Below are 115,343 nucleotides of genomic sequence, written 5' to 3'. Positions count from 1 at the left end.
AGTCACCTTTATCTAAGTATTTAGAAACTAATGCTGGTGGAGCAACAGCTCGCTCCACCAATACCGATTTCTCGGAGATCATCCAAAGTAGAATATCAGTGTCGTCTCGGCCTTCTCGCATGAGACTAAGATTGTTTCTGAGGTTATCTATAAGATTAAAATGCTCATCGAACTGAAAGGACGGGTAGTACCTCCAGCCGTTCACATTGATACAAAGAGCGTTGTGCTGCTCTTCGGGTAACTCCTCATGAGAAATGAGTTCTAGGCCGTTGAGAAGCGAGACAATAGCTTTTAATCGCTTAGTTTCGAGCTTATTCATCAGATCTCCTCACAGCGATCATTGCGTTGGTCATCATACGGTTAATTTTCGTCGGTTGAGTCTTGGTCATCTTCCAATTTGTTACATTCAGCGATAACTTCTCGGTGACGTCTTTGTTTTTCTTTGTTTTCTTCTTTTTGTGCTTCAATACGCCTCATGTCTGAATACCACACAAGCCATTCATTCAATGTTATAGATTTGCTCTCAACAGCGATTTGATTAAATGTGAGCATGTAATCACAGAACATGTTGAACACTTTCGCTTCATCGTCTCTTCTTAAGAGTGATGCAGGGCTAGCTGTGACATAGTTACGACTTTGCTCAAACAACTTTTCGGCTTTCATGTATTGCTTCATGCGTGCCTTGAGGAAAGCTGGGCGCCTAACAGGTACTTTGTAATCCCAAATTTGATAAGTTCTTTCAGTAAAGAACCACTTAACTGAGTTTTCTTGTTTGATGATCTTAATCAGGTCAAGACGTGGTGCTAGGTACGGATGAATGTCTCCATTTTCATCAAACTGCTCTCTCGGATAGAGCCTTGTATTATTAAGAGTCACAAACATCGCGATGTCACGTAAGCGAGGTTTGACTTCGTGTGCTTCGAAAATTTGTTTGAATGTACCGAGAAATTTCATAGTAATTGTTCCTAATTTTGGGATTTTGAGACGATTTTTTCCGCTTGCCTAACCGAAAGGGGTAGGCGTTTTCTGTTTTTGATTAATGAGTGTTGTGAGTCCACCTGCCTTTCGACGTGTGAAACTGAAGTAGCCTTCTTTACGTGTCGCTTAATTTGTTTAGCCAGCTTTTTATCTGCCAGATTCCAATCAATAGATTGATGGTACTTAGCAGGCTCTCGTTTTGGTAAGTGCTGGTTTAGCCAGTCCTTGTCATATCGAAATAGCCACATGTAGCAACTGCTCGAATTTTTAATCTCTGTCCGAGTTAATGTTGGATTCTGGGAAATGATCTTCTGGAGTGTTTGACGATATTGATGTCGTTTTTGGCAGAACCAGAGTCGTTTTCTCCATGCGGATAATCCTGACATCGCATTTATTTGCTGTTCTACAGTACCAACGCTAACACCGCATAATTTGGCGATATCTCGTCTATGAACCCCGCGAAAAGCGAGTCTCAATATTTGGTCGACTAATGCATCGTTGAGTCTTTTAAATCGATGCTTGATTGTGACCCCATTGCGTTGCGCCATGGCTGCTAGAAAGCCAACCGAACATCCTGTCGCCTTGGCGACAGAACGAAGCGAGTTTCCTGAGGCCAACTCGGATAGACAGACACGAGGCTTATGAGATTCCCGACTACAATAGTTCGAGACCTGAGAAGTTTGTCGAAAGTAACACTTGGCGTTCTTCGCAAAGAAAGCACCAACCAATGCATGCTGTATGTAATGGTTGTAGTGGTCGTTTAGGAGAAGGCACCTTAAGAAATTGAATTTATATAGCTTCGAAGGCAGTAGCTTTGCACCAGCAAATAGAGGAGCCCAAAAGTCTTGTAGACGATTGACGGCTTCTGATTGCCTGATCTGTCCTTTCGGAGTTAACAAATGGGTCTTAATCATCCAAGATGAGTGAGAGGGTGTAGCAATATGCTCGTATCGACGTTCGTATTCATAGCGATGCCAACTACTGATGAATTGCGATAACCTCAAAGCTCGTTCTAAACAAAGATCAGAACCATGGAAACATCTATCGTAAGGTGTTGGTGGTAGTTCGATGCGTTTGTTAAGGCCATCGGCATCTGTCGGTGCATATTGCAGCCAACAAGCATGCTTTGGACAAACGAACATACCGCAATACTGATGTACGGTACGCCAAATACCATGCCCCCATTTCAATGTGTCTTCCTCAAGGCATTGCGGACAGAACTTTAGTGCGCTGCTAAACCTTAACCGAGAAGAAGTAGTACGTGATAAGACCGCGATGTGACTGCCATCATTGCTCAACAGGTGCAATCTAAGTCTTGCTTTGCTTTTGTTATCTTGAAGGCAAGCGCCGACAACAGGGAAACAAGTACTGTTAAACAACAACCTTTCCGCATCTATTGAAGTCTGTTTGGCAACTTGTTCGAGCATGCAAGGAAGCTGGGGGTTAATGCGAACATCTGTGCGCCCTAGGAGAGCTCGGTTTTTTTCGCGTAGCGAGCGTCTTGGTGAGGCTGCGTGGTGTCGCGCAACAAGGCTATAAAAGGCTTCACCAGCTATTTCGTGCAGGTACATAGGTCTATAACTGTCCTGTAGCAACCAGCATGAGAATGTAGATCAGTGGTGGACTAAATCTGTTTGTTGAAGTCGATAAAAATAAGCGTGTTGTCCTCATCGTAGGAGAAATTATGTGATCATTTACTTTCCTCGTATTCGAGAAGTACTGCTCTAGAGCGCCTTTCCCTAGAGTCATGAAAATTTCTTTGTACCAATCGCCACAAGCTTTCTTAAAAGCCAACGTATCAGTTTGCTCAAGCGTAAACCCCATGCGTGCCAACGTATTTTGTTGCACGGATTCAAGGCATAGGGTGAGCGTTTGCTCATTTAACGCCAACATAAGCTGTTCAACTCTTAGCATTGTTTCATCATAATACGCTCCCTGACTTATCATGCTGGAACCACAGCTCGGACAGATTAATGTTGGGGTTTGCATTCGACTAAGATTTTTTACAGTGTAACTGCATGAAGAACAGCTATTAATGAGCCTCGTTCCGTGTTTGTAGCAGTGAAAAACCCCCTGTAGTTGGTGATGTTGGTGAAAATATGAAATACCAACAGTATCTAAGTCTTCAGCAATACAGTCTTTGCAGTAACGCCACAAACGATTATGTACCGTTTGGGATTGCGTAAAGTCGATGTCATATGGCTTTCCTTTCAAAAACAATGGTAGTTCGCGCTTCTCTCGCTCGTTGAGGAAAGACTCGATGACGTTACCGTGCATATGCATTTGCCAAATCGAACGATTGTCATCATTAAGAATATTCATCAGTATGGCGTCTAGGTCAGACATGACTGTAACTGGCGACGCACTGAAATTTGCCAGCCCTAGACGTTTTGCTGAAGTAGCAAAAGTGCCAAAAGGGGACATAGTATGAACTCGGCTAAGGAAGCTTCTTAGGTGTTCGTTCGGTAGTAGGTACAAGATGTTATTCATACTTTCTAGCCTGCGCTAGTAAGGCTTCAGGAGTTAAGCTCTCTAGCATTTCTTGGTCTTTCTCAGTAAGGTTTGCGGCAGAACGAGAGCTTCTTGGGGATTGCTTACAGACTTGGTTGCCGTCAATATTTGAGCCACTTTCTGAAAACAAATCCTGTTGAACCGAGTGCAATTGAGATAAAGGATTGCAATCCTCATATTTATAAAACTGACCTCGCTTTAGTGCAGTTAATGCGCCTGAGACCAAGAGAAATTGCTCTTTGAATACATGGTCTAGAGCAGCCATGCTTAGGTCTTGATTGTTTGGTGTTAGATAAGTCAGATAAGACAATGTGGCCTTTATTAGGCTGCTTGCGATAGCAGGGATCCCTGCTGATAAGTAGTGAACATGGCGCGTTAGAGTATCAATGTCAGTTGTCTGATTTTTAAGTAATTGTGTCGGGCACATTTGCTTAATGAAGCGTTTCCAAAACGAGCTTTCAACATCACATTGCTCTAAGATTAGCGACCCTGTCTTTCCAATTCGCCTAGCGGCAGTCATCTCTTTAGAAAACAGATTGAGTGTTGATAGTGTCCCGACGAGTAATAGTGGTACACCAACCTTGTTAAACAACTCTTCCACGAACTTTAGTGTGGCGTTCTCGTTGTTACCAACTTTCTCGTACTGTCGAGTTTCAGATAGGTTCTGAGCTTCATCTAGAACAATAATCCCAACACCATGGATGAGTAGCGCCTTACGAACCGCAATCATGAGCGCCGTAACTGAGCTTTTCTGATGTGACTCATAATAATTCTCACCAGTTACCGAATCGATGGACTCAAGAATCCTCCAGAGTAGTGCACGCTGCCCGCGAGCTGTTGGGATATCGATCTTAAGCCAGACAATCTGTTCGTAGATGAACTTTTGTCCTTGGTACTCTTGATGTGAAATGACTTGAGGAATGGCAGACAAGATGCTTTCTACCATCGCTGACTTTCCGCGACCTGATAGACCTGCTACCAAAAAACTCTGCTGATTTGCTGTTTGCTTTAGAGTGCGCTCTTGCCCTTCAGGTATTTCAATAGAGTCGGCAAATTGCAATTGTTTAATATCGCCATACACCAAAGGGTTGCGATAGATATAGCCTCGTTCAATCATGCGAAATACGGTGTCATAAAGGCGTGGGGCTTCATCCTGAACAACATAGCACTCAGATAGGTTATCAATGAATGTTCTGGTGTAGTAACCATGATGCTCAGTAGGGAGCGAACTGACATCAATCATCATGTCAGGAGATAGTGTTGTTGCCTGGATAAATTGTTTAGGTAGCAATGGCATTCCTAGCGCTTCAATCAGAGGATTTTGTGCCATCTGAGAGTTAGGGTGAGGTATATAATTAGCTATCATCTTGTTCATCATCAAAGTCAAAAAAATCAGGTGTTTCCAAGTGTTGGGTATTCTTTTTAGCAGTGGAGCTAGCGTTATCTTCGGAACTTAAGGTTGCTGCTATCTGCTCAGATTGTTTGCTGCGTTCAATAGAAGAGACGATACTCTTTCGTTCTTTGATACCTGTCTGGATAGACTTTGCTGACGATGTTTTTAAGTATCGAGCGTCAGCTTTTGCTTGTTTATCGATTTCATCCAGTTTGTTTAAGAACTCAATTTTGTTAGCGAATGAATGTTCTTCATGAAGGCTTTGTTTTTGTTTGGTTAATTCGATTTCATGAAGGGTCGATTGCCAAATTTGATTACGATACGCTTCAGAGCGATCAGTGAGTTCTAAAGTAATTAGTTCGTTAGATTCAGGGTCTTTACACCAAATAAAGTTCGTTGAATTTTGGTCGTATCGAACTTCCACTGTGTATCGACCAAAATTACGAGCTTTGTCTAACCATTGTTTATGAATGATTTTGTTAGCGCTGTAATACAGCCCCTTAAAGTAAACGCCCTCCATTCTCACAGTCGCCTTGTCAGCAGGTAGCAATGCGAAACGAAGTCGCTCTTCAGGAATCTGAGCTGGCGGTATCACCATTTCTTCTAGCCCGTAGAGATATAAGTCTCTAGGAGAGAAACCAACATCATCACGAGACATCTCGAAGTTATGGTTGTTCTTTCTAAGGCGGTTGTTATTGGTATAAATGATTGTCCTTATGAGCTTTTCCATGAATGCTTTGAAGGACATCGACGCTTTTCTAGAAGCGTGTTGCTCTTCCTTGCTGGGTACTTTCATGACTTGACCAGGCACAAATCGAACAGCATTTTGATGAAAAATATCAAATGCTTTCTCGACAGTTCCTTTACAATCCCCGCGATGATACGGAGCGAAACTGGCGATTGATAAGCCAATTTCACCCTTAAGCATGCTTTCAATGTTACGGTCTGTATACTCGGAACCTCGATCCATGACTAACTGTGAGCAGACATGGTGGCACGGCCATTCGTTTTCAGTAATTTCAACGCCATAGCGTTTAGCAAACTGGACTTTGTTGGTAAAAGCATTGAAAAGGGCTTGTGATGCTCCCGTCCAATCTGGGCCGTGAAAACAAGCATGAGTGCCAACAAACATGCCAGACCACGTATCTACAACTAGATAGATCACAGGGCGTCCCGTGGCTAACTGATTGGTTTTGTCGTAGGGGTAGCGTATGTATTGATCAACGACTGTGGCATCTATTTCATAGCGGCTGGTGGGGCCACGAACACCCTGTCGAGCGAGGCCCGCACGGCCTCGGAAGTCTTTTTGAAAATTGGTCGTGCCGACAGCCTTCCTTATCAATTCAAGTTGATCTACGTTTTGTTTAAAATGATATTTAAATGCATTTCGTGAAATGAGTTTGGCCCTTGGAACAGGTAAAGCTATCTCATGTGCTTCTTCAATCATTGGTTTAACACGTGCATACATGAACTTGCGTGTAAACTGATCGTAAAGGTCACTCAGCCTAGCTTTGCCACCGTTTGGAATGGTTTTAGCAAATCGTCGAATATGTTTAATGTCTTGCTGAGTGACTCCACGATAAGGACTTCCATATCTGGTTTTCGGGCCACTTTTGCCTAACTCAGGGTCTTGGTCAAATGACGGTGCTTCAGGTAAAGACTGATTCGTTCCGCAATTTCTCCACAGAGGGAGTAGAGCATTGACATGAGAACCGTAATACCAGTAACGATTTAAAATTTTTGCTACATAACTGCGGCTGCGACCTGATGTTTCTATCAATCGATGTAAGATTGAACAGCTATCGATAAAAAGATAGTTGTAACGTAGTTCGTCGTTATCGATTAACGGGGCTATAATGTTGAAGCTGCTATCTCTGCGTTGTAACCACTTTCTGCGCTTCTTATCCTTCAGTAACTCTTCGTCCGACATGTATAGGTAAGGGCTAAAGGAATGCTCTAGCACTTTCCATTTGCCCAGTTCTATTTGGCTCAACGTATCACTTAGCATAATCGTATGAGGCCTTTTAGGTCGTTCAACATTGAGCTGAGTGACAGCAATCAGGTCGAGGTCTTGGCAAATATCTACGATAAGATATTCAAGCCCTTTTTTGTCATCGACCAATTTTTGATTAATTCTCATCGTGTTGCGTAATCATCATTACAGGGCGAAAAACTTCTATGCGCTCATTCAGGTCAACGTCTAGTTGACCTGAATACGCAAGATGTTGAAAGATCTCCAATGCAGCAAGTTCGGTTACATCGTGTACTAATGATGCGTGATTCAAATGCTGCTTTAGAGTTTTCTCTGGGGTGTTTATAAGGCTTCTGGTTAGAGTGTTTAACATCCCTTCGCACAGTGGGCCTTCGATTTGACTCTCGCGTATATGATGGTAGGTCTCTCTAAGCCATTGAAGGTTGTATGTTTTGTTGGGGTTTAAGTCTTCATCTGTTATTTGCGTTAGATGATGGTTATAACGCCCCCAGTACATCTCTTCAATTTTGAACTTTTGTTGGGTTCGTGTGACTTTTTGGGGAGACTCAAATTCAGTACTTAGAGCTGAGCTCGGTTTATAGTTATACGGCTGAATGCCAAGCTGGTCTCTCGTCGCATCATACAAGGTGACAACGAAATCCGTGGTCATGGTTGCAGCAGGAATATCTTTACCATCCCTTTCTTTGTATTTAGCAGGGTGTCGATAATTCAGATATTTAGCCCACTTGAGAGTTTCATTTAACGGTAAGGGGTATTGCTCTTGTATATCCAAGACTTCAGGATCGTGCTCAAGATGAAGGAATAGAGCAAGCTCACCTAAGCTGAATAAGTGATGGCAGCGTTTCGTCTTGTGACTGAAAACAATATGAGATAGACCGACACTATTTGAACGTCGAACTGTAATATATGGCTCGTACTCACCATTCTTAATCTTCTTTAAGTGTTTTTCTAATTTTCTGAGCTCATAGTTTGTTATGTATGGTTGCTTAACTATTTTCATATGCCTAATCCTCACTTACTAATATATTGTTAGCAGCCTTTCTAGGGTTTGTCTAACTGGGTGCGCTTGTAAGCCTATGTAAATAAAGGATTTATTATAACTTATATAATTGACTTAGAGCTTAGGGAGCTGAATTAGAAAAGCTTGTAATTCAATGTGATATTTGAAGGGATACATGGAATTTGCAGTTTTTCATTAGGCTTAATTATTATTCCTTATATAAATCGATATAGAATCTAATGTCTTTATATTTCATTGCTTTAAGAAATAATTGTTCACGGATCGTACACTTGGATTCCTAACTCAAAAAAAACTTATAAAACATGCAAATTTATTGTTCTGGTTGCTTATTTTCGACAGAGTTAGATATCTTTTTTAAAGAGGCTAGTATTACAAACATGTGATGATTAGTTAGGCTTGGTTATGGTTAGCGCAGAAAGATTTATCAGTATGGCATGGGAACTAGAGCTCACCATCTGCTCATTGATAACTGACCAAACACCAGAGGGCTACTTGGATGTGTGTAGAGACCAAGCTAAGAGTAGAGGCATAGATGTCTTTAATCTGAACTTTAATGAGTATGAATCCCCCCTAGCTGCTTTCGCAGCAGAAGAGAACCGAGAATTGGTTGCTACTTTGGAAGGTTGTAGACGCAAGACACTTGTCATTTTTGAAGGAGCTGACGCGCTGGCACCTTTGGAGTGTAATGAGACGTTTTGGCTGAGGTCACTACTTGCAAATACAAATGAAAGCTCTTTTCTAGTGTGTGTTTTCGTTACCGAGGGAAGAGACTTGTATGAGCGAGTAGAATCAGCATTTTTTGAAAGTATGATAAGCATAACTTCATAACACAATAAATCAGATGTCCTTATAGAACAGATAGATACAATTTGATTATGCTCACTGTTTATCAGTAATTAAGTTCTTATAATCTTATGTTTTAGTTTATGTTAATTGTCACGCATTATTGAGCTGATTTTAATGGAATTGAGCAATGACAAAGTATGGTTTCCTGATGAGTGGGAGACCCATGCAAATGACCTTTTGAAAGAACGCTACTCGTCTGCGAACTATATCCCTATACCTGATCATGATAAGGGGGATGGCGGCATAGAGGGCTTCTCTCTAGATGGACACGCCTACCAGATGTATTGCCCTGAAGAAGTAGAAAATGTCTCTAAGCTTTACGAAAAGCAACGTAATAAGATGACTAGGGACATTGGGAAGTTTATTACTAATACAGATAAAATGAGTGGTTTTTTTGGGGATCTAAAAATCAAAAGATGGATTTTAGTTGTACCCTCCCACAAAACAAAAGACCTAGTGGCTCATGCGACCAAAAAGACCTTAGAAGTTAAGGCTGCAAACCTCGATTACGTTGACAACAACGATTTCAGAGTTTTGATCTGGGATCGTAGTGAGTTTAAAAAAGAAGAAACCATGCTTTTGCAGGCAGGGTACGCCACTTTAAAGTTGAACATATCGGACATAGAGGAACATCATGTAGCCTCTTTTATAGAAGATACTTCGACGGAGTTTATGTCAAACCTGACTACTAAACTCAGTAAACTCAACTCAAATCCAAGTGTTGTTGCCAATGGTAAAGGTCTCTTAACGCGTAAGGCGATAATGTCACAAAACATGCTAACTGAACTAAAGGAAGATTATCCTGAGTTCCACAAAGCTATAACCTCGACGAAGGACAAACGGGCTGAAGAAATTTTCATCGAAGCTTTAGATTCATCACCTGAATCCCAAAGCATTGCTTATCAGAAAAATGTGTTGCGAGAGAAGTTAGAAAACTCTGCAAAACTACATGAAGACAATCTCGACACCATTGCTCTCGGAACTGTTGCTGATTGGCTAATGAACTGTACATTGGACTTCCACTAATGGATTTATTTGACATTGAACCCCAACACGGAATTAAGTTTAACTATAGAGGCGCTTCTGTAGACGCTGAACTTAGACCCCTCTGGCGTATTTCGTTGTTAGTATTGATTCTGTATAAACTTTGTTCTGGTAACAAAGCCAACTTGAAAAAAATCCAAGTGCTTTATGCACTTGTTTCATCAGATAAAAAGCGTGTTGCATATCGGGGAGGTTTGCTTTCTCGTGAGAATAGTAATATCCGTTTTGACCCGCTTGTTGATCGAGCAATAGATATAGGTATAGGTGAAAAGCTATTCATAATTGATGATGCAAAGAGTATCAAACTTACCCCTAAAGGGGTGCAGTTTGCAAAAAAAATAGATGCAGATTCGAATCTGTTCATTCTCGAAAGTGATTTCATCAATGCTTACTCGAAATCCCATTTTAACGATCAAAGAATTAACAATATCATTCAGGGTAATATCATATGTTAAACCTTGTAATAGAGAATCTATCTATTCGCACTCAAACCAATGATGGCCTTTATGGTACTGACATTCCTTTCACGCAAGGCCTCAACATAATTCATGCTGAGAACACGCATGGTAAGTCAACATGTATACAGTCCATTGTATACGCACTTGGTTTGGAAGGTTGTTTAGGCCCATCGAGAAAAGTACCCTTAAAAACAGCATTAACCAGCCAGTTGAGGGTCGAGGGCGGAAGAAAAGTTAGTGTAATTGGATCGAAAATATATCTTCAAATTTCTAACTCGAATAAGCGTATGACGATTATGAGGAGTAGTAATGAAGATAGAAAAGATCTGATTTCCGTTTATTTTGACCTGTCGGTTGAAGAAGTCCTCGAAAGGAATGACATTGAAAGCTCAGATTACTACTTAAGGGTTGAAGGAGCTGCATCACGGGAGAGAGGCTTTCACTACCTGCTTGCTGACTTCCTTGAGATAGAGCTTCCTAGAGTTACGAAGTATAACGGTGGTGAATCTCCACTATACCTAGAAGCCATATTTGCAATGAACTATGTTGAGCAAACGCGTGGATGGGGCGGTATTCTCAACATATTGCCAACGTACTTGGGTATAAAAGAGCTATCTGAGCGAGTAATCGAGTTCACCCTAGACCTAGATGCTAGAGATGTTGCAAAAAGAAGACAAGAACATACCCAGAAGAAGAAAGACGCTGAGAGAGTTTGGGAATTAGCTCTTGATAACCTCATGAATGAAGCGAAGAGAACATATGGTTTCGTTTCGAATCAGTTAGACGAAAAAATTGGAAAGAAAACACAATTAGCCAATGGTTCGTACCTTTATTTCTACGATTCTGACAATGCGGTGAGCTATAAAGAGCGTATTGAGAATTTAAATACCGCTTTGATTAAGCTAAAGCAGGAGTTCACTAATAGTAAGCTTGATTCTCAGAAACTTAGCAGACTAGAGCGTGATTTAGAGCAACAACAAACTCTTCTAAGTAGCCAAGAAAAGAGCATCAGTATGTTACTTTCGGACTTGTCAGTATCTGATAAGTACTTTGTTTCAATTAAGGATAGGATCCATGACGTCCAAGATAGTTTACGAAAGTATAAAGATCTCCAACGTCTTGAGGAAATAGGATCACAAGAGAATTTTTCTATAGTACAAAAGCAATGCCCAACCTGCCAAAGAAAAATGCCTGAAACACTGTTAACGGAGTTAGGAGATAATGACTCAAAGGTCTTGGGTTTAGGCGACAATATAAAATATCTGGAGAAGCAATTAGATGCATATAATGCGTTAGCGAAAGGAGAGGAACTAAAACTTGATAAAAAAGAAAACTTGTTGAGAGAGTCTCGTTCTGAATTAACTAAAACTCGTGCGCTCATAAGAAGTATCAAAGATAGTTTGATTGACTCAACTTCTGTACCTTCAAGAAGTGATATCAAGAAAGAGCTTCTTCTGGAAGGAGAGATCAGTTCATTGGAAAAAGCTCTCCGAAGTGAAGAAGAAATCAAAGGAAATATGGAAGAAGCCTTGTTGTCGTGGGGTATAGCGGAGAAAGCTCTAAGTGCACTCCCATTTAATGGTTTAAGCGCTAATGATCGTAGAAAGTTAAGCTCTTTGAAAAATAGTTTTGTAAATAATCTAGAAGCGTTTGGTTACAGCAGTAGTGATCTAAAAGACTTCGAAATATCAGAACGAAGCTTCAAACCTGCACTTAATGAGGTGGATATCAATTCAGAGGCATCTGCCAGCGATAACATTCGTGTTATTTGGTCATATCTATATTCAATGTTAACTCTAGATAGTGCTTCTGGACAGGAAACGAATCATTTGGGGTTACTAATCCTCGATGAACCTCGCCAACAAGAGGCTAAGAATGAAAGCTTTCAAGAGTTCATCGTAAAATCATCTGAAGTAAAGAAAATAGGTAAGCAGATAATCATAGGAACTAGTGAAGATTACAACAATCTTCAATCAGCTATTTCTGGACTTGATGTTGAGTTAAAGCACTTTGATTCATATATTATTGGTAAGCTATAACGAATCCTTTTTGCTACGGGTATAAGGAGTGTCGTCGTAACGTTGAAGCTGTAGTGAAACTATTTGTTTTGCTGCTGCGTTAGCTGCTTTAGCGAAAAGAGCAGCTTCCTCTGGAGTGTAAGCTTTCCGAGTTTTCCTTGATTTAACGTTAGTCATTGCTGAGTTCCTAGCATCGAAAATATGACACCATGTTAGACTAAAAACTGTGCAAAGAGAAAAGGCGAACCAAATGGTTCGCCTTTTGTTTTCAAGTTAGTTTCCAACTTAGTTATCGATTTCCAACTCGGTTATCACAGTTTTCAACTTAGTTATCTGTGATCAACCACACCCTTAATCCAAATAACTCTCAACACTTGGACAAGAGCAAATCAAGTTACGGTCGCCGTAAACATTGTCGACACGATTGACGGTTGGCCAGTATTTTGACTGCTTGGTTTGTTGTGATGGGAAGCAGGCTAACTCGCGTGAGTACGGACGTTCCCACTCTGCGGCTGCAAGATCCACTTGAGTGTGTGGTGCGTTGACCAGTGGGTTGTTGTCTAGTGGCCAGTCGCCTTGCTGAACTTGATGGATCTCGTTGCGAATCGCGATCATTGCTTCGCAGAAACGGTCGAGTTCTTCAAGATCTTCCGATTCTGTTGGCTCAATCATTAACGTGCCTGCGACTGGGAACGACATGGTAGGAGCGTGGAAACCATAGTCCATAAGACGCTTTGCGATATCTTCTTCGCTGATACCAGAGGCTTCTTTAATTGGTCGAATATCAATGATGCATTCGTGTGCAACACGTCCATTGCTGCCACGGTAAAGAACAGGGTAATGGGGCAGTAGACGCTCCATGACATAGTTGGCATTTAAGATCGCAACTTCAGTGGCTTCGGTTAAGCCGGGTGCGCCCGCCATGGCAATATATGCCCATGAGATTGGCAAGATAGAAGCACTGCCAAGGTCAGCCGCGGCAACCGAATAATCTGTGCCTTGAACACCATTTTCGACATGCCCCGGCAAGAACGGAGCAAGGTGCGATTTAACGCCGATAGGACCCATACCGGGACCGCCACCGCCGTGTGGAATACAGAACGTTTTGTGTAGGTTGAGGTGGGAAACATCTGAGCCGATCAAGCCCGGATTTGTTAAGCCAACCTGTGCGTTCATGTTAGCGCCATCCAGATAAACCTGACCACCGGCTTCATGGACCATCTCGCACACTTGTTTCACTTGTTCTTCATAAACACCGTGCGTCGACGGGTAGGTAATCATAATGCTAGCGAGTTGGTCGTGGTGTTTCTCAATCTTCGCCGCTAAGTCTTCAAGATCGATATTACCGTTATCATCGCATTTCACTACGACCACTTTCATTGACAACATTGAGGCTGTTGCTGGGTTGGTGCCATGCGCTGAGCTTGGAATTAGGCAAACATTACGGTGACCTTCGCCACGGCTTTGGTGGTAGCGTTGAATGGCAATAAGACCAGCGTATTCGCCCGATGCACCTGAGTTTGGTTGCAGAGAAAACTCGTCATAACCGGTAATTTCACACAGCTTCTGTTTCAAGTCTTGTGCAAGGGCGCTGTAGCCCGCGGCTTGTTCTAATGGAGCAAACGGGTGTAAGTTACCAAATTCTGGCCATGTGACCGGAATCATTTCAGATACGGCGTTTAACTTCATGGTACAGCTACCCAGCGGGATCATACCGTGAGTCAACGAGAAGTCTTTGTTCTCTAGCTGTTTCAAATAACGCATCATCTGCGTTTCACTATGATGAGTGTTAAACACTGGGTGAGTTAAATAACGTGTCTGGCGACGACAATTTTCAGGGATGGCCGAAAATTCATTGTCAGCAATAGTTGCTGAAAGTGATTCAATTGACTCGGTGACAGAGAATACGGTAAAGAGAGACTCAATATCCGCTGTCGTGGTTGTTTCATCAAAACTGACACCCAACTGCCCATCGAGTTGACGCAAGTTGATGTTTGCCTGCTGTGCTTTCTGATACAGAGCGTCAGTATTGGCACCACTCTTGATGGTAATCGTATCGAAGAAGTGATGGTTGGCGAGTTCATAGCCCGCTTTCACTAAACCAGCGGCAAGGATCGCCGTCATATGGTGCGTGCGACGAGCAATGGTTTTTAGTCCTTGCTCACCATGATACACCGCATAGAACGAAGCCATGTTGGCGAGTAGTGCTTGAGCGGTACAGATGTTAGACGTCGCTTTTTCACGACGGATATGTTGTTCGCGAGTCTGCATCGCCATACGCAAGGCTTGATTGCCTTTAGTGTCGATAGAAACACCAATCACGCGACCCGGCATGGTGCGCTTGTGCTTGTCTTTAGTTGCCATAAACGCGGCGTGTGGACCACCGTAACCAATCGGGACACCGAAACGTTGAGCAGAGCCAATCACCACATCCGCGCCCATTTCGCCAGCCGGCTTAAGAATAGCAGAGGCTAGAAGATCAGTAGCGACCGTTACTAGGGTTTTGTTGGCTTGAGCCGTGGCGATGATATCGGTCAGATCGCGAACTTCGCCTGTGGTGTTCGGGTATTGCAGTAGGGCACCAAACACGTCCGATTGCGCTAACGTTTCGATTGGCGCCACGGTCACATCGAAACCAATAAACTCAGCACGGGTTTTCACTACCGCAATGGTCTGCGGGTGAACATCATCAGCGACAAAGAACGTGTTACTTTTGCTTTTTCCTGCGCGTTTGCACAGTGTCATTGCTTCGGCAGCGGCAGTCGCTTCATCGAGCAGTGACGCATTGGCAATTTCCATCCCAGTCAGGTCCATGACCATTTGCTGGAAGTTAAGCAGGGCTTCAAGGCGACCTTGAGAGATCTCAGGTTGGTATGGTGTATAGGCGGTGTACCAACCTGGGTTTTCCATCACATTGCGCAGGATGACATTCGGAGTGAAGGTGTTGTAATAACCCTGACCAATAAAAGTACGTTTAAGTTGGTTCATATCCGCGAACTTGCGCATTTCAACCAGCATGTCCGATTCACTCATTGCGTCGGCCAAGACCATTGGCGCTTCAAGACGGATTTGGCTTGGTACCGTCTCATCAATCAGTGCATCTAAAGAAGCAAGCTTCATTGCTTGCAGCATTTTTTGTTGGTCAGCCTTATTTGGGCCATTATGTCTCGCCACAAACTCATGTTGTGTGCTGAGGCTTTTTATTAATTCAGTCATGGTTCCTTCACTCTCTGGCGGTCTTCTACGAGACCTTTGAATCGATTGTGGTTATTGTCTATTTACGAGCAATAGACAAGTAATGAGCAACAGACCAGTTATGAGCAGTAGACAAGTTATGAGAATAGGTGAGGTTGGCGAGCAACCGTCACCTATATTAATGACTCATTGGTTTATTACTCATTTACTCATTGGTTTGTTGCGTATTGAAGTAACAATCAGTTCGTTGTGCGATTACTCGTCTTCAATCGACGCAAGATACTCTTCAGCGCCTTTTAGGTTGTTCAGTTCGTCAGCGTCAGACAGACGGACTTTAACGATCCAACCGCCTTCGTAGGATTCTTCGTTGATTAGCTCTGGGCTATCTTCGAGTTCTTCATTGATCTCGATGATTTCACCTGAAACTGGCGCATAGATATCAGAAGCCGCTTTGACGGATTCAACCAAAGAAAAGCTTTCACCCGCCTCAATTTCATCTTCAACGTCAGGTAAGTCAACAAAAACGACGTCGCCTAGCATTTCTTGAGCATGCTCTGAAATACCAATAGTCACCGTACCGTCACCGTTGTCACGTACCCATTCATGGCTATCAGAAAACTTCAAAGTGTTGTCCATTGCATTATCTCCAGTATCAACAATGTTTAATTAAAAATTTCGTTTGGTCAGAGCTCGACGTTTTGTCCAGTCCTTATGGCCCATAACTTATGTTCATAATAGGCACTGCCGCAAACATCTGCTTATTTAACGTTCATCGTCTTGGCTTGTATCGACGACAGGTCGCAGATTAAGGCAGGCAATGCCTTTGTGATATTCGTCTACAAGCGGATAACATACCTTTGCAGCAATCAACAATCAATCAATAATTTCCTATAGGAAACATTGTTTCATCTGTGAGATGCAGTCCACAGTTTTATCGCAACTTGGCTTTAATCCCATGCAAGCTTCATGTCACAATGCTGTCCATTGATAGATAAATAGAGTGTGAGATGGGCAATGCCTGAAGAAATCCATGATGAATATCCATCGATTGCCTTAGCGAAACAGGTGGAAGGCGATACGATTGAGCCGCTGAAGCTCGGAGCAAGAATCAAAGAGATCCGCGTTAAGCTAGGTTTAACGCTTGAAGAGGCGAGTCAGCGCACCGGACTTGCTCGTTCCACCTTGAGTAAAATCGAGAATGAGCAGATTTCTCCCACCTATCAAGCGATGCAGAAACTGGCTGCCGGACTGCATATCGATATGCCGCAACTATTTGAACCACCAAAGAAAAATCTGGCAACAGGGCGAAGAGATTTAACCCTCAAAGGGCAAGGTAAACCACACCCAACGCCAACCTATGAACATGAGTTGTTGGCGACTCAGATATCCCATAAAAAAATGATGCCGTTTAAGAGCACTATCCGCGCTCGTTCATTTGAGGAATACGGTGACTGGGTAAGGCATGACGGCGAAGAGTTTCTGCTGATTTTATCTGGTGAGGTGCTGTTCTTCTCTGAGTTTTATGAGCCATTAGCGATGAGTGAAGGAGACAGCATTTATTACGATGCCAATATGGGGCATATGTTGATATCGACCAGTGAACAGGATGCGCAAATTCTTTGGGTAACGGCCACTTAATTCAAATTGTTAGGTTTCCTATAGGAAAAGCAAACGTTTATCTGCTGAGTAAATCGCCGCTTAAACGGACTGTTTTGGTGCCTTTTATCGCTTTTAATGAGATTTTTGTGTTTCAAGCTTGTTAAATGATGCTGAGCTAGGCATGCTTGTTTATTATTGGAAACTAGAATTTAGGTGCTAGGTGCTAGGTGCTAGGTGCTAGGTGCTAGGTAATTAGGAAAATAGGGAATTAGGCGGGGCGTTGTGGGTCAGTGTATGGAACTGGTCGGGCGTTACTGTTTTGAATCGTCAAATTATGCCAATGGAGATCAATATGGCACACGAATCTGAAAATCAGACTTTATTACAGACTCCTCTGTATTCACTTCACATGGAAGCTGGCGCGAAAATGGTGCCGTTCGCAGGCTATGAAATGCCTGTGCAGTATTCTCTCGGTGTAAAAAAAGAGCATCTACATTGTCGCGCAGCTGCGGGACTATTTGACGTTTCGCATATGGGGCAGTTGCGCTTAAAAGGCGAAAATGCCGCTGCTATGCTTGAGACTCTGGTTCCGGTCGACATTATTGATTTGCCAGCGGGTAAACAGCGCTACGCGTTTTTTACCAATGAGCAAGGCGGAATATTGGATGACTTAATGGTGGCCAACATGGGCGATCATTTGTTTGTTGTGGTCAATGCGGCTTGTAAACAACAAGATATTGAGCATCTCAAACAGCACTTAGCAGAAGGTGTTGAGCTAGAGATTATAGAAGATAGAGCTTTGTTGGCACTGCAAGGTCCGCAAGCGGTGGATGTGCTGGCCGAGCTACAACCTCAAGTGAGCCAAATGCTGTTTATGGATGTGGCGCAACTTACCATTGACGGTGTTGAATGTATCGTCAGTCGTTCAGGTTATACCGGTGAAGATGGTTTTGAAATCTCTGTACCGTCTGAGCATGCGGCAGCGGTTGCACAAAAATTAATGACCAACGATGCGGTTGAATGGATTGGTCTTGGGGCGCGTGACTCGTTACGTTTAGAGTGTGGTTTGTGCCTTTACGGTCACGATTTGGACCCAACAACCACGCCCGTTGAAGCGAGTCTATTGTGGGGCATCCAAAAAGTGCGTCGTAATGAAGGCGCAAGAGCGGGTGGTTTTCCCGGTGCAGATGTGATCCTGTCACAAATTGAATCCAAGCAAGTCAATCGTAAGAGAGTCGGTTTGATTGGTCAAAGCAAAGCGCCGGTTCGTGAAGGGTGTAAGCTATTTGATTCACAAGGTAATGAGATTGGTATCGTGACCAGTGGTACATCAGGACCGACAGCAGGTAAACCGGTTTCAATGGGTTACGTTAGCACCGAGTTTGCAGCGATAGGCAGCGAGGTGATGGCGGAAGTTCGTGGCAAGTTGTTACCAATGACGGTTGAGAAAATGCCGTTTGTGCCACAACGATACTACCGTGGTTAAGTCGATTAAGAGTTATCGCAAGCCCTAGCAATGAGGCGAAAGCTGATTGGATAATTATTGAAGAGAGACCGAATGGTCTCTCTTTTTTTTGGCATCGGGGAACACAGCACCAAAGGCCGTGGTTTCTGTCCCTTTTTCAATTGCTACCGGATATAACATTTTTTACGCCTAAACAGTGAGTTTCAGAATCGAAGGGAGCTTTATAGCCCCGCCTGTTTCCTAATGGTTTGAACCCGTCCAACCCCTAATAACCCCAAAGGTTTATGAAGCTAATTTTACATTAATGAACTTATTCTATAGTGCCCACTTGCGCGATTTTTGTAATCATTGACAATTCAAGTCACCGAGCGCCGCGCAGCGCTGTTGTTGTATTTGTTCCTCGTGTTGTATTTTTTCAGACATGGCACGAGAGTCCATATCTGTGTCACTGCTCGCACAACCCCAAACTAGTACCGATAAACCGATGATTGCAATCACTCTCATGAATGACACTCCTTTGCATTATAAATATTCGCTTAACAATTAAGTATATGACGTAATGGTTAGCTGTGTAGCAAACGTGACCGGGATATTTTGATTTTTGGTATTGGAACGTACTTTTGGGTTTTGATCGAACAATGTGGGTGGTGTTGCCTTGCGCTTTGCATAGTCATTTATATCAGTTAACGACTTTTCCCTGTGCTTTGCCCTCCAAGCCTTGAAAACTCGGTGAAATACAGCTATTTATAATACTTAGACTCAAATTTTATTCGCTAGCTTCAAATTAGAATAACTAGGCTTTAGTATGCATCGTGCACCCAATGTTCCATGGTGGTGTCAGTTGAGTGGCAAGGCACAATCTATAGACGCTCGACATATTGGTCATCGAAGCATTTACCATTGAAATATTTACCATCGGAATATGGGTCTTGTAAATATAATAAGGTTTCATCATGAGCAATGGTATGCTGTGACATGCCCAGTTTTGAGTGACTCTGCGGCATGGTTAATACGCGTTTCACAACAAGCTCTCATGATAGAGATATGGAATAGAATAACTTTTGAAAGCAGCGTTTAAGCGAGCGCAATCGCAACCCGCTTGCTATCAGCGATTAAGGGAAAAGGATGACGTCGATTTCTAAACTTGGATGGTTAGCGCTACTCTCTGCTAACTGTTTTGCCGCCAATGTAATTGAAACCACCACCTTGGTGGGATTTGGGCAGGCAAAATACCCAGATAACTTCACCCACTTTGAATATGTCAATCCCAACGCCCCCAAGTATGGTCGAGTGACTTACGGTCGGATCGGCACCTACGATAATTTTAACCGTTTTGCCTCACGCGGTGTTGCCGCTGCGGCGTCCGGTAATCTCTACGATACCTTGATGTTCTCACCCAGTGATGAGATAGACAGCTATTATCCGTTGATCACCCAAAGCCTGCGCTATTCAGATGATTACATGTGGATGGAGCTGGAGTTGAATCCCAATGCGAAATTTAATGATGGTCATCCAATCACCGCCAGTGATGTGGCTTTCACCTTCAATAAGTTTATGACGGAAGGGGTTCCGCAATATCGAGCTTATTATAAAGACATCAAGTCGGTGACTGCGGTGTCAGAGCACAAAGTGCGTATCGAAATGTCGGCGGGCAATAAAGAAAAGCTGTTTAGTTTTGCTCAAGCAACGCGCGTTTTACCTGAGCACTTTTGGAAAGATAAGAACTTTTCAGAACCGCTAAATGAGCCACCAGTTGGTAGCGGTGCTTATAAAATCGTTGATTATAAGATTGGTCAGAGTGTGACTTATCAGTTGGATGATAACTACTGGGCTAAGTCATTGCCGGTCAATGTTGGTCGCCATAACTTCAACACTGTCCAATACGATTACTATCGTGATGATACGGTGATGCTTGAAGCGTTCAAAGCAGGAGAGTTCGATATTCGTGAGGAATCGAGCGCCAAGTTTTGGGCAAGTTCATACACTGGCGTGAATTTCGACAAGGGCTATATCATCAAACAAGAGATTGAACACCATAAGCCGATGGCGACTCAGGCGTTCGTGTTCAATACCCAACGTGAAGTGTTCAAAGATCCTAAGGTTCGTGAAGCATTAAATTACGCGATGGACTTTCAGTGGATGAACAAAAATATGTTCTACGACCAGTACACGCGTACTCGTAGCTACTTCCAAAATACCCCATATGAAGCGAAAGGATTGCCAAGCAAGGCGGAACTTGAGGTGCTGACACCGTTTAAAGCGTCGATTCCTGCGCGAGTATTTACTGAAGAATACAATCCACCCGTCACCGATGGTTCGGGTCGAATTCGTCCACAGATGCGCAAGGCGTTTGCACTGCTTAAAGAAGCAGGTTGGGAACTGAAAAACAAAGTGATGACCCATGTAGAAACGGGTGAGCGATTAAGCTTTGAATTGCTTATCTATAGCCCGACTACCGAGCGTTACGCCATTCCGATTCAAAAGAATATGCGCGCGATGGGGATAGACATGCGTATCCGTACCATCGACACCACTCAATACACCAAGCGTCTGCGAGACCGAGACTTTGATATGGTTTCTTCATCGTATTACGCCAATGCCTATCCTAATTCGGATCTGAAAATTGTTTGGAATTCTAACTTTATTGATTCGACCTACAACACCGCGGGTGTGATGGATCCAGTGATTGATTCGCTGACCGACCAGATCGCTGACAGTCAAGATAACCCAGATAAACTATTGGCGTTGGGTCGAGCGTTTGATCGTGTGCTGCAATGGAATTATTACATTATTCCTCAGTGGTATATCAAAAAATATCGAGTTGCGACCTGGGATAAATTCGAGCGTCCTGCTGTCTTACCTACCTATGATTTAGGTATCGACACTTGGTGGGTATCGAAACAGAAAGCTGAACAATTACCAGAAAAACGTCGTTAAGAGGGACTGATGGCAGCCTATATATTCAGGCGATTATTGTTGGTGATACCCACACTCTGGGCCATTATCACCATCAATTTCTTTATTATTCAGATCGCACCCGGTGGTCCGGTTGAACAAGCGATTGCGCAGATGCAGGGCTTGAATTCCGGTGTTATGGAGCGCTTTAGTGGCGGCGGCACGGAGGTCGAACTTGAATCGGGCTCCGGTGACGAAGCAACAGGGTACAAGGGCTCGCGCGGGTTAGACCCGGAAGTGGTAGAGGCTATCAAGCAGCAGTTTGGTTTTGATAAGCCGATTCACGTGCGTTATTTCGATATGCTGAAAAACTACGCCATGTTTAATTTTGGCGACAGTTTATTCCGAGGCGGTAACGTGATTGATCTGATTAAAGATCGATTGCCGGTCTCCATTTCCCTTGGGTTATGGAGCACGCTAATCATCTATTTGATTTCAATTCCTTTAGGCATACTGAAAGCGATTCACCACGGCTCCCGCTTTGATGTTTGGTCAAGCGCCATGATTATTGTCGGTTATGCCATACCGGGCTTCTTATTTGCCATTATTCTGATCATTTTGTTTGCCAGCGGTAACTATTTTAGTTGGTTCCCGCTGCGCGGCTTAGTGTCGAGTAACTTTGACCAACTCAATTGGTACCAACAGATCTTGGATTACTTTTGGCATTTGACCCTACCGATCCTCGCGATGGTGATTGGGGGCTTTGCTACCTTGAGTATGCTGACCAAGAACTCCTTTCTCGATGAGATAAACAAGCAATACGTGGTCACGGCTCGAGCCAAAGGGTTGGATGAGCGTAGCATTCTCTACAAGCACGTCTTTAGAAATGCGATGTTGATTATCATTGCTGGTTTCCCGAGTGCGTTTATCAGTATTTTCTTCACGGGTTCAATGTTGATCGAAGTGATGTTCTCGCTCGAAGGTATTGGTTTATTGGGCTTTGAATCAACCATTCAACGCGATTACCCAGTGGTATTTAGTTCACTGTATATCATGACGTTATTGGGTCTGATTTTGAGTATTATTTCTGACTTAACCTATACCTGGGTTGACCCACGTATTGACTTTGAGGCGCGATAAATGGCGATGAACCCACTCACCCAAGCGCGCTGGCAGAGATTTAAAAGCAATAAACGTGGCTACTGGTCGACTTGGCTGTTCTTTATTCTATTTTTCCTTAGCCTGTTCGCAGAGCTGATTGCTAACGATAAGCCGTTATTAGTCGAATACGATAATCAATGGTATTACCCCATCGCTTATCAATATGCCGAGACCGAATTTGGTGGCGAGTTTGAGACCGAAGCGGACTACACCGATCCTTACGTTATTGAGTTAATTCAAGAGCAGGGCTTTATTATCTGGCCACTGATTCGCTTTAGTTATGACACCATCAATTATGACATCGTTGCCTCGGTGCCTTCTGCGCCAGACAGCGTTAACTGGTTGGGCACCGATGATAAGGGTAGGGATGTACTGGCGCGTATTATTTACGGCTTTAGGATCTCGGTGCTGTTTGGTTTTATCCTTACCCTGGTGTCGAGCATTGTTGGTGTGGCAGTGGGCGCGACGCAAGGCTACTACGGAGGTTGGCTCGATCTGCTTGGGCAGCGATTTATTGAAGTCTGGTCAGGGATGCCAACGCTATTTTTGCTGATCATCTTATCGAGTTTTGTGGAACCCAATTTTTGGTGGCTGCTGGGCATTATGGTGCTGTTTAGCTGGATGAGTTTGGTCGGCGTGGTACGTGCTGAATTTTTACGATGCCGTAATTTCGATTATGTTAAAGCCGCTCATGCCATGGGGGTGGATGATAAACGGATTATGCTGCGTCATATGCTGCCGAATGCCATGGTGGCGTCGCTAACCATGATGCCGTTTATTCTTTCTGGCTCGGTCACCACACTGACATCGCTTGATTTTCTGGGCTTTGGTTTGCCGGCGGGTTCGCCTTCTTTAGGTGAGTTATTAGCGCAAGGTAAAGCCAATTTGCAAGCGCCGTGGTTGGGCTTATCCGCGTTTGCGGTTCTGTCTGTCATGTTGACCTTACTGGTTTTCGCTGGCGAGGCGGTGCGTGATGCCTTTGACCCTCACCAACATGGATAATAAAGAGAGTAATATGTCGGATATAAATCAAAGTGCCGCGGTACTGACTATTGAAAATCTCTCGGTGGGTTTTGGACGCGGTGACGATGTCAGAACCGTCACAGAGGGAGTATCACTGGCGATAAAAAAGGGTGAAACCTTAGCCTTAGTGGGCGAGAGTGGATCGGGAAAATCCGTGACAGCAAACTCAGTGATGAAACTGTTACCCAAGGGTTCGAGTCACTATTTACAGGGCAGTATCACCTTCGATGGTATTGATATGTTGAGCTGCTCTGAACGACAGTTGCGTGGTATTCGCGGCGGTCGTATTGGCATGATCTTTCAAGAGCCAATGGTGTCGTTAAATCCGCTGCATAAGATAGGCAAGCAATTGGTGGAAACCTTGGCAATCCACCGTGGCATGCGTACCCGAAAAGCGGAGCAGTTAGCGATAGAATGGCTAACAAAGGTCGGCATACGTGAGCCGCAGCAGAAGATCAATGCCTATCCTCATGAGTTATCCGGTGGTGAACGACAAAGGGTCATGATTGCGATGGCGCTCAGCAACGAGCCAGAACTGTTGATCGCTGATGAGCCGACCACGGCATTGGATGTCTCCGTGCAAGCGCAAATTTTAGATCTACTCAAAGAGCTACAACAAGAACTCGGTATGGCGATGCTGTTTATCACCCATGATCTGAGTATTGTGCGTCGAATTGCTGACCGTGTTGCCGTCATGCAGCAAGGGAATCTAGTCGAAGTAAATGAATGTAAAACCTTGTTCACTCAGCCGAGTCATCCTTATACCAAAAAGCTGATTGAATCCGACCCTCGCGGTCTGCCTGTTGAGGTGGACAGTGAAGCAAAAACCTTATTGTCGGTCGATAAACTGAAAGTATGGTTCCCTATTAAGGGCGGCTTGTTCCAGCGAGTGGTCGATCATGTCAAAGCAGTGACCGATATGAATTTCCAATTGCAGCGAGGCTACTCTATCGGTTTAGTCGGAGAAAGTGGCTCAGGTAAATCAACCACCGGCATGGCAATCCTTAAATTGGTCGCCAGTGAGGGAAGTATTGAATACGATGGTCAATCCATCGCTAACCTCGATCGCAAAGGGATGCTGCCGTTTCGCAGTCGAATGCAGGTGGTGTTTCAAGACCCATTTTCAGCATTGAACCCGCGAATGTCAGTGGCTCAAGTGATTGGTGAAGGGCTAAAGGTGCATTTTGATCATCACGAAGCGACACTCGATGACATGATATGCGATGTCATGCGTGAAGTAGACTTAGATCCTGAAACGCGTCATCGCTATCCAAATGAATTTTCTGGTGGGCAAAGACAGCGAATTGCCATTGCGCGTGCTTTGATTCTCAAACCGGAATTTATCTTGCTCGATGAACCAACGTCATCTCTAGACCGCACCGTGCAAGCTCAAGTATTGGATTTGTTGAAAACATTACAGATTAAGTATGGTCTGACCTATCTGTTTATCAGCCATGACCTAACAGTGGTTAAGTCCTTGTGCCACCATACTATTGTGATGCGTAACGGCGAGATCGTTGAGCATGGCAACACTCAACAAATGTTTGCACAACCCCAACATGAGTACACCCAGACCTTAGTCTCTCTATCCTCTGTTTAGCACTTTACGTACTAATCATAAAAAAGGCATGACACCTAATATAAGGATTAGGTGTCATGCAAATCACCTCTCGCAAACAATATTCAGACGAATTTAAAAGAAAAGCAGTTCAACAATCACTAAATTCCCCAGATACGGTAAAGTTAGTGGCAGAATCTTTAAATATTCACCCATCACTTTTAACCAAATAGAGACGTCAATTGACCTCAAAAAAGAACACTTCAAACCCCATTCCAAGCCGAGGGTCAGAAAATTCCGTTACTCAACTTGAGAAAGAAGTTCGAGAGTTGAAGAAGCGACTGGAGATGACAGAGATGGAGAATGAATTCTTAAAGAAAGAGAAAGCCTACTTCGGCAGCCTAAAAGAATAAGGTTCAATGGTCATTTTTCCACGGAATTGGACAGCTCCTTTTATCATGCATTCAGCTTTTTTCGAAATTAAATTGCAATATATTAGCATATCCATGCATTCTGTATGAACTAATACCATCAGCGTAACCACCATAAGGGTTAGCTATACCTACCCGGAATTACCGTTATCTTTAATTCCTTAGAGGGAGCTGGTTGGTATTCTTCACTTCTTTAATAGCAATACTAGACTGAATAGACCACACATAAGGTAGTCTTCTTAACTCCGATGCTCTTTCGTAGTACTGGTCAAGGTTGTTGGCAACGATTTGAACAATAAAATCAGCTTCCCCTGTAATACAGAAGCAGGTCATTACCCAGTTAAACTCCCGTATTGCAAGTTCAAATTTCTCTGTGTCTATCGGGTGATGGCTGTTTAATCTTATCTGACTAAAGCCAACAACTTGCAGACCCAGCTTTTTTCTATCCAACGTGGCGCTGTAACCGGTAATATACCCCTCTTCTTCCAGCTTCTTCCATCTTCGCCAACATGGGCTATCACTTAAATTAACCCTGTCTGCTAACTCACTAACGGTGACACGGCTGTCATTTTGTAGCTCCTCAAGTATATCTACATCGGAACGATGCATCCTTCCGGTAATATTTTTCACTTTAGCGCTCAATTTAGAAATAATTTACCCATATTGAAACTAATGAGGACAAAAATCAACAAAATTATTTCCGTCAGGTTTGGCAGGATAGTATCAATTAAATCATATGGATAAAAATATGAATGCAGCATCAGTTGAACTAGGCTTACCAACATTTAGTGACTCACTAATCTCATTTAACAGTGCCAATAATCTGTTTAGAAGCGCTTATGTAACCAGACTGAATCACTACGTATTAGGACCGAAAGGCAGCAATATATCTCAGGCAGCTAATGGTTGGTCGACAAAAAATGGCTTAACAGAAAAAGAAAACATTATTTTCTGTGAAACCCCGGAAGAGGCAGTTACCCGGTCAGAATCCGAGTACAAGCATGGAGAAGTGAATCTTGCATGGACATGCGCGGTTTATTTCCGGGAGCATGAGTTATTTTTTTCTAACCATGATCACTCGCTTTTTTTTGATCAGTACAAAATGAAGTTGGACAACATGCAACTAGCCTGCAAACCAGAGAAAAAAATATCACTGGAAGTAGCAACTGCAATAGCTTCTCACCCTTCCCCATCTGTTCTATTACGGAAGGCAGGGACGCATATCAGCATAATCGATGCGAGTAGTAATTCCGATGCAGCAAGGTTGTGTGCTGAGGGGAATGTCGACGCATGTATTACCACTGAATCAGCGAGAAAGATTCATGGACTTAAAACGGTTCATGAATTTGGCTCTCCAGAAATGCTCTTTTTTGCAAGCCTTCCACCTTCATCATCCGAATATTTAAGAGGTCTAAGTTATGAGTTTAGATGAGATGATATTAATACCTTGTGGCACTGCTTATGTGGGCTCTGATACAGCCTCTGAATCACCAAAGGTGTTAGTCGATATCCCTGCGTTTCGCATATCAAAGTATCAGGTAACCAACTCTCAGTTCCGAGCGTTTATAGAATCCGGAGGATATGAAAAAGCCGATTTCTGGTCTAAAGACGGCTTTGCATGGCTAAAAGAGAGTAAGCAGATGCAGCCAGCCTTTTGGGACGAAAGCCGATATACAGGAGATAACCAACCCGTAACGGGGATTAGCTTTTTCGAAGCTGAGGCTTATGCAAGATGGGCAAATGGTCGCCTGCCAACAGAAGTTGAGTGGGAAAAGGCCGCAAGAGGGTCTCAGGGCATTATATACCCTTGGGGACAGGATGAGCCGACACTTGCGATAGCCAACTTCTCACCTGACTATGTACCCATTGAAATAGCATCTGTTGATGTTGATAAATTTCCGACAAATGTCTCCCCGTTTGGCTGCTATCAAATGGCAGGAAACCTGTATGAATGGTGTTCAGATTATTTTCATACCGACACGCCCCAAAAACGGAACATGAGCTTCTACCGAGAAGAACGGGTATCCCGCCGCAGAGTTCTGAAAGGAGGCGCATGGACAACCGACGCCTCTCGCCTTCGGGCTGCAGCACGCTGGTCATATACGCCAGACTTACGGGACAACATTATCGGATTTCGTATCGCACAAGATGTAAGGAGTTAACTATGCGTATACCAACATTTTTCTGGGAATATGTCGGCAACAAAGAAAAAGTCATTGTAGAAGCAGACGATCATTACCTCGATATTACCGGAATGGTAGAGAGCGCGGTAAGTATTCCTTTAAATGAACTTCACAAACATATTCCCCAGGTCAGAGGTCGCAGACGATTTTACTGCGTCAACGGATGGAGCCTTGAGTGCGAGTGGGCAGGATTCAGGCTCTCTGACTTTCTTGCCCTTGCCAACCCACAAGGCAAGTTTGTGAAAGCAACCAGCCTTGGTGGCTATGTTGATACAACGTCTATAGAGACGCTGCTGCGCGGAGATAGCTGGTTAGTAACCCATATGGATGGAGAGCCTCTTTCATTTAAACGGGGGCAGCCAGTCAGACTAATGGTGTTCGACCTTTATCAGTTCAAGGGTGTAAAAGCACTAAAATCAATCGAAATAACGGATACCTACGAAAAGGGGACATGGTCATCTGTTGGATATACCGATGCAACCATTCAGCCATACCCGCATAAAGCGATAGACTTAAATGAAGAGCGACTACCCGAGCCCCACCTTCTAGATCTATTCGAAAAAAGCCAGATTGAAGGAGAGTCATTATGAGTAATGTGTTCGAAAACAAAATCGTTATTATCATTGATGATGATATGAACAAAGGGGTAACGGCTAACAGGGCTGCGGTTTTGATGTCAGGACTCGCTGCAAAACACCCAGCTATTGTCGGCAAAAGCCACATAACACGGGATAACATCAGTATCGAAGGCTTTACTCAGTTACCGATTATTATCCTTACGCGGCCTGAAGATAAAACATATAGCGACCTGATTAAATCGACCCGACAAGCGGGTTGTTATCACACTATGTTCCTGAGACGGGCGGAAGGCGTCCGGTCGTATGCAGACTATTCTGAGTCCATATCTGAAGACAACTTTGATGAACTGGATATTGATGGCGTGGTGATATACGGAAAAAGAAAAAAAGTGGATAAGTTGACCAAAAACTTGCCTTCTTTGAGGTAGCTATGAATCTTACGGAGCTATTTTCTTTGCTGACGATTACCACTATTACCATTATTACGCCCGGCCCCGATTTTCTGATTGTTTCTCGAAACTCTATAGTCGGCTCCCGACGAGCGGGGATAATTACGGCTTTTGGCGTGTCGACTGCCATTTGGGTTCATATCACCTACTCGATATGCATTATCCGTTTGGCTTCCGTACATTCCGATTTTATAATGGATATCATGAAGTATTGCGGCGCTAGTTATTTGTTTTACTTAGGTTATCTTTCTCTGAGGTCGAGCCAGCCTTCAGCGGGGCAGCTGAAAAACAAAAAGCGAGAGAACTACTGGATACAGGGTTTTCTCAATAATCTATTTAACCCAAAAGCCACCTTATTCTTTATTAGCGTATTCAGTCAGGTGATCTCTACGGATACCGTGTTGCTAGATCAAATTAAGTATGGACTTGTTATTACAGCAATCTGCTTAAGCTGGTTTACGATTGTGCCTTTCCTGTTAACGACAGAGCGAGTAGCGCCATCAATGAACAAAGTTCTGAAACCATTAGAAAAATTGGCCGGTATATTGTTTATCGCTTATTCCTTAAATACATTCCTGATATTGTAGATGCATAGACAATTGATAACATGAATAGTAAATAAATGGTTTATAGCCATTTCTACCATGCAGTTTTTTAAAAACGCACTCAAGCTGAATGTCTTCATGCTTTGATAATTATCATGACGTTATGTTGTTATAAAGCGTCATGATATTTATCTCTGCTGTCAGGTAAAATTAGAGATCAGAAAGTTTGAATATTACGGAATAGATATGTAAATGTGAGATTAAGCAGAAATCCTTGTTTAGCGATTACTTTTGGGAGTTTCGAAGCACCACTGGTTAGCTGTTTGAAATGAGAATATGGGTATTGCAAACTAAAGAGAATAGACCTTGATTGGGTTTTTCTACTAACACGCAACAGAGCAAAACCGATTTAGGGCAACCTGCCAGATCTAGTCACATCAAGGTAACGGAACTGACAGATTACATCTAGACTAATTCATATAATCCCATAAGAAGGCATGAGACCTCAGGTGGAGTCAGTCCCATGGATTTCGAACTAATGAATTAAAACCCCGTGTCTACTTTTGCGGGGGCATATCAGCCTAGCACCTTCTACTCACTCTACCAAAACGCATCAATAGCAAAGCAACAAGCAAACTCATCCACCACCAAGAGCTACTGCCACCTTCTCTATCAACCGTATCTGTGGATTCTTCACGCTCTTCAATGTCATAACTGGTCGCGTCTTGAATCGGCATCAATTTAACCGCGACCACGGTTTCTTCTTGATCGCCTTCGCCACAGGTTGCGAAGTGTTCAGTACTGTCATAGCCACCTTCACACTTAATCGCTGTCGCGGAAATCACACCCTGATCATTAATGTCCGAAGCGGTCACGATGCGATAGGCATTATTGTCGTCACTGTAGTCACCGCCATTGGTCAAGTCGTCTAACCACCATGCGGTTGATTCAAATCGTGTCATACGATCTTCGTCGGAGCCCTCGCCATCATAAGGCAAGATAAAACCACGGCGACGACGTTGGCTACTGTCAATCTCTGAGTGACTTTCGGCGTCGACCTCACCAACAATCTCGTTGAAGCTGTTTATCCCGTTGACTTCACCGCCGACGCTGGTAAAGAAGATGCTGTGTCCCAGATTGTTGAAATAGGTAGCACTAGGTGTGGCGTCATTGGCGTCGGCGACAAACATACGGTTGGCTGCGGTTCCACTCACAGGGACACTGCCTTTACGCTTGGCTTCACCAATAACGATTAGGTTGCTGTTGACGGCTTTAGCCAATGAATTGCTATAGATATAATCACCATCTTGCTCCAATTCTGTATTGGAGATAAAGGTACTTTCCCACGCATCCTCACCGACGGCAAAGCTTTCAGTATTGCTGGGTCTAAAGACGGCGGCTTGCATCATCATCGCGTCATCGTCACTTTCTAATTCCGTGTTAAAGCCCACCAACACGGGAAGTCCGTCATAGTCACTGTCTTCTCGATCAACAATCGTCGCGCTGCGCACACTGGCTTGAGCAGAGGCTTCATCATAGTTGGCATAATCACTGGTATCCCAATCGGCGACCGAAAATCGTGTCTCGCCGTCGTCTGACAGTGACCAAATGTAGGCTTTTGATGCAAAACGGAAGTTTTGGCAGCCGCTATCAAGAAGCGGTTGAGTGAGAGTGCCATCGGCACAGATATCAACGTCTGAATAATACTCTTTAGAGTCATCATCGTAGTCAAATGTTGCCACAGCAGCACTGCCTACCACATAAGTTTGGCTTTCTGTGCCATCTGAATATGTGAACGAGTCAAAAGCGATCGTCCCACCCATTTGGGAAATAATGGTCTGCTCGGATTCTTCATCGGCATAGGTGAGTTCGGTGTCGGCTTGCGGTTCTAGGCTGATGGTTTGGTCATCGGTAACAATTAAACCGCGAGAGCGATAAGGCAGCACATAATAGCCACTGTAGTTGAAGTATCCGCTGCTGGCATTGGCGATAATATTGCCCTGTGCATCTACCTTTCTTGCCTTGATTTCCATGGTGTCATCAACGCTGGTGACATCGTCACTATAATCATCGGGCACGACTTGTTGCTGGGTGACATCACTGTCGTTCTCGATAAAAGAGGCATATAACGGTGAATAGTCTGCATTGTAATAAGCTTGTCGCTCATTTTGTAACCCGCCAATCCCAGTATCCGAGCTGCCATACCAACGGTTTTCTGCCCACGCTTCGCAAGTTGCGTAGCCAAGTTGATCCTCACAATAGTCTTCTAAATCACTATAGGTCAGATAGTAAAAGTGGTTGTCGATATCAAACGGGACTTCTTCGTCGATAGGTAATCCTTCTAAACCATTCATACTGTAGCCAACAACTTGGTGGTCATCTTCGTCGCAACTGCTATCAAAGCAGGAAGTTTGGCTGGTTGAAGGTGCAATGGATGCTGAGTAGTACTCAGAAGCCGACTGAAATGCTGAGGTGTCGACCTCGACAACTCGATACAGTGCAGAAAAACCATGATTCGGCACAAGAGCTAAAACGAACAAGTAGGGAAAGTGTTTATAAGCAGACAAGAGTAAATCCCTTTATAACTATATGGGAAAGCACCGCCGTATTGCGCCCTTTTAGGGTGGGGGGAAGGACAAGCAAAACGGCAGTGCTTAATTTGACGGCTCACCGAAAACAGAGGCAAGCCGATGAATAGGGCGCATATTTTATTGGCGAGGTTCTGGAGGCTCTGGTAGTTCGTCCTCTGTTAATGTACCGCTGCCATCCACATCAAATTTATCAAAATCATCCAGAAGAGGACCACGCAATTCATCAGTGGTCAGCACACCGTCGCCATTTTGGTCCATTTCGTCAAAACTTGGTGGCTTACGGTGACCTTCGGCAGAAGCAAGGCTAGAGACAAGAAGCAAGCTGGTTAAAGTAAGTACATATTTTTTCATTTGAACCTCACAAGGTAATTAAACATTCCCTTTTTAATAAGGGACTGTGATACGAAAGTGCTTAGTGGATAGTTGTAAGTATTGGTAACAAAAGGCAGGGAAATATGAAAACAATATGGAGGAGTTGTGGAGAATACGATTTTGTTGGTTTGGAACCGATCAACGAGTGGTTATTCTTGGAATAGACGGAATAGACGGAATAGACGGAATAGAGTAGAGGGAACTGAAATTTTGAAATAGAAAAGGGAAGCCATTGGCTTCCCTTTTGACTAGCTTCGAAAAATTGTAGTTACAGTTTTTTCGAGAACAGCGCAGTCACAGCGATCATAACCAGACCAAGTACCATGATTTCGCCTTTACCCGCATCGAAACCACCTTTAACACCAGCGATTGCAACGATAGCGATAGCAAATGGAATCACGTATTTAACTAGGTTGTACCATAGGTTAAATAGTGGGAAAGAGACGTCACCATCGTTAGTGATTTCTTTCTTAAGGTCTTCACGGTTTAGTCTCCAACCCGCGAAGATACACACTAACATACCGCCAACCGCAAGGAAGATCTTATCAGTCAGTAGGTCGAAGATATCAAATGCGCCAACATCAAACAGAGTTGGACCCACGCCACCTAGTGATAGCGATGCGATGATACAAAGTAGTGCCATCACGACAGCAGATAGCAATACAGCCGTAGTACGCTTCATGCCTTTTTCGTCGATTAGGTATGAAACCACAACTTCAAGCAGAGAAACTGAAGACGTTAGCGCGGCAACACTTAGGCCAACGAAGAAGAGTAGCGCAAGCAGTAAACCAACCATTCCGCCCATTTCAGCAAACAGTTGTGGAACAACGCCAAATACTAGACCTGGACCAGCGGTTGGCTCCATACCGAAAGCAAACATAGCAGGGAACATTGCCACACCAGCAAGGATAGCAACGCTGGTATCCATCGCTGTTACCATAGCGGTGGTTTGAACTAGGTTCTCTTTCTTCTTCAGGTAGCTACCGTAAGTAATCATACAGCCCATACCAAGACTTAGAGAGAAGAACGCTTGACCAAGAGCCGCAAGAATAACGCTGCTGTCTACTTTGGAGAAATCTGGGTTAAACAGGAACTTAAGACCTTCGATTGAACCCGGTAGCATTAAACCACGAATAGAAACAATGATAAGGATGATAAATAGCAGAGGCATAAGAATCTTGCCTGCTTTTTCGATACCACCTGAAATACCCTTGATAACAATCACAATGTTCAGCACTAGGTATAGCGCCATCCAAAGTAGAGGTTGTACTGGATCCGAGATGAATGCACCGAAGCTGCCACCGATCGCTTCAGGCGTGTCTAACAGACCAGTTGCGATTTTTTGGATGTAAGCGAGAGACCAGCCACCAACAACAGGGTAGAAGCCCATGATCAATAGACCAGAGATGACGCCAATAACCCCAACGAATGTCCAACGACGGTCAGTAGACTTAAATGCACCAACTGCAGAAAGACCAGTTTTACGACCCACTGCAAACTCAGTCAGCATGACGCTGAAACCGATAAAGATAACGAATATAAGATAGATAGCAACAAATGCACCACCACCACTTTCACCCGCGGTGTATGGGAATTTCCAAATGTTACCAAGACCGACAGCAGAACCTGCTGCTGCCATAACGAAACCAAGTTTCGAGCCCCAAGTATCACGGGGCTTTGTGTTCGCGTTGCTTGTTGCCACGTTAACTCCAAAATAATTGTTGTGTTTTGCTCTTGGCGCTCAAAAGTTTGCTGTATACATTTTTGTACACTTTTTAAAATTTATCAAAGCGCGTAAATCGGTGACAAGTAAAACAGTTTATGGTTCAGGTTGGAAGTCCCAAAAGTGGAATTTTCTAGTTTTTGTGAAAAAATATGAATTAACTGCTGTTTTTTTCATCATTGAACTCACTATTGTGCGTTGCAAATGATGTGCTAGCAGTAGTGGACGCGTATTTCACTTCCTGAGATTTATAGAATGTCACCATTCAAGTGCTGATTGATGCACTAATTTGGTGCGGCTTGGCTTGGTTTACGCTGGACTTTTTGTATGAATTATTGGCGTAAATTTATTTTCACTGCCCGTTAAGGCGCGCTGTCAATGATTGTTCGCAGTGCCTTTGAAGGTTTAAAGTGTATGGAAAATTTGACACGCTTGTGCACAAGGGGGAGCGCTAGATAATAAAATCCCTAGTCCATCGCAAACGATGGCTAGGGATTTGTCGGTAGTATCCACTGCTAATGAATAAGGAGTGCGACGGCACCAGTGGGTTTGGTGCTACGCGAATTTATTTTTTTCTTGCAGGTATTTCGTCTTGAGTAAGATAGCCATCGCCATTTACGTCGAGCTTATCGAAGTGTTGGGCTAAAGGACCTTTTACTTCCTGCTGAGATAACTTGCCGTCGCCATTGCTATCAAGGTCGACAAATGGGTTACGTTTTCCTGAACGCTTATCGCTGCCACCGTTGCCACCCGGACCAGACATTTCATCTTCAACTTCACTGAGCGTGTAAACTTTAGTCGCCCTTTGCTGTACTGCTGGTTGCTGAACAAACTGTACATCGCCGCCAGTCACACACTTGGTGTAATTATCGAAGCGAATTGCATCGCCTTGTGGACCATGACCTTCGGGATAACTTTTACCATTGTCTACTTTAGGATCGCTGCGTTGAGCTCCCGCACCATGGACGTCACCCCAACTTCCACGGACATAGCCCATAGAGCGACCAAACGCGACATAAGAAGCATTGGCTGCATTGCGTAGGTTTTGGTGAGTCGAGCTACTCCAATAATTGGGATAATCGAGTTTACCGCCTTCATTGGTGATGGTTGAGATAGTAAATAGCGGATCGATTGCTGCGCTGTTTGAGGTGTCAGGCGAACGAGAATAATCGACGATAGACTGCAGCTCTTTTACGTTCGGTAAGCGCCAATCGCTACGTCCACCTAGTTCAAGGTTTTCACAGTAGCTAAGTGCTGATGGCCAATCCATGCCTTGGGTGCTGTCGGACTGTTGCCAGATCAGACCGGTTGCCGCATCTTTTATGGTTTGGTTGCCCTGATCATTGAATTGGTTGATACCATAATCGTTGTTGCCACGAACGGCCAAAACATAGAATGTTTTTTCGCCGCCTCTTGGACTGGACATACCATAGCCTTTGATTCGACCATCAATAAAGTTAACACCAAACACGGTATCGTCAGTGCGGTCACCCATTTGAGTTTTACTGACGTATTTATTACTGCTGACATACTGAGAATCAATTAAACGTTCGCCAGCATCCATATCACCAGATTGAAAATCGAGGTTTTGATGGTCGATAAAAGGACGAATGGAATATTCACCCGCACCATTAATGCCACTCGGATCTTCACCATCTAACAGAATAAGTGAAAATAGCTCTTTGATGCTCGGGATACGCCAATCTGAATGACCCGCGAGCGTTAGAGTTGCGGCATAGTTTAGCGCCTGTTGATAGGTCATTTTATCAGCCGCAGTGACTTTACCGTCACCATTGGTGTCGATAGACGCAGCCCAAATAAGACCGGTCACATTGTCAGTGACGGTGCCATCGCTGTTTTGGGTGTAGCTTGGGACATGACCGATATATTGCGCATCTTGTCCAAATCCAGCTTCCCCTGAAGTAGGGCAAGTCTCAAGTACTTGGCGGGTTCCGCTACATTGAGTTTGATTCGTGTCGACGATGGGGTATTGACCATTGGCATAAGCGAACGGGGTTGCCGATGCACAAGCGATAAACGTGGCTATCACCAACCCGAGTTTAGAGCGGCTAAATGTCGCTTGTTGAATATTTTTTCCCATTTTAGACTCCATTGATGTCAAAGTTGTGGGCTCGCCCAAGCTTCAAAGGATGCACAAAGCCGCTCACTCACTTAAATCATTTATAGCACTAATTGTCTTCCAGAAAAGAATAGGTCGTAAATGTGAAGTAACTATGGAGCTAGGGTAAAAGTGTGAAAGCTTAAACTTGTTCTAACTCAAAGCGATAGCCAACACCATACACCGACTTTATCCAGTCATATTCTGGATTGACCGCCAAGATTTTTTTACGCAAATTCTTGATATGACTATCGATGGTGCGATCGGTCACCACGCGACCATCGCTGTATATTCGGTCAATTAACTGATCGCGGTTAAACACCACATCAGGATGATGACTAAAATGCAGCAGCAACTTAAATTCTGCCGGAGTTAAGGTTATCGCTTGGTCATCAATCCGCACTCGCATTTGTTGCTCGTTGAGTGATAATTTCTCGATATGCGCGGGGCTAACAGGTTCAGTCTGATTTGAGGTTGCGTTGCCTTGTGTTCGTCTCAGCACATTTTTAACCCTTGCCACCACTTCTCTTGGACTATAAGGCTTACAAATATAGTCGTCCGCTCCCAGTTCCAGTCCGATTAAGCGATCGATTTCATCGACTTTGGCGGTGGCCATGACAACGGGCACCTGACTAAATGAACGCAGTTCACGGTAAATATCCAGACCGCTTTTGTTCGGTAGCATAAGATCAAGGATCACAAGATCCGGTTGCAGTTGTTTGATGCTATCAATGGCTAAAAGACCATCAGCAATCACTTCTGAATCAAGTCCGCTGTGTTGCAAATATTCTTGTAACAGTGATGCAAGGCTTGGCTCATCTTCAACGATCAATATCATTGCATTTCCTTCTAATTATTTTGGTAAGGTCACGGTAATTTTTACGCCGCCAATGTCAGAATGACTGGCGGAAATGTGCCCACCGTGAGCCAACACAATACTTTGGCAGATCGATAAACCTAGCCCTGAGCCACCATTTATCCGACTGCGTGATTTATCCACTCGATAGAGGCGGTCAAACAATCTCGGTAATGAATCCGATGGTACGCCGGGCGAACTGTCTTCCACCACCAATGAAACATGATTAGCAAGATTGTGAATGGACACTCTAACCAGTCCGCCACTATCGGTATAGCGGTAACTGTTTTCAAGTAAGTTGTTAAAGACTTGCTGGATTCGTTTGCTATCAAGCTGCAGTGTCACCTGCTGCAAATGCTCAAACTCGGTCAGCAGTCTGATTGACTTTTCCGCCAAGCGTAAGCGATAGCGATCGCAGCACGGCTCCAATAGTTCTGCGAGTGAAACGTTGTGACGCTCTCTAAATAACTCTACGTTGGCATCAGAGAGAGAAAGCGTATGCAGGTCGTTCACTAAACTGGTTAAGTTGCGTACTTGGCTGTGCAGTGAGTCAATGGCTTTTTGATTCATGGGGCGAATACCATCTTGCATCGCTTCGAGTTCTCCCTGTAACACCGCGATGGGAGTACGCAATTCATGAGAAATATCCGATAGCCACTGCTCTCGCATCTGTTTCTGCTGCTTAAGTGTCGCCGTTAGCTGGTTGAATGACGCAATAATTTCACCGATTTCGTCGTTACTGTTGCGTTTAACAACATAGTCGAGATCACCGTGTTCGACGGCTTCTGTTCCTTTGTGTAAAGCCTGTAAAGGCTGAAGTAAGTAGCGAACCAGTAAGAAAGCCGAGAGCAGACTCAGCAATAACGCCGCTATCGTGATGGTTAAGATATGTTGAGATTGCGAATAAAGAAAACTTCTTGCTAACTTTCCTGAGACTTGTGTCTGTTGCACCAAATGAAACCAACCGACGAGCTTACCGTCTTTATTGATCTCGATCTTACGGATTATTTGCTCTGGCTTTAGGTTCTGCTTCTGTTTAGCGTCACCCAGAATCAATCTGCCCTCGGTATCAACCAGTGATAAACGCATGCCCAGCGGCACGAAAAAACTGGGTTCTACCTTGGCAGTGGCTTCACGAGGTAACGGTGGTGGCGCCTCATCATCTAATGAACTTGGGTTTGTAGGCGGCGGTGGCTGATGTCGATTGGGTTGACGTTTTGGCAAACCAAATGGTCTTTGCTTTGGGGCAGGGATCTCTCCGACTTGCTGAATAAAACTCGACAAAAGATGCGGTGACTGTTGCAGTCGAGTCCACTGATAACTGTCGGAATAATAGGCGACGATTTTGTTGGCAATGATCGCCACTTTGGCAGCTTCATCATCGTTGATGTAGTTTTGTAGCCCTTCTTTGAAACTGGTGTTGATTAGCCAACCCATTCCGAGCAGTAGCAGTAAGCTCGACAGTAGCAAAGAGAGATAGATCTTGTGAAATATAGACAAACGCATCAAATCGCCTCAGTAAATCATTAAGCAGTCAAAGGTATCAGCCCAAACGGCAGCCCAGTATGCTAACTCCATATTGTGGAGACAATTTGAAGAGACTGCCAGCAGCGGCGGAACAACCAGTGAACCAGAACTGAATAATAAAAAAGCCAGTGGCTTATCGCAAACACTGGCTTTTGTTCTTGAAGGTCGACCGCTCAATAATAACGGCTTAGTAGTACATTATTGACAGTTCAGGGCTATTTGTAACTCAGAGCTATTTGTAACTCCCGGCTGTTTGTAACTCAGAGCGATTAACCACTCACAGTGACTTACAGCTTAAAACGATTCAATAGCGCTTCCTGTTGGTGGATATGCTCGACTTGTTCGTTGATAGCATTATTGGTGTTGCTCGACTCTGTGGAGACTTCTTCGCTTAACGCCTTTATTTTTAGGGTATTACGATTAATCTCCTCGGCAACCAAGCTCTGTTCTTCCGCAGCCGCTGCAATTTGAATGTTCATATCAGTGATCTCTGCAATCGCTTGTCTGATATGCAATAGCGTGTCGTTAGCACTTTTCGAGCGGTCAACGGCTTGCTTAGCTGATGTCTGACTGTTTGTCATCACATTTGACACTGCGTGTGCACCAGATTGCAGCTGATCAATCATCGTTTTAATTTCAGTGGTTGATTGTTGAGTTCGTTGTGCCAAGGTTCTTACTTCATCAGCGACAACTGCAAAACCACGTCCAGACTCACCAGCACGTGCTGCTTCAATCGCGGCATTGAGCGCAAGCAAATTGGTTTGGTCTGCGATGTCGTTGATCACTTTCAAGACTGTTTCAATGTTGTCGGTTGCGATTTCGAGCCCTTTGACTTCAGCCACCGCGTGTTCGATTTGCTCCGATAAATCAGAGATAGCGTCGGTTGTGTCTTTAACAACATTGGCACCTTCAAGACTGGCACGGTCGGCGTTTTGCGCTACACCGGAAGCACTTTGTGCATTGTTTGCCACTTCCGAAGAGGTACTGGCCATTTCGTTCATGGCCGTAGCCAGTTGTTCTAGCTCTTGGAGCTGTGTCACCATCGCCTTGTTAGAACGTTGTGCGCCTGCCGTTGTTTGTTGACTCCCCTCAAGAATCAGGCTCGATAGTTGCTTGGATTGCTGCATCTGACGCTGTAGGTTTTCCGTGAACAGGTTGAACCCTTTTGCCAGTTGCGAAAACTCTTCATCGGTATCTGTATCTAAACGACGAGTAAGATCACCGTTACCAATCGCAACATCTTGGATGGCGGAATTAAGAGCGACTAATGGACGCATCAAGAAACGCACGAGTAAGGTTAATACGACCACGCTCACAATCAGTCCCAACAACATAAACATCAAAGACTGGTTACGGATCTTATCAGCGGCAGAAAAGGCGATAGAGGTATCAACAACGGAACCGAGGTACCAGTTGTCGGAATCAATTTTCACCAAGTTGATTTGTAGCTCCTGTCCTTTGCTTTCTATCAGCTGTTTTCCTGCAACCAAATCCAAAGATGGATAAATCTCATGGATTTTACGACCATTATTTTGGCTTTCCGGATGGGCAATAATCATACCGTCGTTATTGAGTACGAACAGATAACCAGCATCAAATAGATTTGTTTGGTTAACGAGGTCGGCGAGCTTAGTCAGGGTGACATCGAATACGGTACTGCCAATAAACTGACCTTGCTCGGTAACTGGAGCCGCGAAGCTGATTACCACATCTTTACTGGAAGAATCAACGTATGGGGTGGTGACGATGGTGCTACGCTGCTGTTTCGCACTTTGATACCAAGGGCGCTGTCTAGCGTCGTAGCTCGAGTCAGGAGTCCAGTTGATGTTATTTAAAAACTGTCCATTGGTTTCATAACCTAATCCAACCGCTTGGAAGGTGGCCTTAAGCCTCGGTTGGTCAATGACACTCTGTACATAGGCAGAGTCGTTTGGATTAATAGCAAGAATACCACTAACAGTAGTGACAATGTCACGCTTTGCGTCTAGATCGTGGCTAATAGTGGTATTGACACTGTTTAGGAGCTCATTGATCGTTGCATCAATATTTTGTTGGAGTTCGGAGCGAACAGTAAAAATTTGGGTGGCACCGAGGGTAGCAATGGTAACCAAGAGTAGGACCGCGGAGGCGGAAACAATTTTATGACTGAACTTCATACAACATCCTTATGGCTAAATTATGCCTGCCATTTCGCTGCTAGTCGGGCAGCTAAGTAAACATCAAATACGTGAGCAACATCGCTTTCGTGTATTGATTATCGACTTGTAACATACTTTCTTTACGTTAAGTTGCATGAAATTTTTTTATGGTGATCATTTGCGTGTGTTGTAACTGACAATTTATAAGTGGTGTTGCATGCTCTATGGATTTGGATAATTAAATGATAGGCTGTCTCAGTTGTGCGACAAAAAACTAATCTATCTCGAGTTCTATAGCCTGTTTTGGGTTTGCACCTCAGTTTATAAAATGCGTATGATCACTATGTTGTCTTGTTGATGAATAAGGAAAAAAAATGAAAACAGTTGGCTTGCTCGGTGGTATGAGTTGGGAATCGACCGCAAATTACTATAAAGCGATCAATGAAGGAGTAAACAAGGCTATGGGCGGTTTGCACAGTGCGAAAATCGTGATGCACAGTGTCGATTTTGCAGAGATTGCAGAGTTGCAACATGAGGATAAGTGGCAGGAGACCGCAGATATTTTATCCCAAGCCGCGCAAGGATTAGAAAAAGCCGGTGCAGACAGTCTGCTTATATGTACCAACACCATGCATAAAGTTGCTGATGAGATTGCTGAGAAGGTATCAATTCCATTGCTACATATTGCTGACGCGACCGCTGAGGTACTGCAACAACAAGGCGTTACCAAGGTGGGTTTATTGGGCACTCGTTTTACCATGGAACATGATTTTTATAAGCAGCGATTAATCGATAAGTTTGGTATTGATGTTGTGGTGCCCAATGGGGTTCAACGTCAACTGGTACACGATATTATCTATAACGAACTGGTTAAAGGAAACGTGTTGCCGAGTTCACGCCAAGATTATCTTGAAGTGATTTGTGACCTGTGTGAAAACGGCGCACAAGCGGTGATTCTTGGTTGTACCGAGATAGCCATGTTGATTAACCAGCAACATACCGCTGTGCCACTGTATGACACAACGCAGATACACAGCGACGCAGCGGTTAAATTTGCTCTCTCGGATGTATGATTTGCGACAGCAATACAACTTGTCACTATTTCAAGAACTCTGAGCATGATGACGCGGTCAACTTGAGAAATGATCATCCAGTTCTTAGACTAATTAGTAGATGAGTTAATGTTGAGATCGCCTGTGAGTTATTTGCGTCCTTGCTCCGTTGCAAGCTTGTTTCTTAAAAGCTTGGTCTTTAAAAGCTTGGTTCTTAAAAGCTTAGTCTTTGAAAGCATAGCCTTTAAAAGCATAGCCTTTAAAAGCATAGCCTTTAAAAGCTTAGTCCTTAAAAACATAGCCGTTGCAAGCTTAGTCTTGGTTACGGCTTGTCAGCCTCAAACGAGTGTAGAGCCAAGACCGAGCTATTTTACCCCCGACAATATCATTCGTTTGGTTAACGACGATATTCTCAAGCCTGAGGGTTTGGACCCAACTGAGAAAGAGTACCAGTTCAAAGTCGGGGAAGCGGACTTGAATGGGGATGGTCATCAGGAGTTGATGATTGTGATGCAAGATCCCTACTTTTGTGGCAGTGGTGGTTGCAGTGCTTATCTTATCAACTACAAAGGGGAAGTGGTCACCAAGATGAGCGTGGTGCGCGAACCCATTCTACTGGCTAACCGCGAATCGCAAGGGTGGAAAGACTTTTATGTTTGGAGTGATGGCAGTTTACGCCAGATGAGTTTTGAGGACGGGACTTATCCAAGCAATCCATCCGTTGAACCCAAATACAATCGTGATAAAGAGCTAAACACCGCCACTAAGTTTATTGAAGTTCAAGAAGTCTATGTGCAAGACGGTTACGATTTGGTTCATATCCAAGATGTTCCGATTTTCTTCCCTGCACACACTTATCAATTCCGTTTTAGAGACTATGGTCAGCCCAATCAGTCACATATCGCGACCTTAGATATGGTCACAGGTGATCTTCAACTCGAAAGTCAGTCAGATGGTCAAGCAACCAACCTCGTTGACGAGTAACTCTATGGTTTAATATAAACGCCAATATTGATGAATGACGGCTAAAAATGAAAAACCTCCGCAGCGTTACACCACGGAGGTTTGATGTTTATGAGTTTAGATTACAGTTTTTGTGCGATCATCTGCTCTAGTTTGCCTTGGTCTACGGCAAAGTTTCGGATGCCTTCAGCCAGTTTTTCAACGGCCATCGCATCTTGGTTGTGCTCCCATAGGAACTCTGAGTGAGTCATCGCTGCGGGTTTCGCTTGCTGACCTGATGTTGCAACCAGTTTTTCAACCACTTCACCTTGAGCTTGTTCAAGCTCTTCAAGCAGTCCAGGGCTAATCGTGAGGCGATCACAGCCAGCGAGTTCAAGGATTTCTCCGGTGTTACGGAAACTTGCGCCCATAACAACGGTGCTGTAACCGTGTTGTTTGTAGTAGTTGTAAATCTTAGTCACTGAGTGAACACCTGGGTCTTCTGAAGCCTCAAAGTCGCGACCTTCTTTCGCTTTATACCAGTCCATAATACGACCAACAAACGGTGAGATTAGGAAGACACCAGCTTCGGCGCAAGCGCGTGCTTGTGCGAAAGAAAACAGCAGGGTCAGGTTACAGTTGATGCCTTCTTTCTCAAGCACCTCAGCAGCGCGGATCCCTTCCCACGTAGACGCCAATTTGATTAGGATTCGGTCATTAGTAATGCCGGCATCGTTATACATCTTAATGAGCTTACGAGCCTGTACAATACTCGCTTGCGTATCGTACGAAAGACGCGCATCAACCTCGGTCGAGATGCGACCTGGAATGATGTTTAGGATCTCTTTACCAATGTTGACAGCAAGCATATCGCAAGCGTCTTGCAGTTGCTGTGCTTTGTCTGCGCTCTGTGATTTTGCGTAGTCAACCGCTTGATCGATCAGTGGTGCATACTCTTCGATTTGCGCCGCTTTTAAGATCAGAGAAGGGTTGGTAGTTGCGTCTTCCGGTTGGTACTTGCTGATGGCTTGAATATCACCGGTATCAGCCACAACAGAAGTCATTTTACGAAGCTGTTCTAGTTTGTTGCTCATGGGTAAATTCCTGTTTCTTAGACCTAAGGTCGTCCTATAGAGGGTAAATCATGGATGATGGCCAATGTCATTCATTGTTATTAAAGATAGGCTATCCATGTCATTGTGCTACCTGCGCTGAGCGCATGTCACGCGAGTGAGTAAATGCTTGAATTTATATAAACGCCTCCGCTGTACATTGTCAATCCTTGTCGTGGATAAAATGGTTTTTACACCATAATTCATCCACTCACGTCGCTACTTGATGATTTTTCCACCAAGGATGTCGGATGTTTAACCAACAATACCTTCAACGTCGCGCTGAGCATTTGTAATGCAGGTGAGCAAATGATAAATCTTGATGTATACTGTCGGCGTTCAGTTAGATGAGACAAGATAATGACCACACAAGATACGCTTCCCAATGATCATGATTTATTGACAGAAATTGCCATTGCCTATTATCAAGATGGTGCCACCCAAGAGGAAATCTCTAAGAAATTTTCGGTCTCTCGAGCCAAGATAGGGCGCCTGCTTAAACAAGCACGAGACGAGGGAATCGTTGAAATCAGCGTGCGTTATCATCCGGTGTTTAGTGCAAAAATCGAGCAAAGATTGGTGGATACCTTTGGTATCAGTCGTGCATTGATAGCGTTAGATAGCGCAACCGAACTGCAACAACGAGAGCAAGTCGCGAGTTTAGTGTCGAATTATCTGAACCGCACGTTAAAGAATGGCATGGTGGTTACTGTTGGGCAGGGAAGAAACGTTTCTGCCGTTGCTCACCACAATGGGGTGATTAGCCAGCGGGACTGTAATTTTGTCTGTGGTATTGGCGGTATTCACCCAAAAGGGGGCAGGTATAACGCTGATCATATCTGTCGCCAATTCGCTAAGCAGTTTGGTGGCAGTTCAGAGACGCTTTATGCACCTGCGTATGCGGAGAACCGGGCGCAAAAATTGGCGTTTATGAATAACTCAACGATTCACCAAACCTTAGAGCGGGCGCGAAAAGCGGATATTGCGCTGGTGGGTATTGGTGATATGAGCGAGAACAGTTATATGGTCAACTTAGGCTGGTTCACTGCCGATGAAGTGGTGCAATCTCGACTTAACCAAGGAGTGGTGGGGGATTTTGCTGGCTATGACTTTTTTGATATTCAAGGTCGATTAGCCAATACCGTGATGAGTGACCGCGTGATTGGTCTCGGTTTGGAAGAGTTCAAGCGTATTTCGCAAGTGATTGCCATTGCGGCAGAAAATACCAAGCCAATGGCGTTACTTGGTGCCTTGAGAACCGGCGCTGTGGATGTGTTAGCCACCAGTGTGAGTAATGCTCTGACGGTTCTCAACCTGCACGAACAGATGCTACATAGCCAATCGATAAAACTGAACTCAAAGTAGGTGGGCGGGCTATTTGAATGTTTGGTTTCGTATTGTCTCGAGCAATAATTGATAGCGGGCGGGTAACGCACGGCGCTTGCGACGGATAAGGTACAAGGGATCACTAATCGCTTTACTGGTCTTCCACTGTTGTAGGCTTTGGTTCGCCGCGGCTTCTGTAATGGCAATTTTGGGAATAACCGTCATGCCGATGCCTTGCATCACTGGGTGTAAGATCTGACTAAACTGGTTGATGTAAGTGGCTTTGGGCAATTGCTCCCAATCAAACTCGGCCTGTATTGCCACATCACCCGCCTCGATGACTTTCTCAAAATAATGCCTAGCATCAGGGTGATCCACCACGCCCAAAATATTGAGATCATCAAGTAGCTTTCCTTGACTCTGATAGTGTTTAGGACCAACGAGCGCTAACTCCATAACGCCGATCGCTTCACAAGTTAAGTCACTGTTATGAGGCTGATAGGTAACAATACCGAGGTCAATGCTCCCCTCTAAAACGTCGGCAATGATTTTACGATTCGGTGCCGCTTCCATATGAGTGGATAACTTGGGGTGCAATTTTTGCAGCGTTAATAGCTCTGAATAGAGTGCGGTTGCAATCGCCCCCGGCGCTGACAGTCGCCATTCTCCTTGGTAAGGATCATCAAACTTAATCTTTTCCAATAGTTGCTGTTGTTGTTGATTCGCCTCTAGTGCGTACTGGTAAACCAACTGCCCCTGCTCAGTCAGTTCAAAAGATTTCCCCTCGCGAATGATTAACGCGCAATTAACGGCCGCTTCGAGTTTTTTGATCTGTTGACTGACGCCGGGCTGGGTCATAAAAAGTTTTTCAGCGGTGTGGGTAAAATGCCCCACCTCGACTAAGGTTTTAAAGGTGTTGAGCCATTGAGCGTTTAACATACTAAGGACTTTCCATAACAAAATATTATTACTTGTTAGATTAAAGGATAATTTTTTGTATTGGAACCTTACTGAGTCCAATCACGTATTAGCTACCTGTAGCAAAACGTTTTTTATTGAAATTGGTTTATGCCAAAACTCTAGGAGAAGCGCAATGGCACTAGTACCTCCCAATACAAATCATACTTATCCCCGTACGTTTTCACATCTTGGTATCTCGGTACCGGATTTAGAAGCCGCTGTGAAGTTCTACACTGAAGTTTTAGGTTGGTACTTAATCATGCCACCAACCGAGATTGTTGAAGATGACTCAGCCATTGGTGAGATGTGTACCGATGTCTTTGGTTCCGGCTGGGAAAGTTTCAAGATTGCTCATCTATCGACTGGCGATCGCATTGGCGTCGAGATTTTTCAGTTTAAAGACCAAGTGAATCCAGATGACAATTTTGAATATTGGAAAACGGGCATTTTCCATTTCTGTGTTCAGGATCCAGATGTTGAAGGATTAGCGGAAAAAGTGGTCGCTGCTGGCGGTAAAAAGCGCATGAAAGCCCCCCGTTACTACTATCCGGGAGAAAAACCTTATCGAATGATTTATATGGAAGACCCGTTTGGCAACATTTTGGAGATCTATTCCCACAGCTATGAGTTGACTTATTCCAGTGGTGCGTATAACGGTTAACTTATCGATGCGGTCAGCGTCTTGGATGACGCTGACTTCAACAAGTCAATGTTATCTTTCTATCGGTAGATCAGGGCGTTGTCCCCATTCACTCCATGAACCGTCATACACAGAGAGTTGACGATAGCCGCAAACAAAGGCGCCCAAAGCCAAAATACAAGCAGTGATGCCCGAACCACAGCTAAACACCATCAATGTGTCGCGATCTGTCGCGATGGATGCAAATAACGGTTGCAGTTGATCGACGGTTTTGAGCTTACCTTGATCCAAAAATTGAGCAAAAGGCAAACAGACTGAAGTTGGAATATGGCCACTTCTCATCCCCTCTCTTGGCTCTGGTGCAGTACCTTGAAAGCGGGCTAATGAACGAGCATCAACAATCTGACTCGCTGGGTTGTCGATATGATCGCATACCTGCTGAGCGCCAATAAAATAACTTGGCTCGAATTGAAACTCGGATTCGGTGGGAGCGGGTTGTCGGTAACGGTCTTGTAGCGCGAATCCGGCTTCACACCAAGCGGGTAAACCACCATCTAATATATAGACCTGATCAATCCCCATCGCTTTTAGCATCCACCAAGCACGCGGAGAGGCATAGGTGCCGGAGTTGTCATAGACCACAACCACGCTTTGGCGCTGGATACCGAACTGATTTAGCAGTTGGTGAAATCTTGTTTCACTGGGCATGGTATGCGGCAGGGAACTTTCAGGATCGCAAAATACCGTGTCGTAATCGAAACGCATTGCATCTGGAATGACACCGTGAGTGATTTTTTCAGGCTCCAAAGGGATTTGAAACTCGATGCTGGCGTCAAGCACGATGGGTTTTGATGAGGAACTGAGCTGTTGTTGTAGCCACTCAGCACTGACCAGCGGAGAATAAGACATAGAACCTCCTGTTCGTTTTACATTGTAAATCCCCTCAATTAGGCGGCTTAGAGGGGAATAGGCTTATGGATTATCAATTATCAATTATCAATGATGGTGTCCGCATACCGGACAGTCGTTGCGCTTCATGATACCCATCTCACGCCAAGATAACGTTAAAGCGTCAAAGATCAATAGTTTGCCTACCTTAGGCTGACCATAATCGGCAATCACTTTGATTGCTTCAAGGGCTTGAATCGCGCCAATAATGCCAACGACAGGAGACATAACCCCCGCTTCAACACAGGAAAGTACGGTATCACCAAACAAACTGCTTAGGCATTGATAGCAAGGCTCGTCGTGGGTTTGATAGCGAAATACGCTAATTTGTCCTTCCATGCGGATAGCGGCACCACAAACTAACGGCTTGCGGTGCTCAAAGCAGAGACGGTTGAGTTGATTTCGCGTCTCGACATTGTCGGTCGCGTCTAAAACCAAACTATGATTGGCGATTTGCACACTCAATTCTGAGTCGGATAAACGATGATTGATGGTCACGATGTCGGTATGTGGGTTGAGTTGCTGCAAAGCAATACGCGCGGAGTCTACCTTGTTAAGTCCAATACGATCATCGGTGTGCAACACCTGCCTCTGTAGATTAGACAGTTCTACCTTATCGTCGTCCACAAGGGTGATACGACCAATACCCGCCGCCACGAGATATTGACTGGCCGCGCAACCTAATCCGCCGGCACCGATCACCAGAATCGAGGCCTGCTTTAGCGCCTCTTGTCCATCAAAGTCGAACTGCTTCAATATGATTTGCCGGTTATATCTCAGCATTTCTTCATCAGAAAGAATATCCACAGCGACCTCTTAGTATAGGGTTGGGTTGAACAGTTGAATTTGAACCGTTTCGCCTGCTTCAACGTGTCCACGCTCACGCTCCAATACCACAAAACAGTTAGCAAGGCTCATGGAGCGAAATGCGCCAGAACTTTGATTGCCCGTGCTTTCAACGACAAATTGACCGTTTTCGATGCGGTAGATCCCGCGCTGATAATCGGTTCGGCCCGGCGACTTTTTAAAACGACTGTGGGTGATAGCCGGAATGGACTGAGGCGCTTGCCATTGAGTATGTCCAGCGAGTTTCGCGATCAACGGCTGTACCAATACATACATGGTGAGTACGGCAGACACCGGATTGCCAGGCAAACCACAAAACCAAGCGCTATTAAGCGACCCAAAAGCAAAAGGTTTCCCCGGTTTAATCGCCAGTTTCCAGAAACCGATTTGTCCCAACTGTTCTAGGATATCTTTGGTGTAGTCTGCTTCTCCGACACTGACGCCACCGGAGGTAATCACAAGATCCGCTTGCTGTGCGGCTTGTTCGAAGGTCGCTTTTAATGTTTCTGGGCAATCGGGAATAATGCCAAGGTCGATGGCTTCGCAGCCAAAATTATCAATCAGAGGCTTTATACCGTAACGATTGCTGTCGTATATTTGGCCGGCTTCAAGCTCGGTTCCCAGTGGTCGAAGTTCATCACCAGTGGAAAAAAACGCCACTTTTGGCTTACGGTAGACTTCGACTGTCGCGATACCGAGTGTTGCGATCATCGGAATATCACGAGCCGTTAACTTCGCACCTTGAGCCAGAACGGTATCACCTTGGCAAATGTCATCGCCGGTAGGACGAATGTTCATACCCGGCTTAAGGTTGGGTTGGTTAAAACGCACTTGGTCGCCTTCAACCGTGGCGTTTTCTTGCATAATCACCGCATCACAACCTTCTGGGATTTGCGCGCCGGTCATAATGCGCACTGTGCTATTCGCGGGCCAGTGTTGATCAAACGGTGCGCCTGCAAAGGATTTTCCGGCGATCACAAAGCGGTCGGTTTGGCTAAAATCCGCAACTCTGACCGCGTATCCATCCATCGCCGAGTTATCAAATGGTGGAACATGAATCGGAGAACGGAGATCTTGTGCCAACACATAACCAATCGCGTCTTGGATTGGCAGCGTTAACGTGTCAGTAATAGGGGAGATTGGCGAGAGCATTTTTGATAGTGCTTCTTCGATAGGCATTAAGCCCGGAGCGTCACAGCATCCCATAAGGTACCTTGTTTCATCGTTTTCTATTTATTACCGTCAAAATGTACCACACTTTTTATGTCAGTAAGGGCGGTAAATGAGCGAACAAAGGAAATTTGTTATGTCAGCTTAGAGTTAACATTATTCGGTACAGAATTTGTGGATGAAATTCCGAAAGATTGAGAGTATCCTTTAGCCCCCGCAGTTCATGTCGCGTGGGAAGAGAGTACAAGCAAGAGGTAATTGAATGTCAGGTTTAAGTGAATCAGCACAACGAGTAGTGGATGCGTTGTCTGAGCGTGGTTTAGAAACGCCCATGTTGCCAAACAGTGTCAGCGCAGCAGAAAAAAAACAGCGAATTGAACACCACATGCGTGAAATTTTAACATTGCTTGAGTTAGATCTCAGCGATGATAGCCTGATGGAAACCCCGCAACGCATTGCAAAGATGTATGTGGATGAGATTTTTTCCGGTCTTGATTACAACAACTTTCCTAAGATCACCGTTATCGAAAACAAGATGAAGGTGAGCGAGATGGTGAGAGTGAAAGATATCACAGTCACCAGCACTTGTGAGCATCACCTCGTGACCATCGACGGAAAAGCCGCTGTTGCCTATATTCCGCGTGGCAAAATTATCGGTCTGTCAAAGATCAACCGTATCGTTAGGTTCTTTGCCCAACGTCCTCAAGTGCAAGAGCGTATGACTCAGCAAATTTTGATTGCACTGCAAACGTTATTGGAAACCGATGATGTGGCGGTGACCATTGATGCGACTCACTACTGTGTTAAATCCCGTGGTGTGATGGACGCGACCAGCGAGACAACGACTACCGCACTTGGTGGTATCTTTAAATCTAATCCCGCGACCCGCCATGAATTTTTACATGGTTTGCGCTAAGTTATGACGGATTAGCCTATCAGTATGCGAAACTCAAGCCTCACTATCAGGAGGCTTGATTTTTTTCATCCTTACCACAATCGCCCACTGTATTGTCGATATCTTACTTTCCTTACGTTGACTCTCCCCAAAGTTTCCCGAGCATTATCATTGTGTTAATTTGTTTGTAAGGAAATTATTACAAGAAAAATCACTATGGAGTTATACCTCGAATCAGCCGTGGTACAAGCTGGGTCTCATGTTATCTGCGTGGCAGAGATGTGCGAGGCGTTTAAAAAGGGTCGTAAGCATAAATACGCAATGCTATTTACTTTCCAAGAGACAGTGAAAAGTGAAGGGGTTGCTAGAAGCATTTCAACCACCGCAGGCACTATGGGAGTTAAAATCGACGACCCTGTGGCGCGCTACTTTTTACGCCAACTCAAAGACCTTAACTTTCCGGTGCGACGCGCCAATTCCATTGGGGAAGAGGATCAGGTTGAAGTCATTAATCGTTTTGAAAATCGCAGTGGTGGCAAGCACTTATATATTGTTCGTGTCAATCATGATGACTATTTCGGTTTTGTTCAACTCGACCGGAATATGCCCACCGCAGATCGCCATGCCATTGTTAGCAACGTCAATGACACCAATGCGTTCAATTTGCCTTCTGAACTAGGTCAGTTGTTTTTAGTTGCTAACCACTGATGCCTCTCAATAGTTTGCTCGTTTGTTAACCACTAAAAAATTAAAAGTGTATAAGCGTTAAACTCCTGTTATTATGACGCCCAATTAGTCGGGGAGCATGACTCATAGAGGATATGCTGAGATCGAATTCGAGACCCGTTGAACCTGATTCAGTTAATACTGACGTAGGGAACTAGTCACATCTTGTCTTAGCTTCATTCTAAGGATCGCGTTCGACGCGGTTTTTTGTCTAGCGCCAGATGTCCGTCTATTACCCTAGGTTAAATAGGAGTAATAATGATGGCACACAATGGTAGTCAAACCTCTACACCGATTGTTTTAACGATCGCCGGCTCTGATAGCGGCGGCGGCGCAGGTATTCAAGCGGATATCAAAGCGATTAGCGCAACCGGCAGTTATGCATGCTCGGCGATTACCGCCATTACTTCCCAAAACACCTTAGGCGTGTCAGCCATTTTCCCGATCCCGCTTGACCATGTTGCCAGCCAAATCGACGCAATCTTCAGTGATCTCAATGTCGTCGCGGTTAAAATTGGTATGTTGGCGGATAGTGAGATCATTACTGTCGTTGCGGAGAAGCTAAAACAGTATCAACCCAAATTCATTGTATTAGATCCGGTGATGGTTGCCACCAGTGGCGATCTATTGCTTGAGCAATCGGCGATTGCCACCCTAAAAACAGAGTTGATCCCCCTTGCGGATATTATCACGCCCAATTTACCTGAAGCTGCGGCGTTAACCGCTTACTCAATAACCAACGGCTCAATCACCAACGGCTCAATAACCGACAGCCCAATAGCGGATAACCGAATACCGAAAACGCAAGCTGAAATGGGGCAGATGATTGAGCAACTGCGTCAGTTAGGCGCTAAAGCGGTGCTGCTAAAAGGTGGACATCTTGAACAAGATGAAAACAGCAATGACCTGCTGGTGCTGGAAAATGACACCCATTTATTGAGTGCTAAGCGTCATCCAACGCAAAACACTCATGGCACGGGGTGTACGCTTTCGGCCGCCATTGCGTCTTATTTAGCCCAAGGGCAAGCCTTGCCAGACGCGGTGCAATCAGCGAAGCAATATATTACCCAAGCGATTCAGCATGCTGACCAATTGACGATTGGTCAGGGTCATGGACCTGTGCATCATTTCTATGCCAAATAACCCACAATCCATGCCTGATACTAACAAGCAATCCATGCCAAACAATAAGCTGAATCACGCGATGGCAACCACGCTTCAATCATCGCCAATCCTGCCTACGACGCCGGTAGGGATAGAAGTGGTGGCTGGACAGTTGCGGTATCGGGATAGCGCAACTGCCACCTTGAATCGATTGAATCTCACTCTACCGGCAGGTCGTTGGAGCGTGCTACTTGGGCGAAGTGGTTGCGGAAAAACCACCGTGCTGCGTTATTTAGCTGGCTTATTAGACGAGCAAGTTTATTGGCAAGGTGAGCTTAAAACCAGTGACGGTAAGCCTTTGCTCAATCGCGTGGCTTATATGGCTCAGCAGGATCTGTTGCTGCCTTGGCTGAATGTGGTGGACAACGTCTGTTTAAGTGAACGATTTCTGCCAAAAGCGGCTAAGTCCGGCTACTTTCGAGCACAGGCGCTGGCGCTATTGTCGCAGGTAGGGCTTGCCGATTACGCGTTGGCCATGCCCGATCAATTGTCGGGCGGCATGCGCCAAAGGGTCGCATTGGCAAGAACGCTGATGCAGGATAAACCTGTGGTGTTAATGGATGAACCGTTTTCTGCTCTGGATGCGGTGACGCGCTATAAATTGCAACAATTGGCGGCGGAGTTATTGCAACATAAAACCGTTATTTTGATCACTCACGACCCACAAGAAGCCGTTCGTTTGGCGCATACGCTTTATGTGTTAAAAGGTTCTCCCTCTCATGCTTATGCACTTGAGGTTCCCAACAGTGCACCGCCGCGACAATTGGATGCAGAGTGTGCGCAGTTACAGCAACAAATCCTACACCAACTGGGGCTAGAGAATGAGTGATATGAGCCAATTACGCGCCCCAACTGAGCAAGTAGCAACAAAAGAGACCGTAAATCATCCCGCGGCTAGGGTTGCAGTGACGGTGGTGATTATATTTTCGGCGTGGCAGTTGATTGTGGTGTTGTTTGATATGCCAAGCTTTATTCTGCCTGCGCCAATGGATGTGCTGAATAAGTTGGTTGATCGCCATGAGGTGCTGCTTCGTCACACCTGGGTAACGGCTCAAGAAATTGTGCTCGGTTTGCTGCTGGGGTTGAGCATGGGGCTGATTTTTGCGCTACAGATGTTGCTGTTTGAACCTTTGAAACGCTGGTTGTTACCGATATTGATTGCAAGTCAAGCCGTGCCCGTGTTCGCGATTGCACCTGTGCTGATGTTGTGGCTCGGCTATGGTATGGCATCGAAAGTCGTGATGGCGGCCATTATTATCTTTTTCCCAGTGACAACCTGTTGCTATGACGGATTGCGTAACACGCCAAGTGGTTATTTAGATCTCGCCAAAACCATGAATGCTAATCGTTGGCAGTTGTTACGTTATATCCAATTACCCGCCGCTTTACCCACATTAGCGTCAGGTATTCGTGTTGCGGTGGTGATTGCCCCGATTGGTGCGGTTGTCGGTGAATGGGTGGGGTCGAGTGCTGGGCTTGGGTATTTAATGCTGCAAGCTAACGCTCGAATGATTATCGACGAGATGTTTGCTGCCTTGTTGATCTTAGCCTTGCTGTCGATTTCGCTCTATTTCGGCACAGACAAAATTCTAAAAAAAGCGATCCCTTGGGAAAATCGCTAGTCGTTTGGAAGTCAATATAAGTTAGAAGAAGATAAAAGTTAGAAGAAGATAAAAGTTGGAAGTAGATAAATAACTCAGTCTAACTATGACGACGTCACATAGTCGTACGTCATGGAACATGCATCATCGAATATGCATCACTAAAAAAAGGAATAACGGAATGAAAAAGTGGATTGCCGCGACTTTGGTCGGCTTGTTTTCTAGTGTGTCGGTAGCCAGTAGCGAAGCGAAAACTGAACTGACGTTAATGCTCGATTGGTTTGTCAACCCGAATCACGGACCTATCGTGATCGCAAAGCAACGAGGTTACTTTGCAGAACAGGGACTTAAGGTCGAAATTCAAGAACCTGCCGACCCAAGCACTCCGGCAAAAATGGTCGCGGCGGGGCGTGTTGACCTTGCGGTTTCGTATCAGCCCAGTTTGACCATGGATGTAGCCGCTGGTTTACCACTAGTGCGTGCCTCAACATTAATCGCAACACCACTGAATACATTGATGGTGCTGGATAACGGAAAGCACGATTCTTTAGCCGATTTAAAAGGCAAGAAGATCGGTATTGCGATTGCGGGCAACGAAGAAGCGACGATTGGCACCATGTTAAACCAAGAGAACGTTGCGTTTGGTGACGTAGACATTATTAACGTTGGTTGGGCGCTCTCTTCCTCTCTGGCTTCCGGCAAAGTGGACGCGATTTGGGGGGGATTAAGAAATTTCGAAACCAACCAACTGGCGCTTGAGGGCTTTAAAGCCAAAGCCTTTTTCCCAGAAGAGCACGGTGTCCCTACCTATGATGAATTGGTGTTTGTCGCCAATGCTAATCAACACGATAAAGCAGCGATTCGAGCGTTTAACCGCGCTTTAGAACAAGCAACTACCTATATCGTCAACCACCCTGATGAGTCTTGGAAGCAGTTTGTAAGCTACGCACCCGATACCCTAGATAATGAGCTAAACGCGCGCGCTTGGGCGGATACTTTAACTCGTTTTGCCTTGCGTCCTGCGGCGGTCGATCTGCAGCGTTACGACAACTACGCAGAATTTATGCATAAACAAGGCATTATCCAGTCGCTGCCCAAAGCACGCGACTATGTGCCGGACTTCAATTAAAGGAAAAGCCAATGAAGTATCAAGATCTGATTGCAGCCTGCCAACAGGATTGGCAACAGTACACAGAGCATGCATTTGTGCAGCAGTTGGCACGCGGAACACTGCCTCATGAGAGCTTTTTGCATTACTTAAAACAAGATTTTCTGTTTCTTAAGCAATACGCCAGAGCTTATGCGTTAGCCATCTACAAAGCGCGTTCGTTAGAGGATATGCGTCGTGCCCTGCCAAGTGTATACGCACTGCTTGATTCTGAGATTGCCCACCATGTGACCTATTGCAATCAATGGGGTTTGACGGAGCAGGACTTGGAGAATGAAGCCGAAGATTTTGGCACCGTTGCCTACACCCGTTATGTTCTCGATGCGGGCATGGCAGGGGATTTAGTCGATCTTTATGCCGCCTTGGCACCGTGCTCAATTGGCTATGCGGTGATCGGTAAAATGTTAGCGCAAGACCCAGACACAGTATTGGAAGGCAACCCTTATCGCAGCTGGATAGAACTGTATAGCGGTGACGAATTCCAAACGGGCGTCGCCGCTGGCGCGCAATACTTTAATCAACTGCTTGCGGGTATTGAGCTTGATAGCGAACGTGGTCAACATGTTTTGCATATTTTCAAAACCGCGACCCGAATGGAAGTGGCGTTTTGGCAGCAAGGTCTAAACACAAAATAGGAGTCGTATTGTGTTACAACAAACCATTATCACCGCGTTACAACAGGTACGAAAACATAAGCCGTTAGTGGTCAATATCACCAATTATGTCGTGATGAATAATACGGCTAATGCGTTGTTGGCCATCGGCGCATCACCGATCATGGCACATTCGAGTCAAGAGATGCCGGAGATGATGTCGTTTAGTGGCAGTCTCGTGATTAACATAGGCACGCTGGACAGTGTATGGATACCAAGAATGTTATTCGCGGTTGAACAAGCCAATCTTAATAATAAGGTCGTGGTACTCGATCCTGTGGGCGTCGGCGCAAGCCAATTGCGTACTGACACCGCCCGTGAAATCGCACAACTGGCTCAACGGTTGATAATTCGAGGCAATGCGTCTGAAATTATCGCTTTGGCAGGAGAACAAGCTCAAAGTAAAGGCGTCGATTCGCTCGACAGCAGTGACACCGCCTTAGGCGCTGCTCGCTACTTGCTGGAAACATATCAAGCGAATGTGGTGATCTCTGGCGCGACCGACTATGTAGTGACGAATGAGCACACAGTCGCATTGAAAAATGGTCATGAGATGATGCCTTTCGTTACTGGTATGGGTTGTACGCTGAGCGCACTTACCGGAGCGTTTGCTGCGGTGGGTGAAGAGACAGGTTTAGCGGCGGCAGCGGTTCTCGGCGTGGTGGGTGAGATAGCGGCAGAGCAGTCGACGGGACCTGGCAGTTTGCAGGTTAACTTGCTTGATCAACTGTATCAAATTGATCAAGAGAACTTGTTGCAGCGACTGAAACTGCAGCAGGTGTAACGGTTACGGTTTAAGGAAAGATAGGTCATGTTGAATCCGTATAAGCTTTACTTGGTCACCGATGATCAACAGGATGTCGATACGCTGGTCCATGTTGTTGAGCAGGCGGTGTTGGGTGGCGTGACTATGGTCCAAGTGCGCGAAAAGCATGGTGATGTGCAAGCGTTTATTCAGCGGGCACAAGCGGTCAAAGCAGCACTGACCGGAACCGGTGTTCCTTTGATCATTAATGACCGTGTGGATGTGGCACTCGCCGTTGATGCCGATGGAGTGCATCTTGGTCAATCTGATATGCCGGTTGAATATGCTCGACAACTGCTTGGCAAAGATAAGATTGTCGGTTTATCTATTGAGAGCGAGGCGCAATTGGCGCAAGTCGCCAATCTTTCAGTCGACTACATTGGTTTAAGTGCCATATTTCCAACGCCAACCAAAACAAACACCAAAACTCATTGGGGTGTGGAAGGGCTAAGGCATGCGCTAAGTTGTGTTGACGTTCCTATTGTGGCAATCGGTGGAATAAACCGCGACAACATTCCTCAATTGTGGGCAACAGGGGTTCATGGTTTGGCGTTGGTGTCGGCTATTTGTCATGCTAAAGATCCGCGCCATGCAACCCAAACGTTATTGAAACTGATGGTATAACGGCGCTTCAAAGCTACGTGATCGGTTTAGAAAGTAGTAAGTTACAAAGCAGCAAGTTAGAAAGCGGTATCTTAGAAAGCAGTATGTTAGAAAGCGGTATGCTAAAAAATAAGAAGCTTGAAAACAAATAAGCTAGAGAAAAATACGCTAAAAGACAACAATGGCGCGAGGGTTTCCCCATCGCGCCATTGTTTTATCTAGTATCGATTCAGTGATCGTTATTCTGTAATGATATACACAGTCCCATCTTGCTGGTAAGTGTGTTTTACCTCACCACCATCTCCTAATACGACAACGTTATTGCCCTTGTCGTCTTGAAGATCGCCTGTGGTAGCATCAATCAAGATAGCAAAGGCGATAGCTGATGCGATCGGGTGAGCCCAGTATGACAGTGAACCGCGATAAGGCTTACCGACATAAACGCGTTTAACTGGTGCTCGATATCTAGGTTTTGCACTATGCTGCTTTGACGTCGGTTTAATCACGACGTTGCGTTTTACTTTGTTCGGTGTCTTGGACTTGACTACGATGCTCTTCTGTTTTTGGTTCGGTGCGGCATCCGCCGTTGAAGCCGTAAACAAAGTCAGGCCAGAGGTCATCGCAAGGGTCGATAATGTGGCAAGAACTAATGATTTCATAATAAGTCACTCGTCGTTGTTGAAAACACGCCCAGATTACTTGATGGGGCAAGAAACGAAACCATCTATACTTGAATTTACAAAGCCTCTAGGCATTGATTGACGTTCTCCTGCTCTCTTTTTTATATAATATATTCAATAAAATCAGCTGATTAAATTAGAAATAATGCAAAATATCATTAAGATGCCGAAGTAACGGTATTAATCAGAATGTATATAAATCATGCAAATGTGAGCGAAATATGCAGGTTTTTTATAAATTGACATAATTACTATCAATAAACGACGGTAAAGTGTGAGTTGCTTCAAATAGGGGCGAGTTCGCCTAAAAAGGGAATCGAATGGGTGGGCTACTTTGGCTATAATCAGGACGTCGTCCTGTATAAATGTAAGGTCGCCTACAATGAAAAAGCCTTATCGTAAAGGTATTATTACCGCTCAAACAATCGCCCACCTGATGATGTTCGTGTATCTGATTTCTAATTCGGTCGATATCTTTACGACATTAAGCTGCTATAGCCTGTTTGCAGTAATACAATACCTGATTGTGTTTACCTATGGTTCGAGTGTCTTGATGTCATCGGTTTCAGACCTTGCGCTTAGCGTTTATAGCTTATTGATTCCCTATGCCGTGCGTGAAATGGTTGGGCATAGATTTGTGGTCGGTCAGAGTGAGTTTATCCCCAGTGCGGTTTCCGAGTTTCCTTTGGTTTCAGGGGATAATATCTGGATGTGGGGGCTCTGTTTTTACTTCTTAACTCGTTTCCTTGGCATCGGCTACGGGCTCTGTTTTGCTCGGATGTCGAGTCAAAACAAAGCTTATACCAAGTGCCTTACGAAATAAGCGCTAATTGATCAGTGGAACTTTGATTTCTGGCCAGTAGAGTTTAATAAAGCCTAAACTCACCCATGCCACTGCTAAGGTTGCAATCGTCAACTCAAAATAACCAAAGTTATGCAACCAGTGCCAATGTGGGTATGCGCTCTCGAAAAAACTGGTCAATCTATGCATCGCGATGGAACTGATCACAGATGGGAACGTAATCGCTGCAATTGAGGGCTGAAACTTGAGCCTTAGAAGGCGGAAATAACATAGATAAATCATCAAGGTCATAGTGATCGCAATACCTGCTAATGCACCAGTAAGAATAGGGTCTGGCTCGTTGAAATTGACTAAATAGGCAGACAGAGTCAAGTTAATTGGGGCGGCCATAATGGCGATGGTGGGTCTTGCGCGTTTACGCAACATACCTTCAAATACCAAACGATATAACACCAGCGGCAGCATAAAGAAATAGATAGTAATACAGATCGTGGCGATGGTTTCTGAATAGACGGTGTGACCAAACTGAGAACCGGCCAGAGAACTACTGATTAAACCAACCGGATATAAAAACCAACTCGGAACGATATTTTCTATTCTAAAAGCACGCAATTGATGGAAAAAGAATAGTATCGCCATTGAGATATGTAAGGTGACGGCACCAAACCAAAGTGGATAGGCAATTAACGGCAGCACATGAGCCAAGTAGTCACATAAAATCAGCAGCGCCATGCTCATAGGCGCCATCAAACTCCCGGTTAACGGGTTTTTAATATCGGCAGCAAAGATGTGACGATTTAAAGCATATTTGAGTAATACCGGAATCAGTAAGCAAGCACCAATCGAAGCCAGAATAGGGTGTAGCCATGCACCGACATCAGGAACATAAAGTCCCCATGCTTGACCTAGACCTATCATGCCAAGTGCCAGTGATGCTTGGGAGGTAGGAACATTGTGAAACTGAATCAAGCGTTTTAAATCGGCTAAGCGGATGGTCACTATTTACTCTTTATTTTTTAAGTTAGGTTGCTTTTTTATGTCACCTTGCCTTTATATCGCCTTTAAGCGGGATAATAAGCGAGTTTTTGGTGCGACAGGATAGCGATGAATACCGGAAAAGATTAGGGCGCACAGTATATATTTTTTATAGAAAAAAACCTTAAGTTTTGTATGTTTAGTTATGAATAATCATTTGCTAGACCAAAAATGACGCTTTGCTAATAACGGTTCATTTAAGTGGAGTAGCGATTAAGCAAGTAATACCAAGGTGTTAGCGATTTAATGGTGTTACGATAAAAATTCGTGCTGCAAATAAGTAATCTTTAATTGCACATATGGTAAATGATGAGTGGTTGGATGACGTTGCGGACATCGTTTAATCGAAAAGCCTAGGGCAAAACTTGCATTATTGAGATTATCAACCATAGTTAAATTGTGGGAAAAAGCTCAAACATGGAGGACAAGATTCCCGCCTACAATTTGGATGTTAAATTCAATATAATGTACATCCTCGTATGACCATCTCGCTCCTACATAAGAGCGCACAGATACGCAAACTCACGATTGAGTAACGAGGGATTAAGGCGCATGCAAAGTGCGCCTTTTGTCGTCTGGAACCGATGGATTTTCTTTACCCTCAAAAATCATCACTTACGTTTGTTGTGTATATTCCTCTTGTGTATATTCTTGTTGCGTAAACACCGCGGGCTGCCAAATCTGCATCAACATTTCTGGTTGTCTCAAAGCATGGGTCGTTGAATATGGACACCAAAAAAGCACCCGAAGGTGCTTGATATACGTCTGTTACCTAACAATAACAGAGACTGAGAACCGCAATTACTGCGCTAAGAACTCAGTGCCAACCTCACGTTTTAGTGATGTTCTAATGTTTTCTGGAATGATTGACCAATGGATGCCGTCAATCGCGCCCGCAATATGATACAGCAGGTTAACACCCGGGTTTTTATCTTGATTTAAGCAGATAGCACGGTAGGCGTTCACTGGACCTAACTCACGCAACTCTTCAATTGAGTTGATCCCCGCTTTACGCAGCATTCGCTCGGTTTTGTACTGCATATTGGGTAGATCTTTGATACGAGTTGGGGTGTCTTTTTCCAATTTAATCTTGTGGCTTGTGCTCCAAACCTCTTCTGCCAGTGTGGTAATTTGCTGCATAGAGTGACTAATGTCAGAAGGGACCGAATAGTAATTGGACAAACTAGGGTAGTTACGAGAATGGGAGCGCCAATTAAATTCGTAGGCAACACATCCTGACTGAATAAAGTCTGCCTTGAATGCTGCGTTTGATGCGCGAAGATAAAGCTGATCGTCTTTCACTAATGCGAACATAACGCCTTCAGAGAGAACTCCTTTCCCTCCAAACACCGAACGTACAGTGATATTTTTAAGCTGACTATGGGTATCAATTGACTCTAAAAAAGATTCCAACATATCTCACTCCTTGAATACTTAGTTGAACTTGATTTGAAACGAGTATCTTCCCTGACAATGCTGCATTTTTTGTTCCATGTTGAGCGATTGCTGTTTCATATTACGTTGTTTTTATGCAACATGATGCGAATTTTCCATGAAAATCACAGCAATTACGACAACTTACTTGTGATTTAAATCAAGAATAACGGCTGTAGATGACATTTTTATTTACAAATCGCTAATTAATAATGGGTGAAAAAGGTGAGCATGCACCGAAATGGGTCACAATAATTTTAGGTGAGACTTGTTAACGCAATGTATTAATGTTGTTTAACTGAAGCGGAATTTCTAACGCATTGTCCTAATTTGGTCACAGAATTGTATAAAATCATATAAGTTTGATATGCCCAGCCTTAGAAAGTGACTAAGATTTTCCAACCTCTTTTTACTGGGTTATACGTATTCATTGTTATGCGTAGTGGGATTTTATTTTTGCCAGTATAGAGTTTCGACATGATTAAGGAGAATGCTATGGTACAAAAAGTGACGATGGCGCCAAGTGGACCCGATATATCGCAATTGGTTCAAGGTTATTGGCGTTTAGCTGATTGGGATATGACCCCGCAGCAACGTTTAACTTTTTTAAAGCAACATATTGAGCTTGGGATTACTACGATCGACCACGCCGATATTTATGGAAACTATGAGTGTGAGCGCCTATTTGGGGAAGCGTTGGCACTAGAGCCGAGCATTAGAGAGCAGATTCAGATCATCTCTAAGTGCGACATTAAATTGTGCAGTGATCAGTTTCCACAGCGCAAAGTTAACCACTATGACACTAGTGCAAAGCATATCTACGAGTCCGTGGATAACTCACTACAAAGACTCGGTGTGAGCGAATTGGATGTGTTACTGATCCATCGTCCAGATGCGTTAATGAATGCCGACGAAGTTGCCAATGCCTTTACCGAACTGCAAAAAGTCGGCAAGGTAAAACACTTTGGTGTGTCTAATTTTTCACCTCGACAGTTTGATTTGCTTCAGTCGCGTTTGAGTAAACCGCTGGTGACCAATCAGGTTGAAATCAATCCGCTTAATTTTGATGTGGTTGATGACGGTACACTCGATCAGATGCAGCAACTCCGCACTTTGCCTATGGCTTGGTCAACGCTTGCCGGAGGTCAGCTTTTTAATGGTGATTCCGAGCAAGTCCAGCGAGTACGTGCAGAATTGTTTGCGATTGCTGATGAAATTGGTGCTGCGAGTATCGATCAAGTCGTCTATGCGTGGGTGCGTCGCTTACCGTCTAATCCGGTTGCGATCATCGGCTCGGGTAATATTGAACGGGTTAAAGTTGCCGTAGACTCGCTACAGTTGGAACTGACACGAGAGCAATGGTTCCGTATCTGGGTGGCGTCAAAAGGGCATGGCGTGCCGTAGCCACAAATGTGGTCTGTTTTATATCGCTGTTGATTTCAATGGCACTGCATTTGTACAGCAGTTAATTTGGATAGCAGCAAAGAGAAGGCGAGCTTCTAGCTCGCCTTGCTATTTTGAACTCTGAATTTATGAGCAAGCTTGCGTTCTGTGCAACACCGCCTTTCTCACAAAGCGATCAGAACGCCCAAGAAATATTTATTGCCCTAGAAGCATTGGTTACCCTAGAAGCATTGGTTACCTTAGAAACATTGGCTACCTTAGAAACACTGATAGCTCTGGTAACATTGAGCCGGGTTATTGCTGATTTTGCTCTCGGTTTTCATAGTACTCCCATACCGTGTATCTTTCGTCATCGGAGATAATACAGTAAGGAATTCGCTTGCCACCTTCGCTGAATCGTTCAAGCTTATGTCCCTGACTGACGCAGTATACATAGGCCGGTTCGCTGATCACATCAATCTCATCGACATTGTATTCGTCCGGCTCTTGCTTTTGAAAATGGCTACATCCGGCTAATAGGGCAACGGCCATACCAGCAGAAATCCATACGCTTTGTTTCATTGTCACTCCCGTATTTTCCTATTAATGGTTAATCATGGACTATTGAATCAATTTAGACTGTCTCTTGAGGTAAGTGTAGGAGAAGATAGGAAAAAGTGTGGCAAATTGAGTAAATATCTTACGCATACCCAAATTACCTCGCATCTTGAGGTAACTTGGGTATATGGTAAACTCTCGCCCCCAGATTGTTAGTAAGACTAAGATTGATGAGACACATTACCACAGCCATTCACCCTGACATTGACCACCTTGATAACAAAAGTATCGTAGCGCGTTTAGCCACTCGTGCAATTGTGCTTGATGGAGAAGACATTCTTTTACTCTACACCGAGCGTTATCATGATTACTCGCTGCCGGGTGGAGGTCTTGATCAAGGTGAAGATGTCATCGCAGGTCTGGTTCGAGAGCTGACGGAAGAGACCGGGGCACAAAACATTCACGGCATAAAGCCATTTGGTATTTATGAAGAGTTTCGTCCTTGGTACAAAGACGATGCGGATGTGATGCATATGACGTCTTACTGTTATAGTTGTAAAGTCGATCGTCAACTAGGCGCAACAAGCTACGAAGACTATGAAGTGAAAAACGGAATGAAGCCGGTTTGGATCAATATTCATCAGGCAATCGCGTTTAATGAGCAAACCATTGCAGAAAGCGATAAAAAGGGCATGAGTATAGAGCGCGAAACCTATTTACTGCGTTTAATTGCCAAAGAGATGTTGTGATTATAGGTGACAGTGTCACCATTCTCGACGCTGTCGTCGCTTTACCGTTCACACCAATTAGCCAATTAGCCAATTAGCCAATTCAGGCAGGCACGCCTTTCCGCGCAGATCTAACGTGTTGCAACGAGGTTCGCTTACTTGAGCCTCCTTTGCTTACCGTATCTCAGTCGCATTTTTTTCAGTAAAATGGATAGCTACAGTGTGCATCTCGAAGAACCAGAACGCATTTCTGCTTGACGCATAGGCATTTCATCAATTGTCGACTTAATCAGCGACCAATCAGTCTGCGTTCCCCAACGTAGTTTTTCAGTGCCGTCTTTACCGATGAGAATCGCAGTATGATCACCTTGGCTGAGGTCATGCATGTGTTTCAACATATTGTAGTCAAATACATCCTTAAGCCATTTAGGACTGACAAAGCCGTCTTCGGTAAAGACAATAATCACCACATCTCTTTCTTCAAGCGCGCATTGATGGGATAACGTTCCCAACAAAAAGTTATCGACGTGTTCATCTTTGCTCGGTGCAAAATAGAGTATCCGTCGATGCGGCGCGTAACCGTGGTAGTGTTGACCGACGGTTTGAAAACGGTAAGTAGGGCTAGAGGTGTGTGTATTCATGGCGTGTGCATTAAAAGCGATCAAGAGCCAACCTGTAAACACGATCAGTAATGTGGATTTAAGTATCAGCGTCATTGTTCCGCTCCTTCCGTCAACTAACGAATTAGTACGATCTCGCCGCTATCTTGGATTGATCTGATGAGGGAAAAACAGTCCGGGGCGGCAATGAGCAAGCGACAAGCAAATAAAAATCACTTTGCTTTCACTGTGAAGTATAGGAGAGCAAATGGAGTGGCTTAAGTTTTCTGCTACTATGTATCAAAATTTAGATTAGGAATCACCATGAAACCAAGGGTTGCACTATTTGTCGATGTACAGAACATTTACTACACCACCAAACATGGCTTTGGGCGAAATTTTGACTATAACGCGCTCTGGGCTCAAGTGTCTGACAAGTATCAAATTGATTCGGCAAGCGCCTACGCAATTGCGTCCACAGACCCAAAACAGCGCCAGTTCCACCATATACTGAGAGGGATAGGCTTTGAGGTAAAACTTAAACCTTATATTCAGCGTCGCGATGGCAGTGCGAAAGGAGACTGGGATGTGGGCATTGCATTAGATGTATTCGAACTTGCGCCTAACGTTGACCGAGTGGTGCTGTTATCTGGTGATGGTGATTTCGAGCTTTTGGTTGAGCGTATTAAAGCTAGGTTTAATACCTCTGTGACGCTGGTGAGTGTTGAACAACTCACTGCACAAGGTCTTATTGACTCAGCACAGGAGTATTGGCCCGTCAATGACACCTTACTGCTCGGATAATGAACGATGAATAATCCAAGTGCTTTGCTGAATGGCAAGTTGCTGATCGAGTTGAAAACCGTGACAGCAATGATGGAAATTTATTGTCGTGCTCATCATAAACATCAGCATAAGGATGGCTTGTGTGAACAGTGCCAGCAACTGCTTATGGTTGCTGAAACAAAATTGGATCGCTGTCCCTACGGTGAAGAGAAGCCAGCGTGCAATCGTTGTCCAATTCACTGTTATAAACCTGAACCAAAGCAGCAGATGAAAGCAGTGATGCGTTATTCCGGACCAAGAATGTTGCTGCCACATCCGATTCTTTCCATACGTCATTTACTCCATGAACGGAAAGCGGTCCCTGACAAACCAACAGCGGGCGCCTCAAATCGAGCAAAGCGTCTAGGCAAATAATAATTTTCCTAGGAAAAATAGTCGCCTTAAAAATAGTAGTGTTAAAAAGTCGTTACCTGAAAAACAGATACTCGAAAACAGTTGCTTGGTAAAACAAGAAGTTAAGTCTAATAAAATTAGCCAAGTCCAAAAATAAAACCGATGAGTTTTCGCAAGCGTTACAGCCGCCATCTACAATGAAACTAGGATAAAAATATTTAACTAACTGAATCATAGGGAGTGACAATGACTGATGTGGCGTTCTTTAGCACCAAATCTTACGAGCAACGGGCGTTTGAGCAAGCAAAGGGTAATAGGGAGTGGCAATTTCATTTCTATGACTTTTTGCTCAACAAAAAAACAGTCCCCATGGCGACGGGATGCGAAGTGGTTTGTGTATTCGTTAATGACGATTTGAGTGCCAAGGTATTAACCGCGCTGAGTGAGTTAGGGGTTAAATTGGTGGTGTTGCGTTGCGCTGGTTTTAATAATGTTGATCTCGATGCCGCCAAGTCGCTGGGTATACAGGTCGCTCGTGTACCGGCTTATTCTCCGGAAGCCATTGCTGAGCATGCTGTCGGACTGATGATGACGCTCAATCGTCAGTTTCATAAAGCCTATCAACGAACGCGAGATGCCAACTTTTCATTAGAAGGCTTGGTCGGCTTCAATTTTCACGGACGAACTGCGGGCATTATCGGCACCGGAAAAATTGGTCAGGCGACCATTCGTATCTTGGCGGGCTTAGGCATGAAGGTGCTCTGTTATGACCCGTATCCGAATGAAATTGTTACTGAACTGGGCGGTGAGTACTGTGATTTGGATACCTTGATTCGTCAGTCCGATGTTATCTCTTTGCACTGTCCAATGACCAAAGAAAACTATCATTTATTGAATGCTGACGCGTTCAGTAAAATGAAAGATGGTGTGATGGTTATTAATACGAGCCGTGGTGAGTTGGTCGACTCAAGCGCTGCTATTGAAGCCTTAAAACAGGCAAAGATCGGCTCACTCGGTTTGGATGTCTACGAGGGAGAGAAAGCGCTGTTCTTTCAAGACAAATCCAACGATGTGATAACCGATGACGTATTTCGACGCCTTTCTGCTTGCCACAATGTGATCTTTACCGGTCATCAAGCGTTTTTGACACGCGAAGCTTTGCACAATATTGCTGACACCACCTTAAGTAATGTGGATAGTTATCTCGCCCATCAGGTGAGTGCTAATTTTATCTGATTATGCCGTAACAAATAGCAGTCCATAACCAAAGTCATCCATAACAAAAAGCCCTCAATGTGACTCACATTGAGGGCTTTTATCGTTTGTAGTGTCAGATTAGTTTGCGTTGGATGTCGCTGGTTGTTCAGCTAAAGAATAGCGTTCGCTGTATGGAGTAAAGATAAAGGCCTTCATCATAAAGAAGCTTGCGGTAATCAACCAAAAGCCGATAGACAGCATGTTCAATGCTTGGCTGATAATGTTGCCCATGTCGCGACGATAAGAACGGTTAGAAAACAGGTTTTGCATATCGTTGATGGACAGCATTTGGCTTAAATCTTGGTAGGTACGAAAGCACTCATAGTAAAAATAGCAAATTGCAAAAACGGCAATCCCTTTAGCAAATAACTTTGGTGCGCCGATTCCGCATAGAAATGCGCCAAGCGCCATCATGACAATTGCCCAGACTGGAATGACGTCAATGCCGTAGACGATATTGTTCATACCAAAGAATTCGACTGAGGCGATAGGTAAGAAACTGGCGATAACAAATAGACCGTAAGCTAATACGCCAAACTTATTGCGCAGCGCGGCTTGAGTTTGAATAGATTGAGCAGAAGACATAACCCTTTTTCCTTAAATCACGATGTTTCAATATTAGAGTAAACATTCTAATATTGATCCTAACATGCCATGACCGAGCCTCTCAATAAAAAACTCCTTAATATCAGGCAATTAAAGTGAGGATCTATAGATGAGCGCTGAGTTTATAAATTGGCGCTCATTAAGTGAGCTGGCGGGTTATGTCTAATAAGTTAATGCTCGCTTTCTGACATATCTTGCTTGGCGTTAAAGCCACCAATAATATTCGCAAGAGTAATGATGGCAAATAACACCACCACCAGCGCCAAGTGCCAAGGCTGACTCAAGCCAAGTGCCACTAAGGTCATGCTGACTAACGAGGACGCGATCATTTGACCACCGCCTGAAAGTGCCGCCGCTGCTCCAGCTTGCTTCTTGTAAGGTAATAAAACGAGCGCTTGAGCACAGGGTAGTGCAATGCCGTTACCTAAAATCATAAGCAGTTGACCAAGCATTAGATAGATCGGTTCGAGTGGACAGACAAACAGCCAGATAGCACACATAACATGCAGTACAGGCGTACAAAGCAGCATTTTTTTGCTGCCAATGATAGGACGAACACGATTACAGATAGTCGTGCCTAAAATCATGCCTAATGCAGGGATCAGTGCCCAAAGCGCGTATTCGTCAGAGTCCATACCTATCTGTTTCTGCATGATAAAAGGCATGACCGAAACGGTTGTGATCATCAAACTGAAATTAAGCCAGCCAATACTCGCGAAGCTCATAAAATAGCGGCTGCTTAATAGCTTCCAATATTGACCAAGCATTTTTTTCGGCGTTGGAATCGCCGAGGTTTGAGTCACTGTTTCTCTAAAGAAAGTGGTAATAACCACCCATGCAAAGGCGACGTAACCCAGCAGAGAAATAAACACCATATTCCAACCAAAGTAGTGGTTAATAAAGCCCCCTAAAACAGGTGCTATAACCGGTGTAATAGACGCTGCCATAGCAATGTAAGACATTGCTAGAGGCAGATCTGGACCACTAAATTGGTCGCGTGTTGAAGCTCGGGCAAGCACGGCACAACATCCGGTTCCGATACCTTGCAATAGACGACCAATCACCAAACCAGTAAAGGAGTCTTGCAGTAAGATAATCGTCACCAAGCCGCTCATTGCGATGATCAGACCAACAAGCAGAACTTTTTTTCGCCCAATGGCGTCGGAGATGGGACCGTATAAAAACTGCGAAGGTCCAAAGCCAAGCAGATAAACACTCACTAAGAGTTGCGCTTGATCGAGGGAAATATTGAAATCGGTGGCAATCCAGGGCAGGGAAGGAAACACCAATCCCATACTTAACTGTCCAACACTGATAATTAAACAAGCGAGAAGAATAACTTTATAGCGAATGGTACTGTTCATTCGTGACCTTGTAACAACAAAAATAATGATAATCAACAATAGAAATAGCGCGAAAAACAATGGCGCGAAAAGCGCGCCATACTAGCATGATTAACCGTGATAGTTGTTGCGTAATGTCATGATAAAAACAAACTTATTTGGGTCGTAAGTTGTTTACGTCATAAGTTGCTTACGTTATAAGTAGCTTAGATCATTACTTCGGGAGCGAGTTGGGTAGTGACAGGTTTCAGTCTATTTTTAAACCATTTTCTATAGGGTGCAAAATCGCTGTGCTCAGCCCAGAACAGGGAGGCGCAAATCTTCTTACCATAGAACTCAGGATGCCCCCGCAGCAAACTCAGTTGTTCTCGTCTATAGTAGGTTTGGATGTAGTGTTCCGGAAGTAGTGCAATGCCTTTTTTATCGCAACACAGATCGGTAATTGTGCTGAGATCGTCAAGGTGCCATAGATTTTTCGAACTGAGTTTACTGACATTAAGCAACTGTTCGCAGCCATCAATTAGCAATAGACGGTTGACGTCGCGAGATTGGTCTATAACCAGTTCTTTATGGTGTACCCACCAGCAGTTAACGGGGAACAGTTCATCGATATGGAAATCCAGCTCACCTTTATAGTATGGATTGCCAATAGCCAGATCGAGTTTTCCCTCCATCAAATAATCCCCTAATACAAAACTAGGCTTTGTCATAATAACTAAATCGATATTATGAAATGTCTCGGAAAAATCGAGCAACGCCTGCTTTGTCTGTTGATTAAAAACCATCGGGTCAACACCAACACGATATACGATTCGATCGGCTGTTGCGAGGTGATCCGCTTTTGTCATCAGGTCTTTAAACTTAGCCACTAGGCTATAGGAGAGTTCGTAAAATTGTTTGCCTTTATTTGTGGTCGTCGCTTTACCGCCTTGACGATTAAATAGTTCGACGCCTAAATCCGCCTCAAGGTTTTGAATCGCCGTACTGACGGTAGATTGAGATTTACCTAGCTTTTTTGCCGCTAGGCTAAATGAACCTTCATCTACCACCGTAACAAACGAAACAATATAATCGAATTGTAACTTCATTCTAGCCAACCTAAATATTATCTTTTTTGTTTATAAACGTTATACCGTTTACTGACGATATTTACACATGTTTTTCAATATTATTGCTATCAAATAGTGGAATGATACTGGGGTTGTCGTTGTCATTAACATTCATCTAGATGTTACAAATGTTAACATGGTTTAAGTGATATCACTCGATTTGTTTTAAATATGAAAACTAGAACTAGAGTAGTCACTCAATATTGTGTGATTAATATCACAAAACCAGCGTTAAGCATTAGATGGCTTGCTGTGAATATAAGTGTGGTCGATTTCGTTTAACTTAAGTGACAGCGACGATGAGACGTGGATTTCATGACTTTATAGTAAACAGTTTTATTAATAGCAGTCAGGCTATTGATGTAGTCGATAGTTGTCATTTTTAAAATCGATATAAACTTTATTAAACTTATTTACGATTTTTATGACAGTAGTTTTAAGGGAATTAATATGCTTACTAAACTTTATGTAAAAGCAGCGACTTACTTCGCTGAAGTAAAAAATGACGAGCGCGGTGTGACGGCGATTGAATATGGGTTGATTGCTGTCGCAATGGCGGTAGTTTTAGGTGCAGTATTTAGTTCGACTGATGGCGAACTATTGAAAAACCTAAATGCAGCGTTTGACAAAGTCAGTAGTCTACTAAGCTCAGCAACGCCAACCTAATAGTGTTGACCATTGGCTATCAGGACACTTCAGCAGCAACATTAGTTATTTTGTTGCTGCTTTGTTTCTTGGTGTCAGTCAGTGATATTAGGCGACGTAGAATACCCAATGTACTTTCACTTCTAATTTTAGTTTTATGCAGCCTTGGGTTCAAAAACTCTCCATGTTTAGAATCTGCGCTAGTGGTATTGATAGGTGGGTTAATCTTGGGAAAAGCCGGGTTAATCGCTTACGGAGACATTAAGTTAGCGACGGCTTTGTCTACAGCCATTCCTCTCAACTACTTATGGTATGCAACGTCTTATACCGTGTTGGTGGGCGGGATATTAAGCATTATATACGCTATCAAGTACCGATGGTTGTTGGCAACACCGAAAGGAAGTGATCCTGGATTGCCATACGGTGTAGCGATTTGTTCGGGTTTTCTAGTCACTATCGTATTGTCTAATTTATAAATTTAGACATCAAAATTTGGTGGATTTAATGAGATCAAGGATAGTTCTAGTTGTTGCATTGCTTGCCTTAGGGATTGGGGTTAAAGGTGTGTTAGATCTGTTGGCGCAACCTAATAATACAAATGTGGCTGTCAATAATGAGCAGAAAGAGCCAGAGACCTATATCACTGTTTGGCAATTAAATCAGAACGTAAAAAAAGGGCAAGTCCTTAACATTGATATGGTGGAGAAGCGTCAGTTACCACTTAATCAAGCACTGGAATTAGGTGAGAAAAAAGATATTGTCTTGGACTTTGACCCGTCAACCCTTATTAATATCTCTTTAGATAAGGGTCGTTACATGTTGCCAGAGTATCAAACTAAAAAGTCACAACCAGGATATGTTGACCTTCTAGTGACCGAAGGAATGACGCTCTACCCATTACAAGTCACAACTTCTAATTTAGTTAAAGATTATATTCGACCAGGCTCCTTTATTGACATTCTAACGGTCAGTTCACCAAACAGTAATCTTGCGGTTAATGCCGACAAACCAAAACGCTTTCGTGGAATAAAATCATCGGTATTTTTGAAGCACGTGAAAGTATTGAATATCGGTAATGAAACAGAAAATGAGTCAATTCAAGCTCGCTCTCCGGTAAAAGAAGAGGGTAAAACGACAGTTGTAATAGAAGTCCATCCAGACCAACTGACTAAGTTAGCGCTGGCACAACGGACCATGCACATCGAAATATACCGTAGTCAAACCTACCAACAACCGACTTATGCAGAAGTGCGCAATATTATGGATAATTATATGGGCATCGAAGAGTTACGAGGTGGTGTGGACAGTGAGGGAGAATCACTGTAATGCGATCAAAACGTTCTAGTTGGCAAAATAATAAAATACTAAAAAATATCTCATTCTATCTAACGGCTTTATGGACACTAATGCTGGTCAATACATCGATGGTGGTTGCAGCAGAACGCTATATCACTCTTGATGAAGCGACACATATTTCGCTATCCGCTCCCATTAGTAAGGTGTTTATTAGCAATCCAAATATTGCGGATTACAAAATAATTAATGACAACACTTTGGTCGTTTTTGCCCGCCAAGTGGGTCAAACACGCTTGATTGTTTATGGGGTAGAACAAGAAGTCTTATTATCCGATAAAGTGCTGGTTGATCTTGATTTAGCTGAGGTTAGAAAGCAGATCAAATTTCACTATCCAGAACTTAATATCAAATTAACCTCGATTGGCGAAAAAGTTGCTGTAAGTGGCGTCGTAGAGTCCGAACAGCAGCGCGATGATATCTACCGTCTTGTTGCCAATTTGCTTGGCAGAGAAATGGTTACTCGTTATGAATCTTCGCAACTCCTCTCTTTTGAGTCTGATAGCGGCGACATGGAAGAGCCTCAAAGTATGATCTTCGCGCGTAATATGACTTGGGATGGAATCATTGAAAAATTGACCATCAACACGCTTCAGCAAGTAAATGTCAAAGTGTCCGTGGCGCAAGTGACCGAAAATTTCTCTGAAACCGTGGGTATTGATTGGAGCAGTGCGGGACAGAGTGTCGGTGAATTTCTGTTTGAACAATTCCACGCTCCCGATATATCAACCCTTATCTCCGCTCTCGCTGATGATAGCGTTGCACAGATCTTAGCGGAGCCCAACCTAACGGTATTGTCTGGCGAATCGGCGAGTTTTCTTGTTGGTGGTGAAGTGCCGGTTATTGTGACCAGTGACGGTTCAGTCAATATCAGCTTCAAAGAGTACGGGATTAAGCTCGATCTCACTGCCAAAGTGATGAGCGAACAAAAAATTCGCATGCAACTGGCACCGGAAGTGAGTGAAGTTGAAGCCTATATTGAAGCCTCAGGAATCGAAGTTCCTCAGTTGGCGTCACGCCGGGCAATGACGACGATTGAACTCGCTGACGGCGACAGCTTTGTTTTAGGTGGACTGATGAACAGCACCGATTACGAACAGCTACAAAAAATGCCCATCATTGGTGATATTCCAGTGTTCGGCGCGGCATTTCGCAAGTCTATCACTGAGCGCAAACGTACCGAACTTATTATCGTTGCAACCGTAAACCTAGTGAAACCGAGCAAGGCAACCGAGTTACAGTTACCGACTATTCGCAAGACATCGACTTTAGCTCGTTGGTTGAACTTATCACCTAACAAGCAGTTAGCTCCGCAGATTAAGGGACAAAACTCGCCACAAGACGCGACTCAGCGCCTACTGTCTCAGGGAGGGTTTATCGAATGATGGATCGCAAGCTATTCAAAACTCTGTTGTTGCCATCACTGATACTGATAGTCACCGGTTGTGCCAAAGAACGCTATTTTAATGGAGCGGGTTTCCAAGTGGCGAGTGTGCAGCAACAGCAGACTATCGACATTGTTGTCAAAGAGCGCAAAGTCGCTACGCAGCAAGTCAAAGCACTGGTCGAAAAGTTCGAGCAGCAGAGTGAGCGCCAAGAGAGCCAGCATTATCGCTATCAAGTGAACTATCGCAGTCAAGTTGGTAAAGCGGTTGCCCAATACGCCCTCAGTGATATTGATTCCTATCGCGTTCAATATCAGCGCAATACGGACATGATTGCCGACGTTCAATTGGTTGTCGATAGCCAAACCTTGCTTTCAACAGAGTGTCAGCCTGCGCAGATTGGTGTGCGTAATGCACAATCGCACTGTTATGTTGATGCGGCACGGTTTGAACACACTGCCAATAAGGCTAGGTTAATGGGAGCCGAATGATGTTTGATTTAACCAAAGCCCTGACCAGCAAACCGAATTCTATTATAGAGAATCCGAACGGCATCGCCGCTTGTACCCTCTATTATCAAACCACAGAATGTATTGAACTGGTTCAAGAAGTATTTCGTTTTGAAGGATGGAATGATCCTACTTGTGTTAAGCAAACCACGGAACTGAATAAATCTGCCAATGCACAAACCAGTCAGATCGTTTTACTTGAGTTAAACGAATCGGCAGATGTAGTAGAAGATGCCAAGGCGTTTGCAAGCAAACTGCCCACCCAAAAAGGCGTCGTGGTTATTGGTCGTGAAGATGCAATTTCAACACTGCGAGCCTTAAAAGAGATGGGCTTTTATTACGTTTTTTGGCCAGTGAACAAGCAAGAGTTTGCTGACTTTTTGACCCACGTTAATAAGAACCTAAAAACCTTTAGTGGCGTTAGCCAGAAGCGCAAAGCTAAACGCGTGGCAGTGGTTGGCGCTAAAGGAGGTACTGGCACCACTTTCTTAGCGACTGAAATCAGTTCAGTGCTCGCGCAGCAGGGGACAGATACCATTTTGGTCGATCACCAATATAGTCATAGCAATATTGATGTGATGCTGGCTTTGAAAGATTTCCAGACTCAGAAAATCGATGAATTTACCACGCCTCTGCATGAAATGGATGAAGATGCGGCGTTGACCTTCTTACATTCGGCGCGAAAGAACCTACGTTTATTGTCGATCACGGGTGATATGGAACAAGGCGATGTGCTGAATTATAGTCAAACACTCTGTGACCTGCTGTCCCGCAATACCAACTTCATCATTGAAGATTTCTCCGGCAGTGTCGATTTTCGTGTCGAACCGCAGATGTTAGTGAGTCATTTTGATGTGGTGGTGATTGTGCTTGATGCGTCGATTTCTGCTGTTAGAAATGCCAAGAAGTTTTGTGAAAAAATCGACAACCTGCAACTGACGTTATCACACCGAACACGAGTTATCACCGTGGTGAATGCACATCGCCAAGAGAGCAGTTTCGTGCTGAAAAAAGACGAATTTAAAAAGTATCTTGGTCGTGAGCCAGAATTGCATATCGGTTATTGCAAGCAACTCGCCCACTTAATTATCGACGGTAAGCGAGCCTACAAACAAGACCGTCAAATGGGTCGAGCGCTTGAGCGTCTTGTTAAGCTTATCAACGGTCAGCCTATTGCTGACGAGGGGCTGGGTAAATGGTTTAAAAGGTCACGTAAAGCATGATTTCAAATAAAGAACTATATCTCGCCTTTCGTGGACAAATCTTTGAAGCACTGGATGCCGAGGCAGTGCAAAAGATGGAACGTGCCGATTTAGAGTCGCAGATCCAAAATGCGGTCGACCTGCTCGCAAGTAACTACCCGCGCCCGATTACTAATATGATGAAATCAGGTTTGGTCAAAAGCCTGATGGACGAACTGTTTGGCTTGGGTCCGTTACAGCCATTGGTTGTAGACCAAAGCATCACCGATATTATGGTGAACGGACCCAACAACATCTTCTTCGAGCGCCAAGGCAAGGTTATAAAAGCGGACGTTAGCTTTGTTAACGAAGAACAGTTGCTGGCGATTGCCAAACGCATTGCTTCAAGAGTGGGTCGTCGTGTTGATGAACTGTCGCCAACGGTCGATGCGCGCTTGGAGGATGGGAGCCGTGTCAACATAGTCATCCCGCCGATTGCTCTTGATGGAACCTCAATATCGATTCGTAAATTCCGTGAACAGAATATTGGCTTTGAAGACTTGGTCAACTTTGGTTCCATGTCTGCGGATATGGCGAGGTTGCTGATGGTGGCTTCTCGCTGTCGGATGAATATCCTTATTTCAGGTGGTACCGGCTCAGGTAAAACCACTTTACTCAATGCCTTATCCAACTATATCGCCGATGATGAGCGTGTGGTGACGATTGAGGATGCCGCAGAACTGAGGTTGCAACAACCCAACTTGGTCAGGCTCGAAACGCGCGCCGCGAGTATCGAGCAAACAGGGGCTATCGACCAGCGAGACTTGGTGATCAATGCGCTGCGTATGCGTCCTGATAGAATTGTATTAGGTGAGTGTCGTGGCTCGGAAGCGTTTGAGATGCTTCAGGCGATGAACACAGGTCATGATGGCTCCATGTCGACACTGCACGCCAATACGCCTCGCGATGCCATTAGCCGTGTTGAATCTATGGTGATGATGGCCAACCTTAACCAACCTTTAGACGCGATTCGTCGCACCATCGTCAGTGCGGTTCAGTTGATTGTGCAAGTCAACCGTCTCAGAGATGGCTCGCGCAAAATTACCAGTATTTCCGAAGTCGTTGGTCTTGAAGGTGACAACGTTGTGATGGAAGAGATCTTCCATTTCCGTTACGACGAGGCGCACTTTGGTGAAACAGTGCAAGGGGATTTTGTCACCAGTGGCATTATGCAGCGCTCACAGTTGGTGAAAAAAGCGCAGTTCTTTGGCTTGTATAACGAACTGATGGCGTCATTCAAAGGGGTGTAATATGTTGTGGGTTTCACTGATTTTGTTTGCAATTGCCTTACTGTTTATGGGCGACTCAAAACAGAAAAAGATCGATCATTACTTTGATCTTCAATCCCATGACTCAGAAACGCTCAAAGCGATCAACGTTAAGTCTCTTTCTGGTAACAAACAAGGACAGAGACTTAAACAGGCGATGTTGCCCATTATGGCGATTCTCGGTCCGAGGTTTGCCTTATATATCGTTCTTTACATACTGGCGAGTGTCGCGGCGGCTTTCTATATTCTGGCGAATCTACTGTCTAGTGATAATTATTGGCTGGTCATTCCTATCAGTATCGTGATTGTCGCGTTTGGTTATCGACTGGTGACCAATCGACGTCGAAGTCAATTTGAACAAACCTTTCCCGATGCATTAAACATTATGATGAGCGCCGTGACGGCGGGGGATAGCTTGATGCAGGCAATCTGTTACGTGGGCGATACCATGGATAATGCCATCGGCAAGGAGTTCAAGTTAATGGGGGATCGTTTGCGCCTTGGTGAGACCCCAGAGGTCGTGCTGCAGCGCTCATGCAAACATTACCCTTATCCTGAATTTATTTTTTTCACGGTGACATTGCGGGCAAATATTAGTCGCGGTGGACAGCTCAAGGGCGTCTTGGCTCGCTTAATTCGAGTATTAGTTGAGTCTCGAACCCTAGAAAAGAAAAAAATGGCGATGACTTCAGAAGCACGTATGTCGGCAAAGATTGTGGCTCTGATTCCCGTTGCGTTTATGTTTATTCTTAACATGATTAACCCGCAAAGTATCGACTTTATTGTCAATGACCCTGAGGGTCGAATCGTACTGTACTACGTGCTTGGCAGCGAGGCGCTGGGCTTGAGTATTATCTGGTGGTTAGTGCGAGGTGTCAGAATATGATGTTATTGCTCGCGATGGGATTATTGGTCTGTGCGGTGTTGTTCTTCATTTACGATGCTTTGCAAACGGATAAGCGCAAGCGCCAGATTGAGATTTATTTAGAGTCACCGGACGTTTCATCCTACGTTAAGGTCAACCGTTTCTTGGTGCGTTTTGGTAAAGGGCACCAAAAGGAGTTGGAGGGCAAACTCGTTGATGCGGGTATCTATAACAAGGAGTTAGCGAAATACTATTTTCCAATGAAGCTAATCCTGCTGGGCGCGGTTGGTGCTGCGGCGGTATTAATTCCGGTCGAGTTTAACCAAAAATTGATTATCGGTGTGGTTGGTTTGGTCGCGGTTATCGTTGTGCCGGATCTGATCCTCAATACACGTCGTCGCAGTTTGGTGCGGAAAGTCACCAGTCAATTGCCTTATCTACTCGATATGATGGCGGTCTGTGTACAAACCGGCATGACGATTGAAGCATCATTAGCGTATCTTGCCGATGAATTGGAAGTGTTTGACCAAGATCTCTGCTATCAAATCAAGCGCATTTCAGACTCTGCGAAAATCAAAGGTCTGGAAAAAGCCTTAAATGATTTTGGTGAGCGTGTACCGACGCCACCGATACGAAGTTTTGTACTGACCGTGGTGCAAAATCTCCAATACGGCACCTCAATTTCACAAGTATTAACGGATCTATCCGAAGACCTTCGTAAAGTGCAAATTCTTACAGTGGAAGAGAAGGTGGGTAAGTTGTCTGCCAAGATGAGTGTGCCGCTGATTATTTTAATCATGTTTCCCATTGTTATCCTGATCCTTGCTCCAGGGATTATGCAAATGTCATTAAATGTGGGTGGTTAGCGAGATGAATAAAAAAGTGAGCGAGATGAAATGGTTTTCTACGTCGGTCTTAGCCGTCGCCATGTCCTTGTTGCTGGGGTGTCAAACCACAGCAAACACCTCCCAAGACTCCGAAGTCAATATCAAAAGCGAGTCTCAAGTTGCGCAGATGGAGAAAGTGAACAATTACGATGGATTAATTGAGCACTATAAACAGCAAATCGCGCAGAATAACAACGATGTTAAAGCCATGGAAAACCTTGCCCAGACCTATCTTGCGAAAGGCGATATTGAGTCAGCACAGTTTTGGGTATTGCACCTGTTACATAAAGGTGTGAGCACGGCTAATTTGTATCAATTGCATGGGCAAATTTCGATGCAACAAGGCGAGGCAAAAACTGCGCTGGTTGCCTATCAAGACGCAGTAAAAGCCGGGCAAAACGGGGGGCAAATTTATGTTTTGTTGGGTATTGCTCACAGTCAATTGGATGAGTTTTCTCAAGCGGTTGAGCAATTCAATCAGGCGCGTTTACTGGGTTACGACGATCTCACCATTAAGAATAATCTCGCAGTGATCTATTTGGCACAGCAAGATTACCCCAAGGTCATTGAAACCCTGATCCCTTTGCTTAAACAGCATCCGGATAATCAAGTGATCAAAGCGAACCTTGCCGTTGCGTTATTTAAAACAGGGCAACAAGCGCAGGCACAGAAACTGTTAAGCGACCAGTTTAATGATACAGAGCTTTATCTTATTTCAAGACAGTTGAAACCAGTGAGCGGATAAAGAGCATGCATCGACGAAGTAAGCAGTGGGGAACCACAACCATAGAATTTGCCATGGGGGGAATAGTATTAATTTTCTCCACCTTTGCCATTTTTGAAGCTTGCTATCAGGTGTATGTGGTGAATATGACGGAATATGCCCTGCGGGAAACTGTTCGAAGCACCAAAACTTATCAAGGTGGCAGCGTCAATGATAAATATTTAGAGCAGTTTAATCGCATTATTCAGGACGACAGTAACTTGTGGCACTTTTTGATGGATGACGAAAAATTTTCCATGGATGGGCGCTACTACTTGAGCTATTCCGATTTTATCAATGACATCGGCACCGACTATGAAAACCTAGCTTCAAGCTATGACCTAGCCGAAATCACAGTTAGCTACGACTATAGTCCAATGATTGAGGTGTTTGGTAATCAGGAACACACGATTACCCGCACAATGGTACTCAATCTTGAGCATGAGGGGTGGGATGATGAGGAATAACCACTCACGGTTACGGTCACCATCACCGACGGTTCGCAAGCAAAGAGGCTCATTTGCTATAGAACTTGCGTTTGTTTTGGTGGGGCTGTGTGCAATCTTTTTATTTGCGACGGACTTAAGTTATCAACTGTTGCTAAGAGCAAATTTGGATCGCTCAAGTTATGCGCTAGTGAATGTTCTTAAGGAACGTACGCGCTATTTTGATGCTGATATTACCAATCAAACCGGATTGGAATTAGACAGTGATGATTTGTTAGATATGCAGACCGTCGCCGCGAGAATGCTCAACAAACAACAAGATGAGGTGGCAATCCAGATTGAGTCATTGCTCTCGGGAAGCCAAGTGGATACCAGAATGAGCGATGAGTATCGTACACAAAACTGCAGCACGAATAGTATTGAGGATTACCAAGATTTAGCGCCGATTGATAACGGTGTTTACTATCCCTTATATCGTGTGACGTTGTGTGCTCAGCATGACTCTTGGTTCCAATCCTTCTTTAATTCAGACACGGATACCATACAAATCGTGTCTTCCTCAGTGATTGCAGGGAGGTAAGGGTGGGGAAAGGACAATATTCAGTCGCACCTTCCAAGCAGCGCGGAGTCGCCGCTATTTGGATGGGATTGAGCTTAGTTCCGATTATGGGTTTTGCGTTCTGGGCGGTCGAGGGAACCCGTTACGTTCAAGAATCGAGTCGTCTAAAAGACGCAACGGAAGCGGCTGTTTTAGCGGTGACTATTGCCGATAGTGAAGAGAGCAGTGCCGAAATGGCACAAGGCTACGTCGATGCTTATGTGCGTGATATTGATGCAAGCCAATTTGAAATCACTCGTACCTATCAAGAACGCGATGACGACAATGATCTGCTCGAATACATTCAATACCAAGTGGATTCGATTACAACCCATGACTCTTGGTTTGCGAGTAATTTTATCCCGAGTTTTTCTGAGCAGCAGGATTTAGCCGCTCAATCAACGGCGAAGAAATATCCCACGTTATTAGGCGATAACAACATTGATATTGTATTTGTGTCCGATTTCTCTGGTTCGATGAACCGTTATTGGGATTCAAAGTCGAGCTGTGATAGCAGTAATTCAGGTTGTAAAATTGCCGATTTAAAACAAGCGATCGAAGCGGTATCGGAAAATATTTTGTGTAGCTCTGTGAGCAATACCGAACTCGATGAAGATGGAGAAGATCGCTGCGCTGATGATGCTGATACGACGAGTGATAAGTTAGATAATAGAATTGCGTTTGTTCCGTACAATATACGCACTAGAGAGCATACGAGTAACGATACGTATATTGTCAGCCAATTAAGATACAACGACTATAATCATTCGCTATCCGATTATAGCTACGAAGATATTGACTGGGATAAATGGCGTGTAGAAGACGATGACGATATTGAAGACTGCGCGGACAGATATAGCAAATGTGATGGTCAGAACAATACTGAAAAGAAAGATAATCAACAACAAGCCAAGCGTATTGAAGATGTGATGACCAGTCGTCATGACAGTAAGAATAAAGACAAATTCGAAACCAACAATTATGACACTTATAACTATGTCGATTTTGATTTGTCGGTCAGTCAGATGATGGTGGATAAATACAGCTCTGCAAATTTAAACACTGCGTTTCGAATTGACGATAACGATTTATATTCCGGCTTTGGTCAATCAAGTCAAAAACAGTTCTGGAATGTTGAACTGACAAACAACATCTCAAACCTTGAAACCATTGATGAAATGGTTGCGAGTGGTAATACGGCTGCGTTTCAAGGGATCTTAACCGGTATTCAATATCTTGCGAAAGGGGATCCAAACTCCGACGATGATGAGATACAAGAAGAGTACGACAACAAAGTGAAAATGTTGTTGATACTGAGCGATGGTCAAGAATCTCCGGATAATGGTGTGCTCAGTGGTCTTGTCGACGCCAAGCTGTGCGATAAAGCACGAGAAAATATACCAGGCTTGTATATCGGCATTATCGGTATCGACTTTGAGGCAGATACGCAAAGTGGATTCCAAGACTGTGTACTAGAGCCCGACGAAGATATTATCAATGTGAATAATCTCGATGAATTGATTGAAAAAATTGAAGAATTAATCGCCAAAGGTGCCAAAACCAATGGCGTGACTAAGTTATATTAGGAGTCGATATGCTTTTGCATAAAACAGGAATACTGGTTGGGTTCACTTTGCTTTGGGCTGGAAAAAGCGTTGCCATAGAGTTAGACCGACAGAGTTATTGCCACCAAGGCGCTTCCGAGATCAGGCAGGTGAGTACAGTAAAGCAAGTGAATCTTTTGACGCATCATGTCGATGGTCATCCACAACATATTACTCAGATACAAGCGCCGAGATTATCTGAACAGATTTTGAGTCAAAATTTTAATCAATTTCACCTCCAAGATTGTTTGGACATTGTGAGTGATGAACCCCTTTACAATAGGGACAATAAACAAGTAGCGACGATTCATTTTAAGTTTGACCAAGCTAAACTATCACCACTCGCAACGCAAAGCTTGCAAGGTGTCGCTCAAAAAATAGCGACGCAACCAACACTAAAAATGAAAATCGATGGACACACGGATAATAGCGGTTCTGACGCCTACAACCAAAAGTTAAGTATTTTACGCGCCAGTAACAGCGCGAGTGTGCTCATTTATCAAGGCGTACATAGTAATAATGTACAGCTGGAAGGCTTTGGCGAAAATCAACCTCATACTGACAACAGCACAAAATACGGACGCAGTTTAAATCGCCGCAGTTTGATCTATGTCGTAGAGTGACGACGAAAAGTGACATAATTAACACCTCAGTAGGCGACACTGAAATTTGGTTTTGTTAAACTGAGTGACCTTATTTAAGGAATATTATGAGACAAATGGTGTATTTCGTACCGTTTGAGTCAAAAAGTCAGTATTGTTAGGGAACGAGGTCACGCGTGAGTTGTAAACTTTTTACGTTGAATACTAAAGCAGCATCATTAGTCGCTGTGCTCTGCTTGAGTTATGGCAGTCTATCGAGCGCATCAGAGTTAATTAATTTTGATGAGCAAATCGCACTTGATGACATTAATCGCCAATATGAAAGCAGCTATCAAGCAACTGGCTTAGAGCAGAACGTAAGCCACTATAATACGCTTAGTTCCGATATCGAGTCAGTGAAAATAAAGCTAACCAATAGTATTGATATCGTTAACACGGACAGTTTAAAACTGAAAGATCAGTTAATTGCAGGTCAATATGACGAGTCTTTAGTGCTGACTTTGCGCAATATGTCAGCCAATATCGCGCGCTTAAAGACGCTATTGGCGAACAACGAAACAGAACTCGCCACCTTAACGGAAAGCATCGCGACGGGACAGAATGACGTCAATCATCTTGCGCGAACCAAAAACAAGCAGTTGCTATCACTTTACGAACAGATTAAATCCCGTCATGTCAGCAGCGCAAGAACCGTGCTGAGTGATACCGTAACCGGTCAAATTGAGTGTGATGTTACACAGAGTCTTTCTGCTTGCGTGAATAGCAATCTTACCTCCATGAAAAACTCATTTGTGTTAGGTAAAGGGGGCGCTGAGCGTATTGCTATCGACTCGTTTAAGGTGACGGACGCGACGCAAAAAATGAGTGGCGATTTGAGTTATACCGTCAATGCAAAGTATAAGCGTGTCTATAACGCTAACCTTGAAGTTGAATTGCGTAAAGCTTTGGGTCTAGAGAAGATCTTCTTTGTCTTCCGCTCCAATACCAAAGGGACCGAGTATTACATCAATGATCAAAAAGTAGGTCGTGGTGAAAAGGTACAGATTTCAGGCAATTATGTCGGTGTTTACGATGTCAAAGCGGTGAAAGGCGGCAAAACTCAGTCACTGAAGTTGAATCTAGAAAACGATGGCGACTATTTCTTTCCATTTGCTAGTCAGAAAACGACCAGCAAAACAAGCAAACAGCCTGAGTCAAAAACCGCTGAAAATGCTTCTAGCTTAACTAAACAGATCCTTAGTGGCTTGTCTATTCAGCCTAATGACGACGAACTTAAACCCGCTAACTACTATTCCAACACGGTGATTCATAAGGACGAGCTTTATCACTATTTGTCTCCAGTAGAACATAAAAATTCGGGGAGAAAGACGGTGTACTTGTCACAGCAACGTGCTGATCAGTATTGTCAGGAAAAATTGTCCGCGCAACTGGCGTCCAAGGATGTGTACAACTATTTAGCTAAGAGTCATAAGTTGGATGCAGGCTCGTATTGGATCGCAAATGGGCAGGTTTATTCAGCGACGACGCAAGCGATTGTTGATAGCCAGTCAAAACAAAACCGCTTTATTTGCATGTTAAGCATGCAGTAGTGTCACCTCCATACTCACGTATCATTAAAGCCTGTTTCTACAGGCTTTTTTTCTATCAGAAAAACTTACCTTGTTACGGCAATTATTCCCAGTGAGCTAACAGTTTAGTGAGCAGTGAATCAAGCGTTTGCTGCTCTTGCTTTGAGAGTGTGTTGATCGCGGGTTGTTCGCTGATGTGCAAATTGATGATGACTTGGTCGATCAATTGTTTACCACAAGCGGTTAATTGAACCAGTTTACTGCGCTTATCGCTTGGATTGTCTAAGCGTTGAATCAAATCCGCTTGCTGTAATCGACCTAACACCTTAGTTAACCCTCCGGAGCTGAACAGCATCGCGCTATACAGTTGGGTAGGGGATAAGCAGTGTGGCGGCGCTTCCTTTCGCAAGGTTTCAAGCACACTAAAATCAGCCGCTTGCAATTGATACGGTACTAACACTCGCTCTAAATTTTTGTGTAGATAAGTATGAATGCGATGCATCCGTAATATTGCAGGGGTAATTTGTGCGGCGGACTCGGGCCAATGATCTTGGGTTTTGGTTAATATACGGGCAACACTATCACTTTTTTTCATAATCCTAATCTCAAAAGATTTGGCGATATCTTGTCACCTATCCCGAGTTTTTACGGTTCACATTGCCGCTTATTGTATACCGTGACCCTTGTTGCATCAATGCGTAGCAGTCGTCTATCAACTCAGTCCTTCATCATCTCAGGTCCACATCAAACCAACCCTAACTAATGATATGTCAGTGACTTTGTTGGGTGATGTAGTTGACAATGTCAATTAATAATATATAGTTGATGTTATCAACCAAATGAACAATAAGTGAGAGACTGTAATGAATAAAATTATCCGTAAAGACCATACCTATCGCATTACAATTGAAGAACAAGTCACTGGAGGCGAACAAGGGCGCAGTGTCGAGTTGGAGTTTTCCGATCGTGAAGATTTACTCAACGTGATTGAGAAAATGAAAACGGGCAGTGGATTAGAAACGCAGACCGCGACACGAGTTGGTTTAGCTCTGCGTCTGTTAGGACCGGTGTTGATGGAAAATCGTAAACACCCGCTGTTCGTAGACTTTATGCCGCATTTTAAGCAATTTATGCAGAATCTAAAAAGTCACATTAAAAACAACCAATAATATCAAAAAGGTCCGAGTAAGGGCTTTTTGCCGTTTTAGTCAGCTTACCCCTATGTTGCAGTGCAACAACAAACTGACCAAAAAGAGTACCTCATTGGGTGCCATCAAATTGCATGTGACTCATTAGTCACTAGAATCAAAGTAACCCATAGGGTATATAAAGCTTCGGAGGTTTACATGAAAATAGCAGTGACAGCAGCGAGCGGGCAGCTTGGTGCTTCCATCGTCAAAGCGCTAAAAGAAATGGTTCCAGCGAGTGATGTGATAGCGCTTGCCCGAACGCCAGACAAAGCGGCATTTTTGCAGGTTGAAGTAAGACCGGGTGATTATAATGATGCTGAGCAGCTAAAAGCCTCTTTAGTCGGTATCGACACCCTTTTGCTTGTTTCTGGAATGGATGCGCCAGATAAGCGTATCGATCAGCATAGAAACGTCATTAATAGTGCGGTGGAGGCTGGTGTAAAGAAAATGGTTTATACCAGTGTGCAGGGAGCAGAACAGGGAACTGCATTTTCTCCGGTTATTCAAAGCAATCGTCAAACAGAGCAAGATGTCAGAGAAAGTGGGCTGCAATGGGTTATTGGTCGCAATGGGATCTATATTGAGCCGGATATTGAATATATCGAAAGCTATAAAAAGCTTGGGGCTATTATCAATTGTGCCGGAGAAGGCAAGTGTGGATACACCACGCGCAGCGAACTCGCCCATGCGTATGCTTGCATGTTGACCCAAGACAAACACGATGGCCATACTTACAATCTTAATGGTGAAGCTATCACGCAAGCGCAATTAGCCAGTTATATGAATTTGGCTTTCGATACGAATTTAAGCTACCAAGCAATGACTGTTGAGGACTATAAACAAGACCGTATTAACGAGCTCGGTGAGTTTATTGGCACGGTTATCAGCGGTATTTATCAAGGTATTCAGTTGGGCGAGTCTGACAACCCCAGTCACTATCAGCAAGCAACGGGGCGCGAACATATCCGCTGGCATGATTACTTTAGTCAGCTTAAAGCTAGTACTTAGCACCTCATCTAGTGACGTTGTCACTAAGTTTACGCCACCACAAATCAGGTGGCGTTTTCGCTTTTTCCGCCAAATTTTTGTGATCTTGTTAATGTGTTTTGTAAACATTTATGTTGCTGACCATTTACTTATTCCATTGATGTCTATACTTAATTTTCATTTATTGTTTGGAAGTCACTGATGAAAAGCGTTCAGTCCGTTTTAAGCGTCACCCTGCTGTCTGCAGCTTGTTTTTCCGTTTCCGCTCAAGAGTGCGGGGATATAACGATTGCCGATATGAACTGGAATTCAGCCAGTTTCTTAGCCCATATCGATCAATTCATTCTCAATGAGGGCTATCAGTGCAGTGCTGAATTAGTGCCCGGCGATAGCGTGCCAACGGGGACGTCGATGATTGAGAAAGGACAGCCTGATATTGCCCCAGAAATGTGGACGAATGGTATTAAAGAAGCGTTGGATAAAGGCGTGGCTGAAAAGCGTTTACGCTATGCGGGTAAGTCATTAGTGGATGGTGGGCAAGAGGGTTTCTGGGTGCCAAAATATATGGTTGAGCAGTACCCAGAGCTTAAAACCATTGAAGGGGTGATAAAACATGCCAACTTGTTTGAACATCCTGAGGACCCAAAGGCATCGGCATTTTATGGCTGCCCAGCCGGTTGGACTTGCCAGATCACCTCAGAACATCTATTTAATGCGATGCAACTGGAGCAGAAAGGGTTTGATATGGTTGACCCAGGTTCAGGTGCCGCTTTGGCGGGAATTATCGCTAAAAGCTACGAGCGTCAAAAGCCTTGGTTTGGTTACTATTGGTCTCCAACACCGGTTTTGGGTAAGTATGAGATGGTAATGGTCGATTTTGGTAGCGGTACTGATGTTGAAGAATTCAGAAATTGCACCACACAGCCAGAATGTGAGTCACCCAAGGTAACGATGTACCCACCCGCGCCAGTTCATACTATTACCACCGAGTCGTTTGCAACCCGCGAACCTGTTGCCTACCAATATTTATCGCAACGCGGCTTAACGAACCAGCAAATGAGTCAGTTGTTGGCTTGGATGGAGGACAACCAAGCTGACGCAGAAGAAGCGATGTTTTATTTCTTAGAGACTTATCCAGAGCTTTGGAAACCTTGGGTATCTCCTCAAGCCGCTCAACGTATTGAGACAGCGCTATAACGCTGCTGGGTATAAACAAGCAAACGGCAGTAGGGCATAAGCGCCTTACTGCCGTTGATATATTTAAAGGGTTAGCGCGGAACCCGCGTTCTCTGTCCGATTGTTTTCGTGAGCTTGGGTATAAGAGCAACTAAACTTGTTTTTTTCACGTTAACGTATACCTTTAAAAACATGAATATAAAAAGATAAAAGGTAACTTATGCCAGTTGATAGCAGTGTGGAGTCGGTGATGGTAAAAACAGCGTTGAAGTCTGGTTTGCCAACAATCAGTAAGCGTGTGATGAGCAATATCGCGTTTACAATATTAGGCGCAGTCTTATTGTTCGATGCAATTAGTCGAGGGGTTTTACCGCTTCCTTACTGAAAGTTGAATTATAAAGGGTATTATCACGACCACTCGTCATTAGTTTTGGTCATCGACCATAGTATAATGCTCGATGACCAAATCAAATTAGGAGACTTTTCTAGTGGCTCGGGTATCTAAAGACGATAATTTTTACTTTCTATTTTGCGCTCTGCTGGTGCTATTTTTTGGTTGCGCATTGGCGCAGCAATTTTACCCTCAGGGTCAAGAAGTTATATTGACATTGATTGTCGTGACCTTAGCGTTCTCAATCGCGGGTATTAATCAAGGAAGGGCGTTATACCGCTCATGGTATGGCATGCTACTCATCACAGCCAGTGTCTCGGGTATGTTTTCATTTTGGGATAATTACAACTTCTCGGTAATTACCTTGTCGGCTTTGCTGGTTTTTCTAGTGTCCCATATTATTTCTGCGTTTAATCAGGTAGTGACGAATAAAGGCATTACGACCAATCATATTGTCGGTTCTATCTGCATCTATTTACTGATGGGGATGGCTTGGGCAACGATGTATCTGTTGATTCTAGAATTGTTCCCAAATGCGTTTGTAGGATTAGAGGCGAAACCTTGGCTTTCTAATCTGTTCAGCGCTCTCTATTTTAGCTTCATCACCTTAACAACCGTGGGATACGGTGATATTTCTCCGGCGGTTCCTGTCGCCCAGTTTTTCGTGTTTATGGAGTCGATAATAGGTAGCTTTTATATTGCCATTATGGTGGCGAGCTTAGTCAGTATGCGCCTTGCGCAGGTGGACAAATAACGCAAATATCAAAGCGTGTTATTGGTTATCGTTACGATAAAAAATCCGATTAGGAAACTCGCATAACCTCTGCTTAAATTGCCGCCGTTGAGTCGCAGTGACTCCTCTGATTTAAGGTAAAAGCTATGTTTTCAATTGATGATGTTGTTGTTGCAACAAAAGGTATCGATCTAGGCCAGATGGTAGTCACTGGTTTGAGCGCAGGCGGTTATTACGTGCACGTTTCTGTCGATGGCATGTCACTAACTTATCCGGCAAAAGATCTTAAAAAAGCTTAAGTCGAATAGCAGATTGATAGAAAAGGGTAGCTACGATAGCTACCCTTTTCTTTACAATTACCTAACACCTAACACCTAACACCTAACACCTAACACCCTTTCCCAAAAACAACCTCAAACCTCTCCAACACCAGCATAACTTGCGACGACATCTCAATATTCTCTTGCTGACATTCCTTACTAAAAAATGTCCAATGTGCATCGCGCCACCATTCAAGCGTTTGGTCACCTTCGCCTTCTGCTGCGGCAAACTCTGCCGTTACATCACAATATCTTTGTTGTTCGACGTGCGTAATTTGAATAATACAACTAGGCGTGCCATCCCATCGCGTGACAAGCATAAGATTTCCGACCTCAGGCATCGGTTCTCGTTTTTCTTCATACCAATAACTCAGACTACAGGTCGCGGTCTTTTTTCCTTGCAGTACGAGATCTGCACACAGGTTTGCGTTGTATTCGTCGGCACAAAAGTAATCAATCGCTACGCTATCGATATCAAACGATTTATCTTTCGGCAGCGTGGCAAGGTAGTGGTTAATAAACGCACTCTGCTCCACGGTCATTTGTTCTGAAGTGATTTCTTGTGTAGACATATCTTGCGTAGGTCTCTCTTGAGTAGTCAAAGTGGGGCAACGCTCGGTTCAAACGGATAAAAAACAGCATAACACACATTAATATCTTAGGGTGTTGGTCTTTTTTGTTACGGTTAATGTGATTGAGTTGGCATTTTTCTGGGTGATGTCGGAAACTTAACCTACGCTGAGCGGTTTAATTGGTAACATATTGAAATAATTTGGCTTGTCCAGTTTATTCTGTATCTCATATCAGTCCGCTTAGCAGTCACTGGATCATTATCTTTAAGCATTAATTAGGAACAACTATGGAATTTGAAAACGGCATTCTGCACCTTGGCTCATTCTTCGCCGTGACGCTGGGGATTGTGGTGCTATTTATTGGACGCCGACTGAATCAAGTCGTTGGCTTTTTGAAAGAGTTCAGTATCCCTGAGCCTGTGTCTGGTGGCATCTTGGTTTCTACCTTGATTGCATTATTGTATGCCACTACCTCAATCGAAGTGACCTTCGATCTATTCGCGCGCGATATTCTACTGGTGTACTTTTTTACCACGATTGGTATTAATGCCAGTCTTAAGGATCTGTTCAAGGGCGGTAAGCCGTTAATTGTGCTATTGGCGATCACCATTTTCTTTATGGTGATGCAAAACGTGGTTGGTATTTCAGTCGCCAGTCTATTCGGTTTAGAGCCGGTGTTTGGTCTTTTAAGCGGCAGTATCTCTTTGATTGGCGGACACGGGACAGCTATTGCATGGGCACCGAGGGTAGCGGACGAGTTTGGCTTACAAAGTGCGATGGAAATTGGTATCGCGAGTGCGACTTTTGGTCTGATCTTGGCGAGTTTGATGGGTGGTCCGATTGCTAAATTTCTGATTAAAAGACATAACCTCGTCTCCGATCATAAAGATGCAACATCGCCAACAAACAGCGTAGAGCAGGCGCAAGGCACTTCTAGTCGCATGACGTCATTCGAGTTTCTTGACGCGATTTTAGCGATTCATATCTGTATTGTGGTTGGTGCTGTGCTTAACGAGGCGGTCTCAGAGATGGGGTTACAATTGCCGCTATTCGTTTCCTGCCTATTTGCCGGTATTGTGATTACAAACTTAATCCCGGACTCTTATCCAAGACTGACAGGCACCAAATGGCCAACACGTACTGCAGCGATTGACCTTATTGCTGAAATCGCGCTCGGTACGTTTTTAGCGATGTCATTAATGAGCATGCAACTTTGGACCTTGATTGATTTAGCCGGTCCTATCTTTGCCATTCTAGCGATGCAATTCTTGCTTGCCGTGGTGATCAATATCTTTGTGGTCTTCCCAGCGATGGGCAAAACCTATGATGCTGCTGTGGTTTGTGCCGGATTCGGTGGTATCTCATTGGGTTCAACACCGACCGCGATGGCGAATATGTCGGCAGTGAGTCACAAATACGGTTATTCAGCGCAGGCGTTCATTATTGTTCCATTGGTCTGTGCATTCTTTATCGACTTAGCTAATGCCTTAATTATTCCTTACTTTATGGGCATGATGTAACTTATTTCGCGTATCACTATCTATCCCTGTTTTTTATTGTCTGGCAGTTGTGCTTTGCAGTAAGGAGTCGGGGATAGATATTTTCCCCAATTCCCAATTCCCAATTCCCAATAAGTATGAAGTATTAAGCTTACTTTCGTCATTTATCTATTGTCGGCGCTCAAGCGATTCGAGGGCTTGCGTCAGTGAATTGAATGATCGTTAACAATGGATATTCAACATATCATCTCCAGTTAGTGAGTAATTGATAAAATAGTGATCTCACCTGTGATCCATTGGTAGGAAATTTTTTATACTTGCCTATAAAGTTTACGGTATAAAAGTCGTTAAATTAACTAGATGATGGCGATTAGGTTAGGGTTGGATTTTATGAAAACGAAAATAATGCCGAGCATAATTGCTCTGATTTTATGGTGTATTCCCGCACTTTCGGCCGCTGCACAGGAAACAATCGGCGTTGTGCTATCCAATTTAAGTAATCCCTATTTTATAGCGGTGCAAAATGCTATTGATGCTCATAGTAAAAGACTGGGTTATGAGACGCTGGTCTATGACTCCAATAACGAGTTGGATAGCGAACTGGCGAGTATCCGAGCATTGGTAGAAAAAAAGGTCACGGCAATCATCTATAACCCAACAGATTTAACAGGTTCAACGGGATCATACCAAGCAATTAAGATTGCCAATCAAGCCAATATTCCCATTGTAGTGCTGGATAGAAGGGTAGAGCGTGGCAGTGTGCTTTCTCGTGTGATCAGTGACAATGTTGAAGGTGGAGAGATGGCAGGCTCTTTTATCATTGCCAAGCTAGGTGATCGGGCTAATGTGGTTCAATTATTAGGGTATCGTAATTTATCGACTACGCGTGAGCGTAATCAAGGTTTTATGAATGTGGTGAATAATTCTAGTCTTAATCTAATGACGAGTATTGAAGCGGATTATAGCCGTAGTAAAGCCAAGAAAGTGATGCTTGAATTACTCAAAGCGAACCCGTCAATTCATGCCGTATTTGCACATAATGATCAAATGGCGATGGGCGCAGTCGAAGCGATTGAAGCGTTACATGCCGATGTTCTTGTGGTGGGTTATGATGGAACCGATGTTGCTAAGCAAGCCATTAAGCAAGGAAGGTTAGCCGCAACGATCGATCAGCAAGCCGGTTTAGTCGGACAGCGCAGCGTCAAAGTGATCGATACTTGGTTATCGGGCGGTCAGGTCAAAACCTATATCGCCGTTTCTACCAAAATCATTGGTCAATAGCACAAGATTTCTTAAAGCCAAATGATCAGTTTATGCCATTTACAAATTGTCCCTTGACCAGACGTCGGCAGTCAGGTTTATAATTCGCGGTTTTACCCTGAGCTTCGGAGACCGCTCCAATGACTATTGGCTTTGATTTTGGCACCGCAAATTGCTCGGTTGCTCATTTTTTTCAGCAACAAGTGCAACCTATTCCACTCTTCAACAACGCGCCTTATCTATTGTCGTCTTTGTGTGCTCCCAATCCAGAAACGGTGTCTGAGTATCTGTTTCGTTGCCAAGATATTCGCCCAAGTACGCCGGAAGGTGAACAAGTGCTTAGACGCGCGATCAAGATCAATCGTGAAGAGGGGCTTGACGTTAGCAATGAGGACTTAAAATTTGGTGGCGATGCATTGGATCTTTATCTGCAAGATCCCAGCGATGTCTATTATGTTAAGTCGCCGAAATCTTTCCTTGGCACGATGGGTTTAAGGGAAGTACAACTCTCGTTTTTTGAAGACTTAGTCTGTGCATTGATGAGTGAAATCAAACATCGAGCTGAGGACCATTTACAACACCAAGTCGAGCAAGCTGTGATTGGTAGACCGATCAACTTCTTGGGGCGTGGTGGCGATAAGTCTAACCGCCAGGCGATTGGGATTCTTGAACGAGCCGCTAAGCGTTCTGGGTTCAAGTCGGTTGAATTTCAATATGAACCCGTGGCGGCAGGCTTAGACTTTGAAGCCAGTTTAAACAATGATAAGCATGTATTAGTGGTTGATATCGGCGGTGGTACCACCGATTGCTCTATGCTGCGTATGGGACCAAGCTGGGTAGGCAAGCAAGATCGCAGCAACGCTATCTTGGCGCACTCAGGTCAAATGGTAGGCGGTAACAATCTCGACATTGCGATTGCATTTAAATCGTTTATGGCAGAATTTGGCAAGGAAACGCAACGCAAGTCGGGGCTTGATATTCCATTGATTCAGTTCTGGAATGCCATCGCCGTCAATGATGTTCAGGCGCAAAAGCAGTTTTACTTGCATGATAATCTGGCGGTGCTAAAACAATTTCACAAAGAATCGTTGCAGCCAGAAAAAGTGGCGCGTTTGATTAAGCTCTATCAAGAAAAGCTAAGTTATAGCGTGATACATCAAGCGGAACAAACAAAAATAGCCCTCTCTGAATCCGACCAACACCTTGCGCAATTAACCGTGATTGATGAGACAATTTCCATCCCAGTGAGTAAGTCTGAAATGCAAATGGCTATCGAAAGCTCGACAACGAAGATAGAAAGCTTGGTGCTCGAAGCGGTAGCTCAAAGCGGCATCACTCCGGATGTGATTTACATGACAGGCGGCTCATCGCGCTCGACGGTACTGCGCGATGCTGTGCAAGGCTTGCTGCCAAACACGCCAATGGTAGCCGGCGATCACTTCGGCTCTGTAACCGCAGGCTTAACACGCTGGGCAGATACCATTTTCAAATAAAACTGGCGCAATAGTTAACGCTCATTATGATGCCCCTAGAACTAGGGGCATCATTAACTACAATGCTCGCTCAAGAATTGCGCGGCTAACATCAGGCGTGATTGCTTGATTTTCGCCTAACGCGGTATAACCGTTATTGATGAGCTTTTTCACCACAGACTCGATAGCGTCTGTTTTGTCTCCCGGTACTTCGGAGAGTTGCGTGTCTAATGCAAAGCTAGCATAGAAGTTGTCGATGGCGTCGATGGTGCGTTCCGCAAGATCAGCCCCAGCTTCTAAGCCGAATACGTTGTGACCCATTTGCTCAAGTTTGCCACGTTTTGACTCAATTTGATTGCGTAGTAGGGAAGGTTGCACAATCGCCAATGAACGAGCGTGGTCAACATTCCAAAGTGCAGTAAGCTCATGACCAATCATATGGGTTGCCCAGTCTTGAGGCATACCAGTACCAATCAAGCCATTGAGCGCTTGGTTCGCGGTCCACATAAGGTTTTCACGCCACGCATCATCTTGATTGCCGAAGTCAGCACCCAATTTAAGCAGGTTGCGCAGTAACACTTCTGCATAGCCGTCATGAACCATACTGCCTGTCGGCAAGGTGATGTATTGCTCGCATACGTGAACCCAAGCATCAACCAGTCCATTAACCAATTGTCGCTCAGGAAGGGTTTTCATCGCTTCAGGATCAAGCACGGCAAACTTTGGATAGCAAGCTGGCGCCATAAAGGCGAGTTTTTCGTGGGTTGCTTTCTTGGTGATCACGCCGCCCATGTTTGACTCAGAGCCTGTCGCTGGCAAAGTGAGTATCGCACCCAGTGGCACCGCATCTTGAATGCGGTATTTTCCGCTCATAATGTCCCAGCTGTCGCCTTTATGCAGCGCTGCTGCGGCAACAAACTTACTGCCATCAATGACCGAGCCACCACCAACGGCAAGAATAAAGCCGATGCCGTCACGTTTGACGATATCAATGGCGCCGTCTAACGTCTCTTTGGTTGGGTTTGGCTCAACGCCGGAGAACTCTTGCCATTGATGGTTAGCGAGAGCGGAAACGACTTGATCGTAGACACCGTTGCTCTTAATAGAGCCGCCTCCATAAATTACCAATACCTTGGCATCAGTTGGAATACTGTTGGCGATTTGTTGAATTTGACCTTTGCCAAAGTGGATAACGGTAGGATTTGCGTAACTAAATTGCATCACTATGCCCTCGAGGGTTGTACTTATTGTCCCTTTAAACTGGGGATGAAAAGTCTTTGCTTCAAGTAAGAAACAAAGAAATATACGTTTTATTAACGAATTAGCTCAGTTATTGTTCGACTATTTTTGAAATGGCTAGATATCTTGACTGTGATAGAAGTATAGAACTGAAATTGAAACATGAGAGCGGAATTGACCTATACCCACGTTACCTCTGAACTCTGAATCTTGAGGTGACTTGGCTATAGAAGTGGTTAACGAGTTTGTTACGTTAACGGTTTTGCGATTAGATACTCAACAAGGGTTAATATCGTACCAAGCGGGAACAAAAAAGCGGTGAATCTTCACCGCTCAACGTTATCTTGTATTTAATGTATTTAAAGCTTATTCGGCAAACACATAGCCTTCGGGGATAACGACAATACCATTTTCGGAGATATGAAAGCGTTCCGCGTCCTGTGCTTTATCTAATCCGATAACCGTACCATCGGGAATGACCACGTGTTTATCAATAATACAGTTAGCAAGCTGACAGTTTTCGCCAACGGTGACATCGCCAAAGATAATGCTGTCGGCGATGGTGGCTCCATCATTAATGCGCACGTTAGAAAACAGAACTGAATGATGCACAGAACCGCCCGAGTTTATCACGCCATTGGCGATAATAGAGTTAATAAAGATACCTTCGTTACCCGTCGCTGAGGGTACGGTGCGTGCTGGGGGCAATTGTGGTTCATAGGTACGGATTCCCCAGTTCGATTGATAAAGGTTCATCGGTGGCACTGGCTCTAACAGATCCATATTAGCATCGTAGAATGAGTCAATGGTTCCAACATCGCGCCAATAACTGTCTTTGGCGACACGTCCGGTTTCTTCACCAAAGTGATAAGCGTAAACCCCATGAGTGTCGATCAGCTTTGGTATGATGTCTTTACCAAAGTCGTGACTCGAACTCTCTAGCTCAGCATCACTATTTAGTGCCTCTTGTAGTGTTTTCATGTCAAACACATAGATCCCCATCGACACCAGTGATTTGGTCGGATCATTTGGCATGGTGGCGGGCTGCTCAGGCTTTTCACTGAACGCTTCAACGCGTTTATCGCTGCTGGTTTGCATCACCCCAAAGGCTGTCGCTTCTTCTTTCGGCACATCCATACAGGCAACCGTCAATGCCGCGCCGGTTCTTTTATGTTCTTCGATCATCGCCGCGTAGTCCATGCGGTAGATATGGTCACCAGAAAGCACCACAACGTAGTCGGCTTCACTGCGGGAAAGTAACCACATATTATGATAGATCGCGTCTGCGGTTCCTTCGTACCACTTACCACCTTTACGCATTTGCGGAGGAACAACGGTGATGTACTCTTTAAGCTCTGGGTTAAACACCGACCAACCGTCGCGAATGTGTTTATGAAGAGAGTGTGATTTATATTGAGTGAGTACCAATATTTGTCGCAAGCCAGAATGCAAACAGTTAGTCAGTGTAAAATCGATAATGCGATATTTACCCCCAAATGGTACTGCCGGTTTTGCTCGGTCATCCGTTAAAGGGCTCAAGCGTGAACCCATACCCCCGGCAAGCACTATAGTCAAAACGTCTTGCATCTTATTTCTCCCTGAAATTGTGCAAATTTGGTCATTTAGTTGAAAAACTTACAAGAAGTGCGCCAACTCGTAATCTGTTGATTTTAGGACAACATCGAGGAGTGGGGTCAAGCTTTGCACTAACTTTGTGAGTCAAGTTGGGTGGTTGCATTAAATTGGATCATTTAATCGCGTGTTGATTCATTTTGGTGCAAAGAGTGGAGGGTAGCGAAGTGTGACGGTATCTGGGATTTACAATGTAAATAATATCTTGCTTAAGATATCGTTTAACTCAGCGCATCGGATAAATCGGATGCGCTTATTCTGAACTAACGGCTGCAATTTAACTGTTGTTGTAACGTGTTTGCTTATACTTTAGTGTGCTCACCAAAGTATAAGCGTGTTAGCCAAAGCATTAGTTTGAAACCCACCGCTAATCGGGTTTATTGAGGTGTTGCTCAGCTTTATCGAATACTAGACGAAACCATGCACTGAACGTCTCAGGTTGGCTCTCTAAGGTTTGGGCAATGTCTTGCGCACTCCACCAACGACAATCTTGGGCTTCGTCAGGGTTTAGTTGCCATTCGATACCCTCGGCTTGTGCAATCACCACATGATCAAGCTCGTTTTCGGTTAAGCCATTAGCAAACTTTGCGCGGTAACTGATTTGACCAATATCTTCTAGGTTAAGCTTTGCGCTGATGCCCATTTCTTCGACAAGGCGACGTTGGCAGGCTTTGATGATCTTTTCGTTGGGACGCGGATGAGAGCAACAAGTGTTACTCCATAAATCACCGCTGTGATACTTGTAATGGGCTCTTTGCTGTAATAGATACTGCGTGTTCCCTTCATGGATACGATAAAGGAGTACGGAAAAAGCCAAGTGACGCAGACCCGTTTGATGTGCGGCGAGCTTTTCTTCTTCGCCAATCGGGTTCCCAAGTCTATCTAGGATAACAACAAGATCTTCTTGCATATCAAGCTCTCATAAGTGACAAGTGTAAAGTAAGCGTGTTAGGTCTGGGGGCTTCCTGCACCTTTACCTATCGGTTTATACTCACACCTGTCCATTCGCGAGCGGCGGCATCATACCAATCAGTTTAATAAAGATCATCATGTAATCAGCTGTTATCTCGATGTTTAGTTATTAATATAAAATTTTTAATAGACTTTAGTAGTAATTGCTAGCGAACAGCAAAAAACCATTCTAAATTTAAGCTGTCCCATGTCGTTTTGTGTTGTTAGGGAAGGTAACGGCTGTTTTGACTTGGTGAGAGTGTTATCGGATCGGGTTGAAGCTAACACGGTACAGGTTCACGTCTTAGAAGCTCATGTGTTAAAAGCTACCAAGCTACCAGCAATCAAGGCAATTGATACCAAAAGACAACAAGCAACGTAACTAAAGAAACTTATAAATAAAAAGGTGATGATATGGATATTGTGGTAATGCTGACCAATGGTCAGTTTGGGGTCTTAGAGGATTGTGATCGCATCGATATTGAGGGCGAACATGTAGAGTGTTGGGTAGAAGATCAAGAAGGCTTTACTCTCAAGTCGGGGGAAGTGGAGCGTGTGCTTTAAGTAACGACGTGTGAACCCCTAGGTAAAAGCAAAGCGAATCTTTAAAAGATTCGCTTTGTTGTTTGAGAGACCAGAACCCTTTGCGCGCCATAGAGTTATCGCTAGCTAAGATAGTAATTTACATGAGTCACGCGCTATCAGTTCACAGGGTACGATGACCTTTTGTGCTGCTTGTTCAGGAGCGTTGATCGCTTGCAACATCAACTTAGCGGACTCGACACCGATTTGATAAGCATCCTGTTTGATCACAGTCACCGGTACTTTAAACATGTCCACCATCGGGATTTCATCAAAACCAACCACGGATACCTGATTCGGTATGCTAATGTTATTGCTATCAAGCAACTTCAAAAGATCCATGGTAATCGCAAGGTGTTGACTGAACATGGCCGTTACTGGTTGTTCGCTATTTATTAGAACGGTCGGGTTGGTGGCAAAGCCGCTTTCTCGCTGCCAATCAATGACCCAATCACTTTCAAACTCGATATTGTGCAGCGCTAGAGCTTCTCGGTAGCCTTGATAACGTTGCGATCGCGAGTCACCAGATTCAAAAGGCTGAGTCACAAACGCAATACGCTGATGACCCAGTTTAATCAGGTATTCTGTTGCCTGTTTCGCACCAGCAAAATAATCCGACACCACAATATTAGAGCGCGTACCTGGATATTCCAATTGAAACTCGACAATAGGGAAGTTTTGTTGCTGATAGCTATGTATCAACTCTTGATTGTGCCCAGTCGAGGTTAAGATGATTCCATCGACTCGCATTTGACGCAAAATCTGCAGCGATTGCTTTTCAATCTCAGGATCGAAATCGGTATTGTAAATAAACACATTATATTGATGACGTTTACAGTAGTCATCGATCGCCCGCAACACTTTCCCAGTGTTAAAGCCTGAAATATCACGCACAACAACCCCAATGGTTTTGGTTTTGTCACTTTTTAAATTGCGAGCAATTGGGCTGGGCACATAGTTCAAGTCAGAAATCGCTTGCTTAATTTTCCCCTTCGTCGCTTCCGACATATGACCATAGCGTCCATTAAGGTATTGAGAAACGGTACTTTTTGAAACGCCTGCATGATTGGCAACGTCGATGATTCGGATTTTGCTCATAGGTATTTTTTTAAAATTGTTATCTGGCTCAAATCAAGTGATTGACATCCTAACTTTTAGCAGACTATTATTCAAGTAAACCGGTTTACTAAATTGGTTTACTTGGTTGGTATAGTCAATTGATGTACCGAGTCGCGATACCGTGTGCTTATCCTAATGTCACCACAGCGAACAAAAATAATAAGGCGAGAGAATTAGTATGAAAATTAGTGAAATAAAAGTATTTGTCACCAATCCAGGTCGTAACTTTGTCACGGTGAAAGTGTGTACAGATGAGGGGGTTTATGGTCTTGGGGACGCAACACTGAATGGCAGAGAAATGGCGGTTGCCACTTATTTAGAAGAACATGTCGCGCCTTGCTTAATAGGTCGTAACCCGCAAGATATTGAAGACATTTGGCAATACCTCTATCAAGGTGTTTATTGGCGTCGTGGTCCGGTGACCATGGCGGCTATTGCTGCGATTGATATGGCGTTGTGGGATATTAAAGGCAAGGTAGCGAACCTCCCAGTGTATCAACTGCTGGGCGGAAAGTGCCGTCAAGGTGTCACGGTTTACGCGCACGCAAACGGCGAAACCATCGACGATACCTTGGATAAAGTGGCGGAATGTATCGAGCAAGGCTTTAAGGCGGTAAGACTGCAAACCGCTATTCCTGGTCTAAAAGAGACCTATGGCGTTTTAGGTGATAAAAAAGATTACTTTGAGCTGCAAGGTAACCGTCCTTTGCCACCCGAGCAAGAGTGGTCAACCGCGAAATACTTTAAGCTAGTTCCAGAGTTGTTTGAACGAGCAAGAGAACGCTTTGGCGATCAGGTTCACTTTCTTCATGATGTGCATAGCCGCTTAACGCCAATCGAATCCGCTAAGCTTGGCAAAATGCTCGAACCGTATAACCTGTTGTTTTTAGAAGATGCGTCTATTGCGGAAAACCAAGCTAACTACGAGCTTATCCGCCAGCATACCACCACGCCTTTAGCAATTGGTGAAACCTACAATACGATTTGGGATTGTAAAGACATGATCCAAAACCAGTGGATTGACTTTATCCGTGTTGCAGCGACTCACGCAGGAGGCATCACTGGCGTTAAGAAAATCTCTGATTTTGCCGCGGTATATAACGTTCGCACTGCACCCCATGGTGCCCCTGACTTATCGCCTATCTGTTTTGCGGCTCATGCTCACCTTAATACCGCGACACATAACTTTGGGATCCAAGAGTTTGTTGGTTTTGGTAATGAAGCATGTCAGAAGATTTTTAAGCACGACTTTAAATTGGATAATGGCATGATCATCGTCAGTGACGCACCGGGATTAGGCGTGGAGTTTGATGAACAACAAGCCGAGCAATATCAATACAAGCGTTCGTACCTGCCAGTCAGTCGTCTAGAAGATGGCACGCTATGGCATTGGTAACATCAGAGACAGGCGGCATGGTATCGAGACAATGCCGCTCATGTTATCAGGGAACACGAATTAACAAAGGAAACAAATAATGACGCAAGCAAGCACAGTAAATAACAACAAAGCAGATGCAAAGAAAGTCCTAGTTTATGGAACTGGTTTCGCTGGGCAAGGTCACGCCGCCGCGTTTCGTGATGCGGGTGCGGAAGTCGTGGGTATTGTCGGTCGTACTGAAAAAGTGGTTGAAGAAGTCGCGGCAAAACTCGACATCCCATACTTCGGTACCAACTGGCAATTGGCTTTAGAGGTTTGTAAGCCCGATATTGTCGCGATTGCAACACCGGGTGGTGCTCACGTTGAGCCAATTAAAGACGCCATTCAATTTGGCTGTCATGTATTTTGTGACAAGCCGCTGACTGAGAGCGGGGAATCCGCTGTTGAGATATATCGATTAGCGCAAAAGCGCGGGGTGAAAACCGCGTTCGCTTCCAGCTTCCGTTATATGCCAAATATCATTCATGCCAAGCAATTGGTTGAGCAAGGGGCGATTGGCGAGCCACTCGAAGTTGAATGCATTTCGCATTTTAATCTTGATCGCTACATACCGTTTGGTTGGTCGCACGAACAAGCCGCGGGCGGTGGACGACTCAACAATAACTTTACTCACCTGCTGTCTATCGTGACTTCTGTTGTTGGTGAAAACATACTGTCTATTTGTGGCGAAGTACGAAACGATATGCCCAAAGCTCCCGTGGTAAGTGGCGTGCATAATTTTACTGAGCGCCGCAACTTTATCCCTAAAGATATCGACGATCCGAATCTTGAGTGGCGCGATTGCGATGTGGAATGGTCCTACACCGTTATGGCACAAGTGGAAAGCCGTATAGAAACCGCAAATCCGGTATCAGTACTGTTTAAGCATGGTGGTTTGGTGCCGCGTTTCAATGACGATCATATTGTGTTCCATGGCAGCAAAGGCTCTATCTATATCAAAGGACATTATGGCGGTGGTCCGCTATACCTTTGGGATGGTGCGCAATGGCAAGAGCAAACGCTTCCCGCTGAGATTAGTGCGTTGCTACCGGATATTGATGACGATACTCAACGCAGTTGGACTCACCTTGCACGCCTGTTGGTCAACGATATTTCTGGGAACGGCGATGAAGCCTATCAAACCTTTGAAGATGGTTGTCGCTATCAGCAAATTATCGACTTGATCCGTAAAAATGACCGCTGGGTGGACGTGAGAAAGCTGTTGGATTGATTTAATTCGTTCAATGATTTTTTCGGTATAGGAGCTTACTTTGGGTAGGCTCTTTTTTTGAGGGTGGGATTGTCAGAAGAATACTGGTTGTATTACGAAGTTGCGATTCATCAAGAGCACTGTATTAATATATAACCATCAACGTTTGACTTGATTCAAGTAATCTGGAACTCTCTCAATACGTCGGCTTGCGAAAAGGAATGTTACGGTCATGGTTGGAAGCGTAAGAGATATTGATCAGAGTTACTGGACAAGCCAGTTTATGCCTCACCTGACTGTTCGATATACAAAAGACAGTCGGCAAAGCTATAAGGCGCATTACCACGCTGATTTATCTATTGGAATTATCGAGGCAGGTAAAACAGACTTGTCATTACCCAACGAGCACCTATTTCTAACAAAAGGCGATCTGATCCTGATTGAACCTAAATTGGTTCATGCCTGTAACCCGGTAGAAAACCAACCTCGCAGTTATCACATGCTTTACATCGACAACGATTGGTGCTGTCAGAGGTTATCAAAACTCTTTGGTTTCGAGGTGCTAACCTTTACTGTTGACCAAGCCTTGTTTCGCCATCCAGTCAATGAGAGTGGCTTAGGACAATTAATTCCACAACTATTGAAACAGGAGTCTCTGCAAACTGCTTCCATGGTCGAAAGCTCTCTTATCGATTTACTGAGCCTTTGTTGTACACCGAAAAATGGGGTGCTTGATGATGACAAATTAGCTCTGCAACTCAAACAGCTTCTTCTGCAAGACATAGAGAATACTCCGCAACTAGATGTGCTTGCCCGCCAGTTGGGACAAAGCAAAGAGACATTAATTAGAAAATTCAAAAGTCAGTTTGGAATCACACCGAAATCATTTCTCAATAACCATCGAATTGAAAAGGCTAAAGTATTGCTCAGAGGTGGCATGCAGATTGCCGACGTTGCTATTGAGGTTGGATTCTCTGACCAGAGTCAATTGCATCGATCTTTCGTCAACTATACAGCCTCCACTCCAAGGCAATATCAAAACATAAAGTCAATTTTCGACAATAATCACTAACCTAAAAGCAGCATAGTTAAGGAATCGGTTTTACTATGGATGCTTTAATATGTCGTACTCTACATTTTTCCCTGTTGCTTTTCCTGCACTCGCTTTCGCTCACTTTGTTGCTTTACTCAGTCCGGGACAAGATTTTTTCTTGATTGTTGCCCACTCAATTCGACATAAGTTGCAAGGTAGCCGCTTTATTTGTCTCGGTGTTGCATTAGGTAATGCTGTCTATATCGGAGTCGCGATATTTGGCTGGACCAGTATACGTGACAATAAAGTGATGTATTTATTGGTCGAAGTCTTAGGGGGGATTTATCTTTTGTGGTTAGGTATCGCTCTATTCAGAAGCACAAAACGAGAGACTGAACTTCATTTTGAACAGCTAGAAATCCCTACAGCTAAAAAGCAATTGATGTTGGGACTAAACTCGGCACTACTTAACCCTAAAAATGCACTGTTTTATATGAGCCTAATGACCGTTATTCTTGGCAGTGAAGTGACGCTTATCCAACAAATTTCGTGTGGATTATGGATGTTTTTCGCCGTTCTTATCTGGGATTTACTTATTGCATCACTTTTAGGTCAGCCTCGTGTTCAAAAACCTTTAAGTGGCTATATTCATATTGTAGAACGCTTTGCTGGACTGATTCTAATCAGCTTTGGAATCGCTTTATTCGTTGGCTATTTAAACTTTTAATGATCCAACCAACCCTCAATAAGCCCGCCAAACTACATGAAAATCCGAGGATCAAACTCGAATTCAAGTTTTTCATGATTGCTGAAAATTTCTTTTATTGCTGGGTGATTTAGAACCAATCAAGGAAATATTTACGGTACAATAGCACTACCGTTATTTATTTAGAGGAAAATAGCAGTGATAAGAGAAATGGATATCTCCGATTACTCTCAAGTGATTGAATTATGGTCTGAAACAGAAGCGATGCTGTTACGTGATGCAGACTCAATGGAAAACATTGCTCGTTACTTACAGCGCAACCCAAATCTTAGTTTTGTCGCACTCAAAGGTGGCGATATTGTCGGTGCCATTTTGGTCGGAACGGATGGTCGTCGGGGCTACATTCAGCATCTAGCTGTCAATTCCAATTGCCGTGGTCAAGGTATAGGAGCAAAACTAATTTCAGCAGCCGTAGATGGTCTTGCAAACATTGGCATTGCAAAAACGCACCTATTCGTTGCCAATGATAATCTCAATGCTCAAGGGTTTTACCAAAAACTGGGGTGGTTCGCTCGTGACGAAGTGCGTATGTTTTCCTTTAATTCTTCCAATAGTGGCAATGTGTAGTAGTTTATAGATGCATTACAAGGTTGAGGGGGAATTACACGCTATCAAATTTAACAGTGGGTATATTTTAGTGTTGACAGAGAATAGTTAGTAAATTCATTAGACTAAAATATCGAACGGTGTAATCTTGTACTATAATCATGCTACAAACTAGGTTGGTAGTGATTAGGGTTAAATATGGATATACAAGTAACTAAAGGATTACTAAATGAACAAAGTGAAGGTAGCATAACAGCCGAAGTAAAGTTGAATTTCAATCTATTTGAAAATGAGTTGATAAAAATTATAGGCGTATCATGTGGAAATTGTAAGCTGACCTATGGTTTTGCATCGATATTGAAAAAAGAAAAAATTAGGAAGATTCCATTATCAAACATTGAACTAAAGTGGCTTGATAATAATGGTGTAGCCAATCGAGATATTGTGTTAAATGAAAGTGATAATATAAACATTTCACTTTTAGCTGATGGTATGTCTGGTAATATCGAGGATTGGCGGCAGGTTAAGATTCCAATTCAGATTAAATTGTCTAATGGAGTTGACATTTCCATATGGGTGACGCTAAAAAACAAGGATGGAATAGTAAGTGGGAAGTGCTTCCCATCTAAATTGTTTTTTGTTAAATGGTTTTTAAATTATAGTGCTCTGATTGTATTTTGCCTTGTTATATTAACATGGCTTAGTTTGCATGAAAATGTCTATAACCCCATAAACATTGATAGACATTACTACATTACCATTATTTGCATTGTAATCGCATATTTTGGCGTTCCAAATTTGGATGGATTTAAAATATTTAATTTAAAGTTTTTTAAGAAGTTAAAGGCTAGGTTGTTATATCCAGAGTTCTATTTTGATCAAATGATAGTAAAGCTAATTGGTAACTGGTTTTTTGTAGTAATTTTGGCACCGATTTTGTTATTATTATGGGCTTTCTATGATAATTATTCTCTATATGAAATTGATTTGCCCAAAGACGTAAAAGAAAATAGGTTTGTAATAATTCCTATTGAAAGTGCGGTGTGTGATTCAATAGTAAACTCAGGTCAATATAGTTGTAATAATAGCAATATAAGTCAATCTGATGACGAGAAATTATCAATGTTTTTTGGCATGGATGTTAAACGTGTTATAGACAAAATAATTCAGTTTTTATATGGTCATGATGATAACAAGGTGGGTATGTTTGAAAAAATCTACAAGAAGGATATCGAATCAGTTTGCTTAGCAGCGAAATTAATTAAGTTTGATCCGTTGTATAGTTTATCAGAAGATAGGCTTGAGCGTAAGTCAGATACTAAATACCATTATTGCCTTGCGACGCTTAGATTGAAAAATGGCGAGGTGACATTCGATGAGATTAGCTATCATTTTAATGGTGGGAGAATTAATTTAATAGAAATGTTTTCAGGGAATGAGTATTTTGAGATTTTCAGAAGTGAGACTGATCCCGTCCGACCCGGAAAGGAAGTTAATATTATATCTGTTATTTCCGGAGTTAATACAGATATTTTTAAAATCAAGTTGATTGATGCGGACAATACAAAATCAATTTCTATCAAACCAAAAGGAGTTGATATAGATGTTTTTAGAAAGTATATGGGAAGCTATGATTATAAACCGATTTATATATCTAGCAATATAATTTTAAGCTTTGAAAAATATGATATTAATTTATTTGTAAATGAGGTTAATTTGTTAAAGGAGAGAAGTGTTAGAGATTTTAAGTATGTTAATGGTGAAAGTGACTGGGGCTCTAATTGGACGTTGGAGGAAGTTTTTGACACATTCAGTTATGTATTTGATAAAGGCATAGATTTAGCTGGCAATAAGAGTTATGTCAAGTTTTCAAAACAAAATGATCTAATTAAGTCTAATACGCATGATTTCTATTTGGCATCTTCACATGGAAAGACTATAGGTAACTATTTTGAAGTGATCACTAAGTTCTTTGAAATTGTTTCTTATTATGCGAAATATTACCCAGACGAAAACATGACTATGAAAACTAACTTTGATGACTTTCACAATCAGATGTCATCTTTGTTTAACAAACACTTTCCAGCAGAAGATTGCAAAATATATAGTGGTGTTGTGGATTTTTGTGATACGTCTAGGAAATTGTACGCGGAACTGATGTACTGGGTGTTAAATCTAGATGATATTTATGAGTTTAATGGTGAAAGTCATGATTTAGTCTTAGAATATATTATTAAGGATGATAGCTTAGAGAGTGTTAGGAATTATTTGATTTTGTCGTATATAACTGAAACTCTAAGTTTAGATAAGATAGATTACTTTATTGAACATTATAATTATGGTAAAGGTGGTCTTAAAGCTGACCTATACGGGTGTGCGTTTAAATATGTTAATGATAACAATGGCTTTGCCTCTTATACAACTTATGTTGAAGGTAAGTTAAATAATAAAATTATATATAATTGTGATAATTATTAGAGTTTAACGACTATTCTGGAATAGAAGGCTAAGACCTTGTTACCAAATAGCTGTCGTTTTCGATTAAAAATAAAAATTGCGTGGTAGATACTGTCTGTAGTTAACCTGTGGCTTAGTTTGGAGAGAATTAGCATATTGATAGTGCCCTGCCCATCAAATACGTCACGGCATAGTTTAGGGAGGCATTACATGGTTCAAGAGCGCGCTACACACTATGACATACTGGCACTTTGCCGATATACTAAAGCGCTCAGTTATCAACGGATTCGAGCTATGAGCAGCAAAGTACCTACCAATATCATCACTGGCTTCCTGGGCACAGGAAAAACCACCACCATACTCAACTTGCTAAAAACTAAGCCTGACAATGAAAAATGGGCGGTGTTGGTCAATGAATTTGGCGAGATTGGCATTGATGGTGCAATGATGGCAGAGGGCGGGGCTTTGATTAAGGAAGTGCCGGGTGGTTGTATGTGTTGTGCGGCAGGGGTTCCAACCAGTGTGGCGATCAATGCTTTGCTGCGTCAGCGTCCAGACCGCTTGATAATCGAGCCTACTGGGCTTGGTCATCCGAAACAAATCCTAAAAACCTTAACATCTGAGCAATATCAGCCTTACGTTGAACTGTTCGCCACGATTGCTTTGATGGACCCGCGTCATCTCAGCGATGAAAAATATACCACCAATAGCAATTTTAACGACCAACTGGCGGTGGCTGAGGTTGTGATTGGTAACAAGGTGGATGTGTGTTCTGCCGAAGATATTGATGCATTCAACGATTGGGTCACCGAACAGCACCCCGCGAAGATATTTCATAAATTGGTCAAAAATGGGGAATTACCGATTGAGTTATTAGATATTGAACCGAGAACTCAAGCCCAAGCAGAGGCTCATGGACACGCTCACTCTCATACACACGATCACGATGACCTTGACCCTGTTTTTGAATTAGCGCCTGAACAATCCTATGTGCGTAAGGAAAACAAAGGTCAAGGGCACTATAGCTGTGGCTGGATCATTGGCAGCGAATACCTGTTTGATTTCGACCAGCTGTTTTCCATGCTCACGGCGTTGACTGCCGAACGCGTAAAAGCGGTGATGAATACCGACAAAGGCTGTTATGCGTTTAACGTTGTGAATGGTGTGGTGTCGGTGAATGAGATGTCGTTAGAGAATTTTGAGTCTCGTATCGAGGTGATCGACAGTCAATTGCTGCCTTGGGATCAATTAGAACAAGTTTTACTTAAACTTTGTGGCTTAGATAACTAATAAAACCCGTTTAACGACAGAAACTGTCCTATCTTTAGTATATCGAAAACAGTCACTTGCAGTATTTTGTTTGTCTTTCAAACAGGGTGATACGTACAGTGCAAGAGCTCGTTTGACAATAATGGCTAGGGATAGGGCATTTAATGATAAAGCAGTGCGCGTTAATTTTGGCTTTGGGAGTGTTGACGTTCACTAAGGCGTTGGGTGCTTCACAAGTGAACTCTGACGGATTTGTGGGTAGCCAAGTCTGCATTGATTGTCACCAAGAGCAAGCGCAGGCATGGAAAGGCTCCGATCATGAGCGAGCCATGGATCACGCCACATCGGATAGTGTGCTGGGTGACTTTAACGACGCCAGTATCACGCATAACAACCAAATTAACCGCTTCTTTAAGGTTGGTCAGCAGTTTTGGGTCACGCTTGAGGGACCTGACGGACGCTTGGTCGATCACCAAATTGCTTACACCTTTGGTCACTATCCACTGCAACAATATATGGTCGAGTTTGCTGATGGTCGTGTTCAACTGATCCCTTTTGCTTGGGATTCACGCACCGAGACAGAAGGGGGGCAAAGGTGGTTCCATCTCTATCCCGATACCACACCGCAAGATGAGTTCTACTGGACCAATACCGGTCAAAATTGGAACTTTATGTGCGCCGATTGCCATTCAACCAATCTCAAAAAAAATTATGACGATCAAACCAATCGCTATAACACCACTTGGAGTGAAATTACGGTGGGTTGTGAAGCGTGTCATGGACCGGGCGAACGGCATGTTAATTTAGCCAAACAAACAATGGAACGATCAGCGTCCGGACAATCAGAGCCTAAACAGTGGGATAAAGCGTTTCACTATGGCTTTGATCGGCAGTTAGCCAAAACGGTGCAATCCTGGGTGTTCCAACAAGGGCATAAAACATTGCAACCGCAAGGTGCGCAAGACAGCCAACAACTGGATACCTGTGCTCAGTGTCATTCCCGCCGTGTTCAACTCAATGAGAAAGGCGACCCTATTACGGGACATTTACTCGACCGCTATTTGATCAGCAATATTACGCCGGAGTTATACCATCTAGACGGGCAAATCTATGATGAGGTTTATGTCTATGGCTCGTTTATGCAGTCGAAAATGGCGCAGCAAGGTGTCACCTGTACCAATTGCCATGATCCGCATAGCGCGAAATTAGCCATTCCTGAGCAAGCGGTGTGCTTGCAATGCCACGTCGCGTCGGAGTATAGCGCTGAAAAACACACGTTCCATAGCGCGGGCAGTGAAGCGGATCAATGTACCAGTTGCCATATGCCGGAAACGACGTACATGCAGGTTGATCCGAGGCGTGACCATAGTTGGCACGTACCGCGCCCCGATCTTAGCGAACATCTTGGGACCCCGAATGTCTGTACTCAATGTCATGACGATAACAGCAATACGTGGGCAATGAATAAGCTTAAGCAGTGGTATCCAAACTCACAATATCAGCAGAGCCAACATTTCGCCGTCGCTTTTTATGCCCATGAGATTGGTCATCAGGGCGCGGAAAATGCTTTAGCTTATATTGCTCAAAATCATAATGAAGCAGCGATTATACGCAGCTCGGCATTGCAAAAACTGGGGCGCTATCAGGGAAACAATACCTTAATTACCCTTGGGCGTGCGGTGCAGCATCAAGATGCCACCATTCGTTTGGGGGCGATTCAAGGCAGTGCCGCATTTGATGGCAAAGAGAGATGGCAAATTCTTCAGCCATTACTTACCGACCCCGTTGCTGCGGTAAGAGCCGAAACCGCAGGTGCTTTGGTGGCGTATTGGTCGCAGTTGAATCCGCAACAGAAACAGGCGTTGGCTCAGCCACTGCAAGAGTATATCGAAATTCAGCAGTTCAATAGTGATAGAGGGTTTGGACGAACGAATCTGGGCAATATCTATGCCTCACAAAAACAGTGGCAAAAGGCGATCACAGCCTATCAAGGTGCAATCACCATCGAGCCCTATTTTGCCAACAGCTATGTCAATCTTGCCGAAGTGTATCGACAGACTGGCAAACAAAAACAAGCCGTTGAGGTATTAAAACTGGGGGCAAGCAATATCCCTAACTCTGGGGCAATCCAATACAGTACCGGTTTAGCATTGATTCGAACCGGTGACGCAACGGACGCGACACACTACTTTAGTCGCGCAGCAGAGCTTGAGCCAAACAACGCTCAATATTGGTATGTGTATGCCCTTGCCACTCAAGAGTCCAAGCCGACAATAGCACTAAACGCTTTTGACCAAGCCTTTCGCGTGAGCAGTAACCCTGAACACCTGTATGCAAAATGCCAAATGATGGTGAACAAAAAGCTCTCTGGAGCGACGCAGTGTATCGACAGCTTAACGCCTTACGCGCCGCCAGAGGTGATTAAGCAACTTAAGCAGCAGATGTTGCCGTAGACATACTGTCTCGGTGCAATATCGTCGCATTAGCAATATGGTCGCAGTAGTAATATGAAGGATATAACCTAAAGTAATACAGAACTGGGTTAGTCTAAGATTAATTTGAGGTGTAGAACAGACGTAATCCGTACCACCAAGTCGGGGATATGTTGATGAATCAAGCACAATCAGAGCTTAACCGTTTAATAGAGCAAGTAGGGCAATCTGTCATTGGACAGCGAGATGTGGTCACCGCGCTGGTAATCGGCTTGATGACCAATGGTCACGTGCTATTAGAAGGCTTACCAGGAACGGCGAAAACGCGTTCTATCAAAAAACTGGCTGAGCAACTGCAAGCCCCGTTTGGTCGGATTCAATTTACCCCCGATCTTTTACCCTCTGATGTAACCGGCACGGAAATCTATCAAGAAGTCGAGGGAAAGCCACAACTGCACTTTCAACATGGTCCTATTTTTAACAGCATCGTCTTGGCGGATGAAGTCAATCGTGCTCCGGCGAAAGTACAAGCGGCGTTATTAGAGGCGATGGCAGAAAGTACCGTGACCATTGGGAAGCAGACGCACGCATTACCAGCGTTGTTTATGGTACTCGCGACGCAAAACCCGATAGAACAAGAGGGCACCTATCCCTTGCCAGAAGCTCAGATGGACCGTTTTCTAATCAAAGTGTCTGTTGATTATCCCGAGCGTGAAGCTGAACGAGAGATTATTCGTTTGGTGCGGGCAGAAGAGCACAATCACAGCGCCACTCAGTCAGCCTTTTCCCCAGTTTCAACCGAGGCGATTTTTCAGGCGAGAGCTGAACTGTGTCAAATGACCGTGTCTGAAATCGTTGAAAACTATATCGTCAATTTAGTGATGGCTACCCGACAGCCAGAGCAATTAACCGAGCAAAACTTAGCAAAATGGATCACGGTCGGTGCCTCACCGCGAGCGTCAATTGCCCTGGATAAATGCAGCCGCGCCTATGCTTGGTTACAAGGCAGAGATTATGTCGAGCCTGATGATGTGCGCGCCGTGGTGCCTTGGGTACTCAGCCACAGAGTGACGTTGTCGTATCAAGCACTGGCGGAACAAATCACCGCCGATGAGGTCGTCAACCAGTTGTTAGACTGCGTGGCGATTGGGTGATGTGATGGCGAAAGCGACCATTGATGATTCTCGGATCTACGTCAGCTACTCGCAACTGATCGAACTACAGGCGCAGACCCATTCGTTCAGTCTACTGCCTCACTTGATTGCTAAAGGCAGTATGTCGGGGCGTAACCAATCACCTTTTCGGGGGCGGGGTCTGAACTTTGAGGAACTGCGTCATTACCAACTCGGCGATGATATCCGTAACCTCGATTGGAAAGTGACTATGCGGACCGGTAAGCCTCATGTGCGCACCTACACCGAAGAAAAAGATCGCCAGTTTATTCTCTGTGTTGACCAGAGAAGCGGGATGTTTTTTTCCTCGGTTGAGACCATGAAATCTGTGGTCGCTGCGCAAGTGGCGGCGTTGTCTGCTTGGCGTATTATTAAAGACAGCGACAGAGTCGGCTTTGTGCTGATTGGCGCTGATCAAGTGGAATACATTAAACCGCAGCGATCCAAACACCATCTGCTTCACGCGCTACGCCGTTTATGCGATTTTAATCATGCCTTAGATATCAGTAGCGTTAACCAAGGTCCTGCCTCACTGAGCGAGTGCGTTGATACTCTGATCCGCAACCAAACCAAAAACGCGACCATCATAATATTAAGTGATTGGGCAGGTGCCAGCGAAACCGATATCGAACGCCTCAAATATCTGCAACAACGCAATGACGTACTTAGCGTGATGATTTACGACCCACTTGAACGAAAATTACCATCGGTTACCAATACTCAACTGGTGTTGGGTGACGGCGAATATCAATTAAGTGTCAGTGAAAGCGAAAAGTTACAACGCGCCAATAAGGGACTCAAACGTTCATCGGATAAACGCCAAAATGAGCTGTCTCAATTGATGGCAATCCATCGCTTACCTCTGATTGAACTCAATACCAGTGGCAAACACATTGAACAATTTACCTTCGCGATTGGAGGAGTTGGATATTGAGTCAATCAGCCCCTAGTTCTTATATCCTGCGAAATATGGCAGAGGTCGCCAATCCAGATAGTGTTAGCTTGATACCGCAGACATTAGGCTGGCTATTGCTGCTAGTGATTATCTTGCTGGTGCTTAGTTACGTTGTAACCAAGCGCTATCTTAATTACCGCATGAATCAATACCGTCGAGAGGCGCTGGCGATATTGCAACACAATCAACATAACGAAAAACGCGACTTGATGTGTTATCAGGTTCTAACTCAAGTCTCACACTACCTTTACCTGCAGCAGAAAAAGTACCCGCAGCAGAAGAAGCAATTTGGGCAAGCTTGGTTGGACTATTTAAACCGGCAGTGCGCGGGCAAAGCCTGTTTTCAACCCGAACTGAGCCAAGCTTGGTTAAATCACCTTGTTGGCGGTAACCAAGACTTTTCTTCACAGGACTCGCAAGCCATTTTTGCCGCCACCGAGCAGTGGCTCAGCGCTCATAGGGTGCCTCAATGGTTATCGGAACAGTGGAATTTCAGCGTTGTGGTCAAACGCGGGCTTAGCCGTTTGACCTTGAAAGCAACGAGTGCGCAAGGCGCGATTAATCAAGGGCAACGCAATCAAGGAAACAGCAAACAAGGAGACAGCAATGGAGTGGAGTAGCCTCACCCTAAGTTACCCTTGGTGGCTATTGCTGCTACCTGTGCCTTGGTTGGTTTATCGACTGGCACCGGCTTACACGACCAAACAGAGCGCTATCAAGGTGCCATTCTTTCAGTCATTGCTACAAATCTTAGGTGAAACCCCAGCAACCGGGGCGACGCAACTGTCCGCCACTGGGTGGCAGCGTGTGTTTTTGCAGATGGCGTGGTGCTGTCTGGTTTTGGCGTTGTGTAAACCGACCGTATTAGGCGAACCGCAAGTGAGAGAAAAGCTAGGGCGAGATGTGATGGTGGCGGTGGATCTTTCGGGTTCGATGGCAGAGATGGATTTTTTCGATCAACAAGGCAGTGCTATCTCGCGTCTTGAAGCGGTCAAACAGGTGCTAAAACAATTTGCAGCGGATAGAAAAGGCGACCGCCTCGGGCTGATTCTGTTTGGCGATGCCGCCTATCTGCAAACCCCATTCACGGCAGATCATCAGGTCTGGTTGCAACTGTTAGATCAAACCGAAGTCGCCATGGCGGGGCAAAGTACTCATCTTGGCGATGCAATTGGATTGGCGATTAAGGTATTTGAGCAATCGGAAGGCGCACCGGATACACAGAAAGTATTAGTGTTACTGACCGATGGCAATGATACTGGCAGTTTCGTTGAGCCCAAAGACGCTGCATTAGTAGCGGCAGCGAAAGAGGTGCGAATTCACGTTATCGCCATGGGTGATCCGGCGACTGTCGGCGAGCAAGCGATGGATTTGCAAACCATTGAGGATATTGCAACGACCAGTGGCGGGCAGTCATTTCAGGCGTTAGACCAGCAAGCCTTACAACAAGCGTATCAAGTCATTGGTGAACTGGAGCCTCAGCTTTACCAGAGTACCTTTTACCGTCCAAAGCAGTCGTTGCACGCTTATCTTATTATGTTGGTGGTCGTCAGTTATTTATTGGCATTTATGTTAGCGACGCTACGTTATCAAGGTATCAACGCGGATAAAAAACAACAGGTAGAGCGATGATCAACCTCTACTTAGAGCAACTCTGGACCCAATTCCATTTTATCCGCCCCTTGTGGTTGTTAGCGTATTTCCCTCTGGTGATATTGATCGTTTTACGCTGGCGTAGAAGCACCAAATCCAATTGGAATCACATTATCCCCAAGCACTTGCAGCAAGCGTTGATTATTGGCGAGCAAGGGTGGAAAAGTCAGTTACCTTTGAAGTTGCTGATGTTGATTTTAAGCTTGGCTATCTTGGTGTGTGCGGGACCGACATGGCAGCGCGAGGCTTCTCCATTTGGTGAGGATAAAGGGGCGCTGATTATTGTGCTGGATGTTAGCCAAAGCATGCAGCAAACCGATGTTGCGCCGACGCGCTTAGAGCGAGCCAAATTTAAGATCCGTGATTTATTGCAGCAGCGCAAAGGGGGCAAAACTGCCTTAGTGGTGTATGCAGGCAGCGCGCATATTGCCATGCCTTTGACTGAAGACAATCAAGTGTTTTTGCCACTGCTCGATGCCATCAGCCCCAAAGTGATGCCCGCAGAGGGCAAAGCGGCACAGACCGCACTGCCGCAGATCAAAGCCTTGTCGGAGTCGTTACCGACAGCGTCGATACTTGTTGTGTCTGATGGCGTGAGCGATTTGGCAATCCAACAATATGGCGACTATTTTGGCAACAATAATCAACTGCTGATGGTACTTGGCGTGGGTAATCAGAATGCCAGCAGTGCTTCAGCGCCAGATTGGGCAAGTTTGCAAGATTTAGCCTCAAACAGCGACGGTTATTTTTACGCGCTCTCGCTGGATGATGGAGATACTGCCAATATTATTGATGCGGTGGAGCGTCATACCCAGATAGAGGGCGAGTCAACCATGCCATGGAAGGATATGGGTTATTATCTGCTGTTTCCGATGGTCCTGCTGGCGTTGGTTTGGTTTAGGAAAGGTTGGTTAGTTCAGTGGTTGTGGCTCGCGAGCCTGAGTTTGCCGATGACTTATGCTCCCGATGTCTACGCCCAACAAAGTCAGTCAGATACGTTAGTCGCAAGCCAAGCAACCAGCCAAGATCATACCCCTAAAACCACTATCAATTTTTTTGATAGAGCAAAGCAGCACTGGCTCGACTTGTGGATGACACCAGAGCAGCAAGGTCAGTGGTATTTTAATCGCGGCGACTATCTTAAAGCAGCCAATCACTACCAAGATCCGCTGCGTAAAGGTATCGCATTTTATTATGCGCGCGAATTTACGCTGGCTCAGGCTCAGTTTGTACAATTGAACGACAATCAAACGGCACGACTCTACCTTGGCAATGCGCTTGCAAGACAGCGCGAGTATCTTGCCGCTAAACGTCTATTCGATGATTTGCGTCAAAACGCGACCAGCGATGAAATTAAGCGCAAAGCTGAGCAAAACTTTAAAGCTATGAGTGAGTTAGTCGACGAAATTAACCGTTTAAGTGCCAGTCAAGCAGGCTCAACCGATGGGCCGGAAGAGTCAACGGAACTGGGGGATAAGCCAAGAACCGGTGAAGGCGCGGACGAAAAAACCACCCAACAAATGATGCTGAAAGAAACCCTCAACGCACAGGAGATCTTAGGTAGCCAAGAGTTAGCAGACAA

The 115,343-nt window shown here is 44.2% G+C and carries 109 protein-coding genes, 1 pseudogene and 1 riboswitch (2 of these 111 running past the window's edge); of the genes and pseudogenes, 72 read left to right on the top strand and 38 right to left on the bottom strand.

The window, feature by feature from the left end:
• The 7 genes in view from L9Q39_RS17270 to L9Q39_RS17240 are tightly spaced (at most 41 nt apart) and all read right to left on the bottom strand, a layout consistent with a single transcriptional unit that may run on beyond the window.
• Window positions 1-319, bottom strand: partial view of a hypothetical protein gene (locus tag L9Q39_RS17270; protein ID WP_237486329.1) — the 5' portion only. The gene continues 161 nt to the left of window position 1, outside the view; 319 of the gene's 480 nt are visible here — the first part of the coding sequence; it begins with the start codon at window positions 317-319; the stop codon falls past the left edge of the window.
• Between the two features lie 41 nt (window positions 320-360).
• Window positions 361-954, bottom strand: a complete 594-nt coding sequence (locus L9Q39_RS17265) for a hypothetical protein (protein ID WP_086458393.1) — start codon at window positions 952-954, stop codon at window positions 361-363.
• An 11-nt stretch (window positions 955-965) separates the two neighbouring features.
• Window positions 966-2,549: a TnsD family Tn7-like transposition protein gene (locus tag L9Q39_RS17260; RefSeq protein ID WP_086458392.1), complete on the bottom strand. Its 1,584-nt coding sequence runs from the start codon at window positions 2,547-2,549 to the stop codon at window positions 966-968.
• A gap of 4 nt (window positions 2,550-2,553) precedes the next feature.
• On the bottom strand, window positions 2,554-3,468 hold the full coding sequence (locus L9Q39_RS17255) for a TniQ family protein (protein ID WP_047103489.1): 915 nt from the start codon (window positions 3,466-3,468) through the stop codon (window positions 2,554-2,556).
• Window positions 3,461-4,855 (bottom strand): ATP-binding protein, encoded by a 1,395-nt coding sequence (locus tag L9Q39_RS17250; protein ID WP_237486327.1) that lies wholly within the window; start codon window positions 4,853-4,855, stop codon window positions 3,461-3,463. The genes L9Q39_RS17255 and L9Q39_RS17250 overlap by 8 nt, the downstream gene beginning before the upstream one ends.
• Window positions 4,845-7,004 carry a TnsB C-terminal domain-containing protein gene (locus L9Q39_RS17245; RefSeq protein ID WP_237486326.1) on the bottom strand — a complete coding sequence of 720 codons (2,160 nt, stop codon included), beginning with the start codon at window positions 7,002-7,004 and terminating at the stop codon, window positions 4,845-4,847. The genes L9Q39_RS17250 and L9Q39_RS17245 overlap by 11 nt, the downstream gene beginning before the upstream one ends.
• A 7-nt stretch (window positions 7,005-7,011) precedes the next feature.
• On the bottom strand, window positions 7,012-7,875 hold the full coding sequence (locus L9Q39_RS17240; protein WP_237486325.1) for a TnsA endonuclease N-terminal domain-containing protein: 864 nt from the start codon (window positions 7,873-7,875) through the stop codon (window positions 7,012-7,014).
• A gap of 981 nt (window positions 7,876-8,856) precedes the next feature.
• Here L9Q39_RS17240 and L9Q39_RS17235 point away from each other — a divergent pair.
• The 3 genes from L9Q39_RS17235 to L9Q39_RS17225 are packed head-to-tail and all read left to right on the top strand — an operon-like array spanning window position 8,857 to window position 12,283.
• Window positions 8,857-9,768, top strand: a complete 912-nt coding sequence (locus L9Q39_RS17235; RefSeq protein WP_176289535.1) for a hypothetical protein — start codon at window positions 8,857-8,859, stop codon at window positions 9,766-9,768.
• Window positions 9,768-10,241, top strand: a complete 474-nt coding sequence (locus L9Q39_RS17230) for a hypothetical protein (RefSeq protein ID WP_033008173.1) — start codon at window positions 9,768-9,770, stop codon at window positions 10,239-10,241. Before L9Q39_RS17235 ends, L9Q39_RS17230 begins: the two co-directional genes overlap by 1 nt.
• A complete protein-coding gene (locus L9Q39_RS17225) occupies window positions 10,235-12,283 on the top strand; it encodes an AAA family ATPase (protein ID WP_176289534.1) in 2,049 nt (682 codons plus the stop codon). The genes L9Q39_RS17230 and L9Q39_RS17225 overlap by 7 nt, the downstream gene beginning before the upstream one ends.
• 330 nt (window positions 12,284-12,613) lie before the next feature.
• Here L9Q39_RS17225 and gcvP read toward each other — a convergent pair whose 3' ends face one another.
• Together gcvP and gcvH are read right to left on the bottom strand one after the other, a co-directional pair.
• Window positions 12,614-15,478, bottom strand: a complete 2,865-nt coding sequence (gcvP, locus tag L9Q39_RS17220; protein ID WP_237486324.1) for an aminomethyl-transferring glycine dehydrogenase — start codon at window positions 15,476-15,478, stop codon at window positions 12,614-12,616.
• A gap of 234 nt (window positions 15,479-15,712) precedes the next feature.
• Window positions 15,713-16,093: a glycine cleavage system protein GcvH gene (gene gcvH, locus L9Q39_RS17215; RefSeq protein ID WP_237486323.1), complete on the bottom strand. Its 381-nt coding sequence runs from the start codon at window positions 16,091-16,093 to the stop codon at window positions 15,713-15,715.
• Window positions 16,094-16,471: 378 nt separating this feature from the next.
• Between gcvH and L9Q39_RS17210 the strand changes: the two genes are divergently transcribed.
• Both L9Q39_RS17210 and gcvT read left to right on the top strand, forming a co-directional pair.
• Window positions 16,472-17,095, top strand: coding sequence for a helix-turn-helix domain-containing protein (locus L9Q39_RS17210; RefSeq protein WP_237486322.1), 624 nt, complete (start codon window positions 16,472-16,474; stop codon window positions 17,093-17,095).
• A gap of 313 nt (window positions 17,096-17,408) precedes the next feature.
• Complete coding sequence (gene gcvT, locus L9Q39_RS17205; protein ID WP_237486321.1) at window positions 17,409-18,542, top strand: glycine cleavage system aminomethyltransferase GcvT; 1,134 nt, start codon at window positions 17,409-17,411, stop codon at window positions 18,540-18,542.
• A gap of 324 nt (window positions 18,543-18,866) precedes the next feature.
• Here the strand turns inward: gcvT and L9Q39_RS17200 are convergent, their stop codons facing one another.
• Window positions 18,867-19,025, bottom strand: a complete 159-nt coding sequence (locus L9Q39_RS17200) for a hypothetical protein (RefSeq protein WP_237486320.1) — start codon at window positions 19,023-19,025, stop codon at window positions 18,867-18,869.
• A gap of 356 nt (window positions 19,026-19,381) precedes the next feature.
• Window positions 19,382-19,543 carry a hypothetical protein gene (locus L9Q39_RS17195; RefSeq protein WP_237486319.1) on the bottom strand — a complete coding sequence of 54 codons (162 nt, stop codon included), beginning with the start codon at window positions 19,541-19,543 and terminating at the stop codon, window positions 19,382-19,384.
• 103 nt (window positions 19,544-19,646) lie between these two features.
• Here L9Q39_RS17195 and L9Q39_RS17190 point away from each other — a divergent pair, with 103 nt between their 5' ends.
• From L9Q39_RS17190 to L9Q39_RS17170, 6 genes are read left to right on the top strand one after another with little or no spacing between them, the layout of a single operon-like run.
• Window positions 19,647-21,458 (top strand): extracellular solute-binding protein, encoded by a 1,812-nt coding sequence (locus L9Q39_RS17190; RefSeq protein WP_237486318.1) that lies wholly within the window; start codon window positions 19,647-19,649, stop codon window positions 21,456-21,458.
• A 9-nt stretch (window positions 21,459-21,467) separates the two neighbouring features.
• On the top strand, window positions 21,468-22,556 hold the full coding sequence (locus L9Q39_RS17185) for a microcin C ABC transporter permease YejB (RefSeq protein ID WP_237486317.1): 1,089 nt from the start codon (window positions 21,468-21,470) through the stop codon (window positions 22,554-22,556).
• Entirely contained in the window at window positions 22,557-23,579 is a 1,023-nt protein-coding gene (locus L9Q39_RS17180; RefSeq protein WP_237486316.1) for an ABC transporter permease, read from the top strand.
• 13 nt (window positions 23,580-23,592) lie between these two features.
• On the top strand, window positions 23,593-25,200 hold the full coding sequence (locus L9Q39_RS17175; protein WP_237486315.1) for an ABC transporter ATP-binding protein: 1,608 nt from the start codon (window positions 23,593-23,595) through the stop codon (window positions 25,198-25,200).
• A gap of 56 nt (window positions 25,201-25,256) precedes the next feature.
• The gene (locus L9Q39_RS20710; RefSeq protein ID WP_354004658.1) at window positions 25,257-25,391 is read left to right on the top strand and encodes a transposase; all 135 of its coding nucleotides are present in this window, start codon (window positions 25,257-25,259) and stop codon (window positions 25,389-25,391) included.
• A gap of 9 nt (window positions 25,392-25,400) precedes the next feature.
• Entirely contained in the window at window positions 25,401-25,571 is a 171-nt protein-coding gene (locus L9Q39_RS17170; protein ID WP_237486314.1) for a hypothetical protein, read from the top strand.
• A gap of 171 nt (window positions 25,572-25,742) precedes the next feature.
• On the opposite strand, the gene L9Q39_RS17165 is transcribed toward L9Q39_RS17170, so the two are convergent.
• Entirely contained in the window at window positions 25,743-26,219 is a 477-nt protein-coding gene (locus tag L9Q39_RS17165) for an Lrp/AsnC family transcriptional regulator (protein WP_435532849.1), read from the bottom strand.
• Between the two features lie 118 nt (window positions 26,220-26,337).
• Here L9Q39_RS17165 and L9Q39_RS17160 point away from each other — a divergent pair, with 118 nt between their 5' ends.
• Genes L9Q39_RS17160 through L9Q39_RS17140 form a run of 5 tightly spaced genes read left to right on the top strand, consistent with a single transcriptional unit; the run spans window position 26,338 to window position 29,386 of the window.
• Window positions 26,338-27,021 carry a prephenate dehydratase domain-containing protein gene (locus L9Q39_RS17160; protein ID WP_237486313.1) on the top strand — a complete coding sequence of 228 codons (684 nt, stop codon included), beginning with the start codon at window positions 26,338-26,340 and terminating at the stop codon, window positions 27,019-27,021.
• A 1-nt stretch (window position 27,022) separates the two neighbouring features.
• A complete protein-coding gene (locus L9Q39_RS17155) occupies window positions 27,023-27,751 on the top strand; it encodes a formylglycine-generating enzyme family protein (protein ID WP_237486312.1) in 729 nt (242 codons plus the stop codon).
• Window positions 27,752-27,753: 2 nt separating this feature from the next.
• Window positions 27,754-28,362: a molybdopterin-dependent oxidoreductase gene (locus tag L9Q39_RS17150; RefSeq protein WP_237486311.1), complete on the top strand. Its 609-nt coding sequence runs from the start codon at window positions 27,754-27,756 to the stop codon at window positions 28,360-28,362.
• The gene (locus L9Q39_RS17145; RefSeq protein ID WP_237486310.1) at window positions 28,359-28,778 is read left to right on the top strand and encodes a DUF2000 domain-containing protein; all 420 of its coding nucleotides are present in this window, start codon (window positions 28,359-28,361) and stop codon (window positions 28,776-28,778) included. Before L9Q39_RS17150 ends, L9Q39_RS17145 begins: the two co-directional genes overlap by 4 nt.
• 2 nt (window positions 28,779-28,780) lie before the next feature.
• Window positions 28,781-29,386, top strand: coding sequence for a LysE family translocator (locus L9Q39_RS17140; RefSeq protein WP_237486309.1), 606 nt, complete (start codon window positions 28,781-28,783; stop codon window positions 29,384-29,386).
• Window positions 29,387-29,925: 539 nt separating this feature from the next.
• Here L9Q39_RS17140 and L9Q39_RS17135 read toward each other — a convergent pair.
• From L9Q39_RS17135 to L9Q39_RS17105, 7 genes are all read right to left on the bottom strand, one after another.
• Window positions 29,926-31,911, bottom strand: a complete 1,986-nt coding sequence (locus L9Q39_RS17135) for a DUF3466 family protein (protein WP_237486308.1) — start codon at window positions 31,909-31,911, stop codon at window positions 29,926-29,928.
• 141 nt (window positions 31,912-32,052) lie between these two features.
• Window positions 32,053-32,286 (bottom strand): EF-hand domain-containing protein, encoded by a 234-nt coding sequence (locus L9Q39_RS17130; protein WP_237486307.1) that lies wholly within the window; start codon window positions 32,284-32,286, stop codon window positions 32,053-32,055.
• A gap of 289 nt (window positions 32,287-32,575) precedes the next feature.
• On the bottom strand, window positions 32,576-34,009 hold the full coding sequence (locus tag L9Q39_RS17125; protein WP_237486306.1) for a sodium-dependent transporter: 1,434 nt from the start codon (window positions 34,007-34,009) through the stop codon (window positions 32,576-32,578).
• Between the two features lie 586 nt (window positions 34,010-34,595).
• A complete protein-coding gene (locus tag L9Q39_RS17120) occupies window positions 34,596-36,131 on the bottom strand; it encodes an Lcl domain-containing protein (RefSeq protein ID WP_237486305.1) in 1,536 nt (511 codons plus the stop codon).
• A gap of 160 nt (window positions 36,132-36,291) precedes the next feature.
• On the bottom strand, window positions 36,292-36,987 hold the full coding sequence (locus L9Q39_RS17115; RefSeq protein WP_237486304.1) for a response regulator: 696 nt from the start codon (window positions 36,985-36,987) through the stop codon (window positions 36,292-36,294).
• 15 nt (window positions 36,988-37,002) lie between these two features.
• On the bottom strand, window positions 37,003-38,511 hold the full coding sequence (locus L9Q39_RS17110) for an ATP-binding protein (RefSeq protein WP_237486303.1): 1,509 nt from the start codon (window positions 38,509-38,511) through the stop codon (window positions 37,003-37,005).
• A gap of 308 nt (window positions 38,512-38,819) precedes the next feature.
• Window positions 38,820-40,688: a methyl-accepting chemotaxis protein gene (locus tag L9Q39_RS17105; RefSeq protein ID WP_237486302.1), complete on the bottom strand. Its 1,869-nt coding sequence runs from the start codon at window positions 40,686-40,688 to the stop codon at window positions 38,820-38,822.
• 356 nt (window positions 40,689-41,044) lie between these two features.
• Here L9Q39_RS17105 and L9Q39_RS17100 point away from each other — a divergent pair, with 356 nt between their 5' ends.
• Together L9Q39_RS17100 and L9Q39_RS17095 are read left to right on the top strand one after the other, a co-directional pair.
• Window positions 41,045-41,743 carry an aspartate/glutamate racemase family protein gene (locus L9Q39_RS17100; protein ID WP_237486301.1) on the top strand — a complete coding sequence of 233 codons (699 nt, stop codon included), beginning with the start codon at window positions 41,045-41,047 and terminating at the stop codon, window positions 41,741-41,743.
• Between the two features lie 297 nt (window positions 41,744-42,040).
• Window positions 42,041-42,706, top strand: a complete 666-nt coding sequence (locus L9Q39_RS17095) for a COG3650 family protein (protein ID WP_237486300.1) — start codon at window positions 42,041-42,043, stop codon at window positions 42,704-42,706.
• Between the two features lie 101 nt (window positions 42,707-42,807).
• On the opposite strand, the gene tal is transcribed toward L9Q39_RS17095, so the two are convergent.
• A complete protein-coding gene (gene tal, locus L9Q39_RS17090; protein ID WP_237486299.1) occupies window positions 42,808-43,758 on the bottom strand; it encodes a transaldolase in 951 nt (316 codons plus the stop codon).
• 378 nt (window positions 43,759-44,136) lie between these two features.
• Here tal and L9Q39_RS17085 point away from each other — a divergent pair, with 378 nt between their 5' ends.
• Window positions 44,137-45,141, top strand: coding sequence for a sugar-binding transcriptional regulator (locus tag L9Q39_RS17085; protein WP_237486298.1), 1,005 nt, complete (start codon window positions 44,137-44,139; stop codon window positions 45,139-45,141).
• A gap of 9 nt (window positions 45,142-45,150) precedes the next feature.
• Here L9Q39_RS17085 and L9Q39_RS17080 read toward each other — a convergent pair whose 3' ends face one another.
• Window positions 45,151-46,041 (bottom strand): LysR family transcriptional regulator, encoded by an 891-nt coding sequence (locus L9Q39_RS17080; protein WP_237486297.1) that lies wholly within the window; start codon window positions 46,039-46,041, stop codon window positions 45,151-45,153.
• A gap of 154 nt (window positions 46,042-46,195) precedes the next feature.
• On the opposite strand from L9Q39_RS17080, the gene L9Q39_RS17075 reads away from it, so the two are divergent.
• A complete protein-coding gene (locus tag L9Q39_RS17075) occupies window positions 46,196-46,723 on the top strand; it encodes a lactoylglutathione lyase family protein (protein WP_237486296.1) in 528 nt (175 codons plus the stop codon).
• A gap of 51 nt (window positions 46,724-46,774) precedes the next feature.
• Here L9Q39_RS17075 and L9Q39_RS17070 read toward each other — a convergent pair whose 3' ends face one another.
• The 3 genes from L9Q39_RS17070 to moeA form a co-directional block, all read right to left on the bottom strand.
• A complete protein-coding gene (locus L9Q39_RS17070) occupies window positions 46,775-47,611 on the bottom strand; it encodes a sulfurtransferase (protein ID WP_237486295.1) in 837 nt (278 codons plus the stop codon).
• A gap of 87 nt (window positions 47,612-47,698) precedes the next feature.
• On the bottom strand, window positions 47,699-48,457 hold the full coding sequence (gene moeB / locus L9Q39_RS17065; protein WP_237486294.1) for a molybdopterin-synthase adenylyltransferase MoeB: 759 nt from the start codon (window positions 48,455-48,457) through the stop codon (window positions 47,699-47,701).
• A gap of 9 nt (window positions 48,458-48,466) precedes the next feature.
• Window positions 48,467-49,702 carry a molybdopterin molybdotransferase MoeA gene (moeA, locus tag L9Q39_RS17060; protein WP_237486293.1) on the bottom strand — a complete coding sequence of 412 codons (1,236 nt, stop codon included), beginning with the start codon at window positions 49,700-49,702 and terminating at the stop codon, window positions 48,467-48,469.
• A 226-nt stretch (window positions 49,703-49,928) separates the two neighbouring features.
• Between moeA and folE the strand changes: the two genes are divergently transcribed.
• The 9 genes and pseudogenes from folE to thiE all read left to right on the top strand — a co-directional run bounded on the left by folE (window position 49,929) and on the right by thiE (window position 57,302).
• Window positions 49,929-50,582 carry a GTP cyclohydrolase I FolE gene (gene folE / locus L9Q39_RS17055; RefSeq protein ID WP_237486292.1) on the top strand — a complete coding sequence of 218 codons (654 nt, stop codon included), beginning with the start codon at window positions 49,929-49,931 and terminating at the stop codon, window positions 50,580-50,582.
• A 195-nt stretch (window positions 50,583-50,777) separates the two neighbouring features.
• On the top strand, window positions 50,778-51,269 hold the full coding sequence (locus L9Q39_RS17050) for a hypothetical protein (protein ID WP_237486291.1): 492 nt from the start codon (window positions 50,778-50,780) through the stop codon (window positions 51,267-51,269).
• A 79-nt stretch (window positions 51,270-51,348) separates the two neighbouring features.
• Window positions 51,349-51,457: riboswitch (TPP riboswitch) on the top strand.
• 88 nt (window positions 51,458-51,545) lie between these two features.
• Window positions 51,546-52,430 carry a bifunctional hydroxymethylpyrimidine kinase/phosphomethylpyrimidine kinase gene (gene thiD / locus L9Q39_RS17045; protein WP_237486290.1) on the top strand — a complete coding sequence of 295 codons (885 nt, stop codon included), beginning with the start codon at window positions 51,546-51,548 and terminating at the stop codon, window positions 52,428-52,430.
• Window positions 52,431-52,521: 91 nt separating this feature from the next.
• Window positions 52,522-53,280 (top strand): ABC transporter ATP-binding protein, encoded by a 759-nt coding sequence (locus L9Q39_RS17040; RefSeq protein ID WP_435532863.1) that lies wholly within the window; start codon window positions 52,522-52,524, stop codon window positions 53,278-53,280.
• Between the two features lie 103 nt (window positions 53,281-53,383).
• Window positions 53,384-54,073, top strand: a pseudogene (locus tag L9Q39_RS17035) (ABC transporter permease); the annotation flags it as partial.
• Between the two features lie 160 nt (window positions 54,074-54,233).
• On the top strand, window positions 54,234-55,181 hold the full coding sequence (locus L9Q39_RS17030; RefSeq protein WP_237486288.1) for an ABC transporter substrate-binding protein: 948 nt from the start codon (window positions 54,234-54,236) through the stop codon (window positions 55,179-55,181).
• A gap of 11 nt (window positions 55,182-55,192) precedes the next feature.
• Complete coding sequence (tenA, locus tag L9Q39_RS17025; RefSeq protein WP_237486287.1) at window positions 55,193-55,855, top strand: thiaminase II; 663 nt, start codon at window positions 55,193-55,195, stop codon at window positions 55,853-55,855.
• Window positions 55,856-55,865: 10 nt separating this feature from the next.
• Window positions 55,866-56,657 (top strand): hydroxyethylthiazole kinase, encoded by a 792-nt coding sequence (gene thiM, locus L9Q39_RS17020; protein ID WP_237486286.1) that lies wholly within the window; start codon window positions 55,866-55,868, stop codon window positions 56,655-56,657.
• A 30-nt stretch (window positions 56,658-56,687) separates the two neighbouring features.
• A complete protein-coding gene (thiE, locus tag L9Q39_RS17015) occupies window positions 56,688-57,302 on the top strand; it encodes a thiamine phosphate synthase (RefSeq protein WP_237487061.1) in 615 nt (204 codons plus the stop codon).
• A gap of 218 nt (window positions 57,303-57,520) precedes the next feature.
• Here thiE and L9Q39_RS17010 read toward each other — a convergent pair whose 3' ends face one another.
• Entirely contained in the window at window positions 57,521-57,940 is a 420-nt protein-coding gene (locus L9Q39_RS17010) for a hypothetical protein (RefSeq protein WP_237486285.1), read from the bottom strand.
• A gap of 403 nt (window positions 57,941-58,343) precedes the next feature.
• Here L9Q39_RS17010 and L9Q39_RS17005 point away from each other — a divergent pair, with 403 nt between their 5' ends.
• On the top strand, window positions 58,344-58,784 hold the full coding sequence (locus L9Q39_RS17005) for a hypothetical protein (RefSeq protein WP_237486284.1): 441 nt from the start codon (window positions 58,344-58,346) through the stop codon (window positions 58,782-58,784).
• A gap of 3 nt (window positions 58,785-58,787) precedes the next feature.
• Here the strand turns inward: L9Q39_RS17005 and L9Q39_RS17000 are convergent, their stop codons facing one another.
• Together L9Q39_RS17000 and L9Q39_RS16995 are read right to left on the bottom strand one after the other, a co-directional pair.
• Complete coding sequence (locus L9Q39_RS17000) at window positions 58,788-59,762, bottom strand: TDT family transporter (protein WP_494337056.1); 975 nt, start codon at window positions 59,760-59,762, stop codon at window positions 58,788-58,790.
• 837 nt (window positions 59,763-60,599) lie between these two features.
• Window positions 60,600-61,214: a TfoX/Sxy family DNA transformation protein gene (locus L9Q39_RS16995; protein WP_237486283.1), complete on the bottom strand. Its 615-nt coding sequence runs from the start codon at window positions 61,212-61,214 to the stop codon at window positions 60,600-60,602.
• A gap of 513 nt (window positions 61,215-61,727) precedes the next feature.
• On the opposite strand from L9Q39_RS16995, the gene L9Q39_RS16990 reads away from it, so the two are divergent.
• Window positions 61,728-62,636 carry an aldo/keto reductase gene (locus tag L9Q39_RS16990; protein ID WP_237486282.1) on the top strand — a complete coding sequence of 303 codons (909 nt, stop codon included), beginning with the start codon at window positions 61,728-61,730 and terminating at the stop codon, window positions 62,634-62,636.
• Between the two features lie 294 nt (window positions 62,637-62,930).
• On the opposite strand, the gene L9Q39_RS16985 is transcribed toward L9Q39_RS16990, so the two are convergent.
• Complete coding sequence (locus L9Q39_RS16985) at window positions 62,931-63,197, bottom strand: DUF333 domain-containing protein (protein WP_237486281.1); 267 nt, start codon at window positions 63,195-63,197, stop codon at window positions 62,931-62,933.
• A gap of 206 nt (window positions 63,198-63,403) precedes the next feature.
• On the opposite strand from L9Q39_RS16985, the gene L9Q39_RS16980 reads away from it, so the two are divergent.
• On the top strand, window positions 63,404-63,922 hold the full coding sequence (locus L9Q39_RS16980) for an NUDIX hydrolase (protein WP_237486280.1): 519 nt from the start codon (window positions 63,404-63,406) through the stop codon (window positions 63,920-63,922).
• 194 nt (window positions 63,923-64,116) lie between these two features.
• On the opposite strand, the gene L9Q39_RS16975 is transcribed toward L9Q39_RS16980, so the two are convergent.
• On the bottom strand, window positions 64,117-64,617 hold the full coding sequence (locus tag L9Q39_RS16975) for a DUF4174 domain-containing protein (protein WP_237486279.1): 501 nt from the start codon (window positions 64,615-64,617) through the stop codon (window positions 64,117-64,119).
• A gap of 207 nt (window positions 64,618-64,824) precedes the next feature.
• On the opposite strand from L9Q39_RS16975, the gene L9Q39_RS16970 reads away from it, so the two are divergent.
• The 3 genes from L9Q39_RS16970 (at window position 64,825) to L9Q39_RS16960 (ending at window position 66,915) form a co-directional block, all read left to right on the top strand.
• The gene (locus L9Q39_RS16970; protein WP_237486278.1) at window positions 64,825-65,304 is read left to right on the top strand and encodes a LabA-like NYN domain-containing protein; all 480 of its coding nucleotides are present in this window, start codon (window positions 64,825-64,827) and stop codon (window positions 65,302-65,304) included.
• A gap of 6 nt (window positions 65,305-65,310) precedes the next feature.
• On the top strand, window positions 65,311-65,700 hold the full coding sequence (locus L9Q39_RS16965; RefSeq protein ID WP_237486277.1) for a nitrous oxide-stimulated promoter family protein: 390 nt from the start codon (window positions 65,311-65,313) through the stop codon (window positions 65,698-65,700).
• A gap of 225 nt (window positions 65,701-65,925) precedes the next feature.
• Window positions 65,926-66,915, top strand: a complete 990-nt coding sequence (locus L9Q39_RS16960) for a 2-hydroxyacid dehydrogenase (RefSeq protein WP_237486276.1) — start codon at window positions 65,926-65,928, stop codon at window positions 66,913-66,915.
• Window positions 66,916-67,014: 99 nt separating this feature from the next.
• On the opposite strand, the gene L9Q39_RS16955 is transcribed toward L9Q39_RS16960, so the two are convergent.
• From L9Q39_RS16955 to L9Q39_RS16945, 3 genes are all read right to left on the bottom strand, one after another.
• Window positions 67,015-67,521 (bottom strand): hypothetical protein, encoded by a 507-nt coding sequence (locus L9Q39_RS16955; RefSeq protein ID WP_237486275.1) that lies wholly within the window; start codon window positions 67,519-67,521, stop codon window positions 67,015-67,017.
• A 191-nt stretch (window positions 67,522-67,712) separates the two neighbouring features.
• Window positions 67,713-68,906, bottom strand: coding sequence for a multidrug effflux MFS transporter (locus L9Q39_RS16950; protein ID WP_237486274.1), 1,194 nt, complete (start codon window positions 68,904-68,906; stop codon window positions 67,713-67,715).
• 185 nt (window positions 68,907-69,091) lie between these two features.
• On the bottom strand, window positions 69,092-69,973 hold the full coding sequence (locus L9Q39_RS16945; protein WP_237486273.1) for a LysR family transcriptional regulator: 882 nt from the start codon (window positions 69,971-69,973) through the stop codon (window positions 69,092-69,094).
• 471 nt (window positions 69,974-70,444) lie between these two features.
• Here L9Q39_RS16945 and L9Q39_RS16940 point away from each other — a divergent pair, with 471 nt between their 5' ends.
• From L9Q39_RS16940 to L9Q39_RS16870, 15 genes are all read left to right on the top strand, one after another.
• Complete coding sequence (locus tag L9Q39_RS16940) at window positions 70,445-70,660, top strand: Flp family type IVb pilin (protein ID WP_237486272.1); 216 nt, start codon at window positions 70,445-70,447, stop codon at window positions 70,658-70,660.
• A 2-nt stretch (window positions 70,661-70,662) separates the two neighbouring features.
• Entirely contained in the window at window positions 70,663-71,115 is a 453-nt protein-coding gene (locus L9Q39_RS16935) for an A24 family peptidase (RefSeq protein ID WP_290369168.1), read from the top strand.
• 28 nt (window positions 71,116-71,143) lie between these two features.
• Window positions 71,144-71,965 carry an RcpC/CpaB family pilus assembly protein gene (locus tag L9Q39_RS16930; protein WP_237486271.1) on the top strand — a complete coding sequence of 274 codons (822 nt, stop codon included), beginning with the start codon at window positions 71,144-71,146 and terminating at the stop codon, window positions 71,963-71,965.
• Window positions 71,965-73,377 (top strand): type II and III secretion system protein family protein, encoded by a 1,413-nt coding sequence (locus L9Q39_RS16925; RefSeq protein ID WP_435532848.1) that lies wholly within the window; start codon window positions 71,965-71,967, stop codon window positions 73,375-73,377. The genes L9Q39_RS16930 and L9Q39_RS16925 overlap by 1 nt, the downstream gene beginning before the upstream one ends.
• Window positions 73,374-73,868 (top strand): hypothetical protein, encoded by a 495-nt coding sequence (locus L9Q39_RS16920; RefSeq protein WP_237486270.1) that lies wholly within the window; start codon window positions 73,374-73,376, stop codon window positions 73,866-73,868. The genes L9Q39_RS16925 and L9Q39_RS16920 overlap by 4 nt, the downstream gene beginning before the upstream one ends.
• A complete protein-coding gene (locus L9Q39_RS16915) occupies window positions 73,868-75,109 on the top strand; it encodes a CpaE/TadZ family protein (protein ID WP_237487057.1) in 1,242 nt (413 codons plus the stop codon). The genes L9Q39_RS16920 and L9Q39_RS16915 overlap by 1 nt, the downstream gene beginning before the upstream one ends.
• On the top strand, window positions 75,106-76,377 hold the full coding sequence (locus L9Q39_RS16910) for a TadA family conjugal transfer-associated ATPase (RefSeq protein WP_237486269.1): 1,272 nt from the start codon (window positions 75,106-75,108) through the stop codon (window positions 76,375-76,377). The genes L9Q39_RS16915 and L9Q39_RS16910 overlap by 4 nt, the downstream gene beginning before the upstream one ends.
• Window position 76,378: 1 nt before the next feature.
• The gene (locus L9Q39_RS16905; RefSeq protein WP_237486268.1) at window positions 76,379-77,281 is read left to right on the top strand and encodes a type II secretion system F family protein; all 903 of its coding nucleotides are present in this window, start codon (window positions 76,379-76,381) and stop codon (window positions 77,279-77,281) included.
• On the top strand, window positions 77,278-78,126 hold the full coding sequence (locus L9Q39_RS16900; RefSeq protein WP_237486267.1) for a type II secretion system F family protein: 849 nt from the start codon (window positions 77,278-77,280) through the stop codon (window positions 78,124-78,126). Before L9Q39_RS16905 ends, L9Q39_RS16900 begins: the two co-directional genes overlap by 4 nt.
• A gap of 4 nt (window positions 78,127-78,130) precedes the next feature.
• The gene (locus L9Q39_RS16895) at window positions 78,131-78,892 is read left to right on the top strand and encodes a tetratricopeptide repeat protein (RefSeq protein WP_237486266.1); all 762 of its coding nucleotides are present in this window, start codon (window positions 78,131-78,133) and stop codon (window positions 78,890-78,892) included.
• Window positions 78,893-78,897: 5 nt separating this feature from the next.
• Window positions 78,898-79,377 carry a TadE family protein gene (locus L9Q39_RS16890; RefSeq protein ID WP_237486265.1) on the top strand — a complete coding sequence of 160 codons (480 nt, stop codon included), beginning with the start codon at window positions 78,898-78,900 and terminating at the stop codon, window positions 79,375-79,377.
• Window positions 79,364-79,936 (top strand): tight adherence pilus pseudopilin TadF, encoded by a 573-nt coding sequence (tadF, locus tag L9Q39_RS16885; protein WP_237486264.1) that lies wholly within the window; start codon window positions 79,364-79,366, stop codon window positions 79,934-79,936. Before L9Q39_RS16890 ends, tadF begins: the two co-directional genes overlap by 14 nt.
• 2 nt (window positions 79,937-79,938) lie before the next feature.
• The gene (locus L9Q39_RS16880) at window positions 79,939-81,540 is read left to right on the top strand and encodes a TadE/TadG family type IV pilus assembly protein (RefSeq protein WP_290369167.1); all 1,602 of its coding nucleotides are present in this window, start codon (window positions 79,939-79,941) and stop codon (window positions 81,538-81,540) included.
• A gap of 8 nt (window positions 81,541-81,548) precedes the next feature.
• Complete coding sequence (locus L9Q39_RS16875) at window positions 81,549-82,181, top strand: OmpA family protein (protein WP_237486263.1); 633 nt, start codon at window positions 81,549-81,551, stop codon at window positions 82,179-82,181.
• A gap of 155 nt (window positions 82,182-82,336) precedes the next feature.
• Window positions 82,337-83,749, top strand: coding sequence for a hypothetical protein (locus L9Q39_RS16870; RefSeq protein WP_237486262.1), 1,413 nt, complete (start codon window positions 82,337-82,339; stop codon window positions 83,747-83,749).
• A gap of 82 nt (window positions 83,750-83,831) precedes the next feature.
• On the opposite strand, the gene L9Q39_RS16865 is transcribed toward L9Q39_RS16870, so the two are convergent.
• A complete protein-coding gene (locus L9Q39_RS16865; RefSeq protein WP_237486261.1) occupies window positions 83,832-84,323 on the bottom strand; it encodes a MarR family winged helix-turn-helix transcriptional regulator in 492 nt (163 codons plus the stop codon).
• Window positions 84,324-84,591: 268 nt separating this feature from the next.
• Here L9Q39_RS16865 and L9Q39_RS16860 point away from each other — a divergent pair, with 268 nt between their 5' ends.
• The 5 genes from L9Q39_RS16860 (at window position 84,592) to L9Q39_RS16840 (ending at window position 88,504) form a co-directional block, all read left to right on the top strand.
• On the top strand, window positions 84,592-84,897 hold the full coding sequence (locus L9Q39_RS16860) for a DUF3861 domain-containing protein (protein ID WP_237486260.1): 306 nt from the start codon (window positions 84,592-84,594) through the stop codon (window positions 84,895-84,897).
• A 177-nt stretch (window positions 84,898-85,074) separates the two neighbouring features.
• Window positions 85,075-85,926, top strand: a complete 852-nt coding sequence (locus L9Q39_RS16855; protein ID WP_237486259.1) for an SDR family oxidoreductase — start codon at window positions 85,075-85,077, stop codon at window positions 85,924-85,926.
• 180 nt (window positions 85,927-86,106) lie between these two features.
• Window positions 86,107-87,102 carry an ABC transporter substrate-binding protein gene (locus L9Q39_RS16850; protein ID WP_237486258.1) on the top strand — a complete coding sequence of 332 codons (996 nt, stop codon included), beginning with the start codon at window positions 86,107-86,109 and terminating at the stop codon, window positions 87,100-87,102.
• Window positions 87,103-87,569: 467 nt separating this feature from the next.
• On the top strand, window positions 87,570-88,226 hold the full coding sequence (locus L9Q39_RS16845) for a potassium channel family protein (RefSeq protein WP_237486257.1): 657 nt from the start codon (window positions 87,570-87,572) through the stop codon (window positions 88,224-88,226).
• Window positions 88,227-88,351: 125 nt separating this feature from the next.
• On the top strand, window positions 88,352-88,504 hold the full coding sequence (locus tag L9Q39_RS16840; RefSeq protein WP_237486256.1) for a hypothetical protein: 153 nt from the start codon (window positions 88,352-88,354) through the stop codon (window positions 88,502-88,504).
• Between the two features lie 89 nt (window positions 88,505-88,593).
• Here L9Q39_RS16840 and L9Q39_RS16835 read toward each other — a convergent pair whose 3' ends face one another.
• Complete coding sequence (locus L9Q39_RS16835) at window positions 88,594-89,067, bottom strand: ASCH domain-containing protein (protein WP_435532862.1); 474 nt, start codon at window positions 89,065-89,067, stop codon at window positions 88,594-88,596.
• 317 nt (window positions 89,068-89,384) lie between these two features.
• Here L9Q39_RS16835 and gltS point away from each other — a divergent pair, with 317 nt between their 5' ends.
• The 3 genes from gltS to yegD all read left to right on the top strand — a co-directional run bounded on the left by gltS (window position 89,385) and on the right by yegD (window position 93,349).
• The gene (gene gltS, locus L9Q39_RS16830) at window positions 89,385-90,617 is read left to right on the top strand and encodes a sodium/glutamate symporter (RefSeq protein ID WP_237486254.1); all 1,233 of its coding nucleotides are present in this window, start codon (window positions 89,385-89,387) and stop codon (window positions 90,615-90,617) included.
• Between the two features lie 369 nt (window positions 90,618-90,986).
• Window positions 90,987-91,877 carry a substrate-binding domain-containing protein gene (locus tag L9Q39_RS16825; RefSeq protein WP_237486253.1) on the top strand — a complete coding sequence of 297 codons (891 nt, stop codon included), beginning with the start codon at window positions 90,987-90,989 and terminating at the stop codon, window positions 91,875-91,877.
• Between the two features lie 119 nt (window positions 91,878-91,996).
• Entirely contained in the window at window positions 91,997-93,349 is a 1,353-nt protein-coding gene (yegD, locus tag L9Q39_RS16820) for a molecular chaperone (protein ID WP_237486252.1), read from the top strand.
• A 57-nt stretch (window positions 93,350-93,406) separates the two neighbouring features.
• Here yegD and L9Q39_RS16815 read toward each other — a convergent pair whose 3' ends face one another.
• From L9Q39_RS16815 to idi, 3 genes are all read right to left on the bottom strand, one after another.
• Complete coding sequence (locus tag L9Q39_RS16815) at window positions 93,407-94,549, bottom strand: iron-containing alcohol dehydrogenase (protein ID WP_237486251.1); 1,143 nt, start codon at window positions 94,547-94,549, stop codon at window positions 93,407-93,409.
• A 384-nt stretch (window positions 94,550-94,933) separates the two neighbouring features.
• Window positions 94,934-96,154 (bottom strand): glucose-1-phosphate adenylyltransferase, encoded by a 1,221-nt coding sequence (gene glgC / locus L9Q39_RS16810; protein WP_237486250.1) that lies wholly within the window; start codon window positions 96,152-96,154, stop codon window positions 94,934-94,936.
• Window positions 96,155-96,566: 412 nt separating this feature from the next.
• Window positions 96,567-97,109, bottom strand: a complete 543-nt coding sequence (idi, locus tag L9Q39_RS16805; protein ID WP_237486249.1) for an isopentenyl-diphosphate Delta-isomerase — start codon at window positions 97,107-97,109, stop codon at window positions 96,567-96,569.
• A gap of 455 nt (window positions 97,110-97,564) precedes the next feature.
• Here idi and L9Q39_RS16800 point away from each other — a divergent pair, with 455 nt between their 5' ends.
• On the top strand, window positions 97,565-97,714 hold the full coding sequence (locus L9Q39_RS16800; protein WP_237486248.1) for a hypothetical protein: 150 nt from the start codon (window positions 97,565-97,567) through the stop codon (window positions 97,712-97,714).
• A 105-nt stretch (window positions 97,715-97,819) separates the two neighbouring features.
• On the opposite strand, the gene L9Q39_RS16795 is transcribed toward L9Q39_RS16800, so the two are convergent.
• Window positions 97,820-98,830 (bottom strand): LacI family DNA-binding transcriptional regulator, encoded by a 1,011-nt coding sequence (locus L9Q39_RS16795; RefSeq protein ID WP_237486247.1) that lies wholly within the window; start codon window positions 98,828-98,830, stop codon window positions 97,820-97,822.
• A 199-nt stretch (window positions 98,831-99,029) separates the two neighbouring features.
• On the opposite strand from L9Q39_RS16795, the gene manD reads away from it, so the two are divergent.
• From manD to L9Q39_RS16730, 13 genes are all read left to right on the top strand, one after another.
• Window positions 99,030-100,247 (top strand): D-mannonate dehydratase ManD, encoded by a 1,218-nt coding sequence (gene manD, locus L9Q39_RS16790; RefSeq protein ID WP_237486246.1) that lies wholly within the window; start codon window positions 99,030-99,032, stop codon window positions 100,245-100,247.
• Window positions 100,248-100,326: 79 nt separating this feature from the next.
• Window positions 100,327-101,499, top strand: a complete 1,173-nt coding sequence (locus L9Q39_RS16785) for a Gfo/Idh/MocA family protein (RefSeq protein ID WP_237486245.1) — start codon at window positions 100,327-100,329, stop codon at window positions 101,497-101,499.
• 211 nt (window positions 101,500-101,710) lie between these two features.
• The gene (locus tag L9Q39_RS16780) at window positions 101,711-102,550 is read left to right on the top strand and encodes an AraC family transcriptional regulator (RefSeq protein WP_237486244.1); all 840 of its coding nucleotides are present in this window, start codon (window positions 101,711-101,713) and stop codon (window positions 102,548-102,550) included.
• Window positions 102,551-102,599: 49 nt separating this feature from the next.
• Complete coding sequence (locus L9Q39_RS16775) at window positions 102,600-103,238, top strand: LysE family translocator (protein ID WP_237486243.1); 639 nt, start codon at window positions 102,600-102,602, stop codon at window positions 103,236-103,238.
• Window positions 103,239-103,409: 171 nt separating this feature from the next.
• On the top strand, window positions 103,410-103,844 hold the full coding sequence (locus L9Q39_RS16770; protein ID WP_237487055.1) for a GNAT family N-acetyltransferase: 435 nt from the start codon (window positions 103,410-103,412) through the stop codon (window positions 103,842-103,844).
• Between the two features lie 177 nt (window positions 103,845-104,021).
• Window positions 104,022-106,301: a hypothetical protein gene (locus tag L9Q39_RS16765; RefSeq protein WP_237486242.1), complete on the top strand. Its 2,280-nt coding sequence runs from the start codon at window positions 104,022-104,024 to the stop codon at window positions 106,299-106,301.
• A gap of 273 nt (window positions 106,302-106,574) precedes the next feature.
• Complete coding sequence (locus L9Q39_RS16760; protein WP_237486241.1) at window positions 106,575-107,570, top strand: CobW family GTP-binding protein; 996 nt, start codon at window positions 106,575-106,577, stop codon at window positions 107,568-107,570.
• A 143-nt stretch (window positions 107,571-107,713) separates the two neighbouring features.
• Window positions 107,714-110,002, top strand: coding sequence for a multiheme c-type cytochrome (locus L9Q39_RS16755; protein ID WP_237486240.1), 2,289 nt, complete (start codon window positions 107,714-107,716; stop codon window positions 110,000-110,002).
• Window positions 110,003-110,157: 155 nt separating this feature from the next.
• Window positions 110,158-111,135 carry an AAA family ATPase gene (locus tag L9Q39_RS16750; protein WP_237486239.1) on the top strand — a complete coding sequence of 326 codons (978 nt, stop codon included), beginning with the start codon at window positions 110,158-110,160 and terminating at the stop codon, window positions 111,133-111,135.
• A 4-nt stretch (window positions 111,136-111,139) separates the two neighbouring features.
• The gene (locus L9Q39_RS16745) at window positions 111,140-112,087 is read left to right on the top strand and encodes a DUF58 domain-containing protein (protein ID WP_237486238.1); all 948 of its coding nucleotides are present in this window, start codon (window positions 111,140-111,142) and stop codon (window positions 112,085-112,087) included.
• Complete coding sequence (locus L9Q39_RS16740; protein WP_237486237.1) at window positions 112,084-112,728, top strand: DUF4381 domain-containing protein; 645 nt, start codon at window positions 112,084-112,086, stop codon at window positions 112,726-112,728. Before L9Q39_RS16745 ends, L9Q39_RS16740 begins: the two co-directional genes overlap by 4 nt.
• On the top strand, window positions 112,715-113,740 hold the full coding sequence (locus tag L9Q39_RS16735; RefSeq protein WP_237486236.1) for a vWA domain-containing protein: 1,026 nt from the start codon (window positions 112,715-112,717) through the stop codon (window positions 113,738-113,740). Before L9Q39_RS16740 ends, L9Q39_RS16735 begins: the two co-directional genes overlap by 14 nt.
• Window positions 113,737-115,343, top strand: partial view of a VWA domain-containing protein gene (locus tag L9Q39_RS16730; protein ID WP_237486235.1) — the 5' portion only. 91 nt of this gene lie beyond the right edge of the window; only the first 1,607 of its 1,698 coding nucleotides appear in the window; its start codon is at window positions 113,737-113,739; the stop codon falls past the right edge of the window. The genes L9Q39_RS16735 and L9Q39_RS16730 overlap by 4 nt, the downstream gene beginning before the upstream one ends.

The sequence above is a fragment of the Vibrio hippocampi genome (assembly GCF_921292975.1).
GTDB classification, from domain to species: Bacteria; Pseudomonadota; Gammaproteobacteria; order Enterobacterales; family Vibrionaceae; genus Vibrio; species Vibrio hippocampi.
Note: the sequence above shows the minus strand (reverse complement) of the source record. Positions and strands in the feature narration are given on the sequence as shown.

Coding starts and splice junctions, on each gene's coding strand:
- L9Q39_RS16850 (WP_237486258.1), top strand. CDS start 86,107: ATGAAAAGCGTTCAGTCCGTTTTAAGCGTCACCCTGCTGTCTGCAGCT.
- L9Q39_RS16855 (WP_237486259.1), top strand. CDS start 85,075: ATGAAAATAGCAGTGACAGCAGCGAGCGGGCAGCTTGGTGCTTCCATC.
- gcvT (WP_237486321.1), top strand. CDS start 17,409: ATGGCACACGAATCTGAAAATCAGACTTTATTACAGACTCCTCTGTAT.
- L9Q39_RS16960 (WP_237486276.1), top strand. CDS start 65,926: ATGACTGATGTGGCGTTCTTTAGCACCAAATCTTACGAGCAACGGGCG.
- L9Q39_RS17225 (WP_176289534.1), top strand. CDS start 10,235: ATGTTAAACCTTGTAATAGAGAATCTATCTATTCGCACTCAAACCAAT.
- L9Q39_RS17210 (WP_237486322.1), top strand. CDS start 16,472: ATGCCTGAAGAAATCCATGATGAATATCCATCGATTGCCTTAGCGAAA.
- gcvP (WP_237486324.1), bottom strand. CDS start 15,478: ATGACTGAATTAATAAAAAGCCTCAGCACACAACATGAGTTTGTGGCG.
- L9Q39_RS16955 (WP_237486275.1), bottom strand. CDS start 67,521: ATGTCTTCTGCTCAATCTATTCAAACTCAAGCCGCGCTGCGCAATAAG.
- L9Q39_RS16965 (WP_237486277.1), top strand. CDS start 65,311: ATGAATAATCCAAGTGCTTTGCTGAATGGCAAGTTGCTGATCGAGTTG.
- L9Q39_RS17185 (WP_237486317.1), top strand. CDS start 21,468: ATGGCAGCCTATATATTCAGGCGATTATTGTTGGTGATACCCACACTC.
- L9Q39_RS16795 (WP_237486247.1), bottom strand. CDS start 98,830: ATGAGCAAAATCCGAATCATCGACGTTGCCAATCATGCAGGCGTTTCA.
- L9Q39_RS17155 (WP_237486312.1), top strand. CDS start 27,023: ATGATATTAATACCTTGTGGCACTGCTTATGTGGGCTCTGATACAGCC.
- L9Q39_RS17150 (WP_237486311.1), top strand. CDS start 27,754: ATGCGTATACCAACATTTTTCTGGGAATATGTCGGCAACAAAGAAAAA.
- L9Q39_RS17175 (WP_237486315.1), top strand. CDS start 23,593: ATGTCGGATATAAATCAAAGTGCCGCGGTACTGACTATTGAAAATCTC.
- L9Q39_RS17160 (WP_237486313.1), top strand. CDS start 26,338: ATGAATGCAGCATCAGTTGAACTAGGCTTACCAACATTTAGTGACTCA.
- L9Q39_RS16800 (WP_237486248.1), top strand. CDS start 97,565: ATGGATATTGTGGTAATGCTGACCAATGGTCAGTTTGGGGTCTTAGAG.
- L9Q39_RS17230 (WP_033008173.1), top strand. CDS start 9,768: ATGGATTTATTTGACATTGAACCCCAACACGGAATTAAGTTTAACTAT.
- L9Q39_RS17115 (WP_237486304.1), bottom strand. CDS start 36,987: ATGATATTGATCGTTGAAGATGAGCCAAGCCTTGCATCACTGTTACAA.
- L9Q39_RS16840 (WP_237486256.1), top strand. CDS start 88,352: ATGTTTTCAATTGATGATGTTGTTGTTGCAACAAAAGGTATCGATCTA.
- L9Q39_RS17100 (WP_237486301.1), top strand. CDS start 41,045: ATGAAAACAGTTGGCTTGCTCGGTGGTATGAGTTGGGAATCGACCGCA.
- L9Q39_RS17110 (WP_237486303.1), bottom strand. CDS start 38,511: ATGCGTTTGTCTATATTTCACAAGATCTATCTCTCTTTGCTACTGTCG.
- L9Q39_RS16865 (WP_237486261.1), bottom strand. CDS start 84,323: ATGAAAAAAAGTGATAGTGTTGCCCGTATATTAACCAAAACCCAAGAT.
- L9Q39_RS20710 (WP_354004658.1), top strand. CDS start 25,257: ATGCAAATCACCTCTCGCAAACAATATTCAGACGAATTTAAAAGAAAA.
- L9Q39_RS17145 (WP_237486310.1), top strand. CDS start 28,359: ATGAGTAATGTGTTCGAAAACAAAATCGTTATTATCATTGATGATGAT.
- L9Q39_RS17075 (WP_237486296.1), top strand. CDS start 46,196: ATGGCACTAGTACCTCCCAATACAAATCATACTTATCCCCGTACGTTT.
- L9Q39_RS17260 (WP_086458392.1), bottom strand. CDS start 2,549: ATGTACCTGCACGAAATAGCTGGTGAAGCCTTTTATAGCCTTGTTGCG.
- manD (WP_237486246.1), top strand. CDS start 99,030: ATGAAAATTAGTGAAATAAAAGTATTTGTCACCAATCCAGGTCGTAAC.
- L9Q39_RS16940 (WP_237486272.1), top strand. CDS start 70,445: ATGCTTACTAAACTTTATGTAAAAGCAGCGACTTACTTCGCTGAAGTA.
- tal (WP_237486299.1), bottom strand. CDS start 43,758: ATGAGCAACAAACTAGAACAGCTTCGTAAAATGACTTCTGTTGTGGCT.
- L9Q39_RS16910 (WP_237486269.1), top strand. CDS start 75,106: ATGATTTCAAATAAAGAACTATATCTCGCCTTTCGTGGACAAATCTTT.
- L9Q39_RS16905 (WP_237486268.1), top strand. CDS start 76,379: ATGTTGTGGGTTTCACTGATTTTGTTTGCAATTGCCTTACTGTTTATG.
- L9Q39_RS16900 (WP_237486267.1), top strand. CDS start 77,278: ATGATGTTATTGCTCGCGATGGGATTATTGGTCTGTGCGGTGTTGTTC.
- L9Q39_RS16930 (WP_237486271.1), top strand. CDS start 71,144: ATGAGATCAAGGATAGTTCTAGTTGTTGCATTGCTTGCCTTAGGGATT.
- L9Q39_RS17140 (WP_237486309.1), top strand. CDS start 28,781: ATGAATCTTACGGAGCTATTTTCTTTGCTGACGATTACCACTATTACC.
- L9Q39_RS16775 (WP_237486243.1), top strand. CDS start 102,600: ATGTCGTACTCTACATTTTTCCCTGTTGCTTTTCCTGCACTCGCTTTC.
- L9Q39_RS17085 (WP_237486298.1), top strand. CDS start 44,137: ATGACCACACAAGATACGCTTCCCAATGATCATGATTTATTGACAGAA.
- L9Q39_RS16945 (WP_237486273.1), bottom strand. CDS start 69,973: ATGAAGTTACAATTCGATTATATTGTTTCGTTTGTTACGGTGGTAGAT.
- L9Q39_RS17030 (WP_237486288.1), top strand. CDS start 54,234: ATGAAAAAGTGGATTGCCGCGACTTTGGTCGGCTTGTTTTCTAGTGTG.
- L9Q39_RS16755 (WP_237486240.1), top strand. CDS start 107,714: ATGATAAAGCAGTGCGCGTTAATTTTGGCTTTGGGAGTGTTGACGTTC.
- L9Q39_RS16760 (WP_237486241.1), top strand. CDS start 106,575: ATGAGCAGCAAAGTACCTACCAATATCATCACTGGCTTCCTGGGCACA.
- L9Q39_RS16735 (WP_237486236.1), top strand. CDS start 112,715: ATGGAGTGGAGTAGCCTCACCCTAAGTTACCCTTGGTGGCTATTGCTG.
- L9Q39_RS16975 (WP_237486279.1), bottom strand. CDS start 64,617: ATGACGCTGATACTTAAATCCACATTACTGATCGTGTTTACAGGTTGG.
- L9Q39_RS17080 (WP_237486297.1), bottom strand. CDS start 46,041: ATGTTAAACGCTCAATGGCTCAACACCTTTAAAACCTTAGTCGAGGTG.
- L9Q39_RS16765 (WP_237486242.1), top strand. CDS start 104,022: ATGGATATACAAGTAACTAAAGGATTACTAAATGAACAAAGTGAAGGT.
- L9Q39_RS16815 (WP_237486251.1), bottom strand. CDS start 94,549: ATGCAATTTAGTTACGCAAATCCTACCGTTATCCACTTTGGCAAAGGT.
- folE (WP_237486292.1), top strand. CDS start 49,929: ATGTCAGGTTTAAGTGAATCAGCACAACGAGTAGTGGATGCGTTGTCT.
- L9Q39_RS16915 (WP_237487057.1), top strand. CDS start 73,868: ATGTTTGATTTAACCAAAGCCCTGACCAGCAAACCGAATTCTATTATA.
- L9Q39_RS16895 (WP_237486266.1), top strand. CDS start 78,131: ATGAATAAAAAAGTGAGCGAGATGAAATGGTTTTCTACGTCGGTCTTA.
- L9Q39_RS16835 (WP_435532862.1), bottom strand. CDS start 89,067: ATGACCGTGGAGCAGAGTGCGTTTATTAACCACTACCTTGCCACGCTG.
- L9Q39_RS17010 (WP_237486285.1), bottom strand. CDS start 57,940: ATGAAATCATTAGTTCTTGCCACATTATCGACCCTTGCGATGACCTCT.
- L9Q39_RS16995 (WP_237486283.1), bottom strand. CDS start 61,214: ATGTTGGAATCTTTTTTAGAGTCAATTGATACCCATAGTCAGCTTAAA.
- tadF (WP_237486264.1), top strand. CDS start 79,364: ATGATGAGGAATAACCACTCACGGTTACGGTCACCATCACCGACGGTT.
- L9Q39_RS16750 (WP_237486239.1), top strand. CDS start 110,158: ATGAATCAAGCACAATCAGAGCTTAACCGTTTAATAGAGCAAGTAGGG.
- L9Q39_RS16985 (WP_237486281.1), bottom strand. CDS start 63,197: ATGAAACAAAGCGTATGGATTTCTGCTGGTATGGCCGTTGCCCTATTA.
- yegD (WP_237486252.1), top strand. CDS start 91,997: ATGACTATTGGCTTTGATTTTGGCACCGCAAATTGCTCGGTTGCTCAT.
- L9Q39_RS16920 (WP_237486270.1), top strand. CDS start 73,374: ATGATGGATCGCAAGCTATTCAAAACTCTGTTGTTGCCATCACTGATA.
- L9Q39_RS17255 (WP_047103489.1), bottom strand. CDS start 3,468: ATGAATAACATCTTGTACCTACTACCGAACGAACACCTAAGAAGCTTC.
- idi (WP_237486249.1), bottom strand. CDS start 97,109: ATGCAAGAAGATCTTGTTGTTATCCTAGATAGACTTGGGAACCCGATT.
- thiD (WP_237486290.1), top strand. CDS start 51,546: ATGATGGCACACAATGGTAGTCAAACCTCTACACCGATTGTTTTAACG.
- L9Q39_RS17050 (WP_237486291.1), top strand. CDS start 50,778: ATGGAGTTATACCTCGAATCAGCCGTGGTACAAGCTGGGTCTCATGTT.
- L9Q39_RS16825 (WP_237486253.1), top strand. CDS start 90,987: ATGAAAACGAAAATAATGCCGAGCATAATTGCTCTGATTTTATGGTGT.
- tenA (WP_237486287.1), top strand. CDS start 55,193: ATGAAGTATCAAGATCTGATTGCAGCCTGCCAACAGGATTGGCAACAG.
- L9Q39_RS16925 (WP_435532848.1), top strand. CDS start 71,965: ATGCGATCAAAACGTTCTAGTTGGCAAAATAATAAAATACTAAAAAAT.
- L9Q39_RS17120 (WP_237486305.1), bottom strand. CDS start 36,131: ATGGGAAAAAATATTCAACAAGCGACATTTAGCCGCTCTAAACTCGGG.
- L9Q39_RS16745 (WP_237486238.1), top strand. CDS start 111,140: ATGGCGAAAGCGACCATTGATGATTCTCGGATCTACGTCAGCTACTCG.
- L9Q39_RS17250 (WP_237486327.1), bottom strand. CDS start 4,855: ATGATAGCTAATTATATACCTCACCCTAACTCTCAGATGGCACAAAAT.
- L9Q39_RS17005 (WP_237486284.1), top strand. CDS start 58,344: ATGAAAAAGCCTTATCGTAAAGGTATTATTACCGCTCAAACAATCGCC.
- L9Q39_RS17235 (WP_176289535.1), top strand. CDS start 8,857: ATGGAATTGAGCAATGACAAAGTATGGTTTCCTGATGAGTGGGAGACC.
- L9Q39_RS16970 (WP_237486278.1), top strand. CDS start 64,825: ATGAAACCAAGGGTTGCACTATTTGTCGATGTACAGAACATTTACTAC.
- L9Q39_RS17190 (WP_237486318.1), top strand. CDS start 19,647: ATGACGTCGATTTCTAAACTTGGATGGTTAGCGCTACTCTCTGCTAAC.
- gltS (WP_237486254.1), top strand. CDS start 89,385: ATGGAATTTGAAAACGGCATTCTGCACCTTGGCTCATTCTTCGCCGTG.
- L9Q39_RS17265 (WP_086458393.1), bottom strand. CDS start 954: ATGAAATTTCTCGGTACATTCAAACAAATTTTCGAAGCACACGAAGTC.
- gcvH (WP_237486323.1), bottom strand. CDS start 16,093: ATGGACAACACTTTGAAGTTTTCTGATAGCCATGAATGGGTACGTGAC.
- glgC (WP_237486250.1), bottom strand. CDS start 96,154: ATGCAAGACGTTTTGACTATAGTGCTTGCCGGGGGTATGGGTTCACGC.
- L9Q39_RS16860 (WP_237486260.1), top strand. CDS start 84,592: ATGAATAAAATTATCCGTAAAGACCATACCTATCGCATTACAATTGAA.
- L9Q39_RS17240 (WP_237486325.1), bottom strand. CDS start 7,875: ATGAAAATAGTTAAGCAACCATACATAACAAACTATGAGCTCAGAAAA.
- L9Q39_RS16890 (WP_237486265.1), top strand. CDS start 78,898: ATGCATCGACGAAGTAAGCAGTGGGGAACCACAACCATAGAATTTGCC.
- L9Q39_RS16875 (WP_237486263.1), top strand. CDS start 81,549: ATGCTTTTGCATAAAACAGGAATACTGGTTGGGTTCACTTTGCTTTGG.
- L9Q39_RS16785 (WP_237486245.1), top strand. CDS start 100,327: ATGACGCAAGCAAGCACAGTAAATAACAACAAAGCAGATGCAAAGAAA.
- L9Q39_RS16990 (WP_237486282.1), top strand. CDS start 61,728: ATGGTACAAAAAGTGACGATGGCGCCAAGTGGACCCGATATATCGCAA.
- L9Q39_RS17200 (WP_237486320.1), bottom strand. CDS start 19,025: ATGAGAGTGATTGCAATCATCGGTTTATCGGTACTAGTTTGGGGTTGT.
- L9Q39_RS16780 (WP_237486244.1), top strand. CDS start 101,711: ATGGTTGGAAGCGTAAGAGATATTGATCAGAGTTACTGGACAAGCCAG.
- L9Q39_RS17105 (WP_237486302.1), bottom strand. CDS start 40,688: ATGAAGTTCAGTCATAAAATTGTTTCCGCCTCCGCGGTCCTACTCTTG.
- L9Q39_RS17130 (WP_237486307.1), bottom strand. CDS start 32,286: ATGAAAAAATATGTACTTACTTTAACCAGCTTGCTTCTTGTCTCTAGC.
- moeA (WP_237486293.1), bottom strand. CDS start 49,702: ATGGGATGCTGTGACGCTCCGGGCTTAATGCCTATCGAAGAAGCACTA.
- L9Q39_RS17070 (WP_237486295.1), bottom strand. CDS start 47,611: ATGTCTTATTCTCCGCTGGTCAGTGCTGAGTGGCTACAACAACAGCTC.
- L9Q39_RS17180 (WP_237486316.1), top strand. CDS start 22,557: ATGGCGATGAACCCACTCACCCAAGCGCGCTGGCAGAGATTTAAAAGC.
- L9Q39_RS16950 (WP_237486274.1), bottom strand. CDS start 68,906: ATGAACAGTACCATTCGCTATAAAGTTATTCTTCTCGCTTGTTTAATT.
- L9Q39_RS16980 (WP_237486280.1), top strand. CDS start 63,404: ATGAGACACATTACCACAGCCATTCACCCTGACATTGACCACCTTGAT.